The following is a 115,343-nucleotide window of genomic DNA, read 5'->3' as shown; positions in this document are numbered from 1 at the left end:
TCAAACCCTTGCTGAGAATATGTGTGGCTTTGTTGGCCTTGGTTGGCTTGGTTAAAATAGGGATCATTTCTGTGCTCCCACATTTCATCGTATTCCGCGCGTTTTTCTTTGTCGCTGAGTACCGCCCACGCCTCTGCAATTTCTTTAAATCGCGCTTCGGCATTCGGCTCTTTACTGACATCGGGGTGATATTTTCGCGCTAAACGGCGATACGCGGTCTTAATGGTTTTTAAATCATCGGTGCGCTTAACACCCATGATGCTGTAATAATCCTTTAGTTCCATAGTCATATCTCGTTCACTTATCTGTTGAATAGAATTCTTATGGTATTTACCCAATTGGGTTAAACATCACAACGACCTTGAATTTAACTTAGGACATTTACGCAGTAATTGGAATAGCTAGGCCATGATAAAATTCCACAAAAAACAGGAAATTTACGCTATTTCAGGCTAAACCTATAAGAGTGCCGTTTGATTAATAGGGGAACTCTATGGATGCGCTTGCCAATCGCCTGAACTATAAAGTCAATTTTGCTATCTCTATTGAGGATTTTATTCGATTAATTCGCCAGTCACCATTTAAAGAAATGGTGCCAACCGATAATCTTACTCAATTAGATGCAATGCTGAATAACGCGGATTTATTGGTTAGTGCATGGGATGACGAACAAGTGGTCGGTTTTGTCCGCACGGTGACGGATTTTAGTTCTTGCTGTTATATCTGCGAACTGGCCGTTGATATGCATTATCAAAAACACGGTATCGACCGCCAATTAATGCGCCTCGTCGCTGAAGAACTCCCCGCCGACTGCCAGATTTTATTTTTCTCCACCGACAGCAACCTCACCGAATACTTAAAACTGGGGTTCACCCAATCCCCAAGAGCATGGCACACCACGGCAGAGAATTTTTTGGTTAGATCGGCAGAGCTGGATGAATAATAGAAAGTAAAATTACTAAAAACGTAGAAAATGATAGAGTGATAAGCAACTCATCTCGTTAGTAAAAGACTGACATAGACACATAAAAACAAATTTAATTTAAACGAGTATTAAAATATCTCGATATTGATGCTCTAAATAATTTGTACTACAGCTAGGCGGCAAGCAAGTTTAACCCAAGAAGCATACACAAGTATGGAAAACACGGGGAATATCTCAAAAACAGTTTCAATTTAGGTTTTATTAAAAACTCCCCTAATGCGGATGCTCTAAATAATTCGTGCTACAGCTAGGCGGCTAGCTAGTTTAGCCCTAGGAGCATACATCAGTATGTGACTAGGGTGAACTAGTGAAGCCAACAACGCTGTGGTGCGAAGTATGACGAGCATCACTTCAATTTGCCGCGGAGGCGTTTTACAGCCTGACTATGCAGCTGACTCACCCTTGACTCCCCCACCTCCAACACCGCGCCAATCTCCTTCAAATTCAGCTCTTCTTGGTAATACAGCGTCAGCACCATTTTCTCGCGCTCAGGCAGCTGCTCAATCGCCGCCGCAATTTGGTCACGCAAGCTGGAGTCCAGCAACAAGCTCAACGGGTTACCGCCGTCATCTTCATCCATTTGTGGCTCACAGCTTTCCCCGTGAATTTCATGCCACTCATCATAGGAAAACAGTTGGCTATTATTGGTGTCTAGTAGCACTTGGCGATACTCAGCAAGGTCAATATCCAGCGCTTTGGCGATTTCCGGCTCAGTCGCACTTCGCCCTAATGATTGCTCCAGCGCACCAATGGCTTTGGTCATTTCACGCGCTTGGCGGCGTACACTACGCGGCACCCAGTCACGGCTGCGCAATTCATCTAGCATTGAGCCACGAATACGCTGCACCGCATAGGTAGCGAACGATGCCCCTTGAGTCACATCGAAACGTTCCAATGCATGCAGTAAGCCTATGCCCCCCGCTTGAATTAAGTCGTCAATGTCAACACTAGCGGGTAGTCTAACTTGCAGTTTTAGGGCTTCATGGCGTATTAGAGGGTAATAACGCTCCCATAGGCTATTTTTATTAATCACACCTTCGGCAGTATACAAATCACTCACAACCTGAATCACCCTTCAAGCTCTATAAAAGTTATTCATTATCTGTGTTGGTTTTGAATTCAATCCGTAGAGTAAGGCACTAAATATGGCTTTATTTGCCTTATCCTAAATAGGTAAAATTTGAATGATTGCAATGTTAACGATTGTTTTAACACAATTTTTAGGGAATTTTACTGGTAATACAAGAGGGAGTGGTTGTTTTATTGAGAAGTGATTTTGTCATTAAATTGCAGATTTGGACTTTAGACTTTGTTATTGACTAAATTAGCCTTCTTAAAGCAAGTAAAGTTATCGGTAAGCAGCAAGCTAGCTTAACACTAAGCATGAGAACCAAAGTAAACATAGCACTAGATATGGAAAATAATGACAAAGAAAATAATCAGATTAATGGATTATATATAAATAATATCATTGTTAAATACAATTAATATTAATTGAACATTAAGTTAATTCGGACTAACAAGGTAAACAACTTATTATTTGACAGATTTAACTTATATAATGTATTTTTACATTCACTAATGTAATAGCATATTAGTTTAATTAAAAAGTAAAATAACATATAGATATTTTTAATTTATTATCTTTTAATTTAAACTTAAATAATTAAGAAGAAAAATGATATACAAAATATATTTCTTTTATTTTTTCTATCTTTTCCCAATGTGGATATCCAAAACATTGCAGCCTATCTACTGGGAACAGCAGGCGCAATTAACGTTATTTTCAATTTCGTACGTAATGATGGCAATTGCGGGGGCCTGCTCACTACTTTATGCCAAAGGACTGTCCCAAATTGGCACTAAGCATGGGTTAATGGTGGGCTTTTTTCTATATGGAGGCGGCCTTGTTCTTAGAGCCTATCCCACAGGCATGGCTATCGCTGTCACGTCAGGTTTGATGGCAGGGATGAGTGCGAGTATTATCGCTATTGCACTTAAATCACTGATTTTTAATATTGATAAACAGGAACAAAATAAAGTCCTGCTACACACCGATAATTTAAGCACAATTGCACAAAGCCTTGGGGCTTTTATTGCAGGAGGGCTAGTGACGATTTTATCAATTATCGATCAAACTCCATATCGTTCCGCCTTATTGATTAGCGGGGTCATGGTATTAATCGCCATTGTAGCCATTCCTTCATTAAAAATACCAAAAACTGAGAAACCATTAGTAAAAAAAGGCTCCCAAAAAGGCACTTCATTTTTTCATTTTCTCAATAAAGCAGATTTAGTTTTATTTATTGCATTTATTCTCAGTGGCACCAGTTGGGCGTTGATCTTACCCATTATCCCAGTGTATTTAAAAAACATGCATTTTTCAGATGCGAATGTTGGCCTTGTGATGTCATTAGGCATTATTTCTGGGCTAGTACTCAAAAACCTTTTTATGTTTATTTTTTCTGACAAAGATAAACCTATCTCATTACTCGTTTTTTCTGGTTTATGCATGCTGATGCTCTATGGTATGTTTTGGTCAATAAAATTTAGCTCCCCGATTGTTTTCGCCATCTCGATTATTGCCATGTATATGTTTAGAACCGTTTGCTCACTGCTGATCAATTTGGTTGAGATGGAGATTGCACGCAAAGGGAATGCCGAACATATTTTTGGTTTAATACAAACCGCATTTTTGACAGGGGATATCTTTGGCGGAATTTCCCTACCCTATGTTTATGAGTCTGGTTTTCTGGTTAACACCCCTCTGGTTATTATTATTTTTATTCTGTTATCAAATATATTAATTTACAGCTGTGCCAAAACCAGCGCTAAAAGCCATACAGAACTTGTCTGAAAATGCTTAAGCGAGCCCTAAATAATTCGTGGTGCGGCTAGGCGACGAAGGAGATTATCCCGATGAGCGTACATAGGTACGTGATTCGGGTGAGCGACTGAAGTCAACAACGCTGCGGCGCGAAGTATGACGGGCAAAGAAAAGGCCAGCATTGCTGGCCTTTAATCAGGAATACAAGTCTAAATTAACGTAACAGACTTAAAACACCTTGTGGAACTTGGTTAGCTTGTGCTAACACAGCAGTACCCGCTTGTTGCAGAATTTGACCACGGCTCATGTTAGAAACTTCTGTTGCGAAGTCAGCATCTTGAATACGGCTACGTGCTGCGCTCAGGTTGTTAACAGAGTTGTTCAGGTTGTTGATGGTAGACTGCATACGGTTTTGTATAGCACCTAAAGAAGAACGTAGCGTATCTACAGTTTTTAACGCTTCATCTAAGGCAGCTAAAGGCTCATCATCAATGGTTATTTTAGCTTCATTATCCGCTACTAATTTAGTCTTATCAACTTCACCCGTGGTAGCATTAAAATCAGAACGATTAACTTCATAGTATTTACCATCTTGTTTCAGAAGGAATGTATCTGGTAACACTTCTCCATTGGTACCCATTTTTTGGAATACCTCTTGACCCTCTAGAGGTTTAATTGCAGCTGAACCAGTTTTTGCATCAATAATCTTATCACCTTCTGCAATAACCGTTTTCGCCTCACCCGGTTTAGTTGTAACAGGAGTTACTCCAGTTGTATCAATCTCACCCTTAGAATTAATATTTGCTTCTGTTATTGTATAATATTCTTTACCTGCACCCGCTTCAACTTCTACTACATACGTACCATCTGTATCTGTTTTATAGAGCACTTCACTTTTTCCAGCTGAACCTGCTTTATAATTTACCTCAGGAGTATCTTTAACTGCAGTATCTTTCAATTTAATTTGATCACCGATTTGACCTTTTTTAGTCAAATCTAGGTTGTCAACTTTCAAGACATTACTATCAATTTTTTTCAAATCAATAGAGATAGTTTCGTTATCGTTCGCACCAACTTGGACTTTTAAAGATGAATCTTTGCTTAGTACTTTAACGCCGTTAAATTGAGTTTGTTCCGAAATACGATTAATTTCAGCTAAGCGTTGATCAACTTCCTCTTGAATCGAAGTGATATCAGATTCTGAGTTTGAACCTGTTCTTGCTTGAACTGTCAGCTCACGAATACGTTGTAAGTTATCGTTAATTTCGTTAACCGCGCCTTCCGCAGTTTGTGCGATAGAGATACCGTCGTTTGCGTTACGTGCTGCTTGGGTTAAACCTTTCACGTTTGCAGTAAAACGGTTAGCAATCGCTTGGCCAGCTGCATCGTCTTTTGCGCTGTTGATACGTGAACCGGAAGATAAACGCTCAATCGCAGTACCCAGTACGCCTTGTGAACGGTTTAAGTTGTTCTGAGTGGTCAGAGACAAAATGTTAGTGTTGATAACTTGTGCCATGATGTGATCCTTATTATTCAAATTAATGCGTTAAGCCAAAATGCTTAACTTGATGAATTTCGTCAGCAACTAGGTTATCGGCTACAAAAAAGTCCCCTTTAGGCTTTTTAGTGAAAATTTTTATTTTTAAGGTTGGAAATGGCTTTACAGCCCGCTTTTAATGCCATTATTTTTAACACATCCATTAATTTTTATTAATTTTCTTATTATTTAATTTCAATAGGGATAATTACCTACTTTTCTCTTATCAGCTCTCGCCATCACTCTTTTTCAGAATAGTCTAAAATTTTGCTCCGTTTTGCCGATAAGACTCTAAATAAATTTTATTTCAGAGTTAATAACACAGGCATATACTCTAAATCATTCGGGTTGCAGGTAGGCGACAAGTGAAGATAGACCGATGAGCATACACAAGTATGTGATTCGGCTAGCTGAATGAAGTCAACACCCCTGCAGCTTGAAGGATGACGAGAATAGCGTAGGAGAAAACATGGCAGGCATATCCACACTCGGTATCGGGTCAAACTTAGATTTAAACGTGCAAATGGACCAATTAGAAGCGATGGAGCGCCGTCGTTTAGAGCCACTGACCACGCAAAAAGCCAGTTATGACGCGCAAATTAGCGCCTTTGGCAAAATGCAGTCGTCCTTAGAGAAACTCAAAAAAGCGGCTGAAGATTTAAAGAAATATGGCGATATCAGCACCACCAAAGTGAATGGCGAATATAAAGCCTTTGATGTAAAAACTGACGGTAAAGCGGTTGCGGGTGTACATGATGTGATAGTCACTCAGTTAGCAAAAGCACAAACTATCGCCACCAAAGGCACACCTAACAATAGCAATAAAGAATTGCTGGGCAATGGTGCACCTGAGCGAACCATTACCATCACACAGCCGTCACAAAAAGAAGATAAAGATAAAATCGTTATCAAACTGGATAACGAGCACACCTCACTGATTGAAATTGCGGATGCCATCAATAAAACTGATAAAGGCGTTTCCGCATCCGTCATCAAAGATAAAGACAATATCTATCACCTTGTCGTTACCTCTAAAAAAGAAGGTAGTGAAAACCGTATTAGTATCAATGTGGAAGGCGATGACAAACTGGCTGCTATTCTTAATGTTGAGTCTGAAATTGATGCGGATGGTAAGGTTACCTTAAAAAATGCCGACACCAGTGGTATGGTGCAAAAAGTGGCTCCACAAACTGCCTTATTGGAAATCGATGGTTTCAAATTAGAATCACAAACCAATGAAGCCAAAGACTTATTTCCTGGTTTAACCTTAACGCTGAAAAAAGAAAGTGAAGACGGTAAAGCTGACCATTTAATCGTTTCGGAAGATATTGAACCCGCCAAAGGTAAAATTAAAGCGTGGGTAGATGCCTATAATGAATTCCAAACGTTAGCCAAAGAGCTCACCAAATACACCCCAACGGAAAAAGGCACCGCACCAGATAAAACCAATGGCCCACTAATTGGTGATTCCACTTTACGCATGATCCAGAGCACCCTGCGCACGCAAGTTCGTATGCCACAAGCCAGTGGGGAAGTCGATACTCTGGCTAAAATGGGTATTAAACAAAAACTGGATGGCACATTAGAAATCGATAATAAAGTGCTAGATAAAGTGCTCAAAGAAAACCCATCGAGTGCCAAAGTGTTTTTTGCCGGTGACGGTAAAGAAACTGGTTTTGGGACTGAAAACTTTAACTACTTGAAAGACACCTTGGACAGCAAAGAAGGCACCCTGCACAACGCCACCGATGGTATCCAGAAGAAAAAGAAAAGCTTAGACAAACGGATTGAGCAGACCAATAAACAAATCGAAAATACCATGGACATGTACCGTCGTCAATTCCAAAACCTCGATAAAATGATGACGTCACTGAACAGCACCAGTAATTCATTAGGCCGATTATTAGGCTAATACTTTTAGGTTAAAAACATGTATCAACGACACGCACAGCAAGCCTATCAGCAGGTCGATTTGGAGAGTGAAATCACCAACGCGACCCCATACCAACTGATTCAAATCCTGTTTAAAGGGGCGCTAAGTGCCCTAAAACGTGGGGAGATTTTTATGCAGCAAGGTAAGGTGGCGGAAAAAGGTAAAGAAATCTCAAAAGCTATCGACATCATTGACACTGGGTTAAAGCAGTCGTTAAATTATGAAGCTGGCGGCGAACTTGCAGAAAATTTAGCAAGTTTGTATGAGTATATGACTATGCAGCTACTCCGTGCCAACCTCGAAAACAACGTGGCTTATGTCCAAGAAGTTTACCAATTACTCTCCGATATCGCCTCTGCGTGGCAACAAATCGGTGCAAATGTGGATGAAAGATAATCAGGTGGACAATAAAAATCCTATCGATTTACAAGAAATATACCGTAATGTCTTAGTATTAAGTGAAAATTTAGTTGCCTTAGCGCAATCCGGGGAATGGGAGACGTTGGTCTCCCGAGAGACAGAATATGTCCTTGCGGTGGAAAACCTCACCAAGTTAACGCAAGCGTTCGAAAAACAGCAGCCAATAACTGAAGAGTTTATTCAGTTATTGCATAAAATTATTGAAAATGAACGCGTTACTAAAGAATATTTACAACAGCATTTAAACTTTTTAAGCAAAGAAATTAAGCAATTAGACCAAAAACGGGTACTCAATAATAGCTATGGCCAATTTGATGAGCCAGACACCCCGTTAGTCGTTCGCCCCATGGAATGAATTTAAGTGTCAGGCCAACAAGCCTGACACCCTCTTTCCTTCGGGATTACAGCCTATTGTTGCTGCTTTAGACGTTGCTGCTTTTTCAGTTTTTTCAACAGCATATTGCGTTTTAACGGCGACAAGTGGTCAAGAAACACTTTACCGTGTAAGTGGTCAATTTCATGTTGCATGACAATTGCTAAAAACTCGTCACTATCCACTTCAAACGCTTTACCGTGCCTATCGTACGCTTTCACTTTAACGCGCAGGAAACGGTCTACATCCGCATAGATTTCCGGCACAGACAAGCACCCTTCTTGATAACTGGTTTCCCCTTCACTTTCGACGATTTCAGGGTTAACAAATACCATGGGCTCATCACGGTTTTCTGAAATATCAATCACCATAATGGATTTAGTTTCAGCAATTTGCGTGGCAGCAAGGCCAATGCCGTTATCCGTGCTGTACATGGTATCTAACAAATCGTCGATTAAGGTTTGTACCGCAGCGAAATCCGTCACTGGGCTGCATTTAATACGCAGTCGTTCATCTGGAATTTCAATAATTTCTCTTACTGCCATAATTTAAACCCTATAAATTCGATTACTTTTATTCAAATATCAATAATTCAAAATATTTTAAGCGGCAGTAGCGATATTCGATAGCCGCTAACTGCCATCACAACTCTGCCAGTGAAGTATGACGAACAGATAAAATATTATCGTCTTTCTATTTCATCAACAACATGCAAAAAATGGCATTGTTAATCCGAAAGAAAATTTCACTTTAAACATCAATGAATTATCACTAAGCTGTTTAGTTTAAACCCTTATGCCACACAAGGTACATAAAATTTCACAGAAAAATAACACGTTATTTTAAAAAAAACATCTAAAATAGAAAAATGGTGCTCCTTTGTAGGTTTCCAACTGTTTCTGTTTTATCGGCTAGTCGCAGTTATTTGCCTATAGATATTTAATTTTATGTTTTTTCATCATAAAAATTCAGTTAGGCCACATTCAAATTATTTTCAAATTAATATATAATAAATAATAAGTGGCTTATCTTATAATTTAATCAATTTAAAAAAACCATATATATTTACAATAGAAATATCACTGCCTTTATTCCAATCAAACACGAATATCCCGAATAAATATAATTTAAAAAATCGATTTTACCCGCCAGAGAAATGACCCTATTATAAATAAGTTGAGAAAAACAAACCCCCTCTCATTCTTCTTTAAATAATTATTTAAATAATACGAAAATTAACACATGGAAAAGAAAGCATTAGCTCGTCACTTAGTGGCTATATTACTCAGCGGTTTGTCTTATAATGCAGCAGCCAACACTACATTTTCAAAGCCCGCACCAACATTAAGCCATATCAACGCATATGGCATCAAAAATAACGTTAAAAGCATTATTGATATTAATGAAAGAATCAATAATATTGATAGCCAAATAAGCCAGATGGATTCAAGTTTTAATAATAGCATTAATAAGTTAAAGAAAAACAATAACAATAGGCTTAAATCAGAAACTACGAATATACGAAGTGAGTTAGTGAAGTTACAAGATACCGTAGACAATTCCATACTTGATTATTACAATGTAAACGCTGAAAAAATACAAAGTAATACTGATTTAATTAATGACCAAATCACATCAATACAAAAAGATAAAGAAATAGAGCACCATGCGTTTGACTCAAAATTAAAAGAAGTTGAATTATATGTACAAGGTGCATTAATTGGTGTAAATGCGGCCGACCAAGTCACCGAACAATTGAATACCAATATTCAGAATCTAGATAAAAAAGTCATTGGAAACACCTCGTCAATAAAAACCCTAAAAAGTGATGCGGCCAAAACACAAAAAGCGAACGAAGTTAAATTCACAAAATTAGAAAATAAATTTGACCATGGAGTCAGCCAGCTTGATAGCAAAATAGATAAACGTGCCCAAGAAGCCAATGCGGGTATTGCCTCCGTTGCTGCAATGAGCAATATCCCTTATGCAACAAATACCCGTTTTAGTGCCGGTGTTGGCGTAGGTAATTACAAAAATGGTTCTGCGATCGCTGCTGGGGCTCAATATCGACTAAAAGAAAATATCAACTTACGCAGTTCTGTTTCTTGGAATAACTCTGATTCTGCCGTTATCGGAGCGGGTGTCGCCTTCGGTTGGTAATTATCTAACCCCTATTTTTCATATAACCTTTATAAATTATTTATAAACATTAACCATAGTACCAATGATACATTGGTACTATTTTTAATCGCCCTAATCGGCCAATATCTAAATTAACTAGCTCTGCGTTGTAATTAATCTTGGTGATAAGTCACAATCGCAATTGGTGTTGGGTTAATGGTAACCCAAAGATTAGACATACCTACATGAGTTAGCGATGACTCACTTACTTTATTACAACTGGTTTCAGATTGGCATTTCGAGAGAAATTCACTGGCGACTTGCTGGCTAAGCCCTTGCTTTGTTAAATAACTCATTTCATTTTCTAACTTTTGTTGGAAGTCCGCAAAATCTGGTTTTGGCGAGGTATAATCTTCAACCCCAACAAGTGTAGTGGCAACTTGAATGAGTGCGCCATCATCAAAAGTTAGTTGGTTTTCATAGCTCCAATCATTAAAAGGTTTTTGCTGCCCAAAAGTACAAACTGTTTTATTGCCATTTTTTTGGCATTTCCCCGCTTTAATAAAACTTATGCTATCCATACTTTGCCCCCAGTTTAGGCCAAATGGTGCAGTCGATGTGGTATCGCACCCTACTAATAACAACGCAGCAACCCCAACTACCATCCATTTCATACTCTCACCTCACTAGTCAATTTATCTCATGCTACAGGGTGAGGAGGCTAAATTGAAGTAAAAAAGTCATCAGCTATTAACTCAATCAACATTAATATTTATATTTTAAGTTATTTATTTAACAATAAATTTACATACAATTAATTATTATCAAAAAGATAAAGTTAATACAGATAAATCATCGTATACAGATTGCCAGATTTACTTTGGGTCTATACAATGCTCTGCTTTACAGGATCCCAGTATCACTGCAATATAGATAACTATCGTATTCTTAGTCAGTTACCCCTCTAGCAATACCTAAAACTCCCTAGATGGTTCTTGAATAACAAGATAGCTGAATCGTTACAACCTGGTTTTGTAATTAATTGCTTTTGTAGCTAGTGGATTTTGTAACTAGTTGGTGGGCGAACAGGTATTCACCAGTCGTATTATTAACAAATAACCATAACGTAAAGTACAAATTGTGAAATTACTATTTTCTCTTTCTTTAACAACCGCCATTCTCTCCGGTATATGGGCTTGGGTTGCAGATAGCTTAGGGTTAATCGGCTGGGCCGGGTTTTTAGGCTGTACTGCGTATTTTGCTTACCCCAAAGATGGGCTTAAAGGATTAGGTATTACTGCACTAACCGTCAGTAGCGGTGTAGTTTGGGGGTTGGTGATCCTGCATAGCGGTGACTACCTGCAACACTTACCTCATTTTGTTGGGTACTTTGTTACGGGTATTGTTGCCTTTTTGATGTGTATGCAAGCTAAAAAACAGTGGCTTTCTTATATACCAGGCACGTTTGTGGGTACCTGTACTATTTTTGCGGCTGAAGGTGCTTGGTTGGTAACGATTCAATCACTATTAATCGGTGTGCTATTTGGCTTTGCAATGAAAAAAAGTGGGCTTTGGTTATTTAAAAAGTACTTATCGGATAAAAACTAAAAAAAACCGCCAATATGGCGGTTTAAATAAATCAATGAAACCAAGGGAATTTCAAACAGATTCGATATTACATTAAAATTGTCTAACAGCAATATATAACATTTTGATTTAACTAGTAATTAATCGAATATTAAACTAAGTACCCTTACTTATACCCACAAATATAATAATGATAAGTTTGTTAATAAAATGATAAAATTCGGACTTGAAATTCCAATTTAGATTAATAAAGCTTATACAACTGGTCAAACATCAGTCGAATTAATTCTTTTTAATATAATCATATAGTGAAATTCAGATTTTTCTGCATCCTTATATTATCAATAAAAAAGTAAAACCTTTTCTAAGCACCAATATGTTTTTCTTTCGTTAATTGATAACTTAGACTATTAAACCAATCAAAAGTGAAATAAAAGCGTAATAAACTAATTAAATTTACATGGCTAGAACGTAAAATCAGAATCGTTTGAAAAACACACTTTCATTCCTCTGCTATACTTGAATAAGAATATCTTAAGACCTATAACTGAATGTAACGAAAGGAAGAAGATATGATTAAAAAAATTTGCTTTTTAGCCTGTTCATTAGCTGTCGTATTCTCTTTAAGCGCATGCAACACCACCAAAGGTGTTGGTGAAGATATAGAAGCAGGTGGCGAAGCCATACAAAGAGCAGCTAAATGATGGCTAACAACCATCATCCTTAAATATTAGCTACCTCGACTAGAACTGACATATATACCAAACGGTGACAGTTTCGCCGTTTGGTATATAAATTTAAAGAGCCTATAAATTCCTAAACCTTACTCTATTGAAATACAGAACATTTTAATATTGGCTAACAGGATCACAATTTAATTATGCCTCTCTTTTACAATGGGAGCCATCCAGCTAGGAGAGCATAATGAACCCGAAAAATAAAATTAATGTGTTAGACCACATTTCACCTGAAATGCAATCTGTAATGCAATTTTATGCAGAAACCCCATCCCCTTCCCCTATTGACACCAGCTATTACGGAATGCGACAAGCGTATATTGAAGATAGAAAATATTGGAATGCAGAAGCGCCAATGATGCACAATATTTACGATATTCAAGTACCAACTCAATATGGCAATATTTTGACTCGTCTATTTCAACCCCTGAAGTCACCACCAGCAACTTTATTTTATATTCACGGAGGCGGGTTTATTTTAGGTAATTTACAAACTCATGACCGCATAATGCGGTTACTAGCCTGTTATTCAGGCTGTACCGTTATTGGAATAGATTATTCGTTATCCCCTGAAGCTCGTTACCCCCAAGCCATTGAAGAAATATCCACCGTTTACCAGTATTATCAACAAAATGCCGCAGAGCATAATATCAATATGCAACAAGCTGGCTTTGCAGGTGACTCAGCTGGCGCAATGTTATCTCTTGCTTCTATACTTTGGTTGCGTGATAACACTATAGAAAGTGCCAATATTAAATCCGTTTTATTGTGGTATGGGCTTTATGGCTTACAGGATTCAATCAGTCGGCGGCTATATGGTGGGGAATGGGATGGGTTACAAAAAGAAGACTTAGAAAATTATGATAATGCCTATCTCGGGGAAAATGGTGATAGAGAAGCCCCTTATTACTGCTTATTCAATAATGACTTAACCAATGATATTCCACCTTGCTTTATTGCTAGTGCAGAATTTGACCCTCTATTAGATGATAGCTTGGCTTTATTCCGAACACTCGACGCTAACAATATATCTTGTGAATATAAAATGTACCCAGGAACTTTGCATGCTTTCTTACATTACTCTCGCATGATGCAAATATCAGATGAAGCAATTCGTGATGGTGCGAATTATTTTATCAAACAACTTTTATAATATTAACTCTATATTTATTGAAGATAACAGACGATAAAACGAAAAAACCTCGCATTTAGCGAGGTTTTTGAATGCTTAGCGATTCGTTTATCGTTATTTAGCGATAACGTTAGCTGCTGCAGGGCCTTTAGCACCATTTTCAATGGTGAATGAAACTTGTTGGCCTTCTGCTAATGATTTGAAGTTATCACTTTGGATTGCAGAAAAGTGAACAAATACATCTTTGCTGCCGTCTGCAGGAGTGATAAAACCAAAACCTTTATCATCGTTAAACCATTTTACTGTACCAGTCATTGTATTAGACATAGAATTTCCTTTAATTTTTTAAAATTGCCATAAGGCATGTTGCGGTTTGTTCTTGTGGTACTTATGGGAATTAATTAGAAGGAATTCGCAATGAAGTGGTATCTGAGATAACGCTTAATGGTGAACATCTTAAAACTGACTAACATAAATAGGCCTGTACTTCCAAACCAGTGAGCATATTAAGCCACACTTATAACCAAATGGCAAATTTTATTTTCACATCAATTCAAGAAACAAATAATTTGCTATTTATCCGAACCTAAAAGAAAGCACATCTTCAGGTTTAGTACCTATCAAAAACACCATAATCAGGCCTTTCACCCCTCATCACCGCTCGCTGTTGCTCATGTACCGCTTCTCTATCGGCTCTTTTTTGTTCGGATGAACGGGCGTCTTTATGCGGCTTTGGCCATGTTGGTTTATCAGGCTCGAAAGAAGGCGTAAATGTACAACCCGTAATTAAAAATAGACAAAATAGCGAAGAGATTACTTTCATAATGGCTTTTATTTTTCCAATACAGCGATTAGGTAAAAACACTTAATCATGATACCAATATTTATCATTTATCTAAATCATTATTTGGATACTACTTTGGTAAAATGACCATTGATAATTCACAATAACAATATATAAAGTAGGATTTAAGATAACAAAAAAGCCGCATCACGCAGCTTTTAAATCTTGTAATGCATTACAGTTATGATTGACTACTTTTTTCAGTTGGGTCAAACGGAAGCCCACCAGCAAAGACAAATGATAACCCAACAATAACGAACGAAACCATAACAAAACACTTATCAATAAATCGTTTCATACTGTTATTCCTATGCTTGATCATCGAATTAAAATATGCGAACCGATTATTATTGGCAATAAAAAATTACCCCATTACTTTCCCAACAGAGTACTAAAAGATCAATTAATTTATTACATTCAAATAAATAGTAAAATCATACTGGCATAGACATAATTTCTTGATACGCCGCCACTAGCTTATTACGTACTTGAATTCCCATTTGTAAACTTAAACTTGCTTTTTGCATATCAACCATCACGTCATTTAAGGAAATATCTTGCTTTCCTAACGTGAAGTTTTCAACTTGCTTAGCTGAATCATTACGTGTTTTATTAATTTGATTTACGGAAGCAACTAGGTGATCAGCAAATCCAACTGGCTCTATTACGGGTTTAATTGGGTTAGTGGCTTGGGTTGCCACGACATTTAATTGTGAAATAACCCCTTCAATCGCTTGAACTGTCATTCGATTCTCTTCTTATTAAATTAATGTGAATTTTTCATTAACCTATATTGGCTAGCTTACCCTATCACACCCTTTTTAACTTGAAGCCGATAAATAACACCAATTTTATAGGCTGATTCCGTCATTAGAACCCCTTAAAACAAGAAATAATAGCAAAGTGAAAAAGTGACGTTACGAAGAGGGAAATAACATTGTTTCACCAAAAGTATTTTCATCCGTCTAGTAGTCTGCCAAGCAGGGAATATTTATGAGTGCCGCATCTAAAGACACGGGGGAGGCCAAAAAGGGTTTTGCCTCTATAGTTGAAAGGATTAAAGCTGATCCTAAAATACCGTTAATGATTGCGGCGGCTGCGGCTGTTTCAATTATTGTCGCCCTTCTCCTCTGGCTACGCAGCCCTGACTACCGTGTACTTCTTAGCAATTTAAGTGCTAAAGATGGTGGCGATATTGTTGGCCAGCTAACTCAGATGAATGTGCCATATCAAATTACTGATAATGGTAGCGCTATTTTAGTTCCTGCAGATAAAGTGCATGAATTACGTTTAAAGCTCGCTCAATCAGGTTTACCTAAAGGTGGCAATACTGGTTTTGAATTATTAGATAAAGAACAATTCGGTATCAGCCAATTTAGTGAGCAAATCAATTACCAACGTGCATTAGAGGGTGAACTCTCTCGTACTATTGAGTCCCTAAGCCCAGTACAAAGTGCTCGGGTGCATTTAGCAATTCCTAAACCCACCTTATTTGTGCGTGAGCAAAAGCTACCAACGGCTTCTGTGACGGTCGGTTTACTACCGGGAAGAATGCTTGATGAAGGGCAAATCAGCGCCATTGTCCATATGGTATCAAGTAGCGTAACAGGCCTAACCGCGAGTAATGTCATTATTGTTGACCAAACGGGTCGCTTACTCACCAATAACGATAATAGCCAGCAATCGGCAAACAGCGCACAAATCAAAATGACTAAAGAGATGGAGTCTCATCTCAAACAGCGCATTGAAGATATTCTGTCACCGTTAGTCGGTCGTGCCAATATTCATGCCCAAGTCACCGCACAAATGGATTTCTCGAAAGTCGAACAAACTTCAGAGGAATATAAGCCTAACCAAACGCCAGATAGTGCGGCTATTCGTTCCCGCCAAAACAGCCAAAGTATGCAAAATAACAATGGCGGAACCGGTGGAGTGCCAGGTGCGCTGTCAAATCAACCCGTTAGTGCACCAAGTGCACCTATTGAAACCAATAAAGACAATAAAGATGGCGCTCAAACGGCGAATAACCGTAATAGTGTCTCGAACTCGCAAAGCGATGAAACCACAAATTACGAGGTAGATCGCAAAATTAGTCACACTCAACGGCAAATTGGTGTCGTCGATAGGCTCTCGGTCGCAGTTATTGTCAATTACCATTCACAAGATGGTGAAAATGGCCCAGAAATGAAGCCATTGCCACCAGAGATGCTGCAACAAATTGAAGCATTGACACGCGAAGCAATGGGCTTTTCCACTGCACGTGGGGATTCTCTCAACATTACTAATTCATTGTTTACCAATGAGGCTCCGGTTGAAGAAGCACCTTCGTTACTTGAAAGCCCACAATTTATTGCTCAGTTACTGGATTACGGAAAAATACTGCTTATTGCCATTATTGCTTGGTTTATGTGGCGTTTCGGTATCAAACCTCAATGGGTTAAATACCGTAAAGCACAACAAGCCCAAGCTGAAGCCGAGGTTTTTGTTGCCACACAACTGAAAACTCCGCTCGTGGTTGATGAAGCGATTGATGAAGAAATGGATGAGCAAACACGCCGTCGCCTGACTCGTCAACGTGTTAGTGCTGAGATCCAAAGCCAACGTATCCGTGAAATGGCAGAAAAAGACCCACAAATCGTGGCAATGGTTATCCGTCAGTGGTTAGGAAAATCCCAATGAGTTTAAGTGGAACAGAAAAAAGTGCCGTGATGTTAATGACGCTCGGTGAAGACCAGGCTGCGGAAGTATTTAAGCACCTGAATCCTAAAGAAGTTCAGCAATTGAGTATGGCAGTGTCAAACATGCGCCAAATCTCAAATAATGAATTGGCAGAAGTATTAACTGAATTTGAAGAGTCAGCGATTCAATTCGCGGCTCTCAATATCAACACGAATGACTATCTGCGTTCTGTATTGGTGAAAGCACTTGGCGAAGAACGCGCCGCAAGCTTACTTGAGGACATCTTTGAAAAACAAGAAACCACGTCAGGGATCGAAAGCCTCAACTATATGGAACCCCAAACCGTTGCCGATATTATCCGTGATGAACATCCGCAAATTATCGCGACTATTTTGGTTCACTTAAAACGCAATCTTGCAGCGGATGTCCTCGAATTATTCGAAGAGCGCCAACGCAACGATATTATGCTACGTATCGCCACCTTTGGTGGTGTCCAACCTGCTGCATTGGCGGAATTGACCGAAGTATTGAACAACTTACTGGATGGCCAAAACCTCAAACGCAGCAAAATGGGTGGCGTGAGAACTGCGGCAGAAATCATCAACCTGATGAAAAGCCAGCAAGAAGAAAGCGTTATCGATGCAATGCGTGATTACGATGGTGAGCTTGCTCAACGTATTATTGACGAAATGTTCCTATTCGAAAACCTTATCGAGGTGGACAACCGCAGCATTCAACGTATTTTGCAGGATGTTTCGACAGACTCGCTGGTTATTGCCCTCAAAGGCAGCAACCAAGCACTACGCGACCACTTCCTCAACAATATGGCCGCTCGCGCTGCAGAAATCGTGCGCGACGATTTGGAATCACGTTCTCCTGTGCGTATGTCTCAAGTGGAAAACGAACAAAAAGCCATTTTGCTTATCGTTCGTCGTTTAGTCGAAAAAGGCGAAATCGCGATAGGTGGTGGAGACGACGTCTATGTCTAAGTCAACAATTCCAAATGACCAATGGCAGCCTTGGCAGCTTCGTGAGCTTAATCAATGGGATCTCAACTCAGGCATTCCTGCATTAAGTGATGTTCCTGAGCCTGACGCGCCAAAAGTCCCGTGCCTTGAACCAAAAGAAGTGTTAGAGCAAATTAATTTGCTCGATAACATCAAGGAAGATGCACAGCGGACGGGTTACCAACAAGGGCATGAAAAAGGCCAGCAAGAAGGTTACCAAGCTGGTTTTGAGCAAGGCTTACGAGCTGGAGAAGAACAAGGGCGTGAGCAGGCACTTGCTTTGCAACAACCTGTGATTGAAACATGGCAAAAACTGCTGTCTGAATTCAATTATTCTCTCGATACCTTTGATACGGTGGTGACCACTAAACTGTTGCAGATAGCGTTGACTGCGGCTAAGCAAGTTTTAGGACAATCCACCGTTTGTGATGGCACCGCATTGTTGGAGGAAATCAGCCAGTTACTCCAACAAAAACCGATTTTTGCTGGGCGGCCTGAACTACACGTCAACCCAAATCATTTTGAATTGATTGAACAGCACCTAGGTTCCCTACTCAACTTGAACGGCTGGCGCTTAGTCGCTGATCCTAAACTGCATATCGGTGGCTGCCGAGTCGTCGCTGAAGACGGTGAAATTGATATGACTGTGGCGACACGTTGGCAAGAATTGTGTCGTTTATATGCACCGGAGAGCTTTTCATGACGGCACGATTGGGACGCTGGATTGCTTCGTTGGACGATTTAGAATCGCGGATGAAAGGGATCCCGATGGTGCGTCGTTATGGCCGCCTCACAAAAATCACTGGCTTAGTGATGGAAGCCGAAGGCATTAAAATGCCTTTGGGGGCAACCTGCTTTATTGAACGCTCAATTAATGGTGGCTCAGATGAAGTGGTGTGTGAAGTCGTCGGCTTTAACGGCCCAAGAATGTTATTGATGCCATTAGCCGACCTCGAGGGGATCGCCCCGGGTGCCCGTGTTTATGCACAATCAACCGGTGATGACGGGCAAACTAGCCGCTTACTCCCTATTGGTAATGAATTATTAGGCAGAGTACTTGATGCCCAAGGTAATCCATTAGATGGAAAAGGCCCCTTAGAGGTAAAAACACGCGCGCCATTAATTACCCCACCAATTAACCCATTAGAACGAACGCCTATTAGTAATGTATTGGATGTCGGTGTTCGTGCAATCAATGCATTATTAACCGTCGGTCGCGGCCAACGTATGGGGCTATTTGCTGGCTCTGGTGTGGGTAAAAGCGTATTACTTGGCATGATGGCACGCTTTACACAAGCCGATATTATCGTAGTCGGGTTGATTGGTGAACGTGGTCGTGAAGTCAAAGATTTCATTGAAAATATCTTAGGGGCTGATGGCTTAAAACGTGCCGTTGTCGTTGCAGCGCCAGCCGATGTGTCTCCTCTATTGCGCATGCAAGGCGCCTCTTATGCCACTCGTATCGCTGAGTATTTTCGCGATAAAGGTTTAAGTGTGCTGTTGATTATGGATTCACTCACTCGCTACAGCATGGCACAACGGGAAATTGCGTTAGCCGTGGGTGAACCACCAGCAACGAAAGGCTATCCACCTTCTGTATTTGCCAAATTACCAGCATTAGTTGAGCGTGCAGGGAATGGGAAAAATGGTGGGTCAATTACCGCTTTCTATACCGTTTTAACGGAAGGGGATGACCAACAAGACCCAATTGCTGACTCGGCTCGCGCCATTTTGGATGGCCATATTGTACTTTCACGTTCACTGGCAGAGTCAGGGCACTACCCTGCAATAGATATCGAGGCATCTATCAGCCGTGCCATGACCGAGCTCATTCCTAAAGAGCATTACCGAAAAATTCAACGTTTCAAGCAGTTAACGTCTAGTTACCAACGCAACCGAGATTTAATTAACGTCGGTGCGTACGCCATGGGCAGTGACCCCATGTTGGATACGGCAATTCAATATTACCCACGTATGTCGAAGTTTTTGCAGCAAGATATTGATGAACGATGTGATTATCAAACCGCATGCGAACAGTTGACACAAGTGGTTCCCAACGAATAACGAGGGGATAAATGGCCAAAAATAATGCCTTAACAACATTACTCACCTTAGCTGTTGAAGCCTCGGAAGAAGCAGCGAAAGTGTTAGCTCAAGTACGCCAAACCCACACCCAAATGGCGCAGCAACTAAATATGTTGGAAAACTACCAATCCGAATATCGTCAAAAACTCAACCAAACCTTGCATACGGGTATGGAATCGGATAAGTGGCAGAATTATCAGCAATTTTTGGTCACATTGGAACTGACCATTGAACAACAGCAGCAACAACTGAATTTATGGGAGCAACGCGTTAACGAAGCTAACCGCCATTGGCAAGAAAAACAACAGCGTGTCAACGCGTTCGATACGTTAATTCAACGTGCTGAACATACTGAATACCAACGTCAAAACCGCTTAGAACAAAAGCAAATGGATGAATTTGCTCAACGAGCGACTTTACGGAGACCTCAATAAATGGACATCAACGCCCTGAATGTGCCAACCGCATCATCGACTAAAAATGGCAATATACAACAAAATGAATCGCGCGCTGATGAAAATCAAGCCCCTGCACTCCCCTTTCAAGCCATGCTTGATAACCAGCAACCGATTGAAAAACAAAATGTCACTAATCAACCGATCAATGAAGAAGCACTTAACAAAGGCATTGTTGATAACAAACTGGCAATAGCGAGTAAAGAAACGATTGAACAAACCAAGGTTGGGCAAAAAACGGCTGAAAATGCCATTGAGCAACTGAACTTTAGCCGTAACTTGCGTGCTGATAGCGTGCAAACTGCACTTAACACTGAGTTATTAACAGGCAAAGATGCTAACGAGCAAGCGTGGTTAAATAGCCTAAAACAGTCATTAACTGGCCAAGTACAAGCAACGGCAAATACAACTATTAAAACAGAAGCACACTCGGTTTTAGGCGCATTTACCCAAAAAATGCAGCACCTAACGGATAATGCAGATGGCATCATTAATGAAGATGATGGCAAACATCTGGAAGGTTCACAGCAACAAATCGCAGGCGAAGAAGATGGCCCAGAACTTGGGGTATTTATTAAGAATGAAAAAGAAGAACGTCGTGACCAGCCTCTTTTTCCCTTTGATAACCCACGAGATATACGCAGTAAAAATTTAACTGCTGATTTCATGCCATTGAATAAAAAAGTGAGTGATAAAGACCCAGTATTAAACCTACAAAATGTTTCAAGTGAAGCCCTGAACCAAACCGCGAAAGGCGCATTTACACTACAAACTGAGACTGGTGCTTTTACCACCACATCCTCACAGCATACAACGACCGCGCCAGTTAGCATGATGCCAACGACATCAACAGCCCAAGCGGCAACCATAAATGCGCCAACGGCTGCTCCAACCATGCATTTAGCCAGCCAATTAGGTAGCGAAGCGTGGCAGCAGCAATTAAGCCAACATATGTTATTTTTCTCTCGCCAAGGAATATCTCAGGCACAAATTCGCTTGCACCCTGAAGAGTTAGGATCACTAAATGTGCATTTACGCATCGAAGATAACCAAGCAGTAATGCATTTTGTCTCTCCACATAGTCATGTACGTGCTGCCATGGAATCCATGATGCCAGTGCTACGCAGTGCGCTACAAGAAAGTGGTATTCATCTTGCTCAAGGCTCTGTTGGCCAAGATAACTTGAACCAGCAATCCGATAGCTCGCAGCAAAATGCGCACCAAAACGATGGCCAAATTCAAGCGACACATCCATCCGTTGGTGCTGTTGGTATCAGCGAAGCAAATGCCACTGTTTCACCTAAAAATGTAGCATCAAGACAAGGTGGCATTAACACTTTTGCATAAAAAACAAACGAATCGCGGTAATTTCCTAGCTAAAGCGCCGAGTTACCGCCTTTTTGTTTCGTTTTTCACTCCTTTAACTCTTGGCAACCAAGCCATAATGCTAGAGATCATAACGTAAAAACCCATTTGGGTTTAGCATCCAAGAAACAGGAATTCAGCTAAATGTCGTCGAGCAAAAAATCAAAAAGTTCCAACAAAGGGTTGCTTATTCTATTTGCCCTTCTTGCCCTTGCTGGCGCAGGGTTTGGGGGTTATACCTGGTGGACGACACAACAAGGCACGCAAACGGCGAGTGAGGAAGAAAAGCGCCCGAACATGCCACAACCCATTTTTATGGAGTTAGAGCCATTTACCGTCAATTTGGCAGGTGCAGCCGATGCACCTGATCGTGTGCTTTATATCCATGTGACTTTGCGACTTGCGAACGAAAAATCGCGCAAACAACTTCATGAATACCTCCCTGAAGTGCGTAGCCGTTTGTTACTGCTACTTTCAGAGCAAAAAGCAAAAAATATTGAGACGCATGAAGGTAAGTTGCAGTTAATGAAAGATATCAAGCAAACACTCACCCCTACCCTGATCCCAGGTGATACCGATCAGGATATTTCTGATGTGTTATTTACTACTTTTATTCTGCGGTAATATTCATGAGCGATAATATTTTATCTCAGGCCGAAATTGATGCGCTGCTTAATGATGATGCACCATCAAGCAGTACGCCTGTGCCAGAGACTCAAGGGAAAGATAATGTTCGCCCTTACGACCCGAATACTCAACGTCGAGTTATTAGGGAGCGAATGCAGTCTCTCGAAATCATTAATGAACGTTTTGCTCGCCAGTTCCGTATGGGTTTGTTCAATATGTTACGTCGCAGCCCAGATATTACGGTGGGCGGTATTAAAATTGAACCTTACCATGAGTTTGCGCGTAATTTACCCGTACCGACTAACTTAAACTTAATCCATATGCCGCCTTTACGAGGCACGGCACTGTTTACCTTTGAGCCCGCATTAGTTTACATCGCTGTCGACAATCTATTTGGTGGAGACGGCCGCTTTCCTGTACGGCAAGAAGGTAAAGAGTTTACCAATACTGAACAACGCATTATCAATCGCATGCTCAAGTTAGCTTTAGGGGCTTATCGCGATGCTTGGAAGCCAATCGCTGATATTGAAGTGGAATATGTACGTTCTGAAATCCAAGTCAAATTCACTAATATCACCACCTCCCCTAATGACATTGTCGTTACCACACCGTTTTTAGTGGAGATAGGCAATACCGTTGGTGAATTCAGTATTTGTATTCCGATCGCCATGATTGAGCCATTACGTGAACGTTTAATAAACCCACCAATGGAACAAGGCCACCAAGAAAATGAAACTTGGGTCACCAACCTTGTCACCCAAGTGAAACGTTCTGAACTTGAGTTGGTTGCCAACTTTGTTGACATTCCAATGCGAATTTCTCGCTTACTGCAACTGCAAAAAGGGGATGTGATCCCAATTGAGAAACCTGACCGCCTCATCGTTAATGTTGATGGCGTTCCCGTATTAACCAGTCAATACGGTACTCAAAATGGCCAGTATGCATTGCGTGTAGAACATTTGATTAACCCTGTATTAAACACTCTAGATGAGGAAAGTACCAATGAGTGAGGCGAAGAACTCTCCTGATGCATCAACCAATCACGACAGTGAAGACCTGTGGGCTGAAGCGCTGGAACAGCAAAAAAAAGCGGAATCCGCCTCAGCTGGTGCACAGGCTTTCGACAACTTTGATGGACAAAACCCGCTAAATCAACTGTCTGATATCGATATGATCATGGACATTCCTGTCCGTCTTTCAGTTGAATTGGGTCGCACTAAAATGACCATTAAAAAACTACTGAGCTTATCCCAAGGCTCTGTGGTTTCACTGGATGGCTTAGCGGGTGAGCCACTGGATATTTTAATCAATGGCTATTTAATTGCGCAGGGAGAAGTGGTCGTGGTTTCAGATAATTACGGTATTCGTATTACTGACATCATTACGCCTTCCGAACGTATGCGCCGTTTAAGTCGTTAATTAACCACGTGAGTCGCTGATAATGGCAATACCCAATCAAACTGAGCAGGCACCGATATCTGTGCCTTTTTTATCAACAACCGTTTCCTCCGGTGAACCTAATACTCCTGCTATTGACCACAATGATAGCTTAACGCAGATATCAGGGGCTTTAGGGGGGATCATTTTATTGATACTAGCAGGTGCTTGGTTGGTGAAAAAATTAGGATTTGCTCCCCAAAAAATGGGCAAGGAGCAAATCGTAAAAGTCAAAAGCCGTTGCTCATTAGGTAATAAAGAACGCGTTGTGGTTATTGAGGTGAATAATGAGTGTTTGGTATTAGGTGTTACGACACAAAATATCAGCCTCTTACACCAATACCCGGCTGCACCTGAAGTCACTGAGACATTGCCAACTGAACCGCTCACCTTTCAGTCTTTATTAAAGAAAAAACAAGAGGCTGCAAAATGTGCGGCTTCAGTTACACTTATGCATAAGTAATCGGAAGCGCTCATGTTACCTCTAAAATCTTTACTCACGATTACTGCCCTCTTGTTTTTATTGCCAAACTCCGCTTCTGCGGCACTACCTGCCGTGATTAGCCATTCAATGGCTGATGGCGGACAAACTTGGTCTTTACCTGTTCAAACGCTTTTATTTTTGACCTTATTGGGCTTTATTCCCGCCTTATTATTAATGATGACCAGTTTTACTCGCATCATTATTGTTTTAGGTTTATTGCGTAACGCGCTCGGAACGCCCTCCGCTCCCCCGAATCAAGTCTTATTAGGTTTAGCACTGTTTTTGACCTTTTTTGTGATGTCACCCGTTGCAGACCAAGTTTACCGCGAAGCCTACCAGCCTTTTAGCGAAGACAAAATTAGCCTCGAAACCGCTTTAGAGAAAGGAACAGCACCGTTAAGAACCTTTATGTTAGGGCAAACACGCGAATCCGACTTAGCCCTATTCGCAAGAATAGCCAAAGTGGGTGAAATTCAAGAAGCGAAAGATGTTCCATTACGTATTTTAGTCCCAGCCTTTATTACCAGCGAACTAAAAACCGCATTTCAAATTGGCTTTACTATTTTTATTCCGTTTTTAATCATTGACTTAGTGGTTGCCAGTGTCTTAATGGCATTAGGGATGATGATGGTTCCACCTGCAACAGTTTCCTTGCCATTTAAATTAATGTTGTTTGTATTAGTTGATGGTTGGCAACTATTGCTTGGCTCATTATCGCAAAGCTTTTTTAATTAGGATTATTTTACTCGGAGTAGTTATGACACCTGAATCAGTAATGGCGATGGGAACTGAAGCGATGAAAATTGCGCTGATGCTAGCTGCCCCTTTGTTATTAGCCGCTTTGGCGGCGGGTTTAATTATCAGCTTACTGCAAGCCGCCACGCAAGTGAATGAAATGACGCTATCTTTTATCCCTAAAATTTTGTCGGTTATTTCTGTGATTATTATTGCAGGGCCTTGGATGCTGAATCTGCTTACCGACTATATGCGGTCATTGCTTAGCAACTTACCGTTTATTATTGGCTAACAATGCTAACCATTACCAGTGAAACACTCACACTGTGGCTAAGCCAAGGTTTCTACCCTTTCATACGCCTTTTGGCGCTGCTTGGTACAGCGCCCTTTTTTAATGAAAAACAGGCAATTACCAAAGTTCGTGTCGCTCTGGCCTTTTTTGTTGTGTTGATTGTTTCCCCACAACTTCCTGTCGTGAATATTCCCCTATTTTCTGCCATGGGGTTATGGGTTATCGTGCAGCAAATGGTGATTGGTATTGCAATGGGGTTAACAATGCAAATGGCATTTGCTGCCGTGCGTCATGCGGGGGAAGTGATTGGTTTGCAAATGGGGTTATCGTTCGCCACCTTTTTTGACCCAACAGGTGGACCCAATATGCCTATTTTAGGTCGTATATTTAACGTCATCACCCTTTTATTGTTTCTCGCTTTCGATGGGCACTTGTGGCTTATTTATATCGTGGTCAATTCATTTGAACTGCTCCCAATTCAAACCGCACCATTAAATCGCGATGGTTTTTGGGTATTTACTCAATTTGCTAACACTATATTTATTAATGGGTTAATGCTAGCACTGCCGTTCATTACACTATTTCTCATTCTTAACCTTGCTTTGGGTATTCTAAACCGCATGACCCCGCAGCTATCGGTGTTTGTGGTCGGTTTTCCTTTAACGCTTACCATTGGAATTAGTATGTTAGGGCTGATTATTTCTATCCTCCCGCGCTATACCGAGCGTTTGGTCCACCAAGCTTTCGAGCAGTTATCGTTGATGTTTAATTTGTTTGTTTGAGAATAGATAATTAATCAATTAATTAATGATTAATTTATTATCAAAGTAATTTTTCGAATTTAATAATTAAAGTAGCCCAAGAAAAACTGATTTAATTTCCTATTTGTAGTCTATATTAAAAGCAACTAGTATAGTTGTAAATATCACCTATTATTTGATACATTTCTAAACTATCTAATGACAGTCTCAGTAAATACCCAATACTAAACCTAACTAAAATTTAGGTATAAAATTAATTTATTTTCGCAAGTAAATTTATATGCCAGTGTCGCTCTGAACATGTCACAATAGCCATTCTCTCACATCATTGACTTTTCATTAATATTTTAATAAGTGTCATTATATTTTGTGTATTGTTTCATTTCTTTAATGAATGTATTTAAATATTGTAATTTATTTATATTTTCATAAAGAGGAAATCAGATGAATGATGTAATGGTAGTTACCCCACATAGTAGTTTCCGTGATAATTTGATATACGATGGAATCGCTCCCACAGCACATGGTAATATTTCGTTAAGTGATGCTGCTAATGTATATTGCATGAAACCTGACATGATCTGCCCTGTATGTGGTGAGCCGAAATGTATTTATTTCAGAAAACTATGCGAGGAATTATTAAAAAGCCCCAATGAGCAAGATGTAAAGAAGGCAATGGTAAAAAGTATGAGTGTTGGTGTTCCATTCGTTAGAGTTTATGATGAATACCGTAATAAAGTAGAAAACCAACTCGCTAATACCCTTCATAAGAATGGTATTATTCCTACTAAAAAAATTAGAAATGAAATGTTCTCAAAGTATATGAACCTATTTGATCTATTACATAGAAGAGTGGCGAATGGGAGGGTTCAATACATTGACAGGGATATTAAAAGTACAATATTTAGTAAAATAAACCCTAAAACGGCTACGGTTTTAACGTACTTAAATACTTTAGGTGGCACTAAAAACATTAAAAACTACCCAAAAATGATAGAGGCAATTAAAAAAGGCAACTTCAATGATGCTTCTAAAGAGTTTTACAAGAAGATGCCTCAAGATCTTGAAAGTTATTCAGCATTAGATACCCTTATTAATGAAGCTATAGCTAGAAGTCAAGCTGATAATGACTTAAAAAAATTCAGAGTAAAGTTAAAAATGAGATTGAAAAATTACAAACAAATGAGGCAATTAAGTCTGCATCAGAAATAATGACAGATGTAGGTGAAAAAGCATCTAAGTTTTTTGGTGATAAATATAAGTCTACATCTAATAAAATCATTAATGAATTAAATACATTTAAAGGTAAAAAAATAAAAAACACAAATGATGCATTAAGAATTCTAGGAAAATCACTCAGCAATCCTTATCTTAACATCCATAAAAAAGATCTCCCCGCCATAACTCAAGCGATTAAGGCAGTTGACGGAAAAAAATTATCTGAAAATTTATATAAATTAGGAACTACCTTTAAAATTGCTGATAAATTTTTAAAATTTGATAAAATAAAAAACAAAGTTGAAGAAGGTTTTGAAACTGGTGACTGGAAACCTTTACTTTTAGAAGTTGAAGCTATGGCTTTAGCTGGAGTAGCAACACCAATTGTATTAGCATTTACCGCTGGAAGTTTAAGCTTATTATTACCATTTACCCTTTCAGCAACAGCCATTTCTGTAGCTACTATTGTACTAACAAGTGTGGTTACATCTTTTATTGATGCTAACTTTGCTGATGCGGTCAACAAAGAGCTTATTCCCTTGGCTAACTAAATTCTAGAAGAAAGAAAGGGGAAATTTTATCCCCATCTTTTTAATTTATATTTTACAGGTAAAAATATAAATGCATTTATGGCCAAACAAGTAACAATGAATATAGAAATAAAAATCGCATAATAATAAATGAAAGAAGTAAATTCGAATGCAGAGATTGAACTTAATTTTCTATTTCCAGATGATATATTATAATCTAAGAAATAATTTATATATGTCATTATACCGATAATAAAAATAGAAATTAAATAACCAAAAATTAGCGTGAGAATTCCATCATTGTATAACTTAAAGTGTTCTTTTTTTATTTCTATAGAGTTCCACATAAGTATGTAATATAACACAGAAATTAAAGGAGTTATTTTACAATATAATGCTGACATGTAGCTTTCATTTGGAAATTTATCTGAGTAAATTACAGGTAACTCACCCAACCAGTTATTAATATTAGTTACAGTAGAATTTGAGAACACATTTAGCCATATTGCAGCTAAAGGAATAGCTCCTAATAAAACAATAATAGTGAAAACCCATTTAGTATTTACCTTAAAAACTCGCATAAATCTCCTATATCACAAAACACTCAAATGAGAATAATACATATTATCATTTAATTATTAAAGTTTATTGCGTAATAAAACATTAATTCAAATTTTTTACATCAAATCTATAACATATTGTCTAACATAGCATTTTTAAAGCTCAAAAAAACCGCGCTTGGATCACTCCAAAGCGCGGTGAGTAAAAAGAATATTAAATAATTAACGGCTGCCGAAAAGTGACATGCTGTTTAAGTCTTTAAAAATACTTTGTGAGGCTTCAAACATCGCTTTTTCTTTATAATAATCTGTGGTGGTGCCAGTCCAGTTAGTTTCTAACAACTCACTTTTGCGAGCCGCATTTTGAATCGAGCGCGTATCCGCTAAAAAATCTAATTTATCAATTTCTTGTAATTGTAAACCTTGCTTAGCTTCAATATTAGAAATTTGATCTAATGCGGACTTGATGGCTCGGTTCGCTTCACCTAACTCAGCTTGCGCTTGGTCTAAATCTGCTTGTGGTGCGCCTTGCAATGGCTTTTTCAGTGATTCGATACCGATGTTCAGCGCTTTAAAAATATTGACCACATTATTGCTATCGGTTTCAAACACTTGTGCGCCAGTGAAATAAGTCGTCATCTCACGGTCACTCGCCACATTCTGCATAATCGCTTTATCGCCACCGTGATACAACACATCACCGTTAGCATCAATTTCAAAGGGTGGTTTATCTGATTTAAAACCTGCGAAAATATATCGACCATTCCCATCAGTCGAATTACCTAACGCCACTAATTGTTCTTTCAAACCCGTGAGTTGCTCAGCCAAAGTATTACGGTCTTTATCGCTTAAAGCACCTTGGTTTGATGCCTGAATAATGGTGGTATCAATTTGCGTCGTCACATCTGTCATCTGAGTCAAAATACTCATCTGCAGCGTCATTCCTGTTTTGGCAAACCCACGACTAGCAACATACTGTTGATTTCGGTTCTCTGACTGGTTAATCCGCACCGCTTGCGAAGACGCTTGCGGGTCATCAGAAGGCTTGCTTACACGCTTACCAGAAGCTAATTGACTTCCTGCATCCATCCAACGCGCTTGCGCACTGTTCATGTCTTGTAAGCGTTGGTGATAAATCATATTGGTACTTAAACGCATCGCTAAGTCCTTATCCTATCGCTAATATTTAGAATGCACGCATTAATGCGTTAAATAAATCATCCACCGTTTTTAATACTTGCGCATTGGCATTGAAAAACTGTTGGATTTTCTGCATCTGAATACTTTCTTCATTCATATTCACGCCCGAAATAGCTTGTTCTTGCTCATAGAAGCTCTCGGTCATTTTGTTCTGTGTTTCAGAATCAATTTGCGCTTGTTTAGTTTTACTGCCCACATCATTAACTAATGTCGCATAGAAATCAGAGAACGTAGAACTACCATCAATCAGTTTTTCGTCTTGCAGTTTAACCAGTTGTTTAATGTTTTCATTATCACCTGGGCCACTGTCTTTACTTCCAGCCGCCGCAAAATCGGATGCATTGCTGACCAAGGTCTGCATACCGTTGATTACACCACTTACTGGTTTTACCAAGAATGAGTCACCTTTTGACATACCAGTACTGTTGCTGATTTTGATCTCTAAACCATCAAACTTCAGTGTCCCTGCCGTATTTGAATCCACAGGAACATTAATACCTTCTGGCAAACGTGTGACATTCCATTCATTGCCGTCAAAGCGCATTTCGTAGTTATTACCTGTGACTTTAGACACATCGCTATAACTGAGATCAAAGTCTGCTTTACCACTATTATGAGTGTTGCTAACAACAGAGCCTTTACCAATTTCAAAGAAGTCTTTACCGGTGTTGCCGTTGGCATCGTACCCCTTGCTGTGCACTTCATTGAATTTGGTCGCAAAAACCAATGCTAATTTATTGAGTTTTTGATAAGCCGGGTCCATAACTTCTTGACGAGAACGCAAGATACCGCTGAGTTCCCCACCACGGAATGACTCATCAGGAATTTCCCGTGCTTGGCCATTCGCGCCCACAAAGCCAATGCTAAAACGGCTATCATCTTTAGAAGAAGGGACGGCTTCTAAGCGATTCGCTTTTTCACCCGTGACTAACGGTAAGCCATTAGCAAACGTCACGTTATAGTTACCGTTTTGTTCGATAACTTTGACACCAACCAATGAGTTAACTTCATTGACTAAACGGTCACGCACATCTAATAAGTCGTTTGGCTCTGAGCCACTTACTGAACGGATCCGAGAAATTTGTTGGTTTAAACCCGCAATTTTTTCAGCGTAGATATTGATATCTTTCACTTTATTTTCTATCTGGTGATTAATATCCCGTTCCATTTCCTGCAAACGACGATCCGCTTCTTTAAACTGGCCTAATAATGCATTTGAGTTTCCTAAGAAAACGTCAATCAAGGTTTTGTCACTTGCATCGCTGGAGGCAGCGTCTAACGCGGTGAAGAAGCTACCGATATTACTTGAAATATCTTCAATATCATTAGTAAGCAAATCATCAACTTTATTGCAGCTCTTAACGTATGCCTCATAGTCACCGCTACGTGCGCGGGATTGGCTGTACTGCGCATTGATAAATTCATCAAACTCACGGCGAACATGGCTGAAATAAGTGCCGTTACCAAAATAGCCATTAGGTGTCATCGTACCGGGATTCTCCCCGAAAACAGCACTTTGGCGATGATAGTAACCCACACCTGCGTTAGCTAAGTTGTTAGAAATAACACTTAACCCGCCTTGTGCAGCGTTCACACCACTGAGCGCATTATTCATTACATTGTTCAGCATAAGCTTTTCCTGTTCTGGATGCTTATCGCCATCATTGGCTGACACAATGAGAGCGATAGCAACGCAAATTATTTAGTGCATATTTGGTTATCGGAAATTCAGCGTAATTATTTAGTCCAAACGCGCAATAATTCCGGATTTTTAGAAAATATCGTTTAAGTCTATGGTATATGCCTGAACAGCCCTTGATGCAGAGGTATTCGCCGCGGGTTGATGACCGCGTATCTGGTTAATCAAGGTGATCAGTTTGTCCGAATAACCTGGGTCTGTGGCATACCCAGCTTGATGTAAACGGCGCGCAGCAATCTCTGGTGTCGGCGCTTTTTTGACGTCTTTGTAACGCGGGTTTTCCGTCAATAAATTGATATAATCGGCAATCGCCTCTTCATAAGAGCCATAAACGCGGAAATCATCCCGCATTTTGATGGTTTTTCCGTTGATCACTTCTGTTGTCATAATATTCGTGACGGGCCCTTGCCAGTTTTTTCCTGCTTTTATACCAAACAGGTTATGGCTGGTTTTTCCATCTGCTTTCAGAATTTCTCGCTGACCCCAACCACTTTCTAATGCCGCTTGAGCCAATAGCAGAAAATGTGAAATACCACTGTTTTGGCTTGCCGCTTTTGCAGGTTCAATTAAACGGCTAATAAAATTACTGCTATTTAGCGATAACGCTTTGATTTTTCAAAATGGTGCCGATAATGCATCGCCCATTGGTGCAAAGTGGCGCATCATTTGTTCCATATTAAATGGCGGTAATGATTGCACTGTTTTTTCATCTAACGGCAACAGACTATTGGATGTGGGCCCACTTGACGTGTGTTGGTCTCGTGTAAGCTGCTGGTACATCATTTCCCCGAAACCTAAACCTTTTTGCGACAGGTCCTGGGCGATTTGCTGGTCATACATACTGGTGAGCATGCGTGTTTGGTCGCTGGAAAATAAGCCATCTTGTGGGAGTGCGTCACGCATACTTTTTAACATCAATTGAACGAATGTTGCCTCAAGTTGCTGCGTGACATGGCGCAGCCCTTGCTCCGAATTCTTATTCAGTTCACCTTTTAACTGCCCCAGTGACTGTAAATCAAATGCGGCACCTTGCAATAGCTGCATGTCACTCATTAGATGATCTCCAGTTTTGCACGTAAACAACCCGCACTTTCCATCGCTTGCAGTATCGACATCAAGTCGTTTGGCGTTGCACCGAGTGTATTTAGGGCTTGAATAACTTGGTTTAATTGCACACTTGCGTTGACTTTTTGGAGTGCCCCACCCTGATCACGTACCCCAACATTCGTATTACGAGTGACTACGGTTTGCCCACCTGCAAATGGGGTGTCCGGTTGGCTCACTTGAGTTTGTCTTTCGACTGTGACCGCTAAACTGCCATGTGCAACAGCACAGCTGTCTAGTGTTACACTGCGGTTAATCACCACAGAACCGGTGCGTGAATTGAGGATCACTTTCGCTTCAGCCACTGGCGCACGTACATTAAGCTCCTGTACCCGTGCTAAAAAGCGCACTTGGTCGCGATTATTGGCAGGAACCAGTAATTGCACTGTCCGAGAATCTAACGCAGACGCCGTCCCCATACCGCCCATACGGTTAATTGCATCCGCAATATCTTGTGCCAATGTGAAGCTATCTTCGTTTAATTGCAGGTTAATTGCCCCATTTTGCCCAAAACTGCTCGGTAATTCGCGTTCGATAGTTGCTCCACCGGTAATACGGCCGCCATTGAGTTGATTGACCTTAATACTACTGCCGCCACCACTGGCACCCGCACCACCCACTAAGATGTTACCTTGAGCCATCGCATAGATTTGCCCATCAACCCCTTTTAAGGGAGTCATCAACAACGTACCGCCACGTAAGCTTTTCGCGTTACCCATTGAGGAAACCACAATATCCACGGACTGCCCAGTACGCGCAAAAGGCGGCAATTTCGCGGTGACCATGACCGCCGCCACATTTTTTAATTGCATATTGGTACCCGGCGGCACCGTAATCCCCATTTGCGACAGCATGTTATTCAAACTTTGAGTGGTAAATGGAGTTTGCATGGTTTGGTCACCTGTCCCATCTAGGCCCACAACTAAACCATAGCCAATCAAGGCGTTATCTCGCACACCTTGAACGGTGGTTAAATCTTTAATACGCTCACTGTATGCTGAATAAGTGAAGCAAAAAAATAGTGATAGCAAAATTAATACTTTGTTTTTCATTGAATTATCTCGGCTGTTTTCTCGCTAATGTTTAATTAATAAGGCGAAACATTTAAGAAAAAGCGTTGTAGCCATCCCATGTTTTGCGATTCGTTAATATAGCCGTCACCCACATATTCAATGCGTGCATCAGCGACTTGTGTCGAACTCACATGATTGTCTGAACCGATAGTGCGCGGGTTAACCACCCCAGAGAAACGAATCGACTCAGTACCTTGGTTTATCGCGATGCGTTTCTCACCAACCACATGTAAATTACCGTTCGCCAATAATTGGTCGACTGTGACAGTGATGGTGCCTTTAAAGGTGTTATTGGCATTGGCACCGCCTTTGCCGCTAAAGTCACTGTTACCTTTAATATCTAATTCTGTGTTTTTACCGCCAATCCACCCTTGCATGAAACCCGGTAATATCGCAGCTAAGAAACCTGTTTTCCCACTACGGTTGGCATTCGCTGAGGAGTTTTTGCTCGCACTCACGTTTTCTTGCAAGTTAATGGTTAAAATATCACCAACATTACGAGGGCGCCGGTCTTCAAATAATGGCTGATAGCCATAATAAGCAGGTTGAGCGCTTTGAAATATCGAGCCATTGGGTGCTGGTGCTGTCGGCGCTGTTGGGATTGCCGTGGTTTGTGTGTCCACTAATGGACGCGATTTGATTTGTGCACAACCGCTGGTAACTAAGACCAAAATGGCAAGTAACCCTGCCTGTTTAGGCGCTATGAAACGCGTTAGTAACGCTGCTTTTTGCTGTTGAGAAATCGTGCCGCTTTCAATCATCATGTTACTCTTTTGCTGCTGTGTACGTTTTATCATCACGAAGAGATCCCTCTCATTGATAACTCATCACTATCGCAATGAGTTATTTTTACGTATTTTTTACCAATTACAATTGCGTTAAGCGCTGTAACATTTGGTCAGAAGCGGATACCGCCTTACTGTTGATTTCATAAGCACGCTGAGTTTGGATCATGTTGACCAACTCCTCTGCCACATTGACGTTAGAGGTTTCTAACATGTTTTGATAAAGTAAACCGGCGCCATTGGTCCCCGGTGCGCTCTCATTTGGTGCGCCGGAACTTGCGGTTTCCATATACAGGTTTTCACCCATACTTTCCAAACCAGCATCATTAATGAAGGTGGTTAATGTAATTTGGCCAATTTGCTGTGGTTGGTTATCGCCATAGACGGTAATGGTCACGGTACCATCGCGCGCAATCGACAAGCTATTCGCGTTATCGGGGATCATAATCGCAGGAACGATTTGGTAACCACTTGAGGTCACTAACTGGCCATCTTGGTTTGGCTGCAATGCGCCATCACGGGTGTAAGCATCCGTACCATCAGGCATTTGCACATGTAAAAAACCTTGGCCTCGGATAGCAATATCGTTGGTATTTCCCGTTTTATTTAATGCGCCTTGCGCATGAATACGCATGGTGGCAACAGGGCGTGAACCCGTTCCCATTTGTAAGCCGGATGGTAATGAAGTTTGTTCTGAACTCATTGCGCCCGGCTGGCGAATATTTTGGTACATTAAATCTTCAAAAACAGCGCGTTGGCGCTTGAAACCATTGGTACTAACGTTGGCTAAGTTATTAGAAATAACATCAAGGTTAGTTTGTTGAGCATCAAGCCCTGTTTTAGCAATCCATAATGAGCGGATCATAATAATTCCTTACTGTATTTAGCTAACCGCGAGCAGTTGATTGGCGCGTTGTGCATTTTCATCAGCACTGCGGACAACTTTCATTTGCATTTCAAAGTGCCTTGCATTGGCAATCATCGAAACCATGGCTTCTGCGGCATTGACATTACTGCCCTCAATCACCCCAGCAGTGACAATGCCTCGTTCGCTTTGTGGCAAAGCATTGCCATTTGCCGCTTGCCCTTGTGGTGATAAATGAAACAAACCGTCTTCGCCACGGATCAAGTCTTGCGGCTGTGCTTCAACCACTTTCAAGCGCCCAATTTGCCCTAACATAGTCGGGGGGTCAGTCGCCAAAAGCGCAGTAACGGTACCGTCAGCGCCAATAGTTAACTCCGCATTTGGCGGAACGTTAATCGGCCCGCCATCACCTTGTAAGCGGCGCTCACCAATAACAAGCTCACCTTCACTAGACACTTGAATGTTACCGTTACGGGTATAAGCTTCTGTGCCATCCGCTAATTCAACAGCCAAAAAATGCTTATCATTTAACGCAACATCGGTTTGCTTACCCGTATAATTGAGTGGCCCTTGGCTCATATCAGCGCCGGGAGTAGATGCCACCACCAGCGTTCTGGTTTGCTCGCTGTCACCATGTATCGGCACGGCACGCATTGCGGACAATTGCGCTTTAAAGCCTGCGGTTGACACATTGGCAATGTTATTTGAAACAATCGCTTGGTTTTCCAGCGCATGACGCGCTCCTCCCATCGCGGTATAAATGACGTGATCCATGGCCACCCTCTTGTTTTATCGTAAGTTAACCAGCGTCTGTAACATCTGATCTTGTGTCTTGATGGTTTGCGCGTTTGATTGGTAATTACGCTGCATCACAATCATGCTAATTAACTCTTGGCTCATATCCACGTTAGAAGACTCCAACGCACCGCTGGTTAATTTACCGAACTGACCGACACCCGGAACGCCGTCCATCGGGTTACCTGACGCATTAGAAGAGGCCCAAACGTTGCCACCTTGGGATACCAGACCATTTGGATTTGCGAAAGCAGATAATGCCACTTGACCAACCACACGTTTTTGTTGGTTAGAATAGTTAGCGGTAATTAAGCCGTTATCTTCAATTTTGAAGGTGGTGTATTCACCGGCTGGATAACCGTCAACATCAATTGCACTAACAGAAGACTCGCTGACCTTTTGTTGACGAGTCTTACTTAAATCAACGTTTAATATTCCATTATCAGCGCCATTTAACCCGTTATACGCAAAAGCAAATGTGGCTTTATCTGCGTCTTTTAACTTACCATTACCATCAAACTCTAGTTCACCCAGTTTTTTAGCTTCAGTTTCGTTAGCGTCTTTCGCATAAGCGGTCCATTTGTTATCTGACTCTTTAACAAAGTACACTGAAATTTCATGGGTATTACCTTGACTATCGAAAGCGGTCATTGTGGTGCTAAAGTTATACGTTGCTGAATCATCAGGCTTTGTGATGTCAAATTTCTTATCTTTAACTTTATCTTCAGAATTAAGGTTTATCGTCAGTTTCGCTAACTCAGATTTTTTCGCATCCATCATATCCGTTGGGATATTCAAGCCTTCAGGTACACCACCACTTTGGATGGTAACATTGCCTTTTTCATCAACACTCGCAGGGTAACCTGTGACTACCATCCCTTGGTTATTGACTAAATTACCGCTTTTATCGCGTAAGAATTGACCATCACGGCTGTAGTAAGTATCACCGTTTTGGTCTTGTACACGGAAAAAACCATTTCCGGAGATGGCAACGTCTGTCGCTCTATCCGTACGTGTGATTGGGCCATCTTTAAAATTTTGTGTCACCGCGGCCACATTAACGCCTAGGCCAACACCTGAACCTGCAAACATATCTGCAAATGAGGTCGTCGCCCCTTTAAAACCATTTGTTGCGGAGTTGGCAATATTATTACCAATTGAATCAAGCCCCGCTGAGGCTGCATTTAAGCCACTGACTGCTTGTGAAAAAGACATATTTTCTCCATGAGTATTGGGGGTAAATTAAGAAGATGGATAAACTTTGAAAATGCTGCTCAGCGGGACGCTTTGCCCAATGCCAACATCAAGTAATGGTGCGTCAGCTCCAGGAGTCACACCGTTAACACGGGTATACCCCAGTTTGGTCACTTCGATTTCAGCTCCTGAACTAACAGCTTTCACATCAAAGTAATATTTTCCTGTTGTATCGGTGACTAAGTTCCCGTTGTTATCACGGCCATCCCATGCCATATCATAGATATCGGGTTTAACTTCCGTATCATAGGTAATGGTTCGCACAACCATTCGGTTTTTATCGCGAATGGTAATTTCAACGTTGTCCGCCAATTTCGGCAAAAAGAAGCCAAACGGCGAGGAAATATATTCAGATTGCGGCTCTTCAGTGCCCTCTTCACCTTCAATGGCATCTTTGTTACTTAATCCAAACATTGAAGGGCTATTTGGGCTGATGCCTTCGTCTGGAAGCGGGTTTGATGGCTTAATCACATTGCTGTCTTCACCTGTGCTCGCTTTTTTGAGCGGCGCTAAGATGATTTCATTGCGCGGAATAAGCACACCTTTACCAACCAGCTGAGTGGCTTGCAATGACTGACCTGAACCAATTTGTTGGGAAATACCACTCACGCTATCACTGAGTTTATTCATACTCTCAAGTGTCGCTATTTGCGCCAATTGGCTGGTTAAATCCGTATTTTCCATTGGTTTTGTTGGGTCTTGGTTTTGCATTTGTGTGACAATCATTTTTAAAAAAGTGTCACGCATATCGTCACTTTGACTTTTCTTTGGCACATTACTCGCAGCTGGCTGAGGGCCCGCAGTCGTATTATCCAAAGAGTCGTACATTGTGGCTGCAACTCCCATGAAAATGCTCCCTTACTGGCCTATAGTCAGTGTCTTTTGCAACAATGTTTTTGCTGTATTCATCACTTCTAAGTTGGCTTGATAGCTACGAGAGGCTGAAATGGTGTTGATCATTTCGCCAACCATGTCGACATTTGGCATTTGCACATAGCCTTTTTCATTCGCTGACGGGTGACCGGGCTTATATTCCATACGGGGTGGCGTAGGGTCTTCTATCAGCTCACTCACACGCACGCCTCCCACTTCGTGACGCCCTTGTGGTGCCATTTGAAAAACAACTTGTTTTGCGCGATATGGTTGGCCATCTGGCCCCACGATACTTTCTGCGTTGGCCATATTGCTCGCACTGACATTCAAACGTTGAGATTGCGCAGTCAATGCCGATGCGGAGATATCAAAAATACTTAGTAAAGCCATGGCAATTACCCTTGCTGTAAGACAGCCAACATACTTTTGACGCGGCTATTGATAAATGTAAGGTCGGCCTGATATTTCAGGGTGTTATCTGCGAATTGGCTACGTTCAATGTCCATATCTACCGTATTACCATCCATTGAGGTTTGGTAAGGAACACGATATTTCAGGTCAATATTTGGCGCTTTGCCCCCTCGGCCTTCAATATGCCCTTTCGAAGTGACAGCAAGAGTCACACCTTTTCCCCCTACCACACCTTTATCCATGGCTTGTTGAAGTTGACGATTAAAGTCAATATCACGTGCTTGGTAGCCGGGTGTGTCGGCATTAGCAATGTTTGAAGCTAATACAGTCTGCCTTGCTTCGCGTATTGACAAAGCCTGTTGCTGGAAAGCAAACGTGGCGTTTAATTTATCAATCATAGTGGTCCTCAATGGAGATAACGCGATCCCTGAATTTGAACGTTCGCGAGTAAAAATTAAAATTCGACCCGCATATCTTAGCGGCCTACTAAAAAATCTAATGGCGGGATAAAGGCAAAATAATTGACCTATTTGGCTCATTCATTATTACGCAGCTGCGTAAACTGCAATTGTGAAAAAGTTTGCTTACTGGGGGATAAAACGGGATGTATTACACTAAAAAATTGCCTTTATATATGGTAATCAGTTTGTTAGGTCTTACTCCAGCGCTTTCTCAAGCGTCATTACCCCAAGATATTAACCATTATTTTCGCCAAATTCATGGCAAGAAAACCCACGTTTCAATCGAAATCAAAACACCAATTGAACGTTGGCCTATTTGCGAGAAGCCACAAATCAACCCACCTATTGGCGGGCGTAATATGGGGAATGTGTCCCTTCCTGTGCAATGTGGTAAAAAAAAGCAATTTATTCAGCTAACAGTGAATGTGACAGGCCGGTATTACGTGGCAACACGCAATATAAATAGAGGGGAACCCATACAATTTGTTGATATCGGAACCAAAAAAGGCTTATTACATAAACTCCCCGCAGGCGCAAGTACAGACAAAATCGCACTTCGCGGAGCAGTAGCCCTGCGTAATATTCCAGCAGGTCAAACATTCACAAAATCAATGATAAGGCAGCCTTGGGCAATAAAAGCAGGGCAAACCGTATTTGTATTCGCCAGTGGTGATAATTTTTCAGTGAAATACGAAGGAAGAGCAATAAATAATGCTACTGCCGGCCAAAATACCCGCGTACGATTGTTAAATGGGCAAGTTGTAAATGGGGAAGCGCTAGAAAATGGCAGCGTTCAAGTGGCATTAAAATAAAGCGCCCCCCGCTTGTACTCTAAATAATTCGAGTGGCAGCTAGGCAACAAGTGAAGAGAGGCCGATGAGCATACATGAGTATGTGATTCGGCGAGCTGAGCGCAGTCAACAACGCTGCAACTTAAAGCATCACGAGTATATACTCTAAATAATTCGAGTGGCAGCTAGGCGACAAGTGAAGAGAGGCCGATGAGCATACATAAGTATGTAATTCGGCGAGCTGAGCGCAGTCAACAACGCTGCAACTTGAAGTATGACGAGTAGTGCAATATTTTGTAACACTATATACACTAAAGATTCATAAACATAAGCCGATAACTGACATATGAAAAAAATCGGAAATAGGAAAATACATTATGGCTATTGAGCAAACATCTGCAATTTCTGCACTGGCTCAGGTGACAAACCGCGACCCACAAGATGCGGCTGCCCCGATGCGGGACAAAAAAGTGTCCACTAATGAAGTCGTTAAAGAAAGTTCTTTTGCTCCTAGTGAGCTACAAAAAAAATTATTGCAACCTCAAGCAAGTGATATTAATAGTGCTAAAGTTGAACAAATTAAACAAGCAATCAAAGATGGCACCCTAACAATGGATGCTGAAAAAATTGCTGATGGCATTTTGCGCGATGCTCATGAATGCATGTTATCAATGAAATAAATAACCACTATGACTGACGAATTACTGATATTACTTGAGCAACAACTCGCTCATTTGCAATCATTACAAATAGTGATGAAAAATGAAGAGCTATTACTAGGTTATCACCGTGTGCCGCCTTCGCCTTTTCAAGAAACCACTGAGCAAAAACGGTTTTTAGTTGCTGCTATCGGCCATGGTGAAACAAACCGCTTAGCATTAGAAGCACAAGCTGAAATCAGCGCACCTTATGAAGGAAATAATGCACTAACGGGTGTATGGGAAGCCATTAAAAGCTTAACAACTGAGCTAAAAGAGCTGAATTATCGTAATCACCAAATGCTGCAACTGCATATTGAGCTGAATGCTCAGCGCCTAAACTTTGTGAAAAAACATAATAACCAATCCACTTATGGTGCTGATGGTTTAGAGTCAAAGCGCCCTGCATTAGGTAAGAAAATTTCAATTTAAGGTGTGTTTTGCCTAATTCACAACCCTCTCCTTTCATACTGAGGCTCGTCAGGCAGCTCACTCAATAGAATTACTAAAATACAGACAAAGTTGCTGCTGCAATCTCTTTTTTTCATATTCCTCTTGATGGTAGATTAGGTAAATTTCATCGTCTTAACTAAAATAAATTTATCAAAGGGATAGGATATGTTTAGGCCACCACCTATAAATATAAACTCACGTATTTTGGACATTAGCATTGAACGTTTTTTAACTACCGAACCATATTCAAAACTACAGATCTAAATGAATTTGATAGTTCAATAATTAAGAGTGCCCCTAATGATATAGCTTCAACATTAAGTCGACTAAAGTTAGAATATCGCCATTTAATTGACTTACTTGGCTGGCTATCTAGCGATATGCAATCCTATTACCTAAATAGCTTTACTCATAAAGATCTAGTTCAGCTTATCCATATAGATGGATTAACCGCATTTAAACTCGCATCAAGTACAAAAAAGATAGCTTTGAGTAAAATTGGACGAAAGCACAATTTGAAAAAAGTCCTGCGTGATGGGCAATCTGTCTTACTAACGGATAAAGGCAGAATTGTAGGGCGTTTTTTAGTCAATTAAATACAAAGAGGCCGCTCTTAAAAGAGCGGCCTCTTCATACTTTCTTTGCGCTTTGACGAGCATTCAAATACACACCTTAGGTATAAGAACAATTTAGCTTCAAAGCGACTACATATTTATCCTACACAACCATATAACTAAAAGCAAGATGATTAACTACCACTGATCATCGACGTCATTCGAATTTTACGGTGGTCCGTCATTTCTAAATTCGACATGACCACCAGCTGCGGCAGACTGCGCCGCAAGAAACGCGATAAAATCAAGCGTAATCCATGGTTAACTAACAGCACTGTAGGCGCGCCCATCGCTTCTTGGTGAGCTACAGCTTGCTCCGCTTGAGTTTGAATAAACTGCGCCAAGTTCGGCTCTAACCCACCGCCGTTCTTCGCGGCTTGCAGCAAAATCTGCTCAAGGCTAGCCTCTAAACCAATCACTTGAATTTCTTCTGCATTACCAAACCACTGCTGTGTAATTGCTCGCCCTAATGCAATGCGCACTTGGGATGTTAAGTAATCGGTATCTTTGTTTTCCCCATTTTCTCCTGCCATTTCAGCCAAGGTTTCAATGATAGTACGCATATCGCGGATCACCACATCTTCCATTAATAAGTTTTGTAAAACGCGGTGCAAAATCGTTAATGAAATCGTATCTGGGATCAGGTCATCTGCCAATTTTGGCATCTCTTTTTTCACGCGGTCATACAACATTTGGGCTTCTTGGCGGCCAAATAAGGTGCTGGAGTTTTGCAGTAAAATTTGATTAAAGTGAGTAGCCACTGCAGTACTCGCGGATACCACGGTATACCCCTGGATTTGTGCTTGCTCACGCAAATCATCATCAATCCAAATGGCGGGTAAACCAAATGCTGGCTCTTTAGTGACATCCCCTTGTAACGACCCAGCCGCATTACCTGGGTCAATAGCCAGACTACGCCCTGGCTGTGCTTCCCCCCGCCCAACTTCCGCGCCTTTAATTAGAATTCGGTATTCACAAGGGGAAAGCGCTAAGTTATCGCAGATATGCACCACGGGTGGCAAATACCCCACTTCTTGAGCAAATTTCTTACGTAAACCACGTAGTCGCCCTAATAATTCACCTTGCTGGTCATTATCGACTAATGGGATCAACCGATACCCCACTTCCATCGCCAACAAGTCTTCTAGTTGAACGTCATCCCACGTGGCTTCAACCACTTTATTGGCTTCTTGAAAATGCTGAGATTGGCTATTATCCCCCGCACTACTTTCGGGTTGTTGGGATTTGCGGACTAAATACCAACCAAGGGCAGCCAGTGCCGCGGTAAACAGTAAAAATACAAAGTTAGGCATACCCGGTATTAAACCGATTAAACCTAGAACCCCAGCGCTCAACCACATCACTCTTGGGTTATTGAATAATTGAGTGACCATTTGTTCACCCACATCTTCATCTGTTGCCACACGAGTGACAATAACCCCAGCAGCGGTGGAAATAATCAAAGCTGGAATTTGCGCGACAAGCCCATCACCAATAGTCAGCAAGGTATAGGCACTGGTGGCATCTCCCAAAGACATATTGTGCTGGCCTACACCAACGATTAACCCGCCAACCACGTTGATCACCATAATCATGATCCCCGCGATAGCATCTCCTCGCACGAATTTACTTGCACCATCCATCGAACCGTAGAAATCTGCTTCTTGCGTAACCTCCGCTCGGCGTTTTTTCGCTTCATCATCATTAATGATACCCGCGTTCAAGTCGGCATCGATGGCCATTTGCTTACCTGGCATGCCATCTAACACAAAGCGAGCGCCCACTTCCGCGATACGCCCCGCCCCCTTAGTGATAACCATAAAGTTAATCAGCACAAGAATAATGAATACCACAATACCGATGGCGAAGTTGCCACCCACCAAAAAGTGGCCAAAGGCTTCGACAACTCTCCCGGCAGCATCTGGTCCTGTATGGCCATCTAACAGGATAATTCGCGTCGAGGCGATATTCAAAGAGAGGCGCAATAAAGTTGCAAATAGCAAAATGGTAGGAAATGCCGCAAAATCTAATGTGCGTTTTGTGAACATCGCCACTAATAACACCATAATGGAAAGTGCAATATTAAAGGTAAACAGTAAATCCAATAAAAAAGCCGGTAATGGCAATACCATCATCGACAGGATCATTAATATCAGAACCGGGCCGGCCAGTATTTGCCACTGCGTTCCTTGTAAATTTTTCGGCAATTTTAATAATGAAGCCAAATTAGCCATCTCGATTGTTATCTCCAGCAAAGTCCAGCGTCGGTGGCACTGGTAAATTTTTCGGTTTTTTGGGTCTGAGCCCACCTTCTCGGCGCCAGCGGCGCAATTGGTAAACCCATGCTAAAACTTCTGCAACCGCGGCATATAATGCAACAGGAATGCTTTGTCCTATCTCCGCATGGCGGTATAGCGCACGAGCAAGAGGCGGTGCTTCTAACTGTAATATTCGGTGCTCTTCACCAATTTCTTTGATGCGCTGAGCTAATACTCCAGCTCCTTTCGCTAATACTTTGGGTGCCCCCATTTTTTTGTCGTCATATTTAAGGGCGACCGCATAGTGTGTTGGGTTAGTGACGATAACATCTGCATTCGGAACATCCGCCATCATTCGGTTACGCGCAATCGCACGCTGCTGTTGGCGAATTTTGGCTTTAATCTGCGGGTCACCCTCTTGCTGCTTGAATTCATCTTTAATTTCCTGACGGCTCATGCGCAATTTTTTCAAATGGGAACGAAACTGATAGAAAACATCAAAAGCCACCATTGGGATAAGCAAAAATACGATTAAATATCCCGCAAAAATCACTTTCTGTAATGCATTACTTAGCGCCGTAACGGGTGATTCCATCACTAAATGCAGTAACGATGGCCAACTTTGCCAAAGAAAAATAAACGCGCCCAAACCAACAAATAAGGATTTCAAAATCGCTTTAAATAACTCAGATAAGGCATTCATCGAAAAAATACGTTTTAGCCCTTTGATTGGATTTAACTTTTTCAAATCAAATTTAATCAACTTGCTATTAAAAACGAGCCCACCGACTAACGATGACGCAGAAATTCCAACCAAAGCTAACCCGCCAATGACTGGTAATAAGGCAAATAACGCCTCACTGACCACACGCCCTAAGTAACTGATCATCAAGCCTGTATTTTGTAAATAGTGGCCATCAAAAATAAAACCCTGACGAGTAATTTGCCGCAATTGTGCCGCGAGGTGTCCACCACTTAGCCATAGCAAGCTCACGCCTGCTAACATCATCATTAGCGAGCTAAGTTCTTTTGAACGAACGATTTGCCCATCATCTTTGGCTTTTTGCTTTTTATGGGGCGTAGGCTCTTCGGTTTTTTCTACATCACTCTCGTCGGACACCGCGGTTCCAAAATGTAATGAAAATACGAGTTATCGCTATAGCATGACAGAGTGTAAAAAAATCAATGGTGGAAAATAGACGCAGTTCAAGGGGGTTATTTGGCTATTGAACAATAAGGCGGCAACTTTGCGAAGGGTTTCGCAAATAATCGCAATAAATTAAAGATACTCTGATAATGGCAATATTTGTTGATAAAATCCCTATCGTGATCGATGAGCTGTGCTAAAGTACACGTGTCATAACACGTGTATAAGGAGCATCTATGAATAGAACAAAAAAAACCGTCAGTGTCACTGTCGCGCCTGAACTCTACGAACAAGCAAGGCGGGCTAAACTTAACTTATCAGCAATACTGGCTTGTGCCTTACAAGCTGAATTAAAACGCCTCGAAGCGCAAAAATGGAAAAATGACAATGTCGAAGGCTTTAATGAGTTAAACAGGATAAATGAAGAATATGGATTACTCTCAGATAAATACAAGGATTTTTAATGCAATATCGCCTCTATCAAAACCGAGATGATGCTATCAAATACCCATATTTACTGGATATTCAAAGTAATATTATTGATTTATTGAATACTCGCTTAGTCATCCCGTTATTCGATAGCAGGCTAGTTAAAAAGCCATTACCCGCTCGCTTAACCCCCCAATTAGTTATCAACGGGCAGGTTTTTATTTTAATGACTCACCAAATGGCTTGCGTCCCTCATTCATTATTAGGGAAAGAAATCGTTGACTTAAGTAGCCAACGAGACACCATTAAACACGCAATTGACTTACTGATTGATGGCTTTTAACAATGAAGGGTTATTATGGATATTTGTCACCTTGTTGCCCCTGATATCACTTTAGAAGATGCCCCAAAAGAAGCCTTACGTATGCTTAATTGGCTAAAACATCAAGGTATTATCGACCCTGACTTTCAAAGTATCGAGTATGGTGAAGTGATTTATCGTCCTACCCCCACTCACAAAGAACCCATTTTGTACGTAATTAATGATGAAATCGTCCCAACTCAACTTCCTGAAGATACGCTAAAAAACTACCTGTCTATCGTGACAGAACGAACAGTTTTTCATGCAGGGGGAAATGGTCTCGGTATTTACTGCCCACAATGTGCAAATGAACAAAGCGAACAGAGTCACGCATGGGGTGATGCGGTATCCGACTGGTATGAAGGAAAACCAGAAAATCTCGCTTGTTTTTATTGCGATTTTCATGGCTCACTTAATGAATGGCAGTTTGACCCTCAATGGGCATTCGGCAATTTAGGTTTTAGTTTTCATAATTGGGATATACGCGATAATTTTATCGAGGAATTTGAGCAAATACTTGGTAGTAAAATCATTGCTGTTTATCAACATGATTAGCAATTAAATTGTTCAGCTGAATACTTATAGGCTCTATATAATTCAAGGTTTAGAGGAAAAATCCAAGGTAATCCGCATCCCCACCGCTTCTGCATATTTTAATAATGTGCCTAATTTTGGGTCGAACTGTGCTTTTTCCAAACGGGACACGTTCTGCTTTTGAGTTTGCATTTTTTCCGCAATTTGAATTTGGGTTAAATTATTGGCTAAACGCGCTTTTTTGAGTTGATTAATTAACGCCTGTCTCATCTGTAATTCAGTAGAGCACTCATTAATATCTCCATCATTTTCTTGAACTATTTCTTTTGGTTCTTTTTTTTCTTTAATCACAAAAGTAGAAATTAAATCGTTATTTATCATTGCAATCCTCTCCTTGTAACGCAAATACAATAAAACTACCCTAACCCTATGTAATTAGAGTAGTTGAATTAAAAACTTGTCGGCGATTAGAAGCCCAGTTCATCAAGCAAATCATCAACTTGAGACTGTGATGCCATCACATTTACGCCTTCTTTATTGATTTGTGGGCCATTGAGCAAACTTTCGTTTTGCGTTTTCGCACGCATTTCAGGTGGTGTATTTTCCATTAACAGTGCGAGCAGTTGCTTTTCAGCTTCTTCAACCACTTCCATCATTTTTTTGATGACTTGCCCTGTTAAATCTTGGAAATCTTGCGCCATCATGATTTCTAACAGCTCTGCTTTGGTGGTTTCGCTGTCTTGGATCACTTGCCCTAAAAAAGCTTCTGTTGACTCACGCAATTGTGCAGGAACCCCATCTCCAGCGGTTTCTTGCCACTGCTGTTGCAATACCTGCGCATTTTTATTCATTTCCACTTGCAGTGGTTTGATGACATCAATACCATTTAAGGTTTTTTCTGCCGCTTGCGCCGTCATTTGGGCGATATAACGCAGCCTATCTTTTCCGTCTGGAATACTCGCCACTGCCTGTTGAACGCTTTTTTCTAGCCCCAATTCGCGCATACTTTCACGCAGCGTTCTCATTAGCGTACCAATGCGCGTAATGACTTGTTTTAAATCATCATTACCATTGCGAATACCTTCCATACCCACTTGCTCAGTCATGAAAATCTCCTTTGGCACGCACTGTTATTGCAGCCCCATTTTTTCAAATACTTTATTCAGTTTTTCTTCTAAGATAGCGGCAGTGAACGGCTTAACGACATAACCACTCGCACCCGCTTGTGCAGCGGCAATAATATTTTCTTTTTTCGCTTCTGCTGTCACCATTAATACGGGGATATGCTTCAAAGCATCATCACCACGAATGGTTTTAAGCAGCTCAAGGCCATCCATGTTTGGCATATTCCAGTCAGCAACAACAAAATCAATGCTACCTGTACGGATTTTTTCTAATGCATCAACACCGTCTTCTGCTTCTTCTATTTTGTTAAATCCGAGCTCTTTTAATAAGTTACGGACGATACGTCGCATTGTAGAAAAATCATCGACAACCAAAAAACTGAGATCTTTAGCGGCCATAACCACTCCTTCAAAATACAATTGTGAATTCCTGTCACGGTTTAAACCGTGACAGAAGAAAGTCTTGCTAAAACACTTGGGGCAATCTTGAGAATATCTTGCACCTCATCCGCAGCCCCCAATTCAATCGCCGCGCGAGGCATTCCAAACACCACGCAACTACTTTCGTTTTGTGCGTAAGTGATAGCCCCTTGCTTACGTAAATTTAATAGCCCTTTCGCGCCATCCATCCCCATCCCTGTCAATAAAATGCCAATACATTTTCGCCCAACACATTGAGCGACTGAATCAAACAACACATCAACAGAAGGACGATGCCGGTTAACAGGTTCGCTTTGCTGCAAAATAACTTGAAATCCCTTGCCTTTATCCGCAATCAACATGTGCGAATCGCCTGGTGCAATATATGCATGGCCTTTTTGTAATAGTTCGTTGTGTTCAGCTTCTTTTACGGTCAATACACAGAGCTTATTTAAGCGATCAGCAAAAGAACGCGTAAAACCCGCTGGCATATGCTGAGTGATCACTACCGGAGGGCATTCATGAGGTAACATTTCCAGAAATTGCCGTATTGCCTCCGTTCCTCCGGTCGATGCGCCAACCGCAATCACACGGCTATTGCAAACATAGGGAGAGAGTGCTTTCGCTTGAGAAACTGGCTCATTAACCTTTTTGTCAGGGCGGGCAAAGCGGCTGCGCTGAGTAATTTTAGACATGGCTGCTGCGCGAATTTTCTCACCAATAATATCTCGATAACTCATCATGGTTTCACGAATACCAATTTGTGGTTTCGTGACAAAATCCACAGCACCTAATTCCAGCGCTTTTAACGTCACTTCCGAACCTTTCGACGTTAATGTTGAAACCATTACCACAGGCATTGGATGCAAGCGCATTAGTTTTTCTAAGAAATCAATACCATCCATTCGCGGCATTTCCACGTCTAACGTGATCACGTCCGGTTCATGTTGTTTGATTAAGTCACGTGCAACATAAGGGTCTGGTGCAGTATCAACCACAATCATGTCTTCGTGACTATTAATAATTTCGCGCATTAATTGGCGCATCAATGCTGAGTCATCCACACATAGCACTTTAATCTTTTTCATTACCCCCTCCTCGCCGCTTGCAAGCTGTAGACGGTTTGCCCTTTAATAACGAAACTTTGTGATAACTGCGATAAATTTTCGGAATGCCCGATAAACAGTAATCCGTCTGGCTTAAGCAATGGAGCAAAACGCTCTAGCATTTTTATCTGCATCTCTTTATCAAAATAAATCATGACATTACGACAAAAAATCGCATCAAACCGATGTTGCATCTGCCAGTCATGGTCACTCAAGTTTAAGTAACGAAATTCAATCATTTGGCGCAATGCAGGTTTGACTCGTGCATAACCGTCAAATTCACCAACCCCTTTCATGAAATAACGTTGTCGCTGTAATGCCGTTAATGATTTCAGCTCTTCTACGCGGTATACGCCTTGTTTCGCTTTTTCTAGCACTTCCGTGTCAATGTCACTGGCAATCACTTTGGCATTGATGGCATTCGGCCCAAGCACATCACTTAATGTCATTGCTATCGAATACGGCTCTTCTCCCGTTGAAGATGCGGCACACCAAATATTAATGGCACTATTTTTACGCGTACGAACAAAGTCCGCTAACGTCACAAAATGGTGCGGTTCACGAAAAAACGCAGTTAAATTTGTCGTCAAAGCATTCACGAAAGCTTGCCATTCTGCATGGTGAGGCTCACGCTCTAACATCCGCAAATAATCGGAAAAATTGTCGATATTACAATCACGTAACCGCTTTAACAGCCGGTTATAGACCATATTTTTTTTATTCATGGTGAGGACAATGCCTGATTTTTTATGAATAAATCGACAAACCCGACCAAACTCATCATCAGTCAGTGGTTCTACCTGTGGTACAAAAAGCATCGTACTTGTCGTCCTATTCAATAAAAACCCAGAGGCAGCCAGTTATTTGGCTGCCTTTTAGGATGGATAACCTAAGGAAAAATAACCTGTTACGGTTATCCACCGAAAATTCAGAAACGAATTTTCACAACACTTAACGCCGATTACGATTTAAATGACTTTCGGGTAATTCAAAGAATGCAACCGTATCAACTAAGTTGTTTGCTTGGTCTTCTAACGCCGCCGTCGCACTGGTCGATTGTTCCACTAATGCCGCATTTTGTTGTGTCACTAAATCCATTTGGCTTACCGCTGTGGCGACTTGCTCAATACCACGACTTTGTTCATTGGAAGCAGAAGCAATGTTGCCCATTAATTCAGTAACTTGGTTAACAGCTGCAACTAACTCACTCATGGTTTCCCCCGCTTCATTAACAAGCTGAGAACCTTGGCTCACTCTACCGACAGACTCATCAATCAAGGTTTTAATTTCTTTTGCCGCTTCCGCACTGCGCTGAGCTAGCGCTCTAACTTCACCAGCAACCACAGAAAATCCGCGCCCCTGTTCACCTGCTCGAGCGGCTTCAACGGCAGCATTCAATGCTAAGATATTGGTTTGGAAAGCAATCCCATCAATCACACTAATAATGGCACTGATTTTTTGTGAGCTATTAGAAATGGAAGTCATGGTGTCAATCACGTCTTCGGTGATCTCTCCACCTTTCGTTGCGGTTTTCGATGCACTAACAGCAAGTTCACTGGCTTGACGTGCGTTATCCGCATTTTGCTTAACGGTTGCTGTCAACTCTTCCATACTAGCCGCAGTTTCTTCGAGTGATGCTGCTTGCTGCTCAGTACGTGAAGATAAGTTATTATTACCTAAAGCAATTTCACGAATACCGGTATACATTTGGTCAGTATTTGAACGCAAGGCGGTCACTGAAGTCACTAAAGACTCCTGCATATCCTTTAGTTTGCCAAATACCTCACCGATTTCATCACGGGTCGTCACTTCAATTTTCTGATTGAGTTTACCATCAGCCACTAATGCAAAGTGCTCTCCCATACTCTTCAGTGGGTTAATTACTTTACGTTTCATCCAATAATGAGCAAATGCAATAACCGCGATGATAATGACGATCACTGAGCAAAATGAGCTCCAAGCGAAGGTGTTATACATTCTTGCTACCGCAAGAGATTCGTCGCTTTCAGCATTCAGTAATTCAAGGTATTCCTCAACAACTTGCTCCAACTGATCCTGGTTTTCTTGAGCAGGAAGTTCAATATAGGCTGCAATATCGTTATTATCTAAATGTGTTTTTAATGCTTTGAGTGTTAAGACAAATGCTTGATACCGAGCCTCTAAAGCCGCAAGATTTTCTTTCTCACTTAAAAGAGGCTGGTTTTTAAACATAGTGTAGTCTTTCTCAGCTTCTGCGAGTAATTTGTCAAAAGTCACTCTTGTTTCTTCAATCAATGGTTCATTACCACCGACTTTATGCAGCAATGCAATTTGCGTTAGGCTATTGCGTGCTTGCATTAGGTGTTTATTGGTTTCTTCAAGCATCGAACGCTTATCAGACCCCAAATCAATGCGCTCTAAGGATTTTAATTCGCTTACAACAATCCCAACAGAAACCCCGCTAGACACAATCTGCATCCCACAAAATAAAATGAGAAGAAGATACAAACTCACCGAAATCCGGATATTTTTACCAAACATAGAAATCCCCACTTGTGCCAGCTAAGAGAACTGAACCTCTGAAACATTGCCTTGTTTTCTAATGCACAGAAACGCTGCAAAACCAAAGCATTGCAGCGAAAGACTGAGCTTAACCCTTAGAAAGTTTCCCAATTGTCATCATCTTTATGTTCTTTCGATGACAGTTTTGTCAGATCCGGTGTTTTAACGATATTTGAAACCGTTCTTGCTGCCGGCTGAATATTGCGTATTTCACTTTGTTTTAATGGTGGTAAACGGAAGATAGAAATCAGTTGCGACAGTTTTGCCACTTGCTCTTCCAATACATTGGCTGCAACCGCGGATTGCTCAACCAGCGACGCATTTTGCTGCGTAACTTTGTCCATTTCAGCGACAGCAATACTGACTTGTGCAATTCCTTTGCTTTGCTCGTCTGATGCGGTCGCAATATGCGTCATAATGTCAGTAACACGTGTAACAGATTCAACAATCTTGGTCATTGTTTCGCCTGCATCTTCAGCTTGGCGAGCGCCTGTCCCAGTTCTTGACACCGAATCTTCAATTAACGTTTTAATCTCTTTAGCGGCATCTGCACTGCGTTGTGCCAAATTACGCACTTCATCAGCAACAACGGCAAAACCACGACCATGCTCACCTGCCCTTGCCGCTTCAACTGCCGCATTAAGCGCTAAGATGTTAGTTTGAAAAGCGATGCTATCGATAACTGCAGTAATATCAGAGATTTTCTGTGAGCTATCCGCAATATTCAGCATGGTGCTAACGACATTGGATACCACTTTGCCGCCTTCTTTTGCTATCACTGAAGCTTGGTTTGCAAATTCACTCGCTTGGTGGGCGTATTCGGTATTTTGTTTAACAGTGGCAGTCAGTTCACTCATGCTGGCTGAAGTTTCTTCTAAGCAAGCGACTTGTTGCTCCGTTCGTGCTGACAAGTCATTGTTACCTGCTGCAATTTCGGTTGTACCTTGGTAAATAGTTTCGCTACCATCTAGCACACCACGAACCGTATTAATCAGCTCTTGTTGCATGTGCTGAACACCATTGGCCAATTCACCAATTTCATTTTTGGCAATTGTTGTCACATTCGGTGTTAAATCCCCTGAAGCAAAGACTTTAATACGTTCAATTAAGATACCGAGTGGCTCGATAATACCTTTACGAACATAGCGATAACTGAAGAAACCAATCAAAGCGAGTAAGATAGATAACGTCACCAACATGTATAATGATTGGCGATAGTTATTATCTGCATTGACGACTTCGGCCTGGAAATCAGCAGATATATCCGCAAAATAAGCGTTAAATTGCTCTTCAAATTTCACTTGGTGCCCTGAGGTTCTGTGTGCATAAAAACCTTCAAGGTCACCCTTTTCAGCGAATTCACTTAGCTTGATTAACGCATCACGATAGGTTTCATAGGTACTAAACAGCTTTTCAAATCTGGCTTTATCATAATCTGAACTTTGCATCAGCTTGTTATAACGTGCGTAAGCGTCATCCGCTGATTTAAAGTTACGTTTAGCGGCTTTAATCAAGTCTTCTGTCGTTGCATCGTCTTGAATTTTACGACCTTCGAGCAAATAGGCATTGATAGAGCGGTTTAAGTTCGCCCGGGCTTGTAACAAATTAACCCAACTTTCTGTTAATACTTGTCTTTGGCGTTGTAAGGAATTCAAATAACTAATGCTGTCGCTGTTATCGCCCAGTTTGGTAAACATCAACCCACTGGATACCAGTTGCAGCAAAATAAAGATAAAAATGACGGACAAAAGTCCCGATACGATTTTAATTCGACTGTACATGACGTTTTACTAACATAATTTTGTTGTATTTTGGATATCGGTCATCCAACCAAAAACTTTAGTTAATGACTTATTATTATTTGAACAATTATTGGGGCTGAGAATTACTCAGCCATGCTGTCAATCAGCGCCATTTCATCGCTAGTTAATAATTTTTCGATATCGACTAAAATCAACATACGGTCATTTAATGTTCCGAGCCCTGTCAGATATTGGGTCGATAATGTCACCGCAAAATCAGGTGGTGGCGCAATTTGCTCTTCATTCAAGACCAGCACATCCGAAACCCCATCGACGACAATACCGACAACGCGATCTTTTAAATTCACCACAATAACGACCGTGTTATCGTTATACACCACGTTTTCATGGGAAAACTTCACCCGTAAATCAATAATTGGAATGATGACTCCACGTAAATTAGTCACACCTTTGATAAAATCAGGGGTATTCGCGATACGAGTCACTTGTTCATAGCCACGAATTTCCTGCACTTTTAAGATTTCAATGCCATACTCTTCTTCACCCAAGGTAAAAATGAGGTAGCCTTCGCCGTTTTTTTCTTCTTCGTGTTTATTTAAATCATCATCTAACATAGACATGGTGTATGGCCTCTATTTAGTGCACGACAGGTTGAGAAACCTGCTGTTTCTTTTTAATCAAAATGCTGTTATTCATTTTTTGCAGCTCAGCCACATCTAAAATCAATGCAACAGAGCCATCGCCCATAATCGTTGCTGCGGAAATACCAGGGATTTTGCGATAATTACTTTCAATGTTTTTCACCACCACTTGCTGTTGCCCGACGAGCTTGTCAACTAACAACGCAAAACGGTGGCCTGCATTTTGAATAATCAGCACAATACTGTTATCTAAATTTCGCTCGGCTTCTTCGATGGAAAATACTTGGTGTAATTCAACAAGTGGCAAATATTCCCCTCGCACAAGCAGCATTTTTTCTTCTCCCGCTAAGCGATAAATATCCTCTTGCCGAGGCTGCAAGGTACTGATAATGGCACTCAATGGAACGATAAAAACATCTTCCGCTACTTTCACAGACATACCATCCAAAATGGCTAAAGTGAGCGGTAATAAAATGCGGATAATGGTACCTTTACCTTCGGTAAAACCGATTTGAATACGGCCGCCCATGTCTTGGATATTTCGTTTCACCACATCCATTCCAACACCGCGTCCCGAAACGTCTGTCACTACCTCTGCGGTTGAAAAACCCGGTGCCATAATCAGCATCGCAACTTCATCATTGCTCATCCCATCATGCACATTCATGCCTTGTGACTTCGCTTTTGCCAAAATACGTTCACGATTTAGCCCTGCGCCGTCATCACGCACTTCAATACAAATGTTGCCACTTTGATGTGCTGCCGCTAAGGTCAGTGTTCCGGCTTCCGGCTTACCATTTGCCACACGAACTTCTGGCTTTTCAATCCCATGGTCGAGGCTATTACGAACAAGGTGATTTAGGGGATCAACAATGCGCTCAATCAAGCTTTTATCGAGTTCAGTCGAACTTCCTTCTACTTTCAGTTCGATTTTTTTACCTAATTTGGAAGCGATATCGCGTACCATGCGCGGGAAGCGGCTAAATACGTAGTCCATTGGCATCATGCGAATTGACATGACGGATTCTTGCAAAGCGCGGGAATTACGCTCCAACTGTACGATTGAGCTTAACAAATCACTGTATTCGTTCTGATCGACATGTTGACTATGTTGGGTCAACATTGATTGAATAATCACCAGCTCACCCACTAAGTTAATCAGCTGGTCAACTTTCTCTACAGCCACACGAATGCTGCTCGAATCCCCTTTCGGTTTAGCGATTGCCGTTTTTTTAGCCGTGGTGGGTGCAGCAGGTTTTGCCGAGCTTTGCGGAGTATCTACTTGAGTCTCTGTGGATTCATTTACTGCAACTTTATCGTCATTTAATAACGTTTCTTCCTTTGAAAAAGCGAGGCAATCGGCAAAAGAAATTACTTCATGGCTAATTTGCGATTCATCCACCACAAAACATAGCACCCCACTAATATCATCAATATCCGTATTAGTTCCTACCCATGCTTGTAAACTATTTGCTGTTTTTTCAGTATGATATAAATGCCCAAATAAACTGAGCTCATCCGCCAATAAATCAACTTCATTTTCTTTAAGCTGATTTAACGAGATCATAAAGTAGTGTGAATATTCACCTTGCTCCGCGGGTGTGTCTTCAACAACCGCATCTTCAACTTTAGTTTCAGCTATCGCAGTACCTGTCTCAGCGACCTCTTCCGCTCTATTTTCAACCCGGCTAAGCACCTCACAAATACGCTTAAAGGTATCTTCATCCGGTAAAGAGTCATTTTTATAGGCATCTAACTGTGATGCCATGACATCCTTAGCATCAAGAAAAACATCTATTATGTCAGGCGTGAGGGTTAACTCATCATGACGCGCCTTATCTAAAAGGTTTTCCAATGTATGAGTTGTATTCTGCAACTGAGTGAAACCAAAGGTTGCAGCCCCTCCTTTGATTGAGTGGGCACTGCGGAAGATGGCATTTAGCTGCTCGCTATCCGGGTCAAAAGGATCAAGCTCAAGTAAATGTTGTTCCATATCCCTGAGCAACTCATCAGCCTCATCGAAAAATGTTTGATAAAACTCGGTAATATCCATGGTTTTTATCCAATTTCGCTTAAGTTTCACTTAACGCTGACTGCCGGAACCCCCGGCAGACAACTAAACAAGTTATGTAATAAATTCAAATAACAGCAATTCATCACGGTATTTTCACCGCAGCGACAACACCCACAGCCGTTTCTTGCATGGGTTTTTGCGGTTTATTCAGCACATCATTGATCGGCTTGGCGCCATCGTATTCGCGGAGAATTTGTTTGGTTTCTTCATCATTTAACACAATGATACTTATCCGGCGGTTGATCGGGGCAAAACCATCTTCTTTGTCTAAATGAATGGCTGAAGCCATCCCAACCACGCGTAATACTTTATTTTCATCCATTCCACCGCGAATCAATTCACGGCGCGAAGCATTTGCACGATCTGATGAAAGCTCCCAGTTGCTGTAATTGGCGCCGTTGGCATAAGCGAGATCATCAGTATGACCGGAGATACTAATTCGATTAGGAACATCATTAAGAAGTGGTGCTATTGCACGCAAAATATCGCGCATATACGGTTCAACCGTTGCCGAACCGACTTTAAACATTGGGCGATTTTCACTATCAACAATTTGAATGCGTAGCCCATCATTAATCATATCAATCAATAAATGTGGCTTTAATTCATTCAAACGGGGGTCTTTTAAAATAGCCTGCTCAAGGGACTCTTTTAATTTTTCAAAACGATAGTTTGCATTTCCATCAATAATATTATTGGGCTCTGGCATCACATCCCCATCACGGAAAATCGGGTCTTTACCTCCACCAGGAATAGGGTTTGTGGCATCTCCACTTTTACTTCCCGGGTTGATAGCTGTACTCAAGGGAGTACGGAAATACTCAGCAATTTGAGTTAATTCTTGAGGACTTGAAATTGAGATCAGCCACATCACTAAAAAAAACGCCATCATCGCCGTCATAAAATCGGCATAAGCAATTTTCCATGAACCGCCGTGTCCGTTTTGATGATGTGAACTGCGCTTTTTAACCCGAATAACATGAGGTGTATTGGCTGCCATTCGTTTGTTACTCCTCAGTTGTTTCTTGTGAGCGAGCACCTACTTTCACTTCTCGAACTTTATCTTCAAGTTCGACAAATGAAGGTCTATCTGCGCTGTATAACACCTTACGGCCAAATTCAACCGCAATTTGAGGAGCATACCCTTGCAATGCAGAGAGGAAAGTCACTTTAATACATTCCATCATTTTCAATTGCTCACTACTGCGCAACCTAATCAGAGCAGCTAAAGGCAAAATAAAGCCATAAGCCACTAAAATACCTAGAAATGTACCAACCATTGCATGAGCAATTAAAGCACCAAGTTCACCTGCGGGACGGTCTGCTGAGCCCAAGGCATTCACGACACCCAAAACGGCCGCAACAATCCCAAATGCAGGCATAGAGTCACCGACCATGTTTAGCCCCGAAGCAGGTACTTCATTTTCTTGACGAAAAGTTTCTAATTCTTCATCCATTAACGCTTCAATTTCATGACTTTGTAAGTTACTACTCACCATCAGACGTAAATAGTCCACAATGAACATCATGGTGGACTCATCTTTTAAAATACGGGGATATTGGGAGAAAATTTCACTTTCACTTGGATTGTCAATATCTTTCTCAAGTGCAAGTAACCCTTGTTGGCGCGATTTATTAAGTAATTGAAATAACAATGCCATTAAATCCATTGACATTGTTTTATTGTAAGAGGAACGACGAAAGAGTTTTGGTAATACTTTGCACAAGGCGACGATGGATTTGCCACTGTTACCAACAACAAAAGCACCTAAACCTGCCCCTAAAATAATGACAAATTCAGCGGGTTGATAAAGCGCACCTAAATGGCCGCCGACCATTATATATCCGCCAATAACCGCAACTGTAACAATGATATACCCGATGAGTATTAACACAATATTCCCTTTCACTCCGTTGGTTAACAGATGGCAGTCAAAGGGAATATTAGGAGTGACAGGCAAAAAATTTTGCCTGCTAACCAAATCAATCCAATTACATTACCGCTTTAGTAATGCCATCCTGTCGATATACCGTAATATCGGCTAGATGTTCGGAAAGTTTACGTTTTTTTATTGCGCGTGATGGCGGTTGGCATAAACTACAAGTGAAGCTATTTTCAGGAATATGTGCGTAAGTAATAAAAGAGCCATGACAACAACTACATTGTGAACTTTGTAACATGCCACTTTCCACAAAACGGACTAGCGTCCAAGCACGTGTTAAAGCCAACAAAGGTTCTTCGCCGGGTTCTGGAATACACTGTTCAAGGTATAACCTATAGGCTTTTAATATAGCGTCAACACCACGACATTGGCCGCTTTTCAGTAAAAATTGATAAGCATTATAGAACATGGATGAATGAATATTCTGTTCCCATGTCATAAACCAATCTGTAGAAAAAGGTAACATCCCTTTCGGTGGAGGGCTACCTCTTAGCTCTTTGTATAAACGAACTAAACGACCGCGACTGATTTGCGTTTCACTTTCTAACATTTGAAGGCGAGCGCCCAAAGAGATCAATTCCATGGCTAGTCGAATGTCATTCGCTTCTTGGACTATACTTTTTTCAGCTGCGGTACTCATCTTTTTCTCGCTATTTCAGTGTCGCCCTCATTATGCGTTTGCAATAATCGGGTCGAAAGTAAGATACCTGTATGAATTTGTTGTAATTCATCAACTCTTGAATCACGAGTTAGTTTTTCAATTGTTTCACTATTATCAAATCTAAACTGGCAGATTAGCTGGTTTGTCTCTGCTAATTTGACTAATTGAGGGAGTGTAAGGTCTGCTAAAGTAGTTGCCATTGCATCAGAGATACCTAGACGAAACATCGCAGAGGCTTTCTCTTGAGAGATGAGTTTTTGGGCTAATAGCAAATATGAGAGGTTAATATCGTATATATGCTTCAGAAAATCTGTCGTCGAGCTCATTTTTTTTCCTTTCCGAATATTATCAACATCTGTGCGATCTGTGTGCAAAAAGAACAAATATGAATTTAAAAGTATTGTGTATTCAAATTATTAAATTAAAAAATTAATTAAATTGGGTAAATGTAATTCCATTAATTTCCCCATGTTATCCATTAAAAATACCCAATTTGGAGTACAAATACACAAGCTTCCAAACTTAAATTAAATATATTTCCTGAATACCTACAACAATAAAGAATGACTAAAAAATTAGCGGTTTCCATAAAAATCAGAAATTGCTGATGTCATTATTAGTCGCCAATTATTATGCACCACTAAATTAACTATTCAAGGTACTTATGTTTCTTTTTGTATCAATAGGGTGATTACCCATTAATTCATTAAATAATCTTCATTATTTCTTTATCTTCTATTACCTTATCCTAAATATCCACAACATTTTGAGTCAACCTAAGCAAAATGCCAGGATTTTAATCAAACCAATCACTCTTTACATGTGATTATTAAGCCTAATAAACCAAGCATAACATCAAAAACAATATATTGATCCAAATCAATTTTTAGTATTAAGAAACTGAGTTATACATTACTGTATTAAGGCTTTATCGGCATTATTGGAATAAAATTTAATCATTAATTTTCAATAAGTTTGATATATATTACAGCCATCGTTCAAAATTATTCAATCGCAGTTATCATATAAACAACCATTATATTGTCATACATATTAAGTATTCACTTCCATTTTCATTAGAATCATTAAACTATAAAATAAGTATCATCACCCCGTAATATTAATAAAACTAATAAAATTTACGTCGATTACCAATAATGAAAGTTTATTCAGCTTAAATATTTTTGTAAGATATTTTTGCATATTTATTATTTCAAGTGATCATTTTGTTATTAATTCATTAAAGTAGTTTTTTGGGGTTAATTAATATTTATTTTTTATGTAAAATGGCAAAAAATTCATTTTTTTTAATAAAAAGATCAACCTACGCTAACCTATCACTTTTGTGTTAAGAGCAAAAAATGTAGGTTTCAATTAAGAACATTCTATTTTCCAAATATTTTTTATATCATTTTTAAAATATTCAGTTAGTGCTCAAAATAAAAAGCACTAAAGGTATTATTAATTGTCTTCGTACTTATCATTTTTAGCCATTTTCACGTAAACATAATAATTTTAATAACTCAATGTTATAATAACAAATGATTACTATATACTTTTATTTTAACAAAACCCCCTAACCATCAAGTTACCTTAAGTAAAATTGCTTAATCAGATAATGAAAGATTAAAAAATAAATAACTTTTAGTTAAAATAATTCAGTGAGACATTTGCTTATAAAAGAAGCTAATTTATTAGGATTTTTATGGAAAAAAATATTTCTCAATTTGCGACAAACTTCACACTTGTTTTCTTTGTTTCTCAATAATTTCCGAATAAAGCGATTCTCACATTGCTGAATTTATGTTAGGAAAATCACATTAATTGTACTAACACCCCCCTCATAACAACATGTAGGATCAATAGATACAAAAATGAAGAAAGAAATGGCCACATAAGTTAATTGATAAACTTGTTTTCCTCATGCTCCAGTGCAACACTGAGCACTCTGAAATATAATTTGAAGGAAAAATATGTTCAATTATCAGGCAACAATAGAATTTATTGAGGAAGAAAACGTATATGAAATCAATTTTAGTGATTTTCCTGACCTTCAAGGAGTTAGCTATTGTAGAGAAGATGTTGAATTAGAAGCCCAAGAAATTTTGCTAGCCTCTTTTGCAGAACATATCGAACTCAGAAAACCAATTCCATTAGCAACACAACAAAAAAATGGTGAAGCATTTACGGTTTATTTACCCATAATCTGTTGCTTAAAAATTGCCTTGCATAACGCCATTCTCAACTCTGCAATGCAACGCGTCGATCTCGCTCGCAGATTGAATATCAATGCACAACAGATAGAACGCTTACTGGATATTCATTACACATCTAAAATTGACCTTTTAGAACAAGCCTTATACATATTGGGCGTCGAGCCTTCAATTACAGTGACTCAAAAAATATTTGATAGCAATATAAGCTAATCATCATCCAAGGACTATATAATAAAGTTATCACTGAAATAGCCCTAGAATTCTTGATTTATTTTTTGCTGATACTAAAAAGTATCATTAGATTCTTATGTAATAGCAGAGACTTGAGTTAAATTTAGCTCCCTAGCTTCTCATCCTCTGCTATTCAATCGTTTTTCCTGTACATTTCACGTGCTAAAGAACAACTGCGTTCTATTTCAAACATCCCTCCCCTAACTGGTTAAATTTCAATCAAATCATACTTTACCCAATCAAAAATAACTCTGCTTTCAGTTATCTCTCATTTTTTAGTTCTTAGACCTAAAAGTTTGTGATTTTTATCTTGCCATTAAGTGATACAAAATTGTGCAATAAACTTATATTCAATTCCTAAATCATGTTCCCTCTTACAATAAGAATAAAATATTAACGGAAAAAGACTAATCAATATTAGACTTATTATCTCTCATTTCGTAATTACTAAAATAATTTCTTTTAAATTACAACCCCAATGAGGTACAATAAATTAATTTTTATATAGGGCATATATATGAAAAAAAATCACTTAATCTTGAATATAAAAAACGTTGGCCAACCATATTGGCCAACGCTAAAATTAATATTAAGTTCATTAATTGTTTTTAATTTTTATTTAAATTTAGTTGATAAAAGCAAATATTCGTTGCTTATTACTATTTTTGACTTAACATTAATTCCTATGTTTGTATTTATAGTCGCATTTATAACAAAAAATACAACATGGAAAGAGTTAAAATCTCACCTTCTTCCTGCCCTTATAATTTATTTTACGTTTCAAACAATCGACATGGTTCCACTTTACTTCACCGGTGAGTTAACTTTAAAAAAATACTTGTTTTCTCCTCAGTACGGGGTTTGGTTCTTTTTAGCAACACCTATATGGCAAGCTGCTTTTTTATTATTACCAGAGAGCTTTAAATCAAACAAATTTAACCTATCTGCAATCTTAATCACATCGCTAATAATATCATTTATAGCAAAGACTTACCTAATGCCGATTTCTAGCTTTTTTTCAATTATTTTATATTTCCCATTTTTTGTCATTGCTTATTTTATTCATAATCAAAATATATTTTCGTTAAGGAAAAAGCCTATTATCACTATTTTTTGTATAGCATTTTTAGCGATTACCTTTCTTAATTATCGAAACGATTTTTATGAGATAATTTTCGGTGCAATTAAGACTAATTTAATTCTCAACTCATTCATTATCTATATTTTCGATTTTGTAATAAGCCTAATGCTGGGTTCGATTATTATTTACTTTGCTTTATCAACTCAAAAATATGCAAAAATATCAAATAATGCTTTAGGTGTTTATTTAATCCATCCAATTATTTGTTTTGTAATATTACAAACATTAAGTTTTTTAGATATAGAACTAAATTTATTATTAATCATAGCATTTACTCTATCTACAATTACAATTGCACTTTTACTAGCATCAAACTCAATTATTCATTGGTTTATTGAACCAGTATTTAGATCTAATAAATTGAAAGAATAGCTTTATGATGGATATGATAGCATAGTCTCTAAATATCAAATATATTATTGATATAAACAATGAGAACGGATGTAATGTATCAAACTTAATAACCGAACACGCCAAACAAATTGATACTGTTGTCAATGGCTGCGTCCCAAATACGTCCCATACAGTCAGTATAGGTTCCGCAGCATGCCCATAACTCATTGAAAATTTTGGTGGGTTGTGTGGGGATCGAACCCACGACCGAGTGATTAAGAGTCACCTACTCTGCCAACTGAGCTAACAACCCGATACAAAATATTTAACGCCTAACAATTGCTACAGTCAATATGATTCTGCTATTTTTATTACCTAAGTTAATTTTAAGTTGCGAATGTAAAATTTAAGAAAACTAATGCTTGAATAAACATCACTTCGCTCCTAACAAGATAACTTTTCCTTACTCTAATTGAGATTTGTGTCACAATATTTCACGCAAACATAACCACAAAATTAAAAAAAAGACTGTGGCTAATTATCACAAACCACTACGGACATCTTTAGTATGGAAGAAAATGCAAATTCACTATCAACACAACCCAATGCTGATCGTAATCAGCTAAAACGCAGCCTTAGTAACCGGCATATACAACTTATTGCGATTGGTGGAGCAATTGGAACAGGCTTATTTATGGGGTCTGGCAAAACCATTTCACTCGCAGGCCCATCGATTATCTTTGTGTATATGATAATTGGTTTTGTGCTATTTTTTGTGATGCGCGCAATGGGTGAACTGCTACTTTCTAATCTGAACTACAAATCATTCAGTGATTTTTCTGCTGACCTTATCGGTCCATGGGCAGGTTTTTTTGTCGGTTGGACGTACTGGTTCTGCTGGGTTATCACCGGTATTGCCGATATCATTGCCATTACATCCTATGTGAGCTTTTGGGTACCTGATTTTCCTGAATGGGTAACCTCATTTATTTGCGTGGTCACCTTATTAACGCTTAACCTAGTTTCTGTCAGGCTTTTCGGTGAGCTCGAATTTTGGTTCGCCATGATAAAAATTGTTGCCATTGTGGCTCTCATTGCAGTAGGTGGCACATTAATTGCCATGAATTTCCAATCCCCTACGGGTCACACGGCATCTTTAAGTAACATTTGGAATGATGGCGGAATGTTCCCTATGGGGATCAGTGGTTTCTTTGCTGGCTTTCAAATTGCTATTTTTGCGTTTGTGGGAATTGAATTGGTGGGTACGGCAGCAGCAGAAACACGCGATCCAGAAAAATCTTTGCCAAAAGCTATCAACGCGATCCCTATCCGGATTATTGCATTTTATGTCCTATCTTTAATTGTCATTATGGCTGTTACACCTTGGCGAACCATATTGGCCGATAAAAGCCCATTTGTAGAGATGTTTGTCTTGATAAGCCTACCCGCAGCGGCAAGCATTGTTAACTTTGTGGTGCTAACTTCCGCAGCCTCTTCCGCAAATAGTGGTGTATTTTCCACCAGTCGAATGCTTTTTGGGCTTTCAAAAGAAGGGGATGCGCCAAAGCAGTTCAGCCAATTATCGAAAAAAGCCGTGCCGGCTACTGGGCTAATTTTTACTTGTATCTGCCTCAGCTTTGGTATTGTTCTGATCTATTTTATTCCTGATATTATGCATGCATTTACGCTAGTCACCACCGTATCTGCTATTCTCTTTATGTTTATTTGGAGCATGATTTTATATAGCTATTTAAATTTCCGTAAAAAACGCCCTGAAATGCACAAAGCATCTCATTACAAAATGCCTGCTGGAATTGTGATGTCATGGTTAAGCCTCGCTTTTTTCGCTTTTATGGTCGTGCTATTGGCATTCCAGCACGATACAAGACAAGCCTTAATTGCCACACCAGTTTGGTTTATTTTACTATTCATTGGTTACCAGTTCGCTAAGCGCAGAAAGAACCAATAATGATGAATAATAAATAGCAAAAAGGCCGAATAACAGTATCGTTACTCGGCCTTTTTCGTTTATAAACTTGCTCGATTAGCTTGCTTTATATTCTGCCTCAGCCTCATCAAAACGAGCTTGAGCTGCTGCACTTGGTGCTTTAGTCATTAAACTCACAACAACAATAGCGATTGTTGCTAATAAGAAACCTGGGATGATTTCATACAAATCAAACCATTTGTATTTTATCCAAACTAATACTGTCACAGCACCGACTATCATTCCTGCAAGTGCACCTGTACGCGTCATTCGTTTCCACATTACAGAAATTAAAACAACAGGACCAAATGCAGCGCCAAAGCCCGCCCATGCATTACTCACTAAAGCCAAAACTTTATTATTTGGGTCACGAGCAATGTAAATGGCAATTGCAGCGACCAATAACACCATAAAACGCCCTACCCAAACTAACTCTTTTTGGCTGGCACTTTTACGGATAAAAGGCTTATATAAATCTTCCGTTAGCGCACTCGCACAAACTAGTAATTGGCAACTTAGCGTACTCATTACCGCTGCTAATATAGCTGACAATAAAATACCGGCGATCCATGGATTAAACAAAATTCCCGTTAGTTCCATGAATATACGCTCATTATTTTGCATTACCGAACCCGCTAAAGCCGGGTTATTTTCAAAATAAGCGATACCAAAGAAACCGACCGCAATCGTTCCGCCTAAACATAACACCATCCATGTCATACTAATACGTCGAGCAGAACGAATAGTACGAGCAGAGTCCGCCGCCATAAAACGCGCTAAGATATGGGGTTGACCAAAATAGCCTAATCCCCAACCTAATAATGACAGAATTGCGATGATATTCATGTCTTTAAACATATCAAGATATTCAGGATTCTTAGCTTTGATCACTTCAATAGAGGTATCTATTCCCCCTAAAGAAAGGATTACAACAATAGGTGTAAGAATCAATGCGAAGATCATTAATGAAGCTTGAACAGTATCGGTCCAACTTACGGCTAAAAAGCCACCTAAAAAGGTGTAAGCAATAGTCGCTAATGCCCCTAACCACATCGCTTTCTCATAACTCATATTAAATGTGCTTTCAAATAACAAACCACCAGCGACCACACCTGATGCACAATAAATCGTAAAGAAAACTAAAATCACAACAGCAGAAATTATACGTAAAATCTTACTGTTATCTTCAAAACGGCTAGTAAAGTAGTCTGGCAATGTTAACGCATTATTATTTTTTTCTGTTTGGACACGTAAACGCCCAGCAACAAATAACCAGTTAAGATATGCACCGAGACTCAAACCGATAGCAATCCAACTTTCAGAAATCCCGGCCAAGAAAATCGCACCTGGCAACCCCATGAGTAACCAACCGCTCATATCTGAAGCACCAGCAGACAATGCAGTTACAACACTGCCTAAACTTCTTCCACCCAGAATATAATCGTCAAAGTTTTTCGTTGAGCGATAGGCCATATAGCCAATTAATAACATGCCAGTAATGTATACGACGAACATAATGATCATCGGAGTGCTTACAGTCATCCTGTTTTCTCCATTGAGTAGCTTTAAAATTGTTAGTTATCTTTATAAGTTTCCGTTGATAACTTGTAACTTCATAGTGTTGCACTTTATTGCACATATTTAATTTATCTGTGCGAACACCAAATAGGTTGTGATTGTTTGTGTTGCACTAACTTAATATCTTAGCTGCCCCATCCTAGACAGAGTCGTATTAAATTAACAAGAAATTAACTATTTTTTATTGCATAAATAGAATCCATATCACAAATGTTAAAATTTAAACTTAAATTCACAATCGAATGTTTAACTATTCCACCTAAAACAAAATAAATATAACTACATGTAAAATATAATAAATAAATCAAAAATGATTTACTTGAAAATATTAAAACTTAAAAAACCCGATATGTTTCACATTTTCTTCAGAAATCACGCTTAACAATGTTGCACAAAGTTGCAACATTAAGATAATGTGGTGTAACTTTTTGATTAAAATGACTCGTGACCTAGAGGAATTAAGATGAGTAGCACAACAACTATGGGTGTGAGACTTGATGAAGCAACTCGTGAACGCATTAAAAATGCCGCTCAGCGTCTTGACCGCACATCACACTGGCTTATCAAACAAGCTATTTATAATTACCTAGAACAACTCGATAATGGCCAAGCCTTTCCAGAGCTCGCACCGGGTATCGATGTAAAAGAAAATCAAACTTCTGATGAAGACACCACCGTTGAATCTAACTATCAACCATTCTTAGATTTCGCAGAGCACATTTTACCACAATCTGTAAAACGCTCTGCAATTACTTCTGCTTACCGAATTCCTGAAACACAAGCCGTGCCAATGTTGTTACAACAAGCACAGCTCCCTACAGAACAAGCTGAAGCTGCTCATAAGTTAGCTTATTCAATCGCTGAAAAACTGCGTAATCAAAAAAATGGCATCGGCCGGTCGGGTTTAGTTCAAGGCCTACTTCAAGAGTTTTCACTTTCATCTCAGGAAGGTGTCGCATTAATGTGTCTCGCAGAGGCCTTATTACGTATTCCTGATAAAGCAACTCGTGATGCACTTATCCGTGACAAAATCAGCAATGGAAACTGGCAATCACACCTCGGCCAAAGTAGCTCAATGTTTGTTAATGCTGCAACTTGGGGTCTGCTATTTACGGGGAAATTAGTTTCTACGCATAATGAAGCTAAACTCTCAACCTCACTTAATCGCATCATTAGTAAAAGTGGTGAACCACTGGTGCGTAAAGGTGTTGATATGGCGATGCGCCTTATGGGAGAGCAATTTGTTACTGGCGAAACTATCTCCCAAGCACTCGCTAACGCGCGAAAGCTCGAAGATAAAGGCTTCCGCTATTCCTACGACATGCTGGGCGAAGCCGCATTAACGGAAAAAGATGCACAAGATTACATGGTGTCTTACCAACAAGCTATCCACGCGATTGGTAAAGCATCAAATGGCCGCGGCATTTATGAAGGCCCTGGTATTTCAATTAAGCTATCTGCATTACATCCACGTTATAGCCGCGCACAATACTCTCGCGTGATGGAAGAACTTTATCCACGCCTATTATCCCTTGTATTACAAGCGCATCAATACGATGTAGGGATTAATATTGACGCAGAAGAAGCCGACCGCTTAGAAATCTCTTTAGATTTACTAGAAAAACTCTGTTTTGAGCCACAACTCGCGGGTTGGAATGGGATTGGCTTTGTAATTCAGGCCTATCAAAAACGCTGCCCATTTGTGATTGACTCAATCATAAATTTAGCTGAACGCAGCCAACGTCGCTTAATGATCCGCCTAGTAAAAGGTGCTTATTGGGACAGTGAAATCAAGCGCGCACAAATGGATGGGCTAGAAGGTTATCCAGTTTATACGCGTAAGGTGTATACTGACGTTTCTTATATTGCCTGTGCACGAAAACTGTTGTCGGTTCCCAATTTAATTTACCCGCAGTTTGCAACACATAATGCACATACTCTCTCTGCTATCTACCAAATTGCAGGTAAAAACTACTACCCTGGTCAATACGAATTCCAATGCCTACATGGAATGGGTGAGCCACTTTATGAACAAGTGGTTGGTAAGGTTGCTGATGGCAAACTAAACCGCCCTTGCCGTATTTATGCACCAGTCGGTACTCACGAGACGCTACTTGCCTACTTGGTGCGTCGATTGTTAGAAAATGGCGCAAATACTTCATTTGTAAACCGTATCGCTGATGCCACTATTCCTCTAGATGAATTAGTTGCCGACCCAGTTAAAGATGTTTTAGAACTGTCTAAAACTGAAGGACAAATTGGCTTACCGCATCCAAAAATTCCGTTACCACGTGATTTATATGGGCAAGAGCGTGTGAATTCGATGGGGCTTGACCTATCAAACGAGCATCGACTGGCTTCGCTATCAAGCGCCCTACTGAGTGCGGCTATGCAGCAAAAAATGGCAGAACCTCTGTTAGGGGGCGACTTCCAAGCTTCGCAAGCATTGCCCGATGCGACACCAATTATTAACCCTGCCTGCCACAAAGATATTGTCGGCCACGTTCGTGAAACAACAGAACAAGAAGCTGAACATGCATTAAATACCGCTAACGATGCGGGTACTATCTGGTTCGCAACACCTCCTTCTGAACGAGCGGCCATCTTATTACGAGCCGCTGACCTCATGGAGCAACAGTTACAACCGCTGTTAGATATTTTAGTACGTGAAGCCGGTAAAACCTACAACAATGCGATTGCGGAAGTTAGGGAAGCGGTAGATTTTCTTAATTACTATGCAACCCAAGTCAAGAATGATTTTGATAACAACACACACCGTCCTTTAGGGCCTGTGGTCTGTATTAGTCCGTGGAACTTCCCGTTAGCAATATTTTCAGGCCAAATTGCTGCCGCTCTCGCAGCAGGTAACACCGTACTCGCGAAACCGGCTGAACAAACACCATTAATCGGCGCTATCGCGGTATCTATTTTGCATCAAGCGGGTATTCCTCGCGATGTACTGCAATTTTTACCGGGTAAAGGTGAAACCATTGGCGCTCAACTCGTTGGCGACACTCGTGTTCGCGGGGTCATGTTTACAGGGTCAACAGAAGTCGCAGGGTTACTTCAACGTAATATTGCAGGGCGCTTAGATGCACAAGGCCGGCCTACCCCGCTGATTGCAGAAACTGGCGGATTAAATGCAATGATAGTTGATTCTTCTGCACTCACAGAACAAGTAGTCACTGATGTCGTCGCATCTGCTTTTGATAGCGCGGGCCAACGTTGTTCGGCACTGCGCATTTTATGTATCCAAGAGGATGTCGCAGATAGAACGATTCGTATGTTAAAAGGCGCAATGGAAGAGTGCCGTATGGGGAACCCTGAGCATTTATCAACCGATATAGGCCCTGTGATTGACCATGAAGCAAAAGAGAATATCGATCAACATATTCAAAAAATGCGCAGCAAAGGGAAATCGGTCTTCCAAGCAGCATTTGAGAACCATGATGATCAGCAAGAGCAACAGGAAGGAACCTATGTTAAGCCAACATTAATAGAACTTGATGATGTTAGTGAGCTGAAAAAAGAGATCTTTGGTCCTGTTCTGCACGTTGTACGTTTTAAACGAGATGAGTTAGAAGCACTTGTTGAACAAATTAATGCAGCCGGTTATGGACTGACACTTGGTGTTCACACTCGTATCGATGAAACTATCAACCAAGTTGTTTCAAAAGCTAAAGTTGGCAATCTGTACGTAAACCGCAATATGGTTGGTGCCGTTGTTGGGGTGCAACCTTTTGGTGGTGAAGGTTTATCTGGAACTGGGCCTAAAGCAGGTGGGCCATTATACCTTTACCGTTTATTAAGCGAACGTCCAGATAACGCAGTTTCAAATACCTTAGAGCGACAAGATAGCCATTTACCCATGGATGCCAGTGCTAAAACTGTTTTACTTGAACCATTTGAAGCACTTACACAATGGTCTGAAAAACAAAACTCGGTTATTTCGCCTTCCGTGATTGAGCTATTTACACGCCATAGTCAAACAGGAACCACCCGTGTATTACCGGGCCCAACAGGAGAAAGAAATACCTATACCTTGCGCCCGCGTGGTTTGATTTTATGCCTTAGCGATAATGAACAAGATTGCTTAACCCAGCTAACAGCTGTACTTTCTGCGGGTTGTCAGGTGTTATGGCCAGATAGTGAGCTCCATCAGAAGCTGTTTAAGTCACTACCTGAAAAAGTGAGAAAAACCATATCGATAACTAAAAACTGGATAGAATCGAAAGAGCCAATCGAAGGGGTTATTTATCATGGTGACAGCGATCAGTTAAAAGAAGTTTGCGCAGTGGTTGCACAACGTAAAGGGCCAATTATTTCAGTTCAAGGCTTTGAACGTGGTGAAACTAACCTGATGACTGAACGCCTACTTCATGAACGTTCATTGAGTGTCAATACCGCTGCAGCAGGTGGTAATGCTAGCTTAATGACGATTGGGTAATAAGTAAAAGGCCTGGCTTCGTTATCTACGAAGGCCAGGCCATACATGATTACATATTTATTTAAAAATACACTTATCTCATAAGAATAACCGTCAGTGTTCCTATCAGATAAGTGCTATCCCAAAGAGCTGCCCGCTAAAAACATAAAAGGTGCCCACGGGGACACCATTACTTAAAAACAACAAAGAAAATAGCAATGCTTATTTTCAATATGTTATTCTAATTATTGCATTTTTCTGATTCCCAGAATAAATATTGTTCATATTTACGTAATGCAATATTGTAATTACTAAATGCAGAATCTGTCATTTTTTCACTCAACTCTTCTTGAACTTTACTCGCAGTAAATTCTTTCATAGAAAAATTAGAGGAAGATAACAATTCATCTAAACGGCGTAAGCGAACAACATATTCACGAACCGTACTGTGGCTCATCTCAGTCTGTAAGAATAAATACTGTTTAAATGACATAATATCAAAATAATCAGTATTACTATTGCAATAAATTTCACTACAAAAACGACAAAGTGCAGTAAATTTATCTTGCAGCTCCCCCCAAGTGCCTTCATCAACCAATTCAGTCATGTCAGCGATAGCTTCTTTATTTAAGATGTCATCGTTGAAAACTAAAGAGATGCGATCAAGGGTTTTGTGACAGTGTGCACAATGAGTTTGGCTGTGTTTAAAATCTTTGATGTAACGACTCAGAGGCCGTTTCTTTACAATAGAAGCAGACATAATGGTAAAGCCCTGTGTGTAAGTCTAAATATAAAATTGTAACCAGATAAGTCAGGCTACATACATTGTATGCCCATAGCATTAATATAATATCTGCTATGTTGCATTGCGATATGGTGAACCCATATCATATATCCTTACTTTACCTTTAGAGAACTCATCATTCTAAAAATGTACAGTAAGAAAAGTTATCGCCCTTTGTTAAAAACATTCTAACCCGTCTCTCGCTCTTTGGCGAATTTCTACGGTGAGTCAATTTTGGTATGAATTTGAGTTAGCGTCAACAAAATTAACTTAATTGTCGTTAACCCTGTACACTTATCATTAACCATAAGTTAAGCGATATTTCTTCATTAGTTCGCTTAAAAACAAAGACTCTACCTGATAATTTCATCTTCGTACAAAGAAAATTTAATTTAAAAATCAAACTGGTACCTATACAAAGGTTTTATTCTTAAATTTGTGAACTAGCTCACCTTTCACATCTATAATTGCATCTTAAATGAACAGCCATTAATTCTATAAATATTTCATAGTGAAAACTTATCATTCGCCCGTAAACATTTTGTTACAAATAAACGATTTTTTAATATATTTAATCGCATATAAAAAAACGTTATAACGATATTAAAAAGGCTTATATAGGCATTTTTATAGGTAAATACACGTATGACGTATTATTCTATCTTGGTAGCTAAAACATAATTTTCGTCAAAAAATATATTTATTAAATTAACTAACCATTATCCCCTTACCCTAATAGCCCTCATACTTCTTTTATCTGCTTTCCATTTTTCTTCCACTTACCAATTACTCTAGACAAACATAGAATAGTTAAAGACAACCTATAACATAATGATAAAAAACAACTTACTTGTCCCCGTGAATTTATGTAACGGAAATGAGCTAAAACAAAATACGATAGCCCAATTAAATTGAAATTTAATTAATTAACCGATGTATTATTTTAGGATTTGTCACGTTTGATATTAAAAACATCTCTTATATACTCAATTCGCTATATAAATAATTTTAATAAGGTTGATTATGAAAAAGTTGATTTTAGCTTGTGGTATGGGTTTATTGGCACTGACAATCACTGCTTGTTCAGAAGAAGAGAAAAAAGGTGAAGTTGCTGGCGCAACTGAAACTTGTAACGCTTACTTCGCTGAAGTTGATAGCTTAATTGCTAAAGCTTCAGAAAACCCGCAAGCAAAAGCTCAGTTAGACGCAATGAAAGGTCAACTGGAAGAGGGTAAAAAACAGGTTGCTGCACTACCTAAAGACCAGCAAGATAAAGCTTGCCAACAGGGTATTGATGCAATGAAACAGATGAAAACTGCTTTAGGCCTGCAATAAGCCCTATTCTTTTTATTCTGTAATCAAAAAGAGCCATTATTATTATGGCTCTTTTTATTTTATGAATATTAATGAGTTACAATAAATATCAAATAACCCATACAATATAGCTACCCAAAGGTGCAAGCCCCCCTTGGCCTCACACCTTTTAACATTATTTTATAACCACGTTCCAAAACGTTTAATATAAAATTGCTTCATTAGTTGAGCTACAACACAATAACTGACTAATGTGAGAGCGAGCCATGGGAAATATTCTATTGGCAACGGTTGTAACCCTATCATTTCACCAAATGAAGAAAATGGAATATATAAACCAAGAGCCATAATTAACCCTGTTGTTAACATAACAGGTAATGCGGCAGTGCTTTGTATAAACGGTATTTTTTGTGTTCTTAACATATGAACAACCAACGTCTGTGAAAGTAATCCTTCAACAAACCAACCTGATTGGAACAGCGCTTCATGAGCGACACTATTCGCTTGGAATACATACCACATTAACGCAAAAGTTGTGATATCAAAGATAGATGAGGTTGGTCCAATCCAAATCATAAAGCGGCCAATATTTTTCGCATCCCACTTGCGAGGACGTTTTAAAAACTCTTTATCCATTTTATCCCAGGGTAATGCAAGCTGGGAAATATCATACAGTAAGTTTTGAACGAGCAAATGAATGGCTAGCATCGGTAAGAAGGGAATAAATGCACTGGCAATTAATACAGAAAATACGTTACCAAAGTTAGAGCTGGCGGTCATATTTAAGTATTTAATAATATTACCAAAAGTTTCACGCCCTTTAATTACCCCCTGCTCTAATACCATTAAATCTTTTTCAAGTAAGATAATATCCGCAGATTCCTTAGCAATATCCGTCCCTGTATCAACTGAAATTCCTACATCAGCATCACGTAATGCGGGCGCATCGTTGATCCCATCCCCGAGGAAACCAACGGTATGCCCATTTGCTTGTAACCGCTTTAAAATACGGGATTTTTGCAATGGTGTTAATTTACAAAAAACTGAAACTTGCTCAACTTTCTGGCTTAACTCTTCGTCTGTCAGTTCTTCAACTTCTAAACCCGTCATGATTTCGCTGATGTTTAAGCCAACATCATGACAGATTTTTTCGGTAATAATGGCATTATCACCCGTCAAGACCTTAACCGTAACGCCATTTTCACGTAATGCGGCAATGGCTGAAATTGCGCTTTCTTTTGCTGGGTCAAGAAAAGTTAAAATGCCTTGTAGTTCTAACTGATACTCGGCTTGAGCAGAAAGCGGTAAGCTGGCTTCTGCATCATTCAAACGACGAGTTGCAAGTAACAATACACGAAATCCTTGTCTGTTGTAATCACTCACTAGCTCAGTAATTTTTACCCTTGCTTGGTCGTCAAGTAAATGCAGCTCACCATCTTGTTGGTAACTTTGGCAGACAGCTAACATTTCCTCCGCGGCACCTTTACAAATAAGTAGGGCTTCGCCTTTCGGTGTTCGTACTGTCACTGACAATTTGCGTCGAATAAAATCAAAGGGTAACTCATCAATTTTTTGGAATACTTTTAGCTGCTCAACTTCACTGTTCCCTCTACCACGACGAATAATTGCCTGATCCATCATATTTTTAGCCCCACTTTGGTGGAAGCTGTTTAGCCAAGCTAGTTGCAAAATTTTACTATTTTTTTGCCCATTGCTGTCCAAATAATGTTCTAAAATAATACGATCTTGCGTCAATGTTCCCGTTTTATCCGTACACAACACATCCATTGCGCCAAAGTTTTGGATAGCATTTAACCTTTTAACAATCACCTTGTGCTTTGACATGGCAATTGCACCTTTGGCTAAATTCGAGCTAACAATCATCGGTAACATTTCCGGTGTTAAACCCACGGCAACCGCCAGTGAAAATAGTGTTGCTTCGAACCAATCTCCTTTTGTAAACCCATTGATAAGTAAGACGATTGGTACCATGACTAACATAAAGCGAATCAATAACCAGCTTACGCTATTCACACCACGATCAAACGAAGTTTGCGCACGACTCCCCACAATAGATTTAGCCAGCGAGCCTAGATAGGTTTTCCCGCCTGTTGCCACCACAATTCCACGCGCCGTCCCGCTGGTAACATTGGTTCCCATTAAACAAATATTTGAAATTTCTAACAGTTCATTTTCAGTTGGCGATACCGGATCTAAATTTTTGGCTGAAACATCACCTAATGTGTCGTATTTTTCTACGGGTATTGATTCCCCTGTTAGAATGGCTTGGCTGATAAACAAATCTCTTGATTCGACTAGCTTTAAATCAGCAGGAACCATATCTCCAGCGGATAACAACACAATATCCCCAGGTACTAAGCATTTGATCGGTACCTCTTTTCTAACAGAACGCCCCGTTTTATTATCACGACGAAATACAGTAGCCGTCGTACGAACTAAGGATTTCAATGCTTCCGCAGCCTTATTGGTACGATACTCTTGCCAAAAACGTAAAAAACCACTCAATAAAACCATTGTGACAATAATAATCACGCCGGTTAAATCTGTTTCTTCGCCTTGGCGTTCAGGAATAACATAATCCGTAAAAAAGCTAACAACAGCTAATACAATCAGTACGAATATAAATGGATTTTTAAAAGAAGTGAGTAGTTGCTTCCATGCTGGAGGGGCTTTTTCATGAGCAACTTCATTTTCACCTTCAGTCACAAGACGGTCCATCGCCTCATTCTCTGATAAGCCTAATAGATTTGTTTGATATTCATTGAGCACTTGCTCAATATTTTTACTCGCTTGTTCGCCAACAATAAATTTTTGGCGTGCAGCGGCTTTGACGCTTTTGCGCGGTTGTCTTATTTCAGTCATAACGTTGTCTCGAATACAACACTCGTAATTTTAACGCTATCCAACTGAAATAAAATTATCTTATTATCAGTTAGATAGCTGCGATTTACTACTCCATGACGGAGGGTGGTCGTCCATTTCAGCTCCTATAGTGAGTTAATTTAAAGTCATCAAGCTGGTAGCTCTGATGCCACTTTCCAATTGATAGCACTAACACTTTGCTCAAGGCTTATTCTGCATACCAATGCTTCAATTTCTTTTTGCTCGGCAGGTGTCGCAAGAAATTCAGCACACACTTCTAGCTGCTCAGGCTTTAGTGTGTCTGCACTACTTAACGATTGCAGCCGAATATGCAGTCCATTAATTGCTTGTAAAATAAGAGTTCTTACTAAAATTTCATCCGTTTGATGGCACATCACGCGAATTTTATAACGTTGCTCTACATCAAGTGCTTGCTGTTGTGGTTGTTTATTAATTCGTGAAGCCGCTTCTCTTAATAAAATATTGGCGCATAAAATTAATAACGTTGCCATCAAGGCCAAAGAATACTGGCCTAATCCACATAAAACACCGATCCCCGCGGAACACCAAAGCGTTGCCGCAGTATTTAGGCCTCGGATGTTCATGCCTTCACGCATAATCACTCCCGCACCGAGAAAACCAATTCCTGACACCACTTGGGCAGCAATACGACCAGGACTATCAGGTGATGTTGTTACAGAACTTAAAATAAATACCGCCGCTCCGGTTGCAACCAGTGCATTAGTTCTCAAGCCCGCCATTCGTTGACGCCACTGGCGCTCAGCACCAATTAATGCACCAAAACACATAGCAGACAGCAAATTTAAAATATCAGGGGAAAAAAGCATGATAATCCCTCCAAAAATAACTTGGATAATGATTTATATGCTTAATAAAAAGCATATAGCCATATTTTGAGTAAAATAATTACTCAAAAACCATTAGCTATTGCCTGGAGGAAATAAAGAATAAATATAGACCAACATAATACACACTCAATACAGCTATAATACGCTATCTAATGAAATACAATTATAAGGGAGTAGTATGATGAGGAGACATCAGACACCGCCCGCCGTTGTGGCAAGCAGTGAAAAGAAAAGACGATTACTGGCTTGCCATTAAATTAAGTTTTTATTCCAACTCTGACTGTCCAAGTAATAATCTCCTAAGTAAAAGATGGAAGGAGTATAAGTGGGGAAAATTATTAAGTAAAGGACAAAGTGCCCATTAAATTGAACTTATCTTTCAATTGGCGTAACAAAAATCCCTTCATCGCCTTCTTTTTCATTAAAGAACCAAATACCTTCAGGGTAATCAGGTAATGCAATTAAATACATTACCCCTTCATTGAAGGGTTCAATAAGTAAAATAGTTCCTTCTCGACGCTCTTCTCCGTCTGTTTTTACATAAACACGGTCATTAATATTCATAACATTCTTTTCCAGCAAAATATATTAACCATAAATGTAGCGCATACGAAAAAGCCCGTCATTAAAAATGACGGGCTTTAGAAAATCAGTTAAGCAATTAGCTTAGATAGCAGTTACGTTAGCAGCTGCTGGGCCTTTTGCACCGTTTTCAATGGTGAATTCAACTTGCTGACCTTCAGCCAGAGTTTTGAAACCATTGCCCTGAATGGCAGAGAAGTGGACGAAAACGTCTTTGCTACCATCAGCTGGAGTGATGAAACCGAAGCCTTTAGACTCGTTGAACCACTTAACTTGACCTTTCATTTTGTCGGACATTTGACTTTTCCTATATAACATCAAAAAAACTTGCCTTTTGGCATATACGGGCCAGAGTCAACTATTTAATCAGGGAAACACCAAGATGAAGCGTCACGGTCAAAGGCTATCTGTGATAACTTTCTTCTTTAGAACACACTAACTCAGTAATCATACATCAAATAGGACTGCTAAACAGGCCGACACTCATTAACTCATGACTTAAAGATAATAGCAACTATTTTATACGAGCAAACCTCAAAAATATGCTGTTTTTTCGATTGCGTCACTTTTATCGGCTATAACGTTAACAAAAACGCTGCATTTAGTTGATAGTTTAAAGAAAACTTTAATTTAAAAAGCCAACAACCTAATAAATGTCAGTAAGAATTATCCGATACGATGACAATCTGTGTAAATATTTTTTTTAACTGATATATAACAATCTCAACGGCTCGTGATACCCTCCTAGTATAGATATCTGACAGAGAGTTATACACATGGATATTATCAAACAAATACTCGTCGAAGATTTGGATGCCATCAATAAACGTGAAAACCGTGATGGGAAACCTTATTTTAATAGCCAATTTCTCGCCAACCACCCTTATTTATGTATTGGTATGGTTGCGGCTTATGTCCCCCTAGCCATTATTCTTTGGTACGCCCCTTATTTTGGTCCTTATTGGGCTCTGGGTATCACCATTCTTTTTATTGTATTAGCAAGTGTACTACTTTTTGACATCAAACCTGTTTATCACTTTGAAGATATTGGCGTCTTAGATTTACGTGTCTGTTATAACGGGGAATGGTTTGTTACTGAACCAGTTTCTGATAATGCGATAAGCAAAATCATTGATTCACAAGATGTTAGCTCTGCTATAAAACAAGAAATATCGCGTTTAATTGCATTAAAAGGAATGATTTCCTTTTATGATATCTATCATGTCGCTTATCCTGAAGTTTCTACGCAATTACCTGGTACACTTGCAACTCAAAATTAATTCAATATCAATTAACTAGAGTAAAACTTCGTCATAATGTGCATTGAATGAGCAGTTGGATATTTTTTCTGTTTTTATGATTGACAGCCTGAGATGATATCGTTAATATGCGCCTCGTTCTCAGGAACAAGCAATTCCTCCATAGTTCAGTCGGTAGAACGGCGGACTGTTAATCCGTATGTCGCTGGTTCAAGTCCAGCTGGAGGAGCCAAATTTAAAAAGCCCGCTTAATGCGGGCTTTTTGCTATCTGCTAAATATATATCACCATTATATCACTCATCTCTACTATCAATGATCTCCTAGCACCTCTCATAATCCATCTGGTATGCATTACGCATCATATATTAGGATAGATAACCACCAAATCGATTACTTAACGCCCACTTGGCTATTTTTTTCATTTTTATACTTTACAACAGTGAACAGGATGGGTAATATGCGCCTCGTTCTCAGGAACAAAGCAATTCCTCCATAGTTCAGTCGGTAGAACGGCGGACTGTTAATCCGTATGTCGCTGGTTCAAGTCCAGCTGGAGGAGCCAAATTTAAAAAGCCCGCTTAATGCGGGCTTTTTGCTATCTACCTAAAAATCACTCTTCTTAGCATTACTTTACTTACGGCAAATACAAGAGTTCCCACCATAAAATAAATTCTTACTCTTTCTCTAGAAAAAATTGTTTAATCGTCTGGCGTAACCATTGATGAGCAGGGTCCCTGTCTAACCTTGGGTGCCATGCTTGCACGATAAATATAGGCACCAATCCCAAAGGAAGTTCAATTTCAACTAATGGCAAATTAACGCTCTTTACTCCTTGCAGTACATGACGAGGGAGCGGCAAAATATAGTCAGAGTTCATGGTCAACATCATGGCTGAATGAAAACTAGGCAAAGTCAATGCAACATTACGCTGTAATTGAAGGTCGCGTAATGCGTCATCAATTGGCCCCAATGTACGCCCTCGGCGCGATACGCTAATATGTGGGTAATGTGTTAAGCTTTCAGGCGTCACCTGCCCGATAATTGGATGCTCTGGGCGAACTAATGCCTGAAAAGTACTATTAAATAAGCTCTGAGCCTTAATTTCAGGGTGCCAGTCTCGAGAGGAACCGATAACCAAATCCACCTTGCCACTGCGCAAGGAATCATCTTCAGTATCACTTTCCGCGATAAAAATTAAACTACTTTATATCCATCCATGACTTAGTAGTGATTAACTACGATTAACCTCTAAACTTGAAATAATATACCGCTCATCAACTCAGATTTGTCTCAGTCTTTTCGTTAGTGTATGGCCTTGATTAATCACCACTACTCTATTTTCGATCAAACTTCCGACAGTTCGCACAGATAACAGGCAAACAAACAATTTTTTCGATATTCTCCTTTGACAATGCGGTGAGAGAAAGCTAATATCCTCTGCGTACCAAGGAGTTCCTCCATAGTTCAGTCGGTAGAACGGCGGACTGTTAATCCGTATGTCGCTGGTTCGAGTCCAGCTGGAGGAGCCAAAATTTAGAAAAACCTGCTTAAGGAAACTTAAGCAGGTTTTTTGCTATTGAACGAACTAAATAAGCCACCTATTTACGTTATTTGCGCGATCTATCCCTGAAATAAGCTATAATCGTGATTTCTCATAGCTATTTTTTTACTTTACCTTTATCATTCTATTCCGGCTTGAGCACTCGCTCATCATTCACTCTTCCCCTATGGAGCCGGTTTAATGTCAACTGTAACTACCCTAGCGATCCGCCGCCCTGATGATTGGCATGTTCATTTTCGCGATGATGATATGTTAAAAACGGTCGTTCCCTATACCAGTGAATTTTTTGGCCGTGCAATTGTCATGCCGAATTTAGTGCCACCAGTCACAACGATTGAAGCCGCAAAAGCTTATCGTGAACGCATCCTAAAAGCGGTTCCAGAAGGGCATCAATTTACCCCTTTAATGACCTGCTACCTTACTGATAGCACAGATCCTGTTGAAGTGGTTCGTGGCTTTAACGAAGGGGTATTTACTGCCTGTAAACTCTACCCGGCTAATGCAACAACAAACTCTAGTCATGGCGTATCTGATATTAAAAAAATTTATCCCGTATTAGCTGCGATGGAACAAGCAGGAATGCCATTGCTGGTCCATGGTGAAGTCACCGCAAGCCATATCGATATTTTTGACCGCGAAGCGTTGTTTATTGAGCAAGTTATGTCGCCATTACGGGCACAGTTTCCAAAACTCAAAGTCGTTTTTGAACATATAACCACCAAAGAAGCGGCTCAATATGTCCAAGAAGCAAATGAATTCACCGCAGCAACTTTAACACCTCAACATTTGATGTTTAACCGTAACCATATGTTAGTTGGTGGTATAAGGCCGCACTTATTTTGCTTGCCTATTTTGAAACGTAATGTACACCAAGAAGCATTACGTGCAGCCGTTGCTTCAGGTTGTGACCGTTTCTTCCTTGGTACCGACACCGCACCACATATACAATCACGTAAAGAGTCTACCTGTGGTTGTGCTGGGGTCTTTAATGCTCCCACCGCATTAGCGGCTTACGCGACTGTTTTTGAAGAGCTGGGTGCTTTGGCGCATTTCGAAGCTTTTTGTTCACTAAATGGTCCTAAATTCTATAACTTACCTGTAAACGAAGGAACTATTACGCTAACTAAAGAACAAAATATTACTTGCGAATCGATTGATTGCTGTAATGATAAATTAGTTCCTTTCTTAGCAGGAGAAGATGCGCGCTGGACAGTCGCTCTGGGTCAGTAGTTTATACACTAATGGGAAGTTCAAAGTGCTTCCCATTCTGTTTTTACAATCCTTATTGTCTGTTTTATGCATTTTCTGCTATATAAACAAAAAAAATGTTTTATTTGCTTTCTTATTAGCGAAATCTCCTTATACTAAAAGTGGACTCATCACGAGGTCATTGCTCTTAGTCAGTTATAGATATTTATTATTTATCACGATGTTTGATTAGGAGGTTTATATGAATAAAAAAAATGATGTCATTCAAACCCACCCAGTAGTTGGCTGGGACATCAGCACAGTCGATGATTACGACGCTATGATGTTGCGTTTGCACTACCTCCCCGAGCAAGATAAACACACAGGTGATGCTATTGTGGATAAAACCATGTGGCTAACGACTGATGTGGCTAAACAACTTATTCATATTCTCCAAGCAGGCGTAGACAAGATAGAATCAGGGGAATATGTTGAGTTTGATTTTAAAACACACTAGGAAATTAAATGGATATTAGTGCCACTAATATCCATTTAATTTATTCATCTATATAGATAATTATATGTCTTTATATAATTACCTTATTAATTACTAATTAGCAATTTCAAATAAGAACACTATTTATTGTTTTTATTAATCCTTGGTTGACTTCTCTATCAATTCCAATTTATTGTAAGCCATCTTCTTGAACAAGGATGTTCCAATGCGAATATTAGTTATTGATGAATGTTATTATACACGTCTTGGCATTACAGAATATTTATCTAAAAATAAAAAACTCGAATTTATTAGTACAGGATGTATAAAAGAAGCCATTGGTTTTATGAACACAAACCTACCAAGCATTATACTGGTGAATCTAACCTACTATTGTAATTACTCTGATTACTGCCCTACTCTACAGCAGTTATTAAGTAATACTAATAATGCACGCTTTTATATTTATATTAATGCTCCTTATCCGCAAACAAACAACCCATTATTATTAAAGGATAATTACTTTATTCTATCAAAAAGCATTATTATTCAAACGCTTGATAAAGTTATTCGTGACCATGAACAAATAGAAAAAATCACCAAACTTGCTAATAATATTGAGTCATCTATTTTCACGATTAAAGAACAAAATATTATTAATAACTGGATGAATGAGACACCCAATCATATTATTTCTCGAAAACTAGGAATTAGCAATAGTACTGTCTATTCACAGAAAAGACATATCGCATCTAAAGTTTTCGTCAAAAATAGAATTGAGTTATTTTTTATATATAATGTATTTAAATATTTATATTAAAAATGTTTTAATTTAAATCGACTAAAACAAAACTAAAAGGCCTGACTCCGTTTGAATAACGAAATCAGGCCTTACAAACCGGTCAGCAAGAGTGTCCAATATTATAAAGTCACTCTAACTGCTGCTGACGAGTCATAAATTTTAGTTCTATGATTTTATATCTTTATTTTCAATAGCGATAACTCGAGGTTTTTCTTCATCCGGGATTTCATATTCAATATCCAGAGTTAGTAAACCACTAGATAACTCAGCACTTTCTATCTTCACATTTTTACCGAGATTAAATTCAAGGGAAAACTTATTTTGCGTTATTCCTTGATGGATCCATTTCTCAGAATCATTAACTAATTCTGCTGATTGCTCACCTTGAACATACAATTTCCCGCCTTTTAGGGATACGCTTAAGTCCTCTTCCTTATAACCTGGAACACTAACCGTTAATTGATAGCTTGTTTCATTTATTTGTTTTAAATTATACGGATGCTCTGAAGTTAAAGGCCTATTACCTGTTAGCTGGCTAAACAAACGATCCATTTGGTCAAATCTGTTAGAAAGTAAGCTATCGGATAATGTTGGGAATAATGAAAAAGATCTAATGTTAGACATAATTTCTCCTTCAATATTTTTATATCAAACTAAACACATACGACTATGCACCATTACCTGTGTACCTAGTATGGGATAATGCTCTTTCTTGGTGCAATTCTTATATAGTGCCAGTTACGCGTATTTCAAGTCTTAAATTACACTTCTTTACAAAATGGCGTTACCTGCTGTAAACCATAAACAAATACCCCATGAATTTCATACGAAATGCATGGGGTATAAGCAACGTAATGACATCGAATGAAATAAATTTTTTATTTCAATTAATTTTATCTTGCTCTAATCAGCCCTAATTACAGGGCTTTCTTATTATAGAGAACATCAATAATTAGTTATCTTTATTTAATAACCCATCGGATAAACGGTGACGTGACTTATTAAAGATTTTATTACTGACTTCGCGACCTGCACGGCGTGCGCGTTGTTCTTGCTCTGGAAGTTTCATTTCTTCAGTGCAAGACGAACTGCAGCAACCTTCGTACTTTTCTGCACAGCTAGGGCATTGGATAAACAGCAAGTGACAGCCATCGTTACGGCAATTGGTGTGTGTATCACAAGGTGCACCACATTGGTGGCATTGTGCTAATGTGTCTTCTGTAATACGCTCTCCCATTCGGTTGTCAAAAACAAAGTTTTTCCCTTTAAACCTCAAAGGCAACCCTTGTTCCTTCGCCTTACGTGCGTATTCAATAATCCCACCTTCAACATGGTAAACATTTTTAAAGCCATTATGCAGCATATAAGCACTGGCTTTTTCACAACGGATCCCACCAGTACAATACATTACGACATTTTTGTCTTTTTGCTCTTGCAGCATTTCCACCGCCATTGGCAGTTGCTCTCTAAATGTATCTGAAGGTATTTCAATCGCGTTATCAAAACGCCCTACTTCGTACTCATAATGATTTCTCATATCGACGAAAACAGTATTTGGGTCATCAATCATTTCATTCACTTCGTGAGCTTTTAGATATTGACCTGTATTTGCAGGGTTAAATGTTTCGTCCTCAATACCATCAGCCACCACGCGCTCACGGACTTTCATACGCAGCACCCAGAACGATTTACCGTCATCATCAATCGCAATATTTAAACGTAAGTTATCTAATGCGGGGTCTGTTGCATAAATAAGTTCGCGCAATGCGCCCACATTAGATTCCGGCACACTGATTTGCGCGTTAATACCTTCTTTTGCAATATAAACACGTCCAAAAACGCTTAATGCTTTAAATTGTTGGTACCATTGATTACGAAATTCGTTTGGGTCTTGGATATTAAAATATTTATAAAAAGAGATAGTGGTGCGCGGCTCAACTTCTGCCAACATACGTTCTTTTAATATTTTATTTGAAATTTGGTTATGTAACACTGGCATGGTGTTCTTAATCCTATTTAACTCATTGATAATATTTTAATTTAAATAAATTCAGGCGAGCTGCCACCCTATTTAAATCTTGGTGAGTATTATCCCTCTTATTATGTTAATAAAAAACCCTTTATTTGTAGGGTTATCGTGATAAAAATATTAACCAATCGTTTTAGGTTGAATTTTAAATCACTACGAGATATTTTAGTTTGCATTTCGTTATGTTATAACATTTTTTTGATAAACCAATTTAGCTGACTGAATGATGCGATTTTTTCCTTTCTATTTTCTATTTCTGTTTATGGTTGCTCCACAAGTAGCGGCACACCCTCATAGTTTTATTGAAATGCAAATTTCCCTTGAAAGTAAACAAGATAAATACTCAGGGATTAGCTATGTTTGGAAAATGGATCCAATGACATCAGCGGATATCGCGTATGAATTAAAAGGCATTAAACCGGATGACCCGCGTTGGAAACAGCAAGAAGCTATTATTATGGCGAATGTATTGATGCAAGATTATTTCACTGATTTTTATTATCAGGGGAAGAAAGTCAGTTTTAAACGTATTCCTGATAGCTACCATTTAGAAAAAGATGGCTTTTCTTTAGTTTTCTTCTTTACCGCTTCATTTATGCAACCCCTGCCTATAGCAGGTTCCCATGTGGAAATTCAAACTTACGACCCAACATTCTACGTCAGCATGACTTACCAAAATAAACAGCAAGTTAACCTACCTTTAGATATTGCAGCAAATTGCCAGATGGAACTACAAGAAGCAAATGTGACCGATTCAATGCGCGCCTACGCTTTCTCTTTAGACAAAAGTGATAGCCCAGAAGAAGATTTGGCACTTGGCAAACAATTTGCACAACGGGTTGATATTCAATGTCCATAATGCCTTTACGTACGCAAAGACTAATAATTACTGCGCTGTTTATGGGGCTTATAACCTATGCCGCTTGGCAGCTATACACCCACTGGGGATCATGGTTACAACTTAGCCTAGCTTGGCAAAAACAGTTAAACCAAGGGCTATCTTACCTATTGCAAGAAACCACCTCTCGCCCATGGTATGCAGGTGGGTTACTGGTAGTTGCCAGTTTTGCGTATGGTTTTTTGCATGCCCTTGGGCCGGGGCATGGCAAATTAATTATTACCACTTATATTGCCACCCAAGCGACTCATTTAAAACAGAGTGTTATCATTAGTTTACTTGCCTCTCTCTTACAAGGGCTTGTTGCGATTACTTTAGTTTCCTTAGTCTTGATCCTATTCCAACTCTCTACTAAGCATCTCAACCAAACCAGTTTATATGCAGAGCAAACGAGTTATCTATTTGTCATTTTGCTGGGTAGCTATTTATGCATCAGCGCATTGCGTCGTGGCTGGTCAATCCGCAAATCAAGACACTTGGCACCACTCAAGATAAAAAGCATTCAACCACTGAATTCATCAACGAGAGCAATAAGTAAAACAAAAGCCCATAGCCACTCAGACAACTGTGGTTGTGGACACCAACACGTTATCCAGTCCCATCAATTGCAATCCAGTTTTAAAAGTAAGCTATTGATTATCCTATCTATGGGTATCCGCCCTTGCTCCGGTGCAATTCTTGTATTGCTGTTTTCTTATGTCATTGAGGTATATGTGTGGGGGGTTATCGCTGCCTTAGCAATGGCAATGGGGACTGCATTAACTATTTGTTTAATAGCTATTTTTGTTCATTTAATGCGTGATAATGCGGTTCGCGTATCACGCTTAAAAGGAAAGTCATTTTCCCCATATTGGGCAATCACACTGAAAATTTTGGCAGGTATTTTATTTATTTTGATGGGGATTTTGATGCTACAAAGCATCGGCTTAGAACAGTCGGTTTCGCCACTCTTGCGATAAACCATTAAAAAAGGGAGGGCTCCCCCTCCCAGGCATTTGCCGAAGTCACGGTGTGGTAGCACACCGTTTTATGCGCAATGTCAACTGCTTACTACTTATTGCCAACTACCAGATGGCTAATGGTGAAGCTATGCAGGTCCCCACCACTAGCCATCCTTACTACTTCATTTAACCAATTAACTCAATGCGAGCAGGTAAGCCTTGGCGTACCGATGCCCCCGAAACCCAATCTAACCACGTGTTAGCGACTTCACGTGTTGGGTCAGCAAACCCAAGGTCATTTAAGTTAATTCCTGAACCATTTGCCGCATTCATTGGCATAGGTTGGCCATCCAGATAATGCTGTTTCGCTCCCATCTCGGTATGCCCATAGCCATGCTCAATCGCAAGCACTCCAGGCATTACGCCATCAAGTACGCTTACTTGGGCTTCAGCATGCCCCCCCGGTGTGGTGATCCTAATCCAATCTCCATGTTTTACCCCCATTTTCGCTGCATCATCGGGGTGGATAGCAACAAGATTCGTCGGTTTCACATGGCGGAGCCGTTCAATAACGGTGGTTGAGCTGCTCATCACATGGGATTTAAATGACATCAGCTTCAGCGGCCACTCTTTTTCTGGGAATACTGCATTCACATCATCCCCATTCGCCATACGAGGCGGGTAATACGTCGGGCAACCGCTATAACGTTCACCGGTTATGGCATGGCGATTAACGGCCACCGTTGGGTTCCAAATTTGTAAGCCTTTTTTCCATTGAGGACCTGTTGCATCGCCATCCCACGCTTTTTCATAAGGCGCAAAACGGCCACCTCGTGTGAAAATATAGGCAACACGGCGAACTTCCTCTGGTTTTAAAGTCCGTGTAATAGCCGGTAAAATACGCTCCACGCCACTGATTTGGATATCTTCTGTTGCGGCTTCAGGGACTGGTTTCTCCCCTAACCACGCCATATTTGCAGCAACTCTTAAGTAATAGTCTTCCGCTGTATTGAGTGAATGCATGTTGCCATCCATATCCTCAATCACGTTATCGCCAAAGCCGGGTAAATTAAGTTCTTTCGCTACAGCAATACAGAAACTCTCCATCGAAACTGGCTGGCCGTCCGCTGTTTTCGCAGTACGTGACTCAACAATCGGCCAACGTGCTGTGCTGGCTTTGACCTGCACGCCAGACCATGGTGCACTAAACCCCCAACTTTCGAAGTTATGGGTATCTGGCACAATGTAATCTGCCAATGCCGTGGTTTCATTCATAAAGGCATCAATACCAATAATCAGCGGCAGGTGTTTAGGGTCTTTCAGTTTTTCTTCCATCACCTGACGAATACCTGCAATACCATATACAGGGTTAGTCATATTGGTGATCCACGCTTTCAGTGCGTAGGGGTATCCCATCAAGGCAGATGCTAACTGCTCTGTTAATTGACCTTTAGCAAACGGGTACCAAGGGGCTTTTGCTGGGTATGGATTTTCACCCGCTGCCTGACGTGCTTTGAACTCATCTGATTTTTCATACACTTCATTACTGCGCGACAGCACCACACCTTTAGGTTTCACTTTGCCTTTATAGCTGGCAATTTTATAACGCGGCCCATCGTTTTCCCCATTGAATTTACCACCACCAACAGAGACTCCGCCTTTCAAGTTCAAGTTACCGATCAATGCGTTAAGCATGATAACTGACCATGCAGTGTAGAAACCATTACCGCCCATCATACCGCCATGAGAGATGACAGCAGCTTTTCTATCATAAGAAGTTAATGCTTTACCCAGCGATTCAATCGTTTTCACTGGAACATGGCAACGCTGACTGTATTCTTCTAAAGTCATACGATTTGCCGCTTCTTTTAAACACTGGAAGCTAGATTTAACGGTCACTTCACTGCCATCGTGCAAGGTGACTTGGCGTGTCACAAAGAGCTCGGCCGTAGGCGTTTCATCAGCCAGTTTTAATTCACCCGCAGCATCTTGCACTAAATAAGCTTTCTCATTGTCACCTTCCCCTGTGATATAAGAAGAAATTAACAATTTACCTGCTAATGGGTGGTTATCATCCGTGATCACTAAATGTGTTGAGTTAGTCCAGCTTTTCTCCCCCACGGCTTCCATGGATTTCTCACTTGGCACACTGAGGTATTTTGCGTTGTAACGGTTATTTTCAATGATCCAGCGGATCATCCCCATCACCAATGCCGCATCCGTACCCGGTTGCACAGGAACCCAATGACCGTGGTCATTCGCTAAAGTGGTTGTTAATGGTAATGCAGGTGATACCACCACATAGTTAAATGAATCACGTAAACGCGCTGTGGCTAACTGGCGGCCTTGGCGCTTAAATGGGTTACCTGATTGTGCAGGTGATGTCCCTAGGAATAGCGCGAAACGGACATTATCCCAATCGGGTTTAACGTGGGCATTTTTGTCCAAATCATCCATTAATGCACCGGAACCCGCACGGTAAGCCAGTCCACAATAAGAACCGTGAGCACCGAAGTTTTTACTGCCAAAGGCATTTTGTGCAAAGCGACGGATAAAGCCATCACGGCCATCATCACCTGCGTTGGTCACTAATAATTGGTTAGCTTTTGGCCCCAGTTTAGGTTGAGATGGGTCTAAAGGCGTTTCTAAGTCACGAATCGCCCGTAAGCCATCCACATGCCCCTCACCAAATAAATCGCCCCCTTCAACCACTTCTTTAATCAGTTGTTCAAAACTGATGCGCTCCCATTTACCTTCGCCGCGTTTACCCACACGTTTCATCGGTTCAAGGATACGCAATGGGCTCGTCAAACCTTCCATTAACGTCGCACCACGAGCACAGGCTGTCGAACGGTGTTCAAGGCCTGATTCTCCACTCATTTTATTAAATGCCGTTTTCAATGGCATTCCATAAGGAAAGTGCTCTTCATGGGAAAGTGGATGATAAGGGTTCCCCGCGATACGCAATACTTCATTTTTTGCTGTATCGACGCGAGCACGAATACCACACTGGGTCCAACAACCAAAACACTGAGTCATCGCAACCACTTGTTCTGGGTTTTCTTGCCAGCCTTTCAGTGCCTGCCCTTCAGGGCGTAAAGAGTTTCCATTAAGCCTATCAAGAGTGACTTTACCTGACGTACCATTAACCAGACCATCGACTGCACGTTTGGCAACATCACGGTAGCTTGCACCAAATAATGCGATACCACCGACAACCAAACCACCTTTAAGCCATTGACGTCTTGAGAATTTAGCCATGTTGCACTCTCCTCGCAAACCAGCGAACACCTTCACGAACAATAATTGTTAACGCAATCCATAAACCGAATGTACCGACGATGGCCAGTAATCCATCTGTTCCCAGTGGGAAATGGTATGGGTTCGCGATAATGTTATATTTTGGAACCGCTTGAACTTCCATCAGAAAAATCCAACGTAATGACCAAGCAAAAGCCATTGAAATTAAAGCTAGAATAGTAATATATGGAACAGAACGGGTCGCTTTTAAATTACTGACGGACATTGCAAAAGTGATTAACCACAGTGCACAAACCCCCATTAGCATCCACCAGCCTGGGCTTGCAGTATCTAACTGTTGGCGTACTGCAATACCTGAAGTGGTGTCACCTGATAACCACAACGCAAAGCACACCGCAAACAATAATAATGTCACAACTTGAAAACGCGCTAAGCGGTTTTGATATTGAGGTTCACGGCGAGCGCCTAAACCAACCAGTGCTGGTAATGCTTGCAGAGCACTAAGGAACATCAATACCGGTATCCACCAGCTATACCAAATTGGACGTGCGTTTAACACTGAGGCTTCACGGCCGGTATATAACAATAAACCGATAGCTGAAAGTGCGGCCAACAAGGCAACCCAACGCGTTGCTTTGAATTCTTTTTTCCAAATCAGCTTCACCACTAATGCGACAAAATATAAACCAATAAATGTGGTAAATAATGGTAGTAATACAGAGCCCCACCACATCCAAGACCATATTGTTGGATGAGCGTAAAAATGCCATACCCTTGCGGTTTGGTGTAAATCTGCGGTTAGTGCTAACGGCGCGGTGATCCCCATCGTGATAGCAATAAATACAGCGATCATTTCTAAGCGGCTGTTTTCAGGTTTGTTTCTCCAATGAAGATAGCACGCGTACAGAACCGCACAAGACGCAATCCCAATGAAGAAGAAATATTGTACCGCCCAAGGAAGCCAAAAGAATTCTTGTGGCTGAGCCATTATTTCTGAAATATAAGTCACTTGGCCATTCATCAGAACACCTCCTGCCATAATGCGGGCTGCCCTTTGCCTTGCAGCGGCTGCACGAATGCGTCATCTAAACCTATATAGAAAACTTGTGGTAATGTGCCACTTTCCGGTTTGAGTACTTTGATTTCAGCCTCGTGCTCTGTCAGCATTTTACGAATAGTACTGTTCGGGTCTTTTAAATCCCCAATAATGCGCGCACCACCGACACAGGATTCAACACAAGCAGGTAATAAACCCACTTCTAAGCGATGAGCACAGAATGTGCATTTATCTGCAGTTTGCGTAGAGTGGTTGATAAAGCGAGCATCGTATGGGCAGGCTTGCACACAATACGCACACCCAACACAGCGTTCGTTATCAACGACAACAATGCCGTCTTCACGTTGGAAAGTCGCTTGAACTGGACATACAGGTACACAAGGAGGGTTATCACAGTGGTTACATAAACGGGGTAACAGTACGTTGGTGAACCCTTCTTCACCTTTCACTGCGACTTGATATTGATTCACTGTCGTTCTAAATTGACCTTGTGGGGTTTGGTTTTCAACCGAGCAGCTTACCGTGCAAGATTGGCAACCGATACAACGGCGCAAATCAATCAACATTCCATAGCGTTTTTCTGGATTGCCTTCTCGACGTGTCGGGGAAAAATTGAGCCCTGCTTCTGCAATGGGAATCAACGATGCCCCCGCAGTTACGGCTCCAATTTGTTGTAGAAATTTTCGTTTACTCAGATCCATAATTGGCTCCAGTATTGACATTGCTAATGCGAAAATAAAAGTTATTAATCAATATGTTATTTGTATTACATGCGTTATTGACAATGGGTACAGTCTCGTTAAGATAACCACTGAAATTGTTATTTCTCTTTAAACCCGATGGGTTATCTTGATAAAGCTTGTAGTGCCATTGTAAGAAGAGTGGAGCCACTGCCCTATTGTGGTTTACCACATACCCGTAGCTAAATTGATCTAACGCAACGAATAACTCAAATATGTTAAAAAAATCGTCTAGACCGTTGTATCACATACTGTTAATCATGCTACTGACGTGGTCTTTGCCAGCAATTTCGGCCCAGTGGACTATCGGGGTATTGGCCTTACGTGGCCCCAGTTCAACCCAATCTCATTGGCAGCCTTTGATTGATACACTCAATGAGTCGATTCCTGGGGAGCGTTTTACGTTACAACCTCTCAATTTAGATGAGATGAAAGAGGCGATTTCCAATCGCAAGATTGATTTTTTGTTGACGAATCCTGCCCAATTTATTCAGTTAGATAACCGCTATCATTTACGTTGGTTGCTCTCCCTTCGCTCAGACGTGGAGCCCAACAGCACAACGCGTAATGTTATTGGCAGCTTGATATTAGTTCGAAAAGACAGTGATATTTCAGAAGTTAAAAACCTAATAGGCAAGAAAGTCGGAGCAATTTCACCAGATGCTTTTGGTGGCTATTTGTTAGGTTACAAAGTGTTGAGGGATATGGGCTACGACGCTGCCAAAGACTTTAAGATGCAATTTTTAGGTTTCCCTGCAGATGCATTATTATACGCACTGCGTGATGATTCATTATCCGCAGCTATAGTTCCTGTCTGTTTATTAGAAAACATGCATAGCGAAGGGTTGATTGATGAAACACAATTTCGCCCATTAATTCAACATCCAAGCTCTCTCTCTTGTTTAACTAGCACAGAACTGTATCCAAATTGGTCTTTTGCCGCCTTAAGTGAAGTACCGGACAATTTGGTCGACAAAGTCACCAAGACATTATTATCAACAGATAAAGCCGCTATGCGTTGGGGAGCTCCCGCGTCGGTGACTCAAGTCGAAACCTTACTCAGAGACGTTAACCAACATCCGCAACAGCGCCAAATCTGGCAGGATATCGTCAGTTGGACCATTCAAAACCAAATCACTATCAGCCTTGTTGCATTATTTTTTGTATTACTTGGAATAAATCATGTTTGGATTGCCTTTTTGGTGAGACGTCGCAGCCGCCAATTAGAAGAAGCGCATAATCGCTTGCGAGAGCAAGAAGCCAATTTACAAAAGGCACAACGGTTAAATATTTTGGGGGAAATGGCATCTGGGTTTGCCCATGAATTGAACCAACCGCTGTCTGCAATCCGCCATTATGCCCAAGGGTGTATTCTACGCCTGACTAAAGAGTCTGAAAGCCACCCATTAATTAGCGCATTAACTAAAATCGACGACCAAGCTCAACGTGGAGCCGATATCATTCGCAATTTGCGTCTCTGGGCGGGTAAACCAAGCCATGACCCCGCAATCACATTGAGCCAGCAATCGGTTAAACAGGCTATTAATCATATTTGGCAATTATTGCGTGCAGACCAGCACAACCCCAATTCGAGGTTAATTTTACCTGAAACCCCTGACGTCTCCCTGATGTTGCCAGACACGTTACTAGAACAATTACTTTCTAATTTAATCAGTAACAGTTTGCAAGCAGGGGCAACCCTACTGCGTTTCGAGTTTCATTTTTCACAGCAACATTTTTTACTTGTTTTACAGGACAATGCTGGAGGGATGCCTGCGGGTCAATTAGAGCAAGGTATCACGCCATTTGCGACAACTAAAAAAGAAGGTTTAGGGTTAGGTTTAGTGATCTGCCAGCGTTTGATACAAAGCCAAGGCGGAGACATTCGTATCGAAAATAACCTAAGTGATGATGGGTTACATGGCTTAATGGTCACTCTTATTTTCAATTATCACAATAAAATCGTAGATTAAGCATGTTTTGCCACGTAATTGATAACATTCACATTAACTATATGTGACAATGGCTTTATTGCGATAATCAATGCTCATTATATAAAGCACCTTATTTGTCACCCTCTACACGACGAGGTATATGTATGCCAGTAATCCATCTCGTGGATGATGACCCCGATGTGACGGATGCCTGCCAATTCTTACTAGAAACATTGGGCTATAGCGTTACCGTTTGGAATGACAGTGAAACATTTATCCAAAATGCGGCATTACACCAAGAAGGTGTGGTGTTATTGGATATGCGCATGCCTAAATTAGATGGACGACAAGTTCACCAATACCTTAGGGAACAACACAGTACATTGGCTGTGATATTTTTGTCTGGCCATGGCGATATCCCGATGGCGGTGGAACAAGTGAAACTTGGCGCTGTTGATTTTCTACAAAAACCCATTGATAGTCAACAACTTGCTAAGACTTTAGAACAAGCTCAATCACAAACCACCAAAGCCACTGAGGGGCATTTAATTAAGCAGCGCTATGAAACGCTCACCCCTCGTGAAAAAGATATCTGTGGTTATGTGTTGCAAGGCTTAATTAACCGTGAGATTGCTGAGGCAACCTGTGTTTCTGTACGCACTGTTGAGGTTCATCGCTCTCGCGTCATGGAAAAAATGGCGGTTCGTAACTTAGCTGAGTTAATGAGCACCATGCAGGCAATTAACGCTTTAAACGAATAATTTGATATAGTTTAATCATGCCTTTTTATTAATTTGTGACTAATATATTCGGATAACAATGATACTAGCTCCAAAATTTCAAAAACGGTTTCTCCACCCTCGTTACTGGCTAACTTGGCTAGGCATTGGCATATTATATCTTCTTGTATTATTGCCTTATCCTCTCATTTATTGGACGGGAACGCGTTTAGGGTTATTTTCTAAACGCTTTTTGAAAAAGCGGGTGAAAGTCGCAGAGCGAAATTTGCAATTATGTTTTCCAGATATGAGTGAGCAAGAACGGCAACGCTGTGTTGACAAAAACTTTGAATCTGTCGGCATGGGCTTATTTGAAACGGGCATGGCTTGGTTTTGGCCTGATTGGCGCGTTCGTCGCTGGGTCAAAGTCATTGGGGAAGAAAATGCTGTTGCTGCCCGCCAAACAGGTAGAGGCATTATCGCGCTTGGTGTTCATTTTTTAACCTTGGAAATGGGTGCGCGAGCCTTTGGCATGTTAAATCCGGGCATTGGTGTATATCGCGCCAATGATAATGACCTCCTCGATTGGCTACAAACCCGTGGGCGGTTACGTTCCAACAAATATATGTTGGATCGCAAAGATATGAAAGGCATGGTTCGTGACTTAAAAAATGGGGAAATTTTATGGTATGCCCCCGACCATGATTACGGCCCACGCAATAGTACATTTGCGCCTTTGTTCGCCGTAAAAGATGCAGCGACAACCAATGGCTCGCAAATTATTTTACGTCTGGCTTCCCCTTTAGTGGTGCCTTTTACACCAAGACGTTTACCTGCGGGTAAAGGTTATGAATTAATCATTCAACCTGCCATTGATGATTTCCCAATTGAAGATAATGTGGCTACCGCAACCATGATGAACCAAATTATTGAAAAAGAAATCCTCAGAGCACCAGAACAATATATGTGGCTACATCGCCGTTTTAAAACGCGTCCTGAAGGGGAGCCTTCGTTATACGGAGATTTAGATAAAATCCATCATTAATAATTAGTGTAAGCAGATAAATTATGGCGTGGTTTTTCAACTGTTTTTTATGATGCTTTTCTTACTGTTTTTTATACTGTTTTCTCTAAATATATGGCGTGATTTTTCAGCTGTTTTTTATGATGCTTTTCTTGCTGTTTTTCATACTGTTTTTCCTAAATAGTCGGGTCTACAGCTAGGCGGGAAAATGAAGACATCCCAAAGAGCGTACATTAGGCAAATGAAGCCAACAACGCTGTAGAACTGAATATAACGGGAAAATTATGACGGGAAAAACAGAGTATTGGAAACGTAACCTATACGTCGTGTGGTTCGGCTGTTTTTTAACAGGTGCCGCCTTTAGCCTGATCATGCCTTTTCTCCCCCTCTATATTGAAGAACTAGGCGTTAAAGACCATGCCTCTTTGAACCTATGGACAGGGGCAGTTTTTAGTATCACCTTCTTATTTTCCGCGATTGCTGCGCCATTTTGGGGTCGATTATCCGACCGTAAAGGCCGTAAACTCATGCTGCTGCGTTCAGCACTAGGGATGGCTATCGTGATGGTGCTTATTGGTTTTGCACAAAATATTTGGCAGCTCTTAGCCTTAAGAGCCATATTAGGTTTATTGGGTGGTTTTGTTCCCAATGCTAACGCGCTGATTGCAACTCAAGTTCCCGTGAAAAAAAGTGGTTGGGCTATGGGTGTCCTCGCTACTGGTGCAGTAAGTGGCGCACTTATTGGCCCACTCATTGGCGGTTTTCTTGCTGACCAGTATGGCTTACGTCCCGTCTTTTTTATTACCGCAACGGTGCTGTTTATCTGCTTTTTTGTCACGCTTTTTTATGTCAGAGAACGCTTCACGCCTGTTTCTCGCAAAGATGCATTAACGAGCAAACAAGTTTTTGCCTCTTTACGTAATAAAAACTTAGTTATCAGCCTCTTTTTTACCACCATGATTATTCAAGCTGCTATGGGCTCAATCAACCCTGTCATCACGCTTTATGTACGTGACTTATCTGATTCCCTTGAAAACTTGGCCTTTGTCAGTGGTGTGATAGCTTCCATTCCTGGTGTTGCGGCTTTAATCAGTGCGCCCATGTTAGGTAAACTCAGTGACCGAATAGGCCCTGAAAAAGTTTTACTCGCCGTGCTGGGCGCATCTATTTTTGTATTATTCCCAATGGGGCTGGTAAGTAGTTATTGGGAGCTAGGCTTTCTCCGATTTATGCTTGGGGCTCTGAATGCTGCGCTATTACCCGCAGTACAAACGTTAATTATCTATAATATTTCCCATCAAGTAACGGGACGTATTTTCAGCTATAACCAAGCATTGCGAGATGTTGGGAATGTGACAGGGCCATTGATGGGGTCGTTTGTCGCTGCAACTTACGGTTTCAGAGCCGTATTCTTTTTCACCGCTGCGTTAGTTCTCTTCAACTTAATTTATTCATGGTTAGTCATCAGGCGCCAATCCGATGGCCTGCGAGCCTCCCCTACCGACCAATAAGCCTCTTGCTATTTTTTGTACAAAAACCTGATGATTTATAAGCTTTATTGCCTTACTTTCCTTAAAATCAAATTTTAGTACATATAACCACTTGATTTTAAATAACTTAATCGATTCAAAATTCTTTCTTTTATTGTCAACTAAAATCCTGTATCTTCCCCTAGCTTATCGTGAGAAATGAGAGTTATATCGACTTTTCACCTTAAAAACACACCTTTTACAATAAATTCATTCTGTATATAGGTGATTCTATAATAATGTATGTTAAAAATATGTTTCATATATTCATGTTAACATATCAATAACAATTGGCACTCAGGCGCACGGCTTGGTGTTTTATATCATGCTCAACCTCTCAAGAGAGTATTTATGGGAGTTCACAGATGAATAATTCTGCGACTAAAACAAAAACTTTTTTTGGGCATCCATACCCATTGAGTTCGCTTTTCCTCACAGAAATGTGGGAACGCTTCTCTTTTTACGGAGTTAGACCGTTACTTATCTTATTTATGAGTGCGGCATTATTACAAGGCGGAATGGAATTACCTATTGAACAAGCTTCGGCTATCGTCGGTATTTTCGCTGGAGGGGTTTATATCACCTCGTTACCGGGTGGTTGGTTAGCCGATAACTGGTTAGGCCAACGCCGCGCGGTTTGGTACGGTTCCTTAATTATTGCGTTTGGCCATTTATCCATCGCAATGTCTGCATTTTTATCAAATACTTTCTTTTTCGTCGGCTTATTGCTCATCGTATTAGGTACAGGGTTATTTAAAACCTGTATTACCGTGATGGTAGGAACCCTGTATAAGAAAGAAGATACACGCCGTGATGGCGGTTTCTCCCTGTTCTATATGGGTATCAATATGGGGTCCTTTATTGCCCCGTTAATTATTGGCCCACTTCATGAAAAATATGGGTGGCATTTAGGTTTTGGCCTTGGTGGTTTAGGAATGTTAATTGCCCTGTTAATTTTCCGCTTTTACGCCATTCCTCAAATGCGCCGTTATGATAAAGAAGTTGGCCTTGATTCCACTTGGAACCGTCCAACGGTTGAGCGCAAAAACGTGGGGAAATGGGTTACCTTTGCTATGGTGCTATTAGCCATACTGGTTATCTTGATTGATAATGGTACGATCCCATTTAATGCCTCAATAATTGCGAAAAGTTCTGCTTATGTTATCTCGACCTGTGTGGGCATCTATTTCTTATTTATGTTCTTCCTTGGCGGTTTAAACAGCAGCGAACGTTCTCGTTTACTGGCATGCTTGATTTTACTGATTGCAGCCGCATTCTTCTGGTCAGCCTTTGAGCAAAAACCCACTTCATTTAATATCTTTGCTCGGGACTATACTGACCGCCAAATGGGGAGTTTTGAAATTCCAACCATTTGGTTCCAATCAATCAATGCCTTGTTCATTATATTGTTAGCCCCAGTATTTAGCTGGTTCTGGCCTTCGTTGGCTAAACGCAATATGAACCCAAGCAGTATGACCAAGTTCGTGATTGGTATCTTATTTGCTGCGGGCGGCTTTGCTATCATGATGGTGGCAGCAAACCAAGTACTCGCAACCCAAAGTGGCGTTTCACCTTTCTGGTTAGTTGGCAGTATCTTATTGCTGACGTTAGGAGAACTGTGCTTAAGCCCTATCGGGTTAGCAACCATGACCTTGCTCGCACCACAAAAAATGCGCGGCCAAGTGATGGGGTTATGGTTCTGTGCTAGCGCATTGGGTAACCTTGCAGCTGGTATCATGGGGGGTAACATTCGCAAAGACCAATTAGATTCGATGCCTGAGCTATTCTCCCACGTCTCTATTGCACTGGTGATCTGTGCGGTCGTATTAGCAGCGTTGATTATCCCTGTTAGAAAAATGCTTAAAAATGCAGACAAAAATGAAGCTAATGCTTAATAGCGCTGATTAATTGTCTTCTATCCGGTAGCAGCCCACACGCTACCGGATCCTCCGCATCATTCCCCACTTAATAGTTTGCTTATTATTTCTGATAAAATAGGCGCTATACTGCTCTCTCATCATCCCATAATGACTTTAGGAAATCATACAATGAGCCTTTCCGCCCCTATTTACTATGTTGATGCTTTTACAGATACCCTTTTTCGCGGTAACCCAGCAGCGATTGTATTACTCGATAACTGGTTACCAGATGAACAGCTCATTGCCATTGCCGCAGAGGTTAACTTGTCAGAAACCGCATTTTTAGTCGGCCATCATATTCGCTGGTTCACCCCTAAAGTTGAAGTAACACTCTGTGGCCATGCAACACTTGCCGCTGCTTTTGTGTTAAATCAAGTACTCCAGCAAGACATTCATCCTTTAACATTTAATTCTCTGTCGGGTGACCTCGTTGTGACGCAAAATGCACAAGGATTTACACTTGATTTTCCAATTCTTGAATCCGAACAAAGCCATCCAAACCATTACCCACACCTCGTCGATATCCTTGGTGTCAAAATCAAAGATCTTTGGATAGCAAAAGACCGTTATCTGTGTTTTCTTGAAAGTGCAGAGCACGTTCAAAACTGTCAGCCAGACATGTTAAAACTTTCGCAGCTTTCTCTACCCGGGTTAGCAATTACAGCAGAAAGTGCTAATAGCGATTGTGACTTTGTTTCTCGTTACTTTGCTCCCGCCAAAGGGGTTAACGAAGACCCTGTAACAGGCACCTCACATTGTGCCATTGCCCCAATATGGGCCAAACAGCTGAATAAATCGCAGTTAATAGGCCAACAGATTTCATCGCGCGGAGGGGTAGTTCAATGTGAGCTAACCTCTGACCGAGTAAAATTAACAGGTAAAGCCGTTTTATTTTTAACAGGCCAAATTCACATTTAAATCTTATAAATCAAGTAGATAGATGCAAAACTATTTATTTTCCTATCTGTTTCTCTATCCGAATTCTACCAGCGCCATTATTTTTCTCGAAATATTGGCGTCCATTCCTTATCTAAAAATAAATTTTTTTAACATTTAAACAAATCTTTTAATTTCAACTCAATTTGGTTTACAATTATAATTATTATTAAAGATATAATTACAATTATAAACATTTCTAATTGAAGCTTTGGTCAATTGTTAAAAACTCATTCGATATAAGGAACTTAATAAGATGGCTATAACTAGAAGAAAATTTTTGATTGGCGGTGGTGTTGTTGCCGTTGCTGCAGGGGCTGGAATTTTAACTCCAATGTTAACGCGTGAAGGTCGATTTGTTCCTGGTAAGCCACGACATGGCTTTGTTGCAGGAACTGAAGGCCCTCTACCACAGCAAGCTGACGTCGTTGTTATTGGTGCTGGAATTCTGGGGATCATGACCGCAATTGAGCTGGTTGGACGTGGTTTAGATGTTGTTATTGTTGAAAAAGGTAACATCGCAGGCGAGCAATCATCCCGCTTCTACGGCCAAGTTATCACTTATAAAATGCCAGATGAAACCTTCTTACTCCACCACTTAGGCAAACAACGTTGGAGAGAGATGAACGCGAAAGTCGGTGCAGATACAAGCTATCGTACTCAAGGCCGCGTTGAAGTGCCATTCGATGAAGAAGATCTTGTCAATGTTAGAGAGTGGATTGATACTCGCAGTAAAAATGTCGGTTCAGATATTCCATTCAAAACACGCATTATCGAATGTGCTGAACTCAACCAACGTTTAAACGGTGCACAGTCTAAATGGACAATCGCAGGTTTTGAAGAAGACTCTGGTAGCTTAGATGCTGAAATTGCAACCTTCGTCATGGCTGATTACGCCAAAAAATTAGGAATAAAAATTTATACTAACTGTGCAGCAAGAGGTTTAGAAACTCAAGCAGGCGTAATTTCTGATGTCGTCACCGAGAAAGGGCCTATCAAGACCTCACGTGTTGTTGTGGCAGGTGGCGTCTGGTCAAGGCTGTTTATGCAAAACTTAGGTGTGGATGTCCCAACATTACCGGCTTATCAATCTCAACAACTGATCACCGGTTCACCAACTGCACCGGGGGGTAACGTTGCTTTACCGGGTAATATTTTCTTCCGTGAACAAGCAGATGGTACCTATGCAACATCTCCTCGTGTGATTGTTGCACCGGTTGTTAAAGACTCCTTCGTCTATGGCTATAAATACATTCCACTGCTATCTATGCCTGATTTCCCTGTGCATATTTCATTAAATGAACAATTAATTAATTCATTTACTGAGCCAACAAGCTGGAAACTGGATGAAGTTTCACCATTTGAAAAACACAGAAATATGACGGCATTACCTGATTTACCAGAGCTGAATGCATCATTTGAGAAATTAAAAACAGAATTCCCTGCATTTAAGGATTCTAAACTGATTGACCAATGGAGTGGTGCTATGGCCATCGCACCAGATGAGCACCCAATCATTTCTCAAGTCAATGAATATCCTGGTCTAGTTATCAATACTGCCACAGGCTGGGGGATGACCGAAAGCCCAGTTTCTTCCGAGCTCACAGCTGACTTGCTATTAGGCAAAGAACCCTCACTGAATGTGAAACCATTTAGTCTGTACAGATTTAGTTAATACATGTTTGTAAAATTTGCTCACAAAAACCCTTCTATATGAAGGGTTTTTTTATTGCCTATTGTGGCTCTATTGCTTAGTATTCGAAACTTAAATCAAATGGAGTGATTATGAATAAATTACTATTAGCAATAACGATTTCACTATTAAGCGCCACTGCTTTCGCTGAAAAAACGTATACCGTAGAGCAATTAGAGGACATGATTGCTGACAACAATAAACCACAAATTGCCGTGCCGGTTTTAAATGGCTCAATAGCAAAAGACGACTTTCCAACGTGTAAATCAGGGTTAATCGAGTGGCTTGAGGGCGTTGAAAAATACCCTGTTACCATTGAAAAAGATATTGATGGCGAAGATTTTTCTGCCACTATTTGGGCTGAATCTAATGCGTTTTTAGTTTCTTGCGTTAAAAATGGCAGCAATGCAAAAGCAGTTCGCATGAGCGCCGAATATTTAGATAATTAACCCCCATCTTTTTTCAGCAATTTAAAGGCTCATTGTCTAGTTTTGAGTCTTTAATATTTCCCCCTATTTTTCCTAAATACGAAAATATGAAAAAACTTTTCAACTGGAACGATTCACTTCACATTTATTGCTGAATTAAATTGAGAGGAGTATTACACTTGGTCTTTAACATTTCTAATACACCCAGTAACAATTGTAAGGCAGACCATGAGCTCCATCGCTGACGATGTCATCGCACAAAAAATTGAGCAATCCATTTCTCGCGTCTCTAAAGTCGTATTTCCAACAACGACTAACCACCACAGTACTTTGTTTGGTGGTACCGCCCTAGCTTGGATGGATGAAGTTTCTTTTATTACCGCAACACGGTTTAGCCGTAAACGCCTCGTTACGGTATCAACTGAGAAAATTAACTTTACCCACCCAATCCCTTCAGGGACCATTGTTGAGTTAGTAGGTAAAGTTATTCGAGTCGGAAGAACCAGTTTAACGGTCAACGTATCGATTTTTCTAGAAGATATGTATTCAGATGGTCGTGAAGAAGTAATACATGGCCAGTTTAATTTTGTTGCAATTGATGACAACGGAAAACCTACGCCATTATTTGAGTCATAAGCTTTCTTAAGCCGTTAAAGTAAAAATTTTTCGCATATTGCTGAAGGTGTGAATTCTGTAAATTTCGATTCACACCTTTCTTATAGCACATACTATTTAATTTATTTTTTCACTTTTTATGTGTTTTATATTGAGATTTTATTAGCATAAGATATTTTTCTAAAATAATCGTCCAAAGCTTACTTATATTACCACCTGATTTATATGATTTTTCAACCACTTTCTTTATTAAGATCTTGTTACAATAAACACATAAAATGACTAAGAAACATTAAATTTCATACTTCAATATATTGTAATTTTTATTACATATTGATATTTTTCAATTAAAATCGTAGAGTATAGAAGTAATCAATTATCCTAAAAATGCGTAAAAAGATGAGCGTGTAGCTTATTTTACATTACGTATTTTGATGTAAATTCTCTTTGTATAATATACTTTGTTGACAGTAAATCTCATCGAGACATTTTATTAAAAAATAGAAATAAACAACGCTAATATAAGACATCAATCATGCTTAGAATTCTCTCATTTATTATTTTATGTGCTTTTTCAATTAACCTAAGTGTTGCTGCAGTTCCCAAAGAAACCATCAAACGTATCGAACAGGAGGCACAAAAAGGGGATATAAAAGCGCAAGTCATGTTGGGAATTGGCTATTACCTTGGGAATGAGCTTAAACAGGACTATGGTAAAGCAAAAAAATGGCTAACAATGGCATCAAATAAAGGTAATTCTGATGCTCAGTTATTTTTAGGTGATATGTATTTAAACGGTAATGGTGTTGAAGCCAACCTCGAAACTGCCATGGATCTGTTTGAGAAATCAGCCAATAAAGGCAATGTTGAAGCTCAGAATTATATGGGCCAATTTTACTATCAAGGTATTGGTGTAAAACAAAACTATATTACGGCTTTTGAATGGTTCAAAAAATCTGCTGATAAAAAATTCCCACCAGCACAATATCAAGTAGGTAAAATGCTAGAAAGTGGTGAAGGAATTGAAATAAACGAAAAATCTGCAGCTGAATATCTAGCTCAAGCCTGTAAAGCTGGTTTAAAAGAAGCCTGCGAAAAAAAATAAATCTGACTTAGTATTTCCCGCCATTTGCCTGATGTCGCTCATTATAATGACATCGGGCACTTCTATTTTTTGATAAAAAATCTTATTACGGCTACTTGCTCACACCCTTTCACCAATAAATTCATTACTATTAATAATCAAATTCACAATGTATGATATTGGTCTAAGCTTATAATATAAAAGAAAAAGGGAGATATTATGTACAATACAATTTTAGTACCGATCGATGTAACCGAAGATGCTCTCACTAATTTATTAGTTCCTCATGTTAACTCACTACAAAAATTGAACGATGCAACAGTACACTTTCTTGCCGTAACCGCACCAATTTCAAATTATTTGCGCTACGGTGGCACAATCTTACCAGGGGACTTCCCTGATGATGAAAAACAAGCTGAAATCATTCTTAGCGAGTTAAAAGAAAAAATTAAATTATTTGATATCCCTGCAGATAAAGTAAAGGCAAAAGCAACCGTCGGTTCTGTTAAAGACGAAATTTTGGCAACAGCAGAAGATATTAACGCCGATATAATTTTATTAGGTTCGCGCCGCCCTAGTATGTCAACCTATTTGCTCGGTTCTAATGCCGCATCAGTAGTTCGCTATGCGAAAACTAGCGTATTAGTCGTTCGATAATAAAGGCTAAAGTGCTATTTGCTGCCAAATAAACGCATTTTACAAATAAAAGGTTTAGCCTTAATGATTGTTACAAAAAACAGCAAAGACACACACTTTATGAGGCTATTTATGCACTCATTTAGGGTAAATTAAAGACTCATAAACATTTTCGTGACTTTCACGCCCTGCTTTTTTAGCAGGGTTTTTTTATGCTATAAAACTGATGAATGTTTTAATCTAAAACGCTTAAAAGGAATACCGTCAAAATCAACGATGGCTTCCTCAATAAAACCATAACGCAAAATTGCTGATACTTTCTTACGTGTTAACGGTAAGTGTATCGTGACTGACTCAACCTTCAATGATGTAAATGCCTTATTAATTATATTATTAACAATATATTTTCCCTTTCCCCAAAACTTAGGATGTAAAACTAAAGCTAAATCCGCATCGCCCGCTTCATTTTGTAGCCCTCCCCAACCAGCAAACTGGCCATCAACTATAATGGCCCATACGCCATAGCCATATTGCTCCCAATGCTGCTCTTTTCCTATGACCCACTGACGGCAGGCCTGTTCATCGAATTGATTACTCCCTAAAGGCATATGTTCGAGTACGGCTGGATGAGTATTTAATGCGATAAGATCTGCAATACTAATTTGATTTAGCTGTAAAAACTGAATAGGCATCGTGACTGTTTTGTCCACATAAGAGATTCATAAACCGAAAATATAATTTAGCTATCATCCCAAAAAATAATGCCCCACTCAAGTTAGCGGGGCACTTAGGCTTTGTTATTACTGTTCTAGGGCTGTCGCCATGACTTTTTGGAAATCCTCCCAAGAACAATAACCGTTTTTATCAATTGGACACCCTTTTAGCTCTAATGTGATATGTTTAGGAGGGGTCTGTAATGATAAATAGGTGTTATCCCTCAGCTGATCTGCTGTTTGATAAACATATTCTACTTTCATAAAATCTTTATTAGCTTGCTTATCCGTCCAGCGTTGGAATACTAATTTCCCCCCAATCGGGGTATGCTCATACTGCTCTGGTAATTGATATGGCTTAAAATCCATTGCTGACATCAATGACGCAATATTCGAATCATGACCGACTAAGAATATAAATTTTGCGGTTTCTCCTTTATCGACCGAAACAAAACCTTTATCGATATAATTTAGTATTGGATGTGCGACATTTTTTGCAATAATTTTTGGTGTAAATAACGTTTCTTGGTAAGCATTTTTTAACGTATTCAGTTTTTTCCATTTTTCAGGGGTATTCACAAGCCCCCAAGCGACTTCATTTGCAGGAAAACCTTCATAGTATTGAAGGTCTATTGCATCCACCGCTGAATTTGCAATTTTTAATGGACCACTGACGCCCGGTTCTTTTTCTGCTTCAATAATAAAACTGTTTTTTTGACTATTTAAATTACATAGCTTATCTGTTTTACATTTTTGAGAATCTTTAATATTCAATACACTATCTAATTCTTCATAACCCGCAGTTAGTGATAAACCTTTAAAATATTTTTCCATCTCAGCGAGTGCCTGTTGCTTAAATTCAGGAGAGGCATTCGTAATAATTGGGTTAAAAACAGGGTCCATCTTACCAATTTCAGGCTGATGATGAATATTTACTTTGCATCCAGGAAAGGCTCCTGCTGCAAAAAATTGGGCAGTTGCTATCGTCCTTTGTAGACTATTTGTATAAAGGTATATATCTTCGTTACTCGTTGGACACAGTTCATCTGCAAGTAATTTATTTTGGTCTATCCATTCCCTAAAATAATGCCCCATATAGACTTCAAGTGCGCCACCTTTCGTTGTGAGATATCCACTTTGTGCATCCCAAGCAGGCCATTTTTTATCAGTTACTTCAGTAAGAATACCGGTATTTACAATAGGTGTACGTAAATTATGGCGACTAAGGACTAAAACTTGATCCAAAACCATATCTGCTTTGGTCTCTGTATTCGCCAATGCAGGTGCAATAGGTGTTAATAATACCGCGGATAAACAGAGAGTTAGTAATTTATATTTCATTAAGATACCCCTACGATTAAATCAACAAAGAAAAATACGTTTATCGCTATATAAAAAATTTGGCGAGAAAATTACGCCGTAACTTATCTAATAATGACGAAGTTGACTTTTTTTTCTGCGATAAATATCTCAAAAACAACCTTAAAGTAAATTTAAAACCAGCGGTTGACATAAGAAAAGCAAAAGTTAATATTTTCCAGTCAATATACGGAGACAATATAATGATAGTCCAAAGCGCTACACGTGCACACGATGATGATATTATTCGTGTTTGGGAGTCTTCAGTGAGGGCAACTCACCATTTTTTAACTGAAGAAAAAATTGCTGAACTAAAAATTGCTATCAAAGATATTTATTTACCACATTTAGCTGTTTTTGTGACATTCGATAGTGCAGGCAATATCACCGGTTTTCTAGGGTGCGATAAACACCGTCTTGAAATGTTATTTATTTCTCAAAAAAATAGAGGCCAAGGCACAGGGAAGAAACTTCTTCAATATGCTATTGATACCTTAGGTATTACTGAGTTGGACGTTAACGAACAAAACCCTCAAGCTATCGGGTTTTATCAGCATATGGGTTTTAAACAATACGCACGTTCTGAATTAGATGGTGAAGGCAATCCATTCCCTATTCTGCACATGCGCCTTAATAAAGAGTCGGCATGAAAATCACTGGATTAGAAACTGCACGTTTGCGGTTACGTGGCTGGCAAGAAGAAGATAAGCAACCACTTTACCAAATGAATAGCCACCCCGATGTCATGCGCTATTTTCCTTCAGTACTAAATGAGCAGCAAAATGCACAATTTATGGAAACCATCATAGATAAATTTGCTCAACAAGGAGGATGGGGACTATGGGCTGTGGAATTGAAATCCAACAAACAATTTATTGGGTTTATTGGTTTAAATATTCCTGCTACTAATCTGCCCTTTTCCCCTTGTGTTGAAATTGGCTGGCGTTTACTTCCCGAGTATTGGCGTCACGGCTATGCGACTGAAGGGGCTCACGCCGCGATCAAATTTGCATTTGAACAACTAAAGCTAGAAGAGCTCGTTGCGTTCACCGCAGTGGTCAATTTACCATCAGAATCCGTAATGCAAAGACTTGGAATGATAAAACACCCAAATAATTTTTATCACCCTGCACTCCCTGATGGCCATTGGTTACAAGAACATGTGCTGTATCGCATAAAGGCAAGTGACTATTTAAACCCGTCTCATCAATAAAAACCAAATTCGCCAATATCCCCACAAAAAAGCCATCACAATGTGATGGCTTTAAGTTATTTAGCGTCTGCTGCGTAAATTATTTTTTACTTTCAGCTTCCGCTTTAGCTTCTTTCGCTTCGACATCACGGTACCAACGAGGGTGATGTTTTCTCGCCCAACGGCGGCTAACTTTCCCTTCGATCATTCCGTTGATTGAACCTTTAACCCAAAATGCCATGTACATATGAATTAAAATAGCATGGATCAAGACAATCGCAGCAACAGCATGGATCAACAGCCCCCAACGCACCATCCACATTGGGAATAAATGTGCGAAATAAGGGCGCCAAATAATAATACCGGTGACCAAGAGCACAAAAATCAGGCTCATGATACTCCAGAACATCATTTTTTGGCCGGCGTTATATTTACCGACATCAGCCACTTCATGTTCATTGCCCTTCAATACTTCGACAATATTTTTGATCCAAGGTAAGTCTTGCTTATCTGGAATATTGTGCTTCACAAAGCGAGCAAACATAAACATCAGCACGACGAAAATGAGTACGCCAAAGAAAGGGTGTAAAATCCGCCCCATTTGTGGTGTACCAAAGGTTTCCGTCAACCATTTCAGTGTTGGGAAAAATAACGCGATCCCCGACAAAGCAACCAAGAAGAAGCTGATGACAACCGTCCAGTGACACGCGCGGTCAATAAACTTAGTCCGCACAATCATTTTGCTTTTCTTACTCATGGTCATCTTTCTCCTCTTCATCACTCACTTCTTTGTTCGGACCAATTCCCACATAGTGGAAAATCAACCCTGCAAAGGTCGCGATAAATCCAACGACAGAAAGTGGTTTCAAGATGCCCTGCCACAGATTGATTGGCGTATCAATTTGTGGGTCTTTAGGCAGGCCATGATACAGTTCAGGTTTATCAGCATGGTGAAGTACATAAACAACATGCGTACCACCAACGCCTTCAGGATCATAAATTCCCGCTTGCGCATAACCCCGATTTTGCAATTTCGTTACGCGCTCTGCACCGTATTCCAACATTTCTTTTTTCGTACCGAAACGGATAGCACCCGTTGGACAGGTTTTCACACATGCTGGCTCTTGGCCTACACTCACCCTATCAACACACAAGGTACACTTGTACACTCGATTGTCTTTCGGATTTAATCGAGGAATGTTGAATGGGCAACCTGCGATACAATAACCACAACCAATACAGTGCTCTGATTGGAAATCCACAATACCATTTGCGTACTGAATGATTGCTCCTGCTGATGGGCAAGATTTCAAACATCCAGGGTCGGTACAGTGCATACAGCCATCTTTACGGATCAACCATTCTAGCTTACCCATTTCAGTGGTTTCACTAAAACGCATCACCGTCCACGATTTTGCACTTAAATCCGTTGGGTTATCATAAACCCCAACACAGTGGCCAACTTCGTCACGGATATCATTCCACTCAGAACATGCCACCTGACAAGCTTTACAGCCGATACAAGATGACACATCAATGAGCTTACAGACTTCAAGTTTATCATCACGCGCTTGTGGCGGAGGCGTAATGCTATTGGTCGCGGAACGTTTAATAATGTCTTGAGATTGCATGGACATGTTCCCTCCCTTACGCCTTCTCAATGTTAACTAAGAATGCCTTATACTCAGGTGTCTGAGAGTTAGCATCGCCGACAGACGGCGTTAACGTATTGGTGATAAACCCTTTTTGAGTCGCGCCTTCAAAGCCCCAGTGAATCGGTAGCCCAACAGTTTCAATTGGTTTTCCATCCACCATCAGCGTTTGTAATCGAGGAGTGACAACCGCAACTGCCTTGATAAAACCACGTTTACTGCTGACTTTGACCTTATCGCCTAACGCAATTCCTTTGGCTTTCGCTAGTGTTTCGCTGATTTCAACAAATTGCTCTGGCTGAGCAATCGCGTTCAAGCGAGCATGCTTGGTCCATGTGTGGAAATGCTCTGTTAGACGGTATGTGGTACCTACATAAGGGAAATCTTTGTGGTCGCCAAGACGTTTTTTGTCTTCATCAAAAATTCGCGCCGCTGGGTTAGAAACCACATTCGGGTGCAACGGGTTAGTGCCAAGTGGTGTTTCAAATGGCTCATAATGCTCAGGGAATGGCCCTTCTGCCATCTTATCGATAGCAAATAAACGACCTAAACCTTCTGGTTGCATGATGAATGGCCCTGTTCCCACTTCAGGTGCAGAAGCATTGAAGTCAGGGATATCATTACCGACCCATTTTTTACCATTCCACTCGATAAGCACGCGGTCTTTATTCCACGGTTTACCTTGGGTGTCACAAGAAGCACGGTTATAAATCACACGGCGGTTCAAAGGCCATGCCCATGCCCAACCTAATGTGTTACCGATACCGGATGGGTCGCTGTTATCACGATTAGCCATCTGGTTGCCTTTCTCGGTCCAGCTACCAGTGTAAATCCAGCAAGAAGATGCCGTTGAACCATCCGCACGTAATAAGGCAAATGAGCTGAGCAGCTCGCCTTTTTTCGCTTGTAAGTTACCGTCTGCATCATAAAGATCAACCAGTGCAACACCGTTGTTTTCTTTCGCCACTTCTTCTGATTCAGGATGGAATTGTTGTTTATAATTCCATTTCATTTGCATCAGAGGATCTTGGCCTTGGCCACCTTCTTTCTCATACAATTCCCGGATCTTATACAGAATACCGGTTAAGATTTGGCCATCGTTACGCGCTTCGCCTGGGGCATCTGCGGCTTGCCAGTGCCATTGTAACCAACGGCCTGAGTTGGCTATCGAACCATCTTCTTCTGCAAAACAAGTTGATGGTAAACGGAACACTTCGGTTTGAATCGAAGCCGTATCAACGTCATTCATCTCACCATGATTTTGCCAGAAGTTCGCTGTTTCAGTGACTAATGGGTCAACGACAATCAGGTATTTCAATTTACTGAGGCAGCTAACCACTTTATTCTTATCAGGGAATGAAGCCACAGGGTTAAACCCTTGACAGATATAACCCGTCACTTGGTCCTTGCTCATCATGTCAAAATACTTCATCACATCATAAGCTTGGTCCCATTTAGGCAACCAATCATAACCCCATTGGTTTTCTGCTTGTGCTGAATCCCCATAGAAAGACTTCATCAAACTCACGAAGAATTTAGGATAATTACTCCAAAAATTCACCTGATTTGGCAAGGTCGCTTTCGGTGTATTCGCAGTCAGGTAGCTATCAATGTTCTGATGTTTTTCAGAAGGTAATGTCAGGTAACCCGGTAAACTAGTTGATAGTAACCCTAAATCGGTTAAGCCTTGAATGTTCGAGTGCCCGCGTAACGCGTTCACTCCGCCGCCAGCAACCCCCATGTTACCTAGCAGTAACTGGATCATCGCCATAGTGCGAATATTTTGTGCGCCAACAGTATGTTGTGTCCAACCTAATGCATACAGGAAAGTCCCAGCTTTATCTGCTGCACTTGTTGTTGCTAAAATTTCACAGACTTTCAAGAAATCGGCTTTTGGTGTTCCACAAATTTGCTCAACGATATCAGGCGTATAGCGTGATACATGTTTGTGAAGTAAATTCCACACACAACGCGGATCTTGTAATGTGTCATCGCGTAATGCGTGACCATTTTCATCAAACTTATAGTTCCAGCTGGTTTTGTCATAGCTACGCTTATCAGCATCATAACCACTAAATAAGCCATCGTTAAAGTCAAAATCGTCTCTAACAATCAATGACGCATTGGTATAGCTCTTAACATACTCAGCATTGATTTTTTGGTTTTCAATCAGGTACAGCAAAACGCCCGATAAAAAGGTAATATCGGTTCCTGAACGAATTGGCACATAATGGTCAGCAACTGATGCAGTACGCGTAAAACGCGGGTCTATGACAATCAGTGTGGCATCATTATTATTTTTCGCTTCAATTGCCCAGCGGAACCCAACAGGGTGTGCTTCCGCAGCATTACCGCCCATTACGACGACAACATCGGCATTTTTGATATCAACCCAGTGGTTGGTCATCGCACCGCGACCAAATGTTGGAGCAAGACTTGCTACCGTTGGTCCGTGTCAGACACGCGCTTGGTTATCAACTGCTAGCATTCCTAGCGATCTAGCGAATTTTTGCGTCAACATTCCCGTTTCGTTACTGGCAGCTGATGCACAAAGCATCCCTGTTGATAACCAACGGTTTACTGTTGTTCCTTCCGCATTTTTTTCAATGAAATTTGCATCGCGGTCATCTTTCATTAAGCGTGCAATGCGAGTGAAAGCATCATCCCAACTAATGCGTTCCCATTTATCAGAGCCTGGTGCTCTATATTCAGGATAACGTAAACGATTTTCGCTTTGGATATAATCGAGTAGGCCAGCCCCTTTAGGGCATAAAGCACCACGGTTTACCGGGTGGTCTGAGTCACCTTCGACATGGAATATCGCGGACTTAGCATTCATGGCGCCATCGCCCATGCTATATATTAGTAATCCACAACCGACAGAACAGTAAGTACAGGTATTACGCGTCTCTTTAGAACGAAGTAATTTATATTCACGTACATTAGCTATTGCCATTCCAGGCATAAAACCTAACGCAGCTACAGTTGTACCTGCCATCCCGCCAGCGCAGATTTTAAAAAACTTTCTGCGACTAACGTTCATTGCTACCTCTTTATATTTTTTGTATAAATCGGTGAGAGAATAGCAGTCTAATATGATTAGATATTGCCTAAAATCAATGAAAGTGAAAATAAAAGTTTAATTAATATTAACTGAGTAGTTAAACATCAATTAAAATTACTACCAATAGAGTATTTATTGTTAAATTGATTTGGATCAAATGTTACATTTTAAAAATTTAAGTTAAACATCATTTCAATTAACATTTCGTAAAAGAAAATAATGTTATTTCTTAGAAAAGAATAACCCTTGTATTTAATTTAAAATTTAACTATGGATTTAGTAATCATTTACTGAAATCCACATAAAGAAATAATTCTGTTGTCGGCTTAAATTCCACGTCACTTTAAAATAAATAATTAATTTTTTAAGGTGACGTGATAACACTGAATTCTATTTCCAACCACTAATAATGATACCGGCTCCGATCAGTACGACTAAAGCACCAACCCAGTCAGTCACGGTAAGAGAAACACCGTCAACCACTTTTAGCCAAGCTAATGCCGTGACAATATAAATTCCACCATAAGTCGCATAAATTCGTCCGCTTGCCTCTGGGTGTAATGTGAGTAACCAGACAAATAGCATTAAACTTAAGGCTGCCGGGATCAATAGCCAAGCCCCACCTTGCTTTTTCATCCAAAGATAAGGAAAGTAACAGCCTGCAATTTCAGCCAACGCAGTGATAAAGAACAAACCAATAATTTTTATCGACATAGCAACCCATTCAAAATAATACCCATAAATTCACTATTATATTAGCAACTTTTATCAACACGGTTATGTGGTTTTCACTAACATCAATGAAATACGCCTTGCAATTGGTAAAACAAAAAATACGGTTGGGAAAGCTATCATCCAAGAAAGCATCCACGAGCTCAACCAGGGTGAAAACACGTCACTCGTGAAGCCCAAGGCTCTTATGGTACTAATCAGCGAAACAATTCCACTCATGACAAGGGATAAAAAGAAAGGAACAAGAAAAATCATCGCTCGAGCAGGTAACTTTGGGATACCTAAAATATAATTACGGTCTTGATGTGACATAAAAGACTCCAAGGTTAACAGACACACAAAGCACATAACCTATGTGTGGCCAAAAGTTATATGCGTTGGCTAACGTAAACGCTTACGAGTCCTATGACCAATTCCTTCTTATTCTATAATTTGTAAGATTTTTGTCAAAATTTAACAAAATAGAAGCATTAAAAGTTCTTTTAAGAAAAGCGATAGATCAGACTCCAATATGATTAGGTTAAAAGCCTAATAAAACTCCATCTTTTAAAACTTTTAGTTTAAATTTTAATGCCTATCTTTGTTATTATAATAAACACCTTTTCTATCACCTTATTGGCTAACAAAATCATTATGAGAGCAACATCTGAAGAAGCCCGTGTATTTATTGAAGTGGTAGAACAAAAAAGTTTTAGTAAAGCGGCTGATAAACTTAATTTAGCAAATTTCGCGGTAAGCCGAATAGTCAAAAAACTGGAAGAATAACTGGATGTCAATTTAATTAACCGCACCACAAGGTAAATTGACCTAACTGCTGAGGAAAATGAGGTTAAAAAATTTCTTTAGGCAGATGCGATTATTACCAAATGTCTGGCTGGTGGATGATGATGCCTTGGATGGTAAAAAAATATATGGATGACGTTTATACCCTCCGTCACGGTCATTTATATGCAAATGATGGCCGTACCCGCCAAAATCCAAGCAAGCAATATGGTACCGGGGGCCTACTTCATGGAAAAAGTATATGCTTTCAGTGGATTGGAATGCCCCTATCGATGCATTTGATGAATTTGATAATTTTTTTGACGGTCGAGGTGTAGATGGAGTCTATTTTGCCTTTCATAAATCACAACAATTTCTCGGATTGAAAAAATTCCCAACCTTTATGATTAACGACGTGATCAAAGAACCTAATATTGAAAAATATATCAATGATTATAAAATACATCTCACTGAAATTTTTAATTAATCCATATTCAAAAAGGAATACATTTGTATTCCTTTTTATTATTATTTAGTAATCATTAATTAACATTATGCAATTTTACTTATTAATTTCACATCTAATGAATCGACTTTACCTTCTATCTTCTTAATAAAATCTTGCAAATGCTTTGTAACATTATGTTTATCTAATGACTCCTGATCCTTCCAAATTTCAAAGAAAATAAAAATATTTGGATTAGCATTATCTTGATGTAATTCATATTGAAGACAACCTTCATCCCTATTACTTGGCTCAACGATTGATTTAGTTGCTGCTTTCACAAATTCGACTTCATTATCTTTTGCAATTACTGTCGCAACAATTCTTATTTCTGGCATAAGCTCATCCTGTTATAAATAGATAATTTCAACTCATCTATTTATAACATAATTCTAAGTTAGAACTTAATCTTTATTATTCTATAAATTAGAAAATATTTTTCTAATTTCAATTATATCACCACATTGCAAAAATAGTGTAAAATAAAAATATAATATGATTAGTTTTCAATTACATTATATTTTACCCTAATAATGAGCATAGGATAAATCTCAGTCAATCGTAATGTGGCAAATTTTAATTTATGCTCATTATTATCTGATACTAATCGGAGAAGGAAGATAAAATCCTCCTTCTCTTTCATTCTACCCTATTGATTTAATACCTTTTTAATCAATAGGGCTTTTTTTTCTTCCTCAATAAAGCTTGCCTGTAATGCATTTATATTACACTCAGTAAAATCAGCAATACCCCAACCAAATATATCATGCAATAATTGGTATTCTTTATTTAATGTTACATTCGCCACTGTTCGCGCATCAGTATTTATATTTAATTTAACGCCCTGCTTCTTCAACTCATTAATAGGATGGTTTTCAATACTGTCAAAGACATTGCACACTAAATTGCAACTTGGACAAACTTCAAGTAATACATCTAACGCTTTGAGCTTTTTAATCGTATTTGAATTTTCAATACTTCTTACCCCATGTCCAATACGTGACACTTTTAATATATCCAATGTTTCAATCACACTTTCATAGCCTAAAGCCTCACCAGCATGTGCGATAACATTCCCTCCATGTTCCCTGACATACTTAAATGCCATTTCATGATTACCTAGTGAAAAACGGGCCTCATCTGCTGCTAAATCTAGTGCTACAACACCACGATATTGATACTCCACAACTAACTTTGCCGTTTCAAGACTTTGAGAGGCAGTAAAATGCCTCAAGGTACACAAAATCAAGCCCGCTTCTATTTCATACTTTTTAACTGCTGAATTAATCGCATCTAATGTTATATCAACAACTTCTCGGCTTGAAAGGCCTTGCTGAGTATGTAATAAAGGAGCAAACCGAATTTCGGCATAAATCACATTATCCATTTTGAATTGCTCAAACAAATCATCAACAGCCAGCACAATTGCAGATTTTGTCTGTAATATATTAAGTTGCGGTT

109 protein-coding genes, 4 tRNA genes and 3 pseudogenes (2 of these 116 cut by a window edge) are annotated in these 115,343 nt (G+C 40.1%); 59 read left to right on the top strand and 57 right to left on the bottom strand.

All coding sequences use genetic code 11. The annotated features are described in order from the left end of the window. Positions 1 to 284: the 5' end (the start) of a curved DNA-binding protein gene (gene cbpA / locus M1F25_RS08685; protein WP_181489693.1), read on the bottom strand. Its footprint begins 655 nt before the window's first position; the window shows 284 of its 939 coding nt (coding positions 1–284); the start codon lies at positions 282 to 284; its stop codon lies beyond the left edge, outside the window. Positions 285 to 493: 209 nt separating this feature from the next. Here cbpA and M1F25_RS08680 point away from each other — a divergent pair, with 209 nt between their 5' ends. Further along, complete coding sequence (locus tag M1F25_RS08680) at positions 494 to 943, top strand: GNAT family N-acetyltransferase (protein WP_140170695.1); 450 nt, start codon at positions 494 to 496, stop codon at positions 941 to 943. A 388-nt stretch (positions 944 to 1,331) separates the two neighbouring features. Here the strand turns inward: M1F25_RS08680 and M1F25_RS08675 are convergent, their stop codons facing one another. Further along, positions 1,332 to 2,045 (bottom strand): RNA polymerase sigma factor FliA, encoded by a 714-nt coding sequence (locus M1F25_RS08675; RefSeq protein WP_181489589.1) that lies wholly within the window; start codon positions 2,043 to 2,045, stop codon positions 1,332 to 1,334. Positions 2,046 to 2,663: 618 nt separating this feature from the next. Between M1F25_RS08675 and M1F25_RS08670 the strand changes: the two genes are divergently transcribed. Then, the gene (locus M1F25_RS08670) at positions 2,664 to 3,842 is read left to right on the top strand and encodes an MFS transporter (RefSeq protein ID WP_181489588.1); all 1,179 of its coding nucleotides are present in this window, start codon (positions 2,664 to 2,666) and stop codon (positions 3,840 to 3,842) included. A 184-nt stretch (positions 3,843 to 4,026) separates the two neighbouring features. Here M1F25_RS08670 and M1F25_RS08665 read toward each other — a convergent pair whose 3' ends face one another. Further along, positions 4,027 to 5,328, bottom strand: coding sequence for a FliC/FljB family flagellin (locus M1F25_RS08665; protein ID WP_181489587.1), 1,302 nt, complete (start codon positions 5,326 to 5,328; stop codon positions 4,027 to 4,029). Positions 5,329 to 5,818: 490 nt separating this feature from the next. Here M1F25_RS08665 and fliD point away from each other — a divergent pair, with 490 nt between their 5' ends. From fliD to fliT, 3 genes are read left to right on the top strand one after another with little or no spacing between them, the layout of a single operon-like run. Further along, positions 5,819 to 7,261, top strand: a complete 1,443-nt coding sequence (gene fliD / locus M1F25_RS08660; RefSeq protein WP_094961191.1) for a flagellar filament capping protein FliD — start codon at positions 5,819 to 5,821, stop codon at positions 7,259 to 7,261. Positions 7,262 to 7,279: 18 nt separating this feature from the next. Continuing rightward, a complete protein-coding gene (fliS, locus tag M1F25_RS08655) occupies positions 7,280 to 7,678 on the top strand; it encodes a flagellar export chaperone FliS (protein ID WP_004909969.1) in 399 nt (132 codons plus the stop codon). Next, positions 7,668 to 8,057, top strand: a complete 390-nt coding sequence (fliT, locus tag M1F25_RS08650) for a flagellar protein FliT (protein ID WP_094961189.1) — start codon at positions 7,668 to 7,670, stop codon at positions 8,055 to 8,057. Before fliS ends, fliT begins: the two co-directional genes overlap by 11 nt. Positions 8,058 to 8,110: 53 nt before the next feature. On the opposite strand, the gene def is transcribed toward fliT, so the two are convergent. Beyond that, positions 8,111 to 8,620 carry a peptide deformylase gene (gene def, locus M1F25_RS08645; RefSeq protein WP_004255567.1) on the bottom strand — a complete coding sequence of 170 codons (510 nt, stop codon included), beginning with the start codon at positions 8,618 to 8,620 and terminating at the stop codon, positions 8,111 to 8,113. 697 nt (positions 8,621 to 9,317) lie between these two features. Here def and M1F25_RS08640 point away from each other — a divergent pair. Continuing rightward, a complete protein-coding gene (locus M1F25_RS08640; RefSeq protein ID WP_226617188.1) occupies positions 9,318 to 10,235 on the top strand; it encodes a YadA C-terminal domain-containing protein in 918 nt (305 codons plus the stop codon). Between the two features lie 134 nt (positions 10,236 to 10,369). Here M1F25_RS08640 and M1F25_RS08635 read toward each other — a convergent pair whose 3' ends face one another. Continuing rightward, the gene (locus M1F25_RS08635) at positions 10,370 to 10,870 is read right to left on the bottom strand and encodes a hypothetical protein (RefSeq protein ID WP_094961188.1); all 501 of its coding nucleotides are present in this window, start codon (positions 10,868 to 10,870) and stop codon (positions 10,370 to 10,372) included. 466 nt (positions 10,871 to 11,336) lie between these two features. On the opposite strand from M1F25_RS08635, the gene M1F25_RS08630 reads away from it, so the two are divergent. The 3 genes from M1F25_RS08630 (at position 11,337) to aes (ending at position 13,673) form a co-directional block, all read left to right on the top strand. After that, positions 11,337 to 11,804 (top strand): DUF1097 domain-containing protein, encoded by a 468-nt coding sequence (locus M1F25_RS08630; protein WP_094961187.1) that lies wholly within the window; start codon positions 11,337 to 11,339, stop codon positions 11,802 to 11,804. 551 nt (positions 11,805 to 12,355) lie between these two features. Beyond that, on the top strand, positions 12,356 to 12,487 hold the full coding sequence (locus M1F25_RS08625) for an entericidin A/B family lipoprotein (protein ID WP_004255580.1): 132 nt from the start codon (positions 12,356 to 12,358) through the stop codon (positions 12,485 to 12,487). 220 nt (positions 12,488 to 12,707) lie between these two features. Continuing rightward, complete coding sequence (gene aes / locus M1F25_RS08620; protein ID WP_181489586.1) at positions 12,708 to 13,673, top strand: acetyl esterase; 966 nt, start codon at positions 12,708 to 12,710, stop codon at positions 13,671 to 13,673. A 93-nt stretch (positions 13,674 to 13,766) separates the two neighbouring features. Here aes and cspA read toward each other — a convergent pair whose 3' ends face one another. The 3 genes from cspA to fliE form a co-directional block, all read right to left on the bottom strand. Next, positions 13,767 to 13,979 (bottom strand): RNA chaperone/antiterminator CspA, encoded by a 213-nt coding sequence (gene cspA / locus M1F25_RS08615; protein ID WP_036957846.1) that lies wholly within the window; start codon positions 13,977 to 13,979, stop codon positions 13,767 to 13,769. A gap of 283 nt (positions 13,980 to 14,262) precedes the next feature. Further along, positions 14,263 to 14,475, bottom strand: coding sequence for an AAA family ATPase (locus M1F25_RS08610; RefSeq protein ID WP_071585855.1), 213 nt, complete (start codon positions 14,473 to 14,475; stop codon positions 14,263 to 14,265). A 455-nt stretch (positions 14,476 to 14,930) separates the two neighbouring features. Beyond that, complete coding sequence (gene fliE, locus M1F25_RS08605) at positions 14,931 to 15,242, bottom strand: flagellar hook-basal body complex protein FliE (RefSeq protein ID WP_004255594.1); 312 nt, start codon at positions 15,240 to 15,242, stop codon at positions 14,931 to 14,933. 247 nt (positions 15,243 to 15,489) lie between these two features. Here fliE and fliF point away from each other — a divergent pair, with 247 nt between their 5' ends. From fliF to M1F25_RS08530, 15 genes are all read left to right on the top strand, one after another. After that, positions 15,490 to 17,175 carry a flagellar basal-body MS-ring/collar protein FliF gene (gene fliF / locus M1F25_RS08600; protein WP_181489585.1) on the top strand — a complete coding sequence of 562 codons (1,686 nt, stop codon included), beginning with the start codon at positions 15,490 to 15,492 and terminating at the stop codon, positions 17,173 to 17,175. After that, positions 17,172 to 18,164, top strand: a complete 993-nt coding sequence (gene fliG / locus M1F25_RS08595) for a flagellar motor switch protein FliG (protein ID WP_004255600.1) — start codon at positions 17,172 to 17,174, stop codon at positions 18,162 to 18,164. The genes fliF and fliG overlap by 4 nt, the downstream gene beginning before the upstream one ends. Next, positions 18,157 to 18,885 (top strand): flagellar assembly protein FliH, encoded by a 729-nt coding sequence (fliH, locus tag M1F25_RS08590; protein ID WP_136135208.1) that lies wholly within the window; start codon positions 18,157 to 18,159, stop codon positions 18,883 to 18,885. Before fliG ends, fliH begins: the two co-directional genes overlap by 8 nt. Further along, positions 18,882 to 20,246 (top strand): flagellar protein export ATPase FliI, encoded by a 1,365-nt coding sequence (gene fliI, locus M1F25_RS08585; protein ID WP_094961183.1) that lies wholly within the window; start codon positions 18,882 to 18,884, stop codon positions 20,244 to 20,246. Before fliH ends, fliI begins: the two co-directional genes overlap by 4 nt. Positions 20,247 to 20,257: 11 nt before the next feature. Then, entirely contained in the window at positions 20,258 to 20,701 is a 444-nt protein-coding gene (gene fliJ, locus M1F25_RS08580; protein WP_094961182.1) for a flagellar export protein FliJ, read from the top strand. Further along, the gene (locus tag M1F25_RS08575; RefSeq protein ID WP_181489584.1) at positions 20,702 to 22,069 is read left to right on the top strand and encodes a flagellar hook-length control protein FliK; all 1,368 of its coding nucleotides are present in this window, start codon (positions 20,702 to 20,704) and stop codon (positions 22,067 to 22,069) included. A 162-nt stretch (positions 22,070 to 22,231) separates the two neighbouring features. Beyond that, positions 22,232 to 22,711: a flagellar basal body-associated protein FliL gene (gene fliL / locus M1F25_RS08570; protein WP_094961180.1), complete on the top strand. Its 480-nt coding sequence runs from the start codon at positions 22,232 to 22,234 to the stop codon at positions 22,709 to 22,711. Positions 22,712 to 22,716: 5 nt separating this feature from the next. After that, positions 22,717 to 23,724: a flagellar motor switch protein FliM gene (fliM, locus tag M1F25_RS08565; RefSeq protein WP_094961179.1), complete on the top strand. Its 1,008-nt coding sequence runs from the start codon at positions 22,717 to 22,719 to the stop codon at positions 23,722 to 23,724. Continuing rightward, positions 23,717 to 24,133 (top strand): flagellar motor switch protein FliN, encoded by a 417-nt coding sequence (gene fliN, locus M1F25_RS08560; RefSeq protein WP_004255621.1) that lies wholly within the window; start codon positions 23,717 to 23,719, stop codon positions 24,131 to 24,133. The genes fliM and fliN overlap by 8 nt, the downstream gene beginning before the upstream one ends. Before the next feature lie 22 nt (positions 24,134 to 24,155). Next, a complete protein-coding gene (gene fliO / locus M1F25_RS08555; RefSeq protein WP_172412225.1) occupies positions 24,156 to 24,614 on the top strand; it encodes a flagellar biosynthetic protein FliO in 459 nt (152 codons plus the stop codon). Between the two features lie 12 nt (positions 24,615 to 24,626). Next, positions 24,627 to 25,370 (top strand): flagellar type III secretion system pore protein FliP, encoded by a 744-nt coding sequence (gene fliP, locus M1F25_RS08550; RefSeq protein ID WP_096864725.1) that lies wholly within the window; start codon positions 24,627 to 24,629, stop codon positions 25,368 to 25,370. A 22-nt stretch (positions 25,371 to 25,392) separates the two neighbouring features. After that, complete coding sequence (gene fliQ, locus M1F25_RS08545; protein ID WP_004255630.1) at positions 25,393 to 25,662, top strand: flagellar biosynthesis protein FliQ; 270 nt, start codon at positions 25,393 to 25,395, stop codon at positions 25,660 to 25,662. A 2-nt stretch (positions 25,663 to 25,664) separates the two neighbouring features. Further along, entirely contained in the window at positions 25,665 to 26,444 is a 780-nt protein-coding gene (gene fliR, locus M1F25_RS08540; protein ID WP_094961177.1) for a flagellar biosynthetic protein FliR, read from the top strand. Between the two features lie 423 nt (positions 26,445 to 26,867). Beyond that, positions 26,868 to 27,635, top strand: a complete 768-nt coding sequence (locus M1F25_RS08535; RefSeq protein WP_112308164.1) for a hypothetical protein — start codon at positions 26,868 to 26,870, stop codon at positions 27,633 to 27,635. Further along, positions 27,635 to 28,192, top strand: coding sequence for a colicin-like pore-forming protein (locus tag M1F25_RS08530; RefSeq protein ID WP_144141643.1), 558 nt, complete (start codon positions 27,635 to 27,637; stop codon positions 28,190 to 28,192). Before M1F25_RS08535 ends, M1F25_RS08530 begins: the two co-directional genes overlap by 1 nt. A 26-nt stretch (positions 28,193 to 28,218) precedes the next feature. On the opposite strand, the gene cui is transcribed toward M1F25_RS08530, so the two are convergent. From cui to flgB, 12 genes and pseudogenes are all read right to left on the bottom strand, one after another. Beyond that, a complete protein-coding gene (gene cui / locus M1F25_RS08525) occupies positions 28,219 to 28,752 on the bottom strand; it encodes a colicin immunity protein Cui (protein ID WP_181489583.1) in 534 nt (177 codons plus the stop codon). A 201-nt stretch (positions 28,753 to 28,953) separates the two neighbouring features. After that, positions 28,954 to 29,889 (bottom strand): flagellar hook-associated protein FlgL, encoded by a 936-nt coding sequence (gene flgL / locus M1F25_RS08520; protein WP_144141276.1) that lies wholly within the window; start codon positions 29,887 to 29,889, stop codon positions 28,954 to 28,956. A 28-nt stretch (positions 29,890 to 29,917) separates the two neighbouring features. Further along, positions 29,918 to 31,561 carry a flagellar hook-associated protein FlgK gene (flgK, locus tag M1F25_RS08515; protein WP_181489582.1) on the bottom strand — a complete coding sequence of 548 codons (1,644 nt, stop codon included), beginning with the start codon at positions 31,559 to 31,561 and terminating at the stop codon, positions 29,918 to 29,920. 141 nt (positions 31,562 to 31,702) lie between these two features. Continuing rightward, positions 31,703 to 32,683, bottom strand: a pseudogene (gene flgJ, locus M1F25_RS08510) (flagellar assembly peptidoglycan hydrolase FlgJ). Next, entirely contained in the window at positions 32,683 to 33,786 is a 1,104-nt protein-coding gene (locus tag M1F25_RS08505; RefSeq protein ID WP_004255651.1) for a flagellar basal body P-ring protein FlgI, read from the bottom strand. Before M1F25_RS08505 ends, flgJ begins: the two are co-directional and overlap by 1 nt. 35 nt (positions 33,787 to 33,821) lie before the next feature. Then, positions 33,822 to 34,604, bottom strand: coding sequence for a flagellar basal body L-ring protein FlgH (locus M1F25_RS08500; RefSeq protein WP_004255652.1), 783 nt, complete (start codon positions 34,602 to 34,604; stop codon positions 33,822 to 33,824). Between the two features lie 70 nt (positions 34,605 to 34,674). Next, positions 34,675 to 35,457 (bottom strand): flagellar basal-body rod protein FlgG, encoded by a 783-nt coding sequence (gene flgG / locus M1F25_RS08495; protein ID WP_004255657.1) that lies wholly within the window; start codon positions 35,455 to 35,457, stop codon positions 34,675 to 34,677. Between the two features lie 18 nt (positions 35,458 to 35,475). Further along, a complete protein-coding gene (locus tag M1F25_RS08490) occupies positions 35,476 to 36,231 on the bottom strand; it encodes a flagellar basal body rod protein FlgF (protein ID WP_004255659.1) in 756 nt (251 codons plus the stop codon). Positions 36,232 to 36,246: 15 nt separating this feature from the next. Further along, positions 36,247 to 37,467, bottom strand: a complete 1,221-nt coding sequence (flgE, locus tag M1F25_RS08485; RefSeq protein WP_094961173.1) for a flagellar hook protein FlgE — start codon at positions 37,465 to 37,467, stop codon at positions 36,247 to 36,249. 27 nt (positions 37,468 to 37,494) lie between these two features. Next, entirely contained in the window at positions 37,495 to 38,352 is an 858-nt protein-coding gene (locus M1F25_RS08480; protein WP_094961172.1) for a flagellar hook assembly protein FlgD, read from the bottom strand. 12 nt (positions 38,353 to 38,364) lie between these two features. Further along, a complete protein-coding gene (flgC, locus tag M1F25_RS08475; RefSeq protein ID WP_096864712.1) occupies positions 38,365 to 38,769 on the bottom strand; it encodes a flagellar basal body rod protein FlgC in 405 nt (134 codons plus the stop codon). Positions 38,770 to 38,774: 5 nt separating this feature from the next. Next, positions 38,775 to 39,188 (bottom strand): flagellar basal body rod protein FlgB, encoded by a 414-nt coding sequence (gene flgB, locus M1F25_RS08470; protein ID WP_004255669.1) that lies wholly within the window; start codon positions 39,186 to 39,188, stop codon positions 38,775 to 38,777. Between the two features lie 236 nt (positions 39,189 to 39,424). On the opposite strand from flgB, the gene flgA reads away from it, so the two are divergent. The 3 genes from flgA (at position 39,425) to M1F25_RS08455 (ending at position 41,172) form a co-directional block, all read left to right on the top strand. Continuing rightward, entirely contained in the window at positions 39,425 to 40,063 is a 639-nt protein-coding gene (gene flgA / locus M1F25_RS08465) for a flagellar basal body P-ring formation chaperone FlgA (RefSeq protein ID WP_181489692.1), read from the top strand. A 356-nt stretch (positions 40,064 to 40,419) separates the two neighbouring features. Further along, entirely contained in the window at positions 40,420 to 40,722 is a 303-nt protein-coding gene (gene flgM, locus M1F25_RS08460; RefSeq protein ID WP_110591517.1) for a flagellar biosynthesis anti-sigma factor FlgM, read from the top strand. Between the two features lie 9 nt (positions 40,723 to 40,731). Continuing rightward, entirely contained in the window at positions 40,732 to 41,172 is a 441-nt protein-coding gene (locus M1F25_RS08455) for a flagella synthesis protein FlgN (RefSeq protein WP_004255682.1), read from the top strand. Between the two features lie 769 nt (positions 41,173 to 41,941). Here the strand turns inward: M1F25_RS08455 and flhA are convergent. Next, positions 41,942 to 44,041, bottom strand: coding sequence for a flagellar biosynthesis protein FlhA (flhA, locus tag M1F25_RS08450; protein ID WP_004255687.1), 2,100 nt, complete (start codon positions 44,039 to 44,041; stop codon positions 41,942 to 41,944). After that, the gene (flhB, locus tag M1F25_RS08445) at positions 44,034 to 45,185 is read right to left on the bottom strand and encodes a flagellar biosynthesis protein FlhB (RefSeq protein WP_140170721.1); all 1,152 of its coding nucleotides are present in this window, start codon (positions 45,183 to 45,185) and stop codon (positions 44,034 to 44,036) included. The genes flhA and flhB overlap by 8 nt, the downstream gene beginning before the upstream one ends. 263 nt (positions 45,186 to 45,448) lie before the next feature. Between flhB and M1F25_RS08440 the strand changes: the two genes are divergently transcribed. From M1F25_RS08440 to M1F25_RS08430, 3 genes are read left to right on the top strand one after another with little or no spacing between them, the layout of a single operon-like run. After that, positions 45,449 to 45,676, top strand: a complete 228-nt coding sequence (locus M1F25_RS08440; protein WP_004255691.1) for a type II toxin-antitoxin system CcdA family antitoxin — start codon at positions 45,449 to 45,451, stop codon at positions 45,674 to 45,676. Then, positions 45,676 to 45,984 (top strand): CcdB family protein, encoded by a 309-nt coding sequence (locus M1F25_RS08435; RefSeq protein WP_144141264.1) that lies wholly within the window; start codon positions 45,676 to 45,678, stop codon positions 45,982 to 45,984. The genes M1F25_RS08440 and M1F25_RS08435 overlap by 1 nt, the downstream gene beginning before the upstream one ends. Before the next feature lie 15 nt (positions 45,985 to 45,999). Beyond that, the gene (locus tag M1F25_RS08430; protein ID WP_144141262.1) at positions 46,000 to 46,557 is read left to right on the top strand and encodes a hypothetical protein; all 558 of its coding nucleotides are present in this window, start codon (positions 46,000 to 46,002) and stop codon (positions 46,555 to 46,557) included. Between the two features lie 42 nt (positions 46,558 to 46,599). On the opposite strand, the gene M1F25_RS08425 is transcribed toward M1F25_RS08430, so the two are convergent. From M1F25_RS08425 to flhD, 13 genes are all read right to left on the bottom strand, one after another. Then, on the bottom strand, positions 46,600 to 46,917 hold the full coding sequence (locus M1F25_RS08425; RefSeq protein ID WP_004255698.1) for a helix-turn-helix transcriptional regulator: 318 nt from the start codon (positions 46,915 to 46,917) through the stop codon (positions 46,600 to 46,602). Positions 46,918 to 47,003: 86 nt separating this feature from the next. Continuing rightward, complete coding sequence (locus M1F25_RS08420) at positions 47,004 to 47,642, bottom strand: protein phosphatase CheZ (protein WP_094961165.1); 639 nt, start codon at positions 47,640 to 47,642, stop codon at positions 47,004 to 47,006. A 24-nt stretch (positions 47,643 to 47,666) separates the two neighbouring features. Then, positions 47,667 to 48,059, bottom strand: a complete 393-nt coding sequence (gene cheY, locus M1F25_RS08415) for a chemotaxis response regulator CheY (protein WP_004255705.1) — start codon at positions 48,057 to 48,059, stop codon at positions 47,667 to 47,669. 41 nt (positions 48,060 to 48,100) lie between these two features. Next, positions 48,101 to 49,168 carry a protein-glutamate methylesterase/protein-glutamine glutaminase gene (locus M1F25_RS08410; protein WP_094961164.1) on the bottom strand — a complete coding sequence of 356 codons (1,068 nt, stop codon included), beginning with the start codon at positions 49,166 to 49,168 and terminating at the stop codon, positions 48,101 to 48,103. Beyond that, positions 49,168 to 50,004, bottom strand: a complete 837-nt coding sequence (locus M1F25_RS08405) for a CheR family methyltransferase (protein ID WP_094961163.1) — start codon at positions 50,002 to 50,004, stop codon at positions 49,168 to 49,170. The genes M1F25_RS08410 and M1F25_RS08405 overlap by 1 nt, the downstream gene beginning before the upstream one ends. A 133-nt stretch (positions 50,005 to 50,137) precedes the next feature. Then, complete coding sequence (locus M1F25_RS08400) at positions 50,138 to 51,706, bottom strand: methyl-accepting chemotaxis protein (protein WP_094961162.1); 1,569 nt, start codon at positions 51,704 to 51,706, stop codon at positions 50,138 to 50,140. 116 nt (positions 51,707 to 51,822) lie between these two features. Further along, positions 51,823 to 53,508 (bottom strand): methyl-accepting chemotaxis protein, encoded by a 1,686-nt coding sequence (locus M1F25_RS08395; protein WP_112308176.1) that lies wholly within the window; start codon positions 53,506 to 53,508, stop codon positions 51,823 to 51,825. A 104-nt stretch (positions 53,509 to 53,612) separates the two neighbouring features. Further along, a complete protein-coding gene (gene cheW, locus M1F25_RS08390; RefSeq protein WP_004909833.1) occupies positions 53,613 to 54,110 on the bottom strand; it encodes a chemotaxis protein CheW in 498 nt (165 codons plus the stop codon). A gap of 16 nt (positions 54,111 to 54,126) precedes the next feature. Beyond that, a complete protein-coding gene (gene cheA / locus M1F25_RS08385) occupies positions 54,127 to 56,184 on the bottom strand; it encodes a chemotaxis protein CheA (RefSeq protein ID WP_181489581.1) in 2,058 nt (685 codons plus the stop codon). A 103-nt stretch (positions 56,185 to 56,287) separates the two neighbouring features. Further along, the gene (gene motB, locus M1F25_RS08380) at positions 56,288 to 57,205 is read right to left on the bottom strand and encodes a flagellar motor protein MotB (protein WP_004255726.1); all 918 of its coding nucleotides are present in this window, start codon (positions 57,203 to 57,205) and stop codon (positions 56,288 to 56,290) included. A 7-nt stretch (positions 57,206 to 57,212) separates the two neighbouring features. Beyond that, complete coding sequence (gene motA, locus M1F25_RS08375) at positions 57,213 to 58,100, bottom strand: flagellar motor stator protein MotA (RefSeq protein WP_164455780.1); 888 nt, start codon at positions 58,098 to 58,100, stop codon at positions 57,213 to 57,215. Between the two features lie 97 nt (positions 58,101 to 58,197). After that, the gene (gene flhC / locus M1F25_RS08370) at positions 58,198 to 58,788 is read right to left on the bottom strand and encodes a flagellar transcriptional regulator FlhC (RefSeq protein WP_004255732.1); all 591 of its coding nucleotides are present in this window, start codon (positions 58,786 to 58,788) and stop codon (positions 58,198 to 58,200) included. Further along, positions 58,785 to 59,135, bottom strand: coding sequence for a flagellar transcriptional regulator FlhD (gene flhD, locus M1F25_RS08365; protein ID WP_036957860.1), 351 nt, complete (start codon positions 59,133 to 59,135; stop codon positions 58,785 to 58,787). The genes flhC and flhD overlap by 4 nt, the downstream gene beginning before the upstream one ends. A gap of 1,647 nt (positions 59,136 to 60,782) precedes the next feature. On the opposite strand from flhD, the gene M1F25_RS08360 reads away from it, so the two are divergent. Next, positions 60,783 to 61,235 (top strand): hypothetical protein, encoded by a 453-nt coding sequence (locus M1F25_RS08360; protein WP_181489580.1) that lies wholly within the window; start codon positions 60,783 to 60,785, stop codon positions 61,233 to 61,235. Between the two features lie 538 nt (positions 61,236 to 61,773). Further along, positions 61,774 to 62,769 (top strand): acetyltransferase, encoded by a 996-nt coding sequence (locus M1F25_RS08355; RefSeq protein ID WP_232368733.1) that lies wholly within the window; start codon positions 61,774 to 61,776, stop codon positions 62,767 to 62,769. Positions 62,770 to 62,967: 198 nt separating this feature from the next. On the opposite strand, the gene M1F25_RS08350 is transcribed toward M1F25_RS08355, so the two are convergent. Continuing rightward, positions 62,968 to 63,043, bottom strand: a tRNA-Lys gene (locus M1F25_RS08350). A 255-nt stretch (positions 63,044 to 63,298) separates the two neighbouring features. On the opposite strand from M1F25_RS08350, the gene cycA reads away from it, so the two are divergent. Further along, positions 63,299 to 64,699, top strand: coding sequence for a D-serine/D-alanine/glycine transporter (gene cycA, locus M1F25_RS08345; RefSeq protein ID WP_096864671.1), 1,401 nt, complete (start codon positions 63,299 to 63,301; stop codon positions 64,697 to 64,699). Positions 64,700 to 64,774: 75 nt separating this feature from the next. Here the strand turns inward: cycA and putP are convergent, their stop codons facing one another. Continuing rightward, a complete protein-coding gene (putP, locus tag M1F25_RS08340) occupies positions 64,775 to 66,259 on the bottom strand; it encodes a sodium/proline symporter PutP (protein WP_004255751.1) in 1,485 nt (494 codons plus the stop codon). A gap of 499 nt (positions 66,260 to 66,758) precedes the next feature. Here putP and putA point away from each other — a divergent pair, with 499 nt between their 5' ends. Continuing rightward, positions 66,759 to 70,742, top strand: a complete 3,984-nt coding sequence (gene putA / locus M1F25_RS08335) for a trifunctional transcriptional regulator/proline dehydrogenase/L-glutamate gamma-semialdehyde dehydrogenase (RefSeq protein ID WP_232368732.1) — start codon at positions 66,759 to 66,761, stop codon at positions 70,740 to 70,742. Between the two features lie 220 nt (positions 70,743 to 70,962). Here the strand turns inward: putA and fliZ are convergent, their stop codons facing one another. After that, complete coding sequence (gene fliZ, locus M1F25_RS08330; RefSeq protein WP_004255757.1) at positions 70,963 to 71,481, bottom strand: flagella biosynthesis regulatory protein FliZ; 519 nt, start codon at positions 71,479 to 71,481, stop codon at positions 70,963 to 70,965. A gap of 1,047 nt (positions 71,482 to 72,528) precedes the next feature. Here fliZ and M1F25_RS08325 point away from each other — a divergent pair. Then, complete coding sequence (locus tag M1F25_RS08325; protein WP_004255760.1) at positions 72,529 to 72,840, top strand: DUF5339 domain-containing protein; 312 nt, start codon at positions 72,529 to 72,531, stop codon at positions 72,838 to 72,840. A gap of 159 nt (positions 72,841 to 72,999) precedes the next feature. On the opposite strand, the gene mgtA is transcribed toward M1F25_RS08325, so the two are convergent. From mgtA to cspE, 4 genes are all read right to left on the bottom strand, one after another. Beyond that, a complete protein-coding gene (gene mgtA / locus M1F25_RS08320; protein ID WP_094961156.1) occupies positions 73,000 to 75,702 on the bottom strand; it encodes a magnesium-translocating P-type ATPase in 2,703 nt (900 codons plus the stop codon). A gap of 149 nt (positions 75,703 to 75,851) precedes the next feature. Further along, the gene (locus M1F25_RS08315; RefSeq protein ID WP_004255789.1) at positions 75,852 to 76,550 is read right to left on the bottom strand and encodes an MgtC family protein; all 699 of its coding nucleotides are present in this window, start codon (positions 76,548 to 76,550) and stop codon (positions 75,852 to 75,854) included. A gap of 393 nt (positions 76,551 to 76,943) precedes the next feature. Beyond that, complete coding sequence (dsrB, locus tag M1F25_RS08310) at positions 76,944 to 77,135, bottom strand: protein DsrB (protein ID WP_004255792.1); 192 nt, start codon at positions 77,133 to 77,135, stop codon at positions 76,944 to 76,946. Between the two features lie 102 nt (positions 77,136 to 77,237). After that, positions 77,238 to 77,450, bottom strand: coding sequence for a transcription antiterminator/RNA stability regulator CspE (cspE, locus tag M1F25_RS08305; RefSeq protein ID WP_004909801.1), 213 nt, complete (start codon positions 77,448 to 77,450; stop codon positions 77,238 to 77,240). A gap of 479 nt (positions 77,451 to 77,929) precedes the next feature. Between cspE and M1F25_RS08300 the strand changes: the two genes are divergently transcribed. From M1F25_RS08300 to M1F25_RS08290, 3 genes are all read left to right on the top strand, one after another. After that, a complete protein-coding gene (locus tag M1F25_RS08300; protein ID WP_004265669.1) occupies positions 77,930 to 78,433 on the top strand; it encodes a YlaC family protein in 504 nt (167 codons plus the stop codon). A 135-nt stretch (positions 78,434 to 78,568) separates the two neighbouring features. Further along, a tRNA-Asn gene (locus M1F25_RS08295) sits at positions 78,569 to 78,644 on the top strand. 255 nt (positions 78,645 to 78,899) lie between these two features. Then, a tRNA-Asn gene (locus M1F25_RS08290) sits at positions 78,900 to 78,975 on the top strand. A 111-nt stretch (positions 78,976 to 79,086) separates the two neighbouring features. Here M1F25_RS08290 and M1F25_RS08285 read toward each other — a convergent pair. Continuing rightward, on the bottom strand, positions 79,087 to 79,572 hold the full coding sequence (locus tag M1F25_RS08285) for a LysR substrate-binding domain-containing protein (RefSeq protein WP_226617105.1): 486 nt from the start codon (positions 79,570 to 79,572) through the stop codon (positions 79,087 to 79,089). Positions 79,573 to 79,866: 294 nt separating this feature from the next. Between M1F25_RS08285 and M1F25_RS08280 the strand changes: the two genes are divergently transcribed. The 4 genes from M1F25_RS08280 (at position 79,867) to M1F25_RS08265 (ending at position 82,478) form a co-directional block, all read left to right on the top strand. Continuing rightward, positions 79,867 to 79,942, top strand: a tRNA-Asn gene (locus tag M1F25_RS08280). Positions 79,943 to 80,154: 212 nt separating this feature from the next. Further along, the gene (gene pyrC / locus M1F25_RS08275) at positions 80,155 to 81,204 is read left to right on the top strand and encodes a dihydroorotase (RefSeq protein ID WP_181489579.1); all 1,050 of its coding nucleotides are present in this window, start codon (positions 80,155 to 80,157) and stop codon (positions 81,202 to 81,204) included. A 220-nt stretch (positions 81,205 to 81,424) separates the two neighbouring features. Beyond that, positions 81,425 to 81,679 (top strand): biofilm formation regulator BssS, encoded by a 255-nt coding sequence (bssS, locus tag M1F25_RS08270; protein WP_004255804.1) that lies wholly within the window; start codon positions 81,425 to 81,427, stop codon positions 81,677 to 81,679. 205 nt (positions 81,680 to 81,884) lie between these two features. Next, on the top strand, positions 81,885 to 82,478 hold the full coding sequence (locus tag M1F25_RS08265) for a LuxR C-terminal-related transcriptional regulator (protein ID WP_153673605.1): 594 nt from the start codon (positions 81,885 to 81,887) through the stop codon (positions 82,476 to 82,478). A gap of 147 nt (positions 82,479 to 82,625) precedes the next feature. Here M1F25_RS08265 and M1F25_RS08260 read toward each other — a convergent pair whose 3' ends face one another. Both M1F25_RS08260 and M1F25_RS08255 read right to left on the bottom strand, forming a co-directional pair. Continuing rightward, a complete protein-coding gene (locus M1F25_RS08260) occupies positions 82,626 to 83,084 on the bottom strand; it encodes an Hsp20 family protein (RefSeq protein WP_036957864.1) in 459 nt (152 codons plus the stop codon). A 328-nt stretch (positions 83,085 to 83,412) separates the two neighbouring features. Further along, on the bottom strand, positions 83,413 to 84,459 hold the full coding sequence (locus tag M1F25_RS08255) for a rhodanese-related sulfurtransferase (protein WP_004255839.1): 1,047 nt from the start codon (positions 84,457 to 84,459) through the stop codon (positions 83,413 to 83,415). A 253-nt stretch (positions 84,460 to 84,712) separates the two neighbouring features. Here M1F25_RS08255 and M1F25_RS08250 point away from each other — a divergent pair, with 253 nt between their 5' ends. Continuing rightward, positions 84,713 to 85,348: a DUF1007 family protein gene (locus M1F25_RS08250; protein ID WP_094960764.1), complete on the top strand. Its 636-nt coding sequence runs from the start codon at positions 84,713 to 84,715 to the stop codon at positions 85,346 to 85,348. Then, positions 85,339 to 86,346 carry a nickel/cobalt transporter gene (locus M1F25_RS08245; protein WP_232368731.1) on the top strand — a complete coding sequence of 336 codons (1,008 nt, stop codon included), beginning with the start codon at positions 85,339 to 85,341 and terminating at the stop codon, positions 86,344 to 86,346. The genes M1F25_RS08250 and M1F25_RS08245 overlap by 10 nt, the downstream gene beginning before the upstream one ends. A gap of 168 nt (positions 86,347 to 86,514) precedes the next feature. Here M1F25_RS08245 and ttrA read toward each other — a convergent pair whose 3' ends face one another. Genes ttrA through ttrB form a run of 3 tightly spaced genes read right to left on the bottom strand, consistent with a single transcriptional unit; the run spans position 86,515 to position 91,347 of the window. After that, positions 86,515 to 89,589: a tetrathionate reductase subunit TtrA gene (ttrA, locus tag M1F25_RS08240; RefSeq protein ID WP_004255849.1), complete on the bottom strand. Its 3,075-nt coding sequence runs from the start codon at positions 89,587 to 89,589 to the stop codon at positions 86,515 to 86,517. Next, the gene (ttrC, locus tag M1F25_RS08235) at positions 89,582 to 90,628 is read right to left on the bottom strand and encodes a tetrathionate reductase subunit TtrC (protein WP_140170734.1); all 1,047 of its coding nucleotides are present in this window, start codon (positions 90,626 to 90,628) and stop codon (positions 89,582 to 89,584) included. The genes ttrA and ttrC overlap by 8 nt, the downstream gene beginning before the upstream one ends. After that, positions 90,610 to 91,347: a tetrathionate reductase subunit TtrB gene (gene ttrB, locus M1F25_RS08230; RefSeq protein WP_036957869.1), complete on the bottom strand. Its 738-nt coding sequence runs from the start codon at positions 91,345 to 91,347 to the stop codon at positions 90,610 to 90,612. The genes ttrC and ttrB overlap by 19 nt, the downstream gene beginning before the upstream one ends. A gap of 254 nt (positions 91,348 to 91,601) precedes the next feature. Here ttrB and ttrS point away from each other — a divergent pair, with 254 nt between their 5' ends. From ttrS to M1F25_RS08175, 11 genes are all read left to right on the top strand, one after another. Further along, entirely contained in the window at positions 91,602 to 93,359 is a 1,758-nt protein-coding gene (ttrS, locus tag M1F25_RS08225) for a tetrathionate respiration histidine kinase TtrS (protein WP_181489578.1), read from the top strand. Between the two features lie 125 nt (positions 93,360 to 93,484). Next, on the top strand, positions 93,485 to 94,081 hold the full coding sequence (ttrR, locus tag M1F25_RS08220) for a tetrathionate respiration response regulator TtrR (protein WP_004255863.1): 597 nt from the start codon (positions 93,485 to 93,487) through the stop codon (positions 94,079 to 94,081). Between the two features lie 58 nt (positions 94,082 to 94,139). After that, positions 94,140 to 95,084 (top strand): Kdo(2)-lipid IV(A) acyltransferase, encoded by a 945-nt coding sequence (locus tag M1F25_RS08215; protein ID WP_112308181.1) that lies wholly within the window; start codon positions 94,140 to 94,142, stop codon positions 95,082 to 95,084. Between the two features lie 263 nt (positions 95,085 to 95,347). Then, the gene (gene mdtG / locus M1F25_RS08210) at positions 95,348 to 96,574 is read left to right on the top strand and encodes a multidrug efflux MFS transporter MdtG (protein WP_004255869.1); all 1,227 of its coding nucleotides are present in this window, start codon (positions 95,348 to 95,350) and stop codon (positions 96,572 to 96,574) included. 383 nt (positions 96,575 to 96,957) lie between these two features. Beyond that, positions 96,958 to 98,487 carry a peptide MFS transporter gene (locus M1F25_RS08205; RefSeq protein ID WP_004255871.1) on the top strand — a complete coding sequence of 510 codons (1,530 nt, stop codon included), beginning with the start codon at positions 96,958 to 96,960 and terminating at the stop codon, positions 98,485 to 98,487. Positions 98,488 to 98,640: 153 nt separating this feature from the next. Further along, complete coding sequence (locus M1F25_RS08200; protein ID WP_112308182.1) at positions 98,641 to 99,429, top strand: PhzF family phenazine biosynthesis protein; 789 nt, start codon at positions 98,641 to 98,643, stop codon at positions 99,427 to 99,429. A 274-nt stretch (positions 99,430 to 99,703) separates the two neighbouring features. Further along, positions 99,704 to 101,122 carry an FAD-binding oxidoreductase gene (locus M1F25_RS08195; protein WP_318839873.1) on the top strand — a complete coding sequence of 473 codons (1,419 nt, stop codon included), beginning with the start codon at positions 99,704 to 99,706 and terminating at the stop codon, positions 101,120 to 101,122. A gap of 110 nt (positions 101,123 to 101,232) precedes the next feature. Beyond that, entirely contained in the window at positions 101,233 to 101,589 is a 357-nt protein-coding gene (locus tag M1F25_RS08190; protein ID WP_004255879.1) for a hypothetical protein, read from the top strand. 207 nt (positions 101,590 to 101,796) lie between these two features. Next, positions 101,797 to 102,204, top strand: a complete 408-nt coding sequence (locus M1F25_RS08185) for an acyl-CoA thioesterase (RefSeq protein ID WP_004255881.1) — start codon at positions 101,797 to 101,799, stop codon at positions 102,202 to 102,204. Positions 102,205 to 102,718: 514 nt separating this feature from the next. Then, the gene (locus M1F25_RS08180) at positions 102,719 to 103,288 is read left to right on the top strand and encodes a tetratricopeptide repeat protein (RefSeq protein WP_112308183.1); all 570 of its coding nucleotides are present in this window, start codon (positions 102,719 to 102,721) and stop codon (positions 103,286 to 103,288) included. A 198-nt stretch (positions 103,289 to 103,486) separates the two neighbouring features. Then, a complete protein-coding gene (locus M1F25_RS08175; protein WP_004255887.1) occupies positions 103,487 to 103,924 on the top strand; it encodes a universal stress protein in 438 nt (145 codons plus the stop codon). A gap of 194 nt (positions 103,925 to 104,118) precedes the next feature. On the opposite strand, the gene M1F25_RS08170 is transcribed toward M1F25_RS08175, so the two are convergent. Both M1F25_RS08170 and agp read right to left on the bottom strand, forming a co-directional pair. Next, positions 104,119 to 104,613 (bottom strand): GNAT family N-acetyltransferase, encoded by a 495-nt coding sequence (locus tag M1F25_RS08170; RefSeq protein ID WP_226617109.1) that lies wholly within the window; start codon positions 104,611 to 104,613, stop codon positions 104,119 to 104,121. Between the two features lie 90 nt (positions 104,614 to 104,703). Beyond that, positions 104,704 to 105,957, bottom strand: coding sequence for a bifunctional glucose-1-phosphatase/inositol phosphatase (agp, locus tag M1F25_RS08165; protein ID WP_181489576.1), 1,254 nt, complete (start codon positions 105,955 to 105,957; stop codon positions 104,704 to 104,706). Between the two features lie 221 nt (positions 105,958 to 106,178). On the opposite strand from agp, the gene M1F25_RS08160 reads away from it, so the two are divergent. After that, complete coding sequence (locus M1F25_RS08160; protein ID WP_181489575.1) at positions 106,179 to 106,625, top strand: GNAT family N-acetyltransferase; 447 nt, start codon at positions 106,179 to 106,181, stop codon at positions 106,623 to 106,625. Beyond that, entirely contained in the window at positions 106,622 to 107,188 is a 567-nt protein-coding gene (locus M1F25_RS08155) for a GNAT family N-acetyltransferase (protein ID WP_112308185.1), read from the top strand. Before M1F25_RS08160 ends, M1F25_RS08155 begins: the two co-directional genes overlap by 4 nt. A 79-nt stretch (positions 107,189 to 107,267) precedes the next feature. On the opposite strand, the gene fdnI is transcribed toward M1F25_RS08155, so the two are convergent. The 5 genes from fdnI to M1F25_RS08130 all read right to left on the bottom strand — a co-directional run bounded on the left by fdnI (position 107,268) and on the right by M1F25_RS08130 (position 112,927). Continuing rightward, a complete protein-coding gene (gene fdnI, locus M1F25_RS08150; RefSeq protein ID WP_181489574.1) occupies positions 107,268 to 107,924 on the bottom strand; it encodes a formate dehydrogenase-N subunit gamma in 657 nt (218 codons plus the stop codon). After that, positions 107,917 to 108,804 carry a formate dehydrogenase subunit beta gene (fdxH, locus tag M1F25_RS08145; RefSeq protein ID WP_004909723.1) on the bottom strand — a complete coding sequence of 296 codons (888 nt, stop codon included), beginning with the start codon at positions 108,802 to 108,804 and terminating at the stop codon, positions 107,917 to 107,919. The genes fdnI and fdxH overlap by 8 nt, the downstream gene beginning before the upstream one ends. A gap of 10 nt (positions 108,805 to 108,814) precedes the next feature. Further along, entirely contained in the window at positions 108,815 to 111,862 is a 3,048-nt protein-coding gene (gene fdnG / locus M1F25_RS08140) for a formate dehydrogenase-N subunit alpha (protein WP_112308186.1), read from the bottom strand. A gap of 411 nt (positions 111,863 to 112,273) precedes the next feature. Next, positions 112,274 to 112,597: a YnfA family protein gene (locus tag M1F25_RS08135; protein ID WP_004255956.1), complete on the bottom strand. Its 324-nt coding sequence runs from the start codon at positions 112,595 to 112,597 to the stop codon at positions 112,274 to 112,276. Between the two features lie 63 nt (positions 112,598 to 112,660). Continuing rightward, on the bottom strand, positions 112,661 to 112,927 hold the full coding sequence (locus M1F25_RS08130) for a DUF2798 domain-containing protein (protein ID WP_004255963.1): 267 nt from the start codon (positions 112,925 to 112,927) through the stop codon (positions 112,661 to 112,663). A gap of 321 nt (positions 112,928 to 113,248) precedes the next feature. Between M1F25_RS08130 and M1F25_RS08125 the strand changes: the two are divergent. Together M1F25_RS08125 and M1F25_RS08120 are read left to right on the top strand one after the other, a co-directional pair. Continuing rightward, positions 113,249 to 113,377 (top strand): annotated as a pseudogene (locus M1F25_RS08125) (helix-turn-helix domain-containing protein); the annotation flags it as partial. A gap of 98 nt (positions 113,378 to 113,475) precedes the next feature. Continuing rightward, positions 113,476 to 113,864 (top strand): annotated as a pseudogene (locus tag M1F25_RS08120) (NAD(P)H-dependent oxidoreductase); the annotation flags it as partial. A gap of 65 nt (positions 113,865 to 113,929) precedes the next feature. On the opposite strand, the gene M1F25_RS08115 reads toward M1F25_RS08120, so the two are convergent. Both M1F25_RS08115 and add read right to left on the bottom strand, forming a co-directional pair. After that, entirely contained in the window at positions 113,930 to 114,220 is a 291-nt protein-coding gene (locus M1F25_RS08115) for a putative quinol monooxygenase (RefSeq protein WP_004255970.1), read from the bottom strand. A 311-nt stretch (positions 114,221 to 114,531) separates the two neighbouring features. Beyond that, positions 114,532 to 115,343: the 3' portion of an adenosine deaminase gene (gene add, locus M1F25_RS08110; RefSeq protein WP_198633446.1), read on the bottom strand. It continues 217 nt past the right edge of the window; only the last 812 of its 1,029 coding nucleotides appear in the window; its start codon lies off the right edge, out of view; the stop codon is at positions 114,532 to 114,534.

This window comes from Providencia sp. PROV109 (assembly GCF_033681625.1).
Lineage (GTDB): Bacteria > Pseudomonadota > Gammaproteobacteria > Enterobacterales > Enterobacteriaceae > Providencia > Providencia hangzhouensis.
This window is presented reverse-complemented; position numbering and strand designations above follow the sequence as displayed.

Excerpts from the sequence above, each read along its gene's own strand:
- fdxH (WP_004909723.1), bottom strand. The coding sequence starts at position 108,804 with ATGTCCATGCAATCTCAAGACATTATTAAACGTTCCGCGACCAATAGC.
- M1F25_RS08440 (WP_004255691.1), top strand. The coding sequence starts at position 45,449 with ATGAATAGAACAAAAAAAACCGTCAGTGTCACTGTCGCGCCTGAACTC.
- M1F25_RS08315 (WP_004255789.1), bottom strand. The coding sequence starts at position 76,550 with ATGCTTTTTTCCCCTGATATTTTAAATTTGCTGTCTGCTATGTGTTTT.
- ttrB (WP_036957869.1), bottom strand. The coding sequence starts at position 91,347 with ATGGATCTGAGTAAACGAAAATTTCTACAACAAATTGGAGCCGTAACT.
- M1F25_RS08575 (WP_181489584.1), top strand. The coding sequence starts at position 20,702 with ATGGACATCAACGCCCTGAATGTGCCAACCGCATCATCGACTAAAAAT.
- M1F25_RS08155 (WP_112308185.1), top strand. The coding sequence starts at position 106,622 with ATGAAAATCACTGGATTAGAAACTGCACGTTTGCGGTTACGTGGCTGG.
- cycA (WP_096864671.1), top strand. The coding sequence starts at position 63,299 with ATGGAAGAAAATGCAAATTCACTATCAACACAACCCAATGCTGATCGT.
- M1F25_RS08610 (WP_071585855.1), bottom strand. The coding sequence starts at position 14,475 with ATGAAAGTAATCTCTTCGCTATTTTGTCTATTTTTAATTACGGGTTGT.
- flgC (WP_096864712.1), bottom strand. The coding sequence starts at position 38,769 with ATGGCTTTACTAAGTATTTTTGATATCTCCGCATCGGCATTGACTGCG.
- M1F25_RS08405 (WP_094961163.1), bottom strand. The coding sequence starts at position 50,004 with ATGCTTTTTGTACCACAGGTAGAACCACTGACTGATGATGAGTTTGGT.
- flgM (WP_110591517.1), top strand. The coding sequence starts at position 40,420 with ATGGCTATTGAGCAAACATCTGCAATTTCTGCACTGGCTCAGGTGACA.
- cspE (WP_004909801.1), bottom strand. The coding sequence starts at position 77,450 with ATGTCCGACAAAATGAAAGGTCAAGTTAAGTGGTTCAACGAGTCTAAA.
- agp (WP_181489576.1), bottom strand. The coding sequence starts at position 105,957 with ATGAAATATAAATTACTAACTCTCTGTTTATCCGCGGTATTATTAACA.
- fliO (WP_172412225.1), top strand. The coding sequence starts at position 24,156 with ATGGCAATACCCAATCAAACTGAGCAGGCACCGATATCTGTGCCTTTT.
- cspA (WP_036957846.1), bottom strand. The coding sequence starts at position 13,979 with ATGTCTAATACAATGACTGGTACAGTAAAATGGTTTAACGATGATAAA.
- M1F25_RS08185 (WP_004255881.1), top strand. The coding sequence starts at position 101,797 with ATGAGCTCCATCGCTGACGATGTCATCGCACAAAAAATTGAGCAATCC.
- M1F25_RS08200 (WP_112308182.1), top strand. The coding sequence starts at position 98,641 with ATGAGCCTTTCCGCCCCTATTTACTATGTTGATGCTTTTACAGATACC.
- flgK (WP_181489582.1), bottom strand. The coding sequence starts at position 31,561 with ATGCTGAACAATGTAATGAATAATGCGCTCAGTGGTGTGAACGCTGCA.
- M1F25_RS08420 (WP_094961165.1), bottom strand. The coding sequence starts at position 47,642 with ATGACTGAGCAAGTGGGTATGGAAGGTATTCGCAATGGTAATGATGAT.
- fliL (WP_094961180.1), top strand. The coding sequence starts at position 22,232 with ATGTCGTCGAGCAAAAAATCAAAAAGTTCCAACAAAGGGTTGCTTATT.
- pyrC (WP_181489579.1), top strand. The coding sequence starts at position 80,155 with ATGTCAACTGTAACTACCCTAGCGATCCGCCGCCCTGATGATTGGCAT.
- M1F25_RS08640 (WP_226617188.1), top strand. The coding sequence starts at position 9,318 with ATGGAAAAGAAAGCATTAGCTCGTCACTTAGTGGCTATATTACTCAGC.
- ttrS (WP_181489578.1), top strand. The coding sequence starts at position 91,602 with ATGTTAAAAAAATCGTCTAGACCGTTGTATCACATACTGTTAATCATG.
- flgG (WP_004255657.1), bottom strand. The coding sequence starts at position 35,457 with ATGATCCGCTCATTATGGATTGCTAAAACAGGGCTTGATGCTCAACAA.
- M1F25_RS08180 (WP_112308183.1), top strand. The coding sequence starts at position 102,719 with ATGCTTAGAATTCTCTCATTTATTATTTTATGTGCTTTTTCAATTAAC.
- M1F25_RS08530 (WP_144141643.1), top strand. The coding sequence starts at position 27,635 with ATGACAGATGTAGGTGAAAAAGCATCTAAGTTTTTTGGTGATAAATAT.
- M1F25_RS08260 (WP_036957864.1), bottom strand. The coding sequence starts at position 83,084 with ATGTCTAACATTAGATCTTTTTCATTATTCCCAACATTATCCGATAGC.
- flhC (WP_004255732.1), bottom strand. The coding sequence starts at position 58,788 with ATGAGTACCGCAGCTGAAAAAAGTATAGTCCAAGAAGCGAATGACATT.
- flhD (WP_036957860.1), bottom strand. The coding sequence starts at position 59,135 with ATGAGCTCGACGACAGATTTTCTGAAGCATATATACGATATTAACCTC.
- M1F25_RS08160 (WP_181489575.1), top strand. The coding sequence starts at position 106,179 with ATGATAGTCCAAAGCGCTACACGTGCACACGATGATGATATTATTCGT.
- fliS (WP_004909969.1), top strand. The coding sequence starts at position 7,280 with ATGTATCAACGACACGCACAGCAAGCCTATCAGCAGGTCGATTTGGAG.
- cheY (WP_004255705.1), bottom strand. The coding sequence starts at position 48,059 with ATGGCCGCTAAAGATCTCAGTTTTTTGGTTGTCGATGATTTTTCTACA.
- fliD (WP_094961191.1), top strand. The coding sequence starts at position 5,819 with ATGGCAGGCATATCCACACTCGGTATCGGGTCAAACTTAGATTTAAAC.
- fdnI (WP_181489574.1), bottom strand. The coding sequence starts at position 107,924 with ATGAGTAAGAAAAGCAAAATGATTGTGCGGACTAAGTTTATTGACCGC.
- putP (WP_004255751.1), bottom strand. The coding sequence starts at position 66,259 with ATGACTGTAAGCACTCCGATGATCATTATGTTCGTCGTATACATTACT.
- M1F25_RS08435 (WP_144141264.1), top strand. The coding sequence starts at position 45,676 with ATGCAATATCGCCTCTATCAAAACCGAGATGATGCTATCAAATACCCA.
- M1F25_RS08480 (WP_094961172.1), bottom strand. The coding sequence starts at position 38,352 with ATGGGAGTTGCAGCCACAATGTACGACTCTTTGGATAATACGACTGCG.
- fliF (WP_181489585.1), top strand. The coding sequence starts at position 15,490 with ATGAGTGCCGCATCTAAAGACACGGGGGAGGCCAAAAAGGGTTTTGCC.
- fliM (WP_094961179.1), top strand. The coding sequence starts at position 22,717 with ATGAGCGATAATATTTTATCTCAGGCCGAAATTGATGCGCTGCTTAAT.
- M1F25_RS08195 (WP_318839873.1), top strand. The coding sequence starts at position 99,704 with ATGGCTATAACTAGAAGAAAATTTTTGATTGGCGGTGGTGTTGTTGCC.
- M1F25_RS08300 (WP_004265669.1), top strand. The coding sequence starts at position 77,930 with ATGGATATTATCAAACAAATACTCGTCGAAGATTTGGATGCCATCAAT.
- fliP (WP_096864725.1), top strand. The coding sequence starts at position 24,627 with ATGTTACCTCTAAAATCTTTACTCACGATTACTGCCCTCTTGTTTTTA.
- ttrR (WP_004255863.1), top strand. The coding sequence starts at position 93,485 with ATGCCAGTAATCCATCTCGTGGATGATGACCCCGATGTGACGGATGCC.
- flgE (WP_094961173.1), bottom strand. The coding sequence starts at position 37,467 with ATGTCTTTTTCACAAGCAGTCAGTGGCTTAAATGCAGCCTCAGCGGGG.
- M1F25_RS08215 (WP_112308181.1), top strand. The coding sequence starts at position 94,140 with ATGATACTAGCTCCAAAATTTCAAAAACGGTTTCTCCACCCTCGTTAC.
- fliQ (WP_004255630.1), top strand. The coding sequence starts at position 25,393 with ATGACACCTGAATCAGTAATGGCGATGGGAACTGAAGCGATGAAAATT.
- M1F25_RS08400 (WP_094961162.1), bottom strand. The coding sequence starts at position 51,706 with ATGTTTGGTAAAAATATCCGGATTTCGGTGAGTTTGTATCTTCTTCTC.
- fliZ (WP_004255757.1), bottom strand. The coding sequence starts at position 71,481 with ATGTCTGCTTCTATTGTAAAGAAACGGCCTCTGAGTCGTTACATCAAA.
- M1F25_RS08635 (WP_094961188.1), bottom strand. The coding sequence starts at position 10,870 with ATGAAATGGATGGTAGTTGGGGTTGCTGCGTTGTTATTAGTAGGGTGC.
- motB (WP_004255726.1), bottom strand. The coding sequence starts at position 57,205 with ATGGCAGCCAATACACCTCATGTTATTCGGGTTAAAAAGCGCAGTTCA.
- fliR (WP_094961177.1), top strand. The coding sequence starts at position 25,665 with ATGCTAACCATTACCAGTGAAACACTCACACTGTGGCTAAGCCAAGGT.
- flhA (WP_004255687.1), bottom strand. The coding sequence starts at position 44,041 with ATGGCTAATTTGGCTTCATTATTAAAATTGCCGAAAAATTTACAAGGA.
- aes (WP_181489586.1), top strand. The coding sequence starts at position 12,708 with ATGAACCCGAAAAATAAAATTAATGTGTTAGACCACATTTCACCTGAA.
- cui (WP_181489583.1), bottom strand. The coding sequence starts at position 28,752 with ATGCGAGTTTTTAAGGTAAATACTAAATGGGTTTTCACTATTATTGTT.
- M1F25_RS08175 (WP_004255887.1), top strand. The coding sequence starts at position 103,487 with ATGTACAATACAATTTTAGTACCGATCGATGTAACCGAAGATGCTCTC.
- M1F25_RS08130 (WP_004255963.1), bottom strand. The coding sequence starts at position 112,927 with ATGTCACATCAAGACCGTAATTATATTTTAGGTATCCCAAAGTTACCT.
- M1F25_RS08625 (WP_004255580.1), top strand. The coding sequence starts at position 12,356 with ATGATTAAAAAAATTTGCTTTTTAGCCTGTTCATTAGCTGTCGTATTC.
- mdtG (WP_004255869.1), top strand. The coding sequence starts at position 95,348 with ATGACGGGAAAAACAGAGTATTGGAAACGTAACCTATACGTCGTGTGG.
- M1F25_RS08265 (WP_153673605.1), top strand. The coding sequence starts at position 81,885 with ATGCGAATATTAGTTATTGATGAATGTTATTATACACGTCTTGGCATT.
- M1F25_RS08135 (WP_004255956.1), bottom strand. The coding sequence starts at position 112,597 with ATGTCGATAAAAATTATTGGTTTGTTCTTTATCACTGCGTTGGCTGAA.
- M1F25_RS08410 (WP_094961164.1), bottom strand. The coding sequence starts at position 49,168 with ATGAAAAAGATTAAAGTGCTATGTGTGGATGACTCAGCATTGATGCGC.
- fliH (WP_136135208.1), top strand. The coding sequence starts at position 18,157 with ATGTCTAAGTCAACAATTCCAAATGACCAATGGCAGCCTTGGCAGCTT.
- fliG (WP_004255600.1), top strand. The coding sequence starts at position 17,172 with ATGAGTTTAAGTGGAACAGAAAAAAGTGCCGTGATGTTAATGACGCTC.
- cheA (WP_181489581.1), bottom strand. The coding sequence starts at position 56,184 with ATGGATATTACCGAGTTTTATCAAACATTTTTCGATGAGGCTGATGAG.
- M1F25_RS08360 (WP_181489580.1), top strand. The coding sequence starts at position 60,783 with ATGTTCAATTATCAGGCAACAATAGAATTTATTGAGGAAGAAAACGTA.
- M1F25_RS08500 (WP_004255652.1), bottom strand. The coding sequence starts at position 34,604 with ATGATAAAACGTACACAGCAGCAAAAGAGTAACATGATGATTGAAAGC.
- M1F25_RS08255 (WP_004255839.1), bottom strand. The coding sequence starts at position 84,459 with ATGCCAGTGTTACATAACCAAATTTCAAATAAAATATTAAAAGAACGT.
- flgA (WP_181489692.1), top strand. The coding sequence starts at position 39,425 with ATGGTAATCAGTTTGTTAGGTCTTACTCCAGCGCTTTCTCAAGCGTCA.
- fliI (WP_094961183.1), top strand. The coding sequence starts at position 18,882 with ATGACGGCACGATTGGGACGCTGGATTGCTTCGTTGGACGATTTAGAA.
- M1F25_RS08190 (WP_004255879.1), top strand. The coding sequence starts at position 101,233 with ATGAATAAATTACTATTAGCAATAACGATTTCACTATTAAGCGCCACT.
- M1F25_RS08505 (WP_004255651.1), bottom strand. The coding sequence starts at position 33,786 with ATGAAAAACAAAGTATTAATTTTGCTATCACTATTTTTTTGCTTCACT.
- M1F25_RS08355 (WP_232368733.1), top strand. The coding sequence starts at position 61,774 with ATGAAAAAAAATCACTTAATCTTGAATATAAAAAACGTTGGCCAACCA.
- fliN (WP_004255621.1), top strand. The coding sequence starts at position 23,717 with ATGAGTGAGGCGAAGAACTCTCCTGATGCATCAACCAATCACGACAGT.
- M1F25_RS08490 (WP_004255659.1), bottom strand. The coding sequence starts at position 36,231 with ATGGATCACGTCATTTATACCGCGATGGGAGGAGCGCGTCATGCGCTG.
- fliT (WP_094961189.1), top strand. The coding sequence starts at position 7,668 with ATGAAAGATAATCAGGTGGACAATAAAAATCCTATCGATTTACAAGAA.
- M1F25_RS08425 (WP_004255698.1), bottom strand. The coding sequence starts at position 46,917 with ATGATAAATAACGATTTAATTTCTACTTTTGTGATTAAAGAAAAAAAA.
- M1F25_RS08325 (WP_004255760.1), top strand. The coding sequence starts at position 72,529 with ATGAAAAAGTTGATTTTAGCTTGTGGTATGGGTTTATTGGCACTGACA.
- fliE (WP_004255594.1), bottom strand. The coding sequence starts at position 15,242 with ATGACAGTTCAAGCGATTGAAGGGGTTATTTCACAATTAAATGTCGTG.
- M1F25_RS08250 (WP_094960764.1), top strand. The coding sequence starts at position 84,713 with ATGATGCGATTTTTTCCTTTCTATTTTCTATTTCTGTTTATGGTTGCT.
- cheW (WP_004909833.1), bottom strand. The coding sequence starts at position 54,110 with ATGTCTATGTTAGATGATGATTTAAATAAACACGAAGAAGAAAAAAAC.
- M1F25_RS08665 (WP_181489587.1), bottom strand. The coding sequence starts at position 5,328 with ATGGCACAAGTTATCAACACTAACATTTTGTCTCTGACCACTCAGAAC.
- putA (WP_232368732.1), top strand. The coding sequence starts at position 66,759 with ATGAGTAGCACAACAACTATGGGTGTGAGACTTGATGAAGCAACTCGT.
- dsrB (WP_004255792.1), bottom strand. The coding sequence starts at position 77,135 with ATGAATATTAATGACCGTGTTTATGTAAAAACAGACGGAGAAGAGCGT.
- M1F25_RS08535 (WP_112308164.1), top strand. The coding sequence starts at position 26,868 with ATGAATGATGTAATGGTAGTTACCCCACATAGTAGTTTCCGTGATAAT.
- M1F25_RS08115 (WP_004255970.1), bottom strand. The coding sequence starts at position 114,220 with ATGCCAGAAATAAGAATTGTTGCGACAGTAATTGCAAAAGATAATGAA.
- bssS (WP_004255804.1), top strand. The coding sequence starts at position 81,425 with ATGAATAAAAAAAATGATGTCATTCAAACCCACCCAGTAGTTGGCTGG.
- ttrA (WP_004255849.1), bottom strand. The coding sequence starts at position 89,589 with ATGGCTAAATTCTCAAGACGTCAATGGCTTAAAGGTGGTTTGGTTGTC.
- flgB (WP_004255669.1), bottom strand. The coding sequence starts at position 39,188 with ATGATTGATAAATTAAACGCCACGTTTGCTTTCCAGCAACAGGCTTTG.
- M1F25_RS08455 (WP_004255682.1), top strand. The coding sequence starts at position 40,732 with ATGACTGACGAATTACTGATATTACTTGAGCAACAACTCGCTCATTTG.
- M1F25_RS08245 (WP_232368731.1), top strand. The coding sequence starts at position 85,339 with ATGTCCATAATGCCTTTACGTACGCAAAGACTAATAATTACTGCGCTG.
- M1F25_RS08680 (WP_140170695.1), top strand. The coding sequence starts at position 494 with ATGGATGCGCTTGCCAATCGCCTGAACTATAAAGTCAATTTTGCTATC.
- mgtA (WP_094961156.1), bottom strand. The coding sequence starts at position 75,702 with ATGACTGAAATAAGACAACCGCGCAAAAGCGTCAAAGCCGCTGCACGC.
- M1F25_RS08395 (WP_112308176.1), bottom strand. The coding sequence starts at position 53,508 with ATGTACAGTCGAATTAAAATCGTATCGGGACTTTTGTCCGTCATTTTT.
- M1F25_RS08430 (WP_144141262.1), top strand. The coding sequence starts at position 46,000 with ATGGATATTTGTCACCTTGTTGCCCCTGATATCACTTTAGAAGATGCC.
- flgL (WP_144141276.1), bottom strand. The coding sequence starts at position 29,889 with ATGCGTTTAAGTACCAATATGATTTATCACCAACGCTTACAAGACATG.
- ttrC (WP_140170734.1), bottom strand. The coding sequence starts at position 90,628 with ATGGCAGGAGGTGTTCTGATGAATGGCCAAGTGACTTATATTTCAGAA.
- M1F25_RS08205 (WP_004255871.1), top strand. The coding sequence starts at position 96,958 with ATGAATAATTCTGCGACTAAAACAAAAACTTTTTTTGGGCATCCATAC.
- def (WP_004255567.1), bottom strand. The coding sequence starts at position 8,620 with ATGGCAGTAAGAGAAATTATTGAAATTCCAGATGAACGACTGCGTATT.
- fliJ (WP_094961182.1), top strand. The coding sequence starts at position 20,258 with ATGGCCAAAAATAATGCCTTAACAACATTACTCACCTTAGCTGTTGAA.
- M1F25_RS08670 (WP_181489588.1), top strand. The coding sequence starts at position 2,664 with ATGATATACAAAATATATTTCTTTTATTTTTTCTATCTTTTCCCAATG.